Origin of the sequence: Dichotomicrobium thermohalophilum (genome assembly GCF_003550175.1) — a bacterium.
In the GTDB taxonomy this organism is placed as follows: domain Bacteria; phylum Pseudomonadota; class Alphaproteobacteria; order Rhizobiales; family Rhodomicrobiaceae; genus Dichotomicrobium; species Dichotomicrobium thermohalophilum.
This window is the reverse complement of sequence record NZ_QXDF01000001.1, coordinates 115344-226367: the sequence shown is the minus strand read 5'-3', so window position 1 is coordinate 226367 and position 111024 is coordinate 115344. Positions and strand designations below refer to the sequence as shown.

Here is a 111024-nt window from a genome sequence, read left to right as displayed (position 1 = left end):
TGATCCGCAGTATCCTCGACGCGCTGCCCGAGTAACGGCATCCCACGAACGCGGTTCGCGCTGGCGCCGCTCATCCCCTATATTAACGGGTAACGCTTAAAGCGAGGCTTGCCCGGAGGGCCGGATGTTTGCGCTGACGAAATCGAAAACGGCCTGGGCCGCCGCCCTGGCGGTGTGCCTGGCAAGTGCGCCGCCCGCGCTGGCGCAGGAGACATCGACCGCCGAAAACGAGGCGACGCAGCGTGACCCGCGCGCGGACGACGAAGCCTATCAACGCTCGCAAAAGCTGCTGAAGGCCATCGACGACATTCTCGCGGATGCCGCCGAAGAGCGGGCCAAGGCGCGCGATCTGCCGAGTCAGGACACCTTCATCCTGCCGCCGCTCTGGAGTGACACGCGCGAGGACAACGAGGAGCGCGTGCGGGCCTTGCTCGACTCCGCGCTGGAGATTGTGACCGACGCGCCAATCGTGCAGATGCAGGAGACGATCGCCGACCGCCGCGCCGCCATCGATCAGATGCGCGACGAGATCACCGAGCTAAAGAAAGAGCGGATATCGGCGCCGGAGGATGGCTGGATGCCCGGTTTCCTGTCCGACACCCGTAGCTCGATCGACGAGGCGATCAAGGAGCTTGAGCGCCGGATCGCCGAGAACCGCGCGGTGATCGAGGAAAAGAAAGCCGAAATTCATAACGCGCTCGAAGATGCCGGCATCAAGATCGCCCGTGAACAGCTCGACCTGCTGCTCGACAGCGTGCTCGGCGGTGACCTGCTGAAGCTTGTCGCGGCGTTTGAAGCGGCCAGCGGCATCGACCGGCGGCTCGGCGAATTGCTCGAAGCCTCATCCGACAATCCGAAGGCCGCGCGGCGCTATTTCGCCATGCACGCCTCGCTGTTCGCCATGCTGCTGCACGCGCAGGACACGCTGATCGAGAAGATCGATGGCGAATACATGGTCAAGCTTCAGGCGATCCTGACCGACATCCGTCAGGCCCGTAAGGAGACCTATCGGCTGCTCGCTGGCGAGAACCGACCGGACCAGCAGCGCGCGCTCGATGCGAACTTGAAGGCACAGAACTTCGCGGAGAAGGTGGCAGGCGTCTACAAGGACTATCTGGAGACTCAGCGCCGGCAACTGGTAGAGGCGCGCAAACGCACGATCCGGGACCTGCGCATCGCCGACAACACGTACCGCACTGTGGAGGCCAGCTTCCAGCTTCGCGCCCTGATGCAGAATTCACGCGCCACGTTCGAGGCGATCCGCCGGCTGGAAGCACCCGGCTTCGAGCAAATTTTTCGCAACGAGAGCCTGCGCAAGGAGTTCGAGCAGCTCACGCGGGAACTGGCGCCCAGCTCATGAGAACCACAGTGCCGCCAGGCCGAGGAAGGCGAAAAAGCCGACCACATCCGTCACGGTCGTGACGAACACGCTGGAGGCCACAGCCGGGTCGATCCCCAGCTTGTCCAGCACGATGGGCACAAGGATGCCCGACAAGGCGGCGACGAACATGTTCACGATCATCGCGACCGCGATGATCACGCCGATCTCGCCTGACCCAAACCAGATCAGAACTGCGCCAGCCAGCAGAACGGCAAACAGAAGCCCGTTAATCAGGCCGACCAGAAGCTCGCGCCCGACCACGCGCATGGTGTTGACCGCCGTGATGTCCTTCATCGCCAGCGCGCGCACGGCCACGGTCATGGTCTGTGTGCCGGCATTGCCGCCCATCGACGCCACGATAGGCATAAGGATCGCCAGGGCCACTCGCTGCTCGATCGTCGCGTCGAACAAGCCGATGACGATCGACGCAAGGATGGCCGTCAGCAAGTTGACGAACAGCCAGGTGAAGCGGCTGCCCGCGATCTGAACGAAGTTCTCCGTGATCGCCTCGTCGGCGACGCCGGCCAGCCGGAAGATGTCCTCGCCAGCCTCTTCCTGGATGACTTCGACGACGTCGTCCGCGGTGATGACGCCGACCAACCGCCGATCCTCGTCGACAACGGGGGCGGAGAGCAGATTGTATCGCTCGAAATCCCGCGCGACCTCCTCCTGATCCTGAAGGGCAGAAAAGGTGTGGACATCGGTGTTGGTGATCTCGCTGATGAGCTTCGGCCGCCGGCTGCGCAGCAGGAAGCTGAGCGGGACCGTGCCCATCAGGTGAAACGCCGGGTCGATCACATAGAGCTCGGAAAAGCTGTCGGGAAGTTCGTGCGCCTCGCGCATGTAGTCGATGGTCTGGCCCACGGACCAGAACGGCGGGACCGCGACGAAATCCGCCTGCATGAGGCGGCCGGCGGTGTCCTCCGGGTAATCCAGCGAACGGCGAACCCGCGCACGGTCGATCCGGTTGACCTTGGACAGGATCTCGATCTGCTCGCTTTCTTCGAGGTCTTCGAGCAGATAGACGGCATCATCACTGTCCAGCTCCCCGACGACCTCGGCGAGCTGATCGACCGGCATTTCCTTGACCAGCTCGTCGCGGATCGGCTCCTGCAGCTCGGAGAACATTTCCGCCGGGAGGTCGGAGCCGAGTGCCTTGATGAGTGCGATGCGCAGTTCGGGCCGCAGGAATTCGATAAGGTCGGCGAGGTCCGCCGCGCGCAGCTCCAGCGTCAGCGTGCGTGCCGCGTCGATCTCCTCGCGCTCCAGTGCATCCGCGACGGCGTCGACGAAGGCCGGCGTGAGCAGGTCGTCCTGTCCCGGCGCGTCGGCGAAATCTTCGGCTGTGCCTTGGCTTTCCATGGCCGGCATCCTGTCAAACGCGTTGCGGTGAAGGCGTAAAGCACTTTCAGCAAAAAGCGGGAACCGGTTTGCGTCCGAAGTCGCAGGCCGGCGCGAAGCGGTGAAACTGCGATGAGCCGAACTTTAGTCGGGACTCACAACACCGGCTCTCGGACCGGCTAATGCGAGCCGTATCCCAAAAACGGATATCGCGCCAGCGCCGCCCTTTGTCAGGGGGCCTGCCGCCGATTTTTCACCCACCCCGGTGGGGGTCCGGGCAGCGGCCCCCGGGGGCTATCCGGATTGGCCTGCGTCGGCGCTGCGCTTGTCGTCGCGAACTTTGCGCGCATAGTCCTGCAACTGCCGGCGGACTGCGGCGAAGGCATCGCGCATTGCCAGGTAGACGTCGTCGTGCTGATGGTTTTCGTCCGTGCTGCTGTGACCGACGAAATGCGCCTTGCCAGGAACGTTCGCCTCAACGGTGACCAGAAACTTCTTGCCCTTGCGGTGGCCAGACACCAGTTCGACCGTCACGCGACAGCTTACCAGCCGGTCAAAGACCTGCTTGAGCTTTTCGATGTGCTCGTGAATGCGGTTTTCGACCGCTTCGGAGCTTTCCACGTGGCGGAAGGCGATTTCGACAGGCACGTCCATTATCGTTCTTCTCCCGTGTTGCAATAGGGAACGGAATGGGGTCCGGCAGGCGCAGCGAGTTATTCCGCGGCCGTGCGCAGTGACTGCGCGCCGGGGGAAAAGCGGGTTATGAGCCTTTCAGCCAGTTCCGCGATATCCTCTTTCAGCTTGGCAAAACCGGGTTTGATTTCAAAGGTCTTTTCGCAGACATACAGGCCGCGGTTGATCTCGATCTGCAGCGCGTGGATACAGTCTGCCGGCCGACCGTAAAATTCCGTTATGTGTCCGCCGGCATAGGGTTTGTTCAGGCCTACGTGATAGCCCATCATGCTGAACGTGGTAGCGGCAAAATCGACCAGATCGCGCGAGCAGGAGCCGCCGAAGCGATCGCCCAGCACGATGTCATAGGGGGGCGCGCCGGGGGCTTCGCCGAGATGCGACGGCATGGAGTGGCAGTCGATCAGGAAAGCACGGCCGAAGCTGTTTCGGGTGTCCTCGATCAGACGGCTCAGCGTATCGTGATAGGGCTGATACAGCCGCTCGACGCGCGCCAAACCCACGCTCAGCGGCAGCGGTGCGGCGTAAATCTCCTCGTTCTCGTTGACGAGTCGCGGGATGGTGCCCAGCCCGCCAATGACTCGCAGTGAACTTGAGTTGGCGTAGTCGGGCAGCTTTTCGGCGAATAGCGCAGGATCCAGCTCATAAGGCTGGCGGTTCAGGTCAAGATACGCGCGGGGAAAGCACGCGCTCATCAGGGTCGCGCCCTTGTCAATGACGGGGGCGAACAGCTTGTCGATGAACAGGTCTTCCGACATCCGCAGCGCCTGCGGGCTGAGCTGCGCTGTCTTTATGAAAATGGAGGGATAGATGCGCCCGCTATGAGGCGAATTGAAGATGAAGGGCGTGACCAGCGCCGCCGGCTGCTCGACCGCGAAAGGCGGGTCCAGTTCCGTGTGGATGCAGTGAATCTCGCGTTCGAGCCAGCGCGCGGGTGTCATGAAACGGGACATCAGCATGGTATCAGGACACACCGAAAGTTTGATGGAAGGCGCGCTGGAGACGCCGGGGCATTGCCGTAATGGATCGGCTGGGCGGGTTGTTTGATTGGCATCATGATCCTCCTCCCCGCCAAGGGCGTAGCCGAACCAACGGGTCTTCACGTCAGTATAGGATGCGCGAAAGCGCGCGCAAGATGGCCTTTGGAGCGGCTGCCGGTCGCCTGAGGCGTCAGCAGCCGATGGATGTCAGCACACAATGGCTAATGGACCTATAATCCTCTGGTTTACCCGCGATCTTCGGCTGCGCGACCATCCGGCGCTCCAGGCGGCGGCGCGCAACGGGCCGGTGATCCCCTTGTTCATTCTTCAGGACCAGGACACGGTGCGCTGGCCGCTGGGCGGGGCGAGCAAGTGGTGGCTCGCTCGGAGCCTGCGGTCGCTGGCACGCGATCTGAAGGAGAAGGGGTCGAGGCTGATCCTGCGGCGCGGCGATCCGGCTGCGATCCTGGCCGCGCTGGCTCAGGAGACGGGCGCGGCGGCGGTTTATTGGTCGCGCGCTTATGAGCCGGACCTGATTCGTGCACAGGAGGACGCCCGCGGCGCGCTGGAGAAGGCGGGCATCGCGGTCAAACGCTTCGGCGGGCGCATCCTGTTTGAGCCGGAGACCATCTCGACGCAGGAGGGTTCGCCCTACAAGGTCTTCACGCCGTTCTACAAGGCGCTCCTCGCGCGCGGCGACCCGTCCGAGCCGTTGTCCGCGCTGGACACGCTGCCCGCGCCGGTGGCATGGCCGGAAAGTGATACGCTGGAAAGCTGGGCGCTGGAGCCGACCAAGCCGGATTGGGCCGGCGGCCTGCGCGCGACTTGGACGCCGGGCGAGGCGGGCGCGCGAGACCGACTGGCGTGGTTTCTCGACGAAGCAGCGGCAGACTATGACGAGATGCGGGACCGGCCCGACATCGACGGCACCTCACGCATGTCGCCGCATCTGACCTGGGGAGAGATCAGCCCCCGCCAGATCTGGCACGGCGCAAAGCCGCACGCCGAAGGCAGCGCCCAAAAGGGTATCGAATCCTTCCTCAGCGAGGTCGTCTGGCGCGAGTTTTCCTATCACCTTCTGTTTCATTGGCCGGCGTTGCCTGACACCTCCTGGCGCGAGGAGTTCCGGGAGTTCCCCTGGGACGAAAACGAGCAAGCGCTCCGCGCGTGGCAGTGCGGCCGTACCGGCTATCCGATCGTGGATGCGGCCATGCGCCAGCTCTACGAAATCGGCTGGATGCACAACCGTTGTCGGATGATCACCGCTTCATTTCTGATCAAGGACCTGCTGATCCCTTGGCAGCGCGGCGAGGAATGGTTCTGGGACACGCTGGTGGACGCCGACCTCGCCAGCAATTCGGCCGGATGGCAGTGGGCCGCCGGCTCAGGCGCCGATGCCGCCCCATATTTCCGCATCTTCAATCCGGTGAAGCAGGCCGAACGGTTCGATCCTGAAGGCGCCTATGTCCGCGAGTACGTGCCGGAACTGGCTGGAATGCCGGCCAAGCATATCCACGCACCGTGGGAGGCGCCGTCCAAAATCCTTCGCGATGCCGGCGTGCACCTCGGCGAAACCTATCCGGAGCCGATCGTCGATCACGGCAAGGCCCGCAAGCGCGCGCTTGCAGCTTTCCAGCAGATAAAACGCGGTAACTAGTGCTTGCGCCGCTCCCGGCTAGGCGCGCAAATGCTTGTCTTGCTGTCGAGGAGAATGACATGGCCGACAGCGACCAACGTCTGCGTCACCTCGATATCCGAGAAGGCACGCCGGATGATTTCCAGACGCTGGCCAGAATCTACCGTGAGGCCTTTCCGGAGGAGGATTTGCTCCCACTGGTAAGGGCGCTGCTCCAGGATGGTTCCGGGGTGCTCTCGCTGGTGGCCACCGTCCTCTCTACCGTCGTCGGCCATGTGATCTTCACATCTTGCCGAGTCACGGGACAAGCGGACAAGGTCGCGCTGCTCGGACCGCTGGCGGTCGCACCCGACTGGCAACGCAGGGGCATAGGCACAGCGCTGACCCATCAGGGTCTGGATCGGCTGGAGCGGGCCAGTGTGAGCCGCGTCTTTGTTCTCGGTGATCCGGGCTACTACAGCCGCGCCGGCTTCGCGCCCGAAACGCATGTCACCCCGCCCTATCCCCTGCCTGAAGAATGGCGCACAGGGTGGCAGTCCCTCCGCCTGAGTGAAACCGAATTGGAAGGCGCTCTTGAGGTCCCCGCGCCTTGGCGCCGCGCCGCCCTCTGGCTGCCCTAGACCCCTCTGCCGAGCCAGTAGATTCGCGTCAAATTCTTCCTATTCCTGCCGCAGTGTGCCAAAACTTGACGAGGCATGCTGCGGCCACGGGCCGCGTGCCGCCGGCGATGGGGGAGCAGAACGATGACCGACGGACGGGCGACCGTTTATACCGCCTGGGGGCGGGTGGTCGATTATCTTTTCGGACGCAACGCGCTGATCGGCATTGCCTCCCTCTTGCTCCTTATCATCTCCGGCTATGCGACCTGGGTCGGCATGACCGACTTCATCGTCGGCGTGCAGGCCGAGGGGGCCCCCGAGCAGGCCCGCGATATTGGCGTGCTGTCCGTCACGAACGAGGTGCTGATCACGCTCGTCGTCATCACACTCACCTTCCTGATGTGGCTGGCGCTGCGCGAGACCTTCGGCGCGCAACGTCGCTAACGTCGCTGGAGCGAGCGGCTCATCACCTTCCCGCTGTATATCTTCCTGCTGCTGTGGTCGGTCGGCTTCGGCTACGGCTTCTGGTGGAGCCTGATCGCCGGGACGGAGGCCACGCGGACCAGTCTCGCCGCGCTGCAGGAGGATGCGCGTGCCGCTGCCACGTCGGTCTCCGCGCGGATTGAAGCCGTGCAGGCGCAACTCGACAGCGTCGTGTCATGGTCCGAGACGCAGATGGAGCGCGAGGCGACGGCTGGGGGAAGCTGCGGGCGGCCGTCTGGCGCGGGGCGCGGCCCGCTTTATGCGGCGCGTGAAGGGGTGCGCGATTCGGTCGCCTCCCTTCGGGAAAGCATCGCGCAATCATGGATCTCGCCGGTCCAGCAAGACATCACGGAGTTGCGCCAGAGCGCGACCGACCTGTCCGGTGAGACCTACGCCGAACGCCAGCGTGCCTTTGAGCAACGCGCGCAGGAAATCCGCAGCCGCGCCCGGAGTATCGCCGCACGCAGCAACGAATTGGGCGCGTCCTACGCTGCGGAGATGCGCGCGCTCGCCAATGTCGTTTCGATTCCGCCGGGCAAGGCGGGCTTTTCCTGTTATGACCCGACGCTCGCCGATCGGTTGCGACAAGCGGCTGATCAGGCGGACGAGCCTGTGGTCCTCGACCTCCGCACCGCCGAGTTCACGGAAGGACCGGCTGGCGTTGCCAATGCGATACGGCTGCTGTGGACCAACATCGGCGCGTATTTATCCGGGCTGATCGATTTCGTCGGTTCGGGCTTTCAGTTGCCGGAAGACGGTGCGCCGCTCGCACCGGGCGGCGGCATCACCGGGCGCGACCTCATCGCGCTGCTGGCCGCAATCGGCGTAGACCTCGGCCTGTTCGCACTCATGGTCCTGAACCCCCCGGCCACGCCCCCAACGCGGCGCGACGCGCTGGCGCGGACGCAGGCGCGGCTCCACATGCCGACCTCTTCGGTGGTCCGCCAAATCAGCGCGGCGCTGGAAACCGCCATTGCCCGGGCGCCGGACGCCGATCTGGAATGGGTGCGTCAGCACTTCGTCCATCACCGCGATACATCCTATTTCGTCATCCCGAATCTCTACAGCTGTCAGGACGACCAAAAGGAGGAGCGTCGCGCTCTGGCGATGAACCAGCTCGCCGGTGTACTGGATGACCTCAACCTGATCATCGCTCTGACGCCGGAGCAGTTGAAGCAATTCGGAGAGGAGGAGGAGCGCGACAGCTTCAGCGATCTCAGCCTCTATCGGGATCGCCGGCGGGAGACGCGAGAGGATTTGCAGGCCGAAGCGCCGAAGGACATGCCTCGGCCGATGCGCAATCACGGCTTGCTATCCAAGGCCGAACGCGCGCTCGACATTGCCGGCTGGAGCGAGGAAGCAAAGCGTGACGTGGAAATATACCGGCTCGTGGACACCGAAGGCCTCACGCCGCTGCTTGTCCTGCTCAACGAGGCCACCCTTGAAAAGGACCCCAGCGAAGAGCAGTCTGGAGAGCAGGGTGAGGCCGGTTACACGCGGCGAGAAGAGAACCGTGGCAGGCTGAGCGGCGAGGTGTCCGGTCTGATCGATCGTAAACCGGAGAGTTGACGGGCCACGCGGGGCGCGGCGGGCACGAGCCTCATGACCAAGCGCATCGACCTGAACGCGGACATCGGTGAGAGTTTCGGTCCTTGGCGGCTGACCGATGACAACGCGATCATGGACTGCGTAAGCTCGGTCAACATCGCCTGCGGGGGTCACGCCGGCGATCCGGATACGATTGTGGCGACCGTTACCGAAGCGCAGGCGCGCGGTTTGGGCGTCGGCGCGCACCCCGGCTATGACGACAAGCAGGGCTTCGGCCGGCGCGTGATCGCCATGAGCACGCGGGAGATCGAGCGCATGATCGCTTATCAGATCGGCGGGCTGGCCGCTTGCGCTGCGCTGGTGGGCGCGCACATCGATCACATCAAGGCGCACGGAGCGCTTGCCAACCTCGCCGCCCGCGATGCGGACATCGCAGGCGCCGTGGTGCGGGCTGCGCAGGCCGTCGCGCCGGAGGCCTGGTTGCTGGCGATTGCGGGCACCGAGATCGAGCGGGTTGGCGAGAAGGCCGGGCTGCGCGTCGCGCGCGAGGTCTTCGCGGACCGGGCCTATGATGAGGAGGGCCACCTGATGCCGCGTGGCACAGTTGGCGCGATGTTGACCGACCCCGATTTCATTGCCGAGCGGGTCATCGCCATGCTCGAAGAGGGCGCGCTGATCACCGAATCCGGCAGGAGTCTGCCGACGGATATCGACAGCGTCTGCATTCACAGCGATACGCCCGACGCGCTGGCGATTGCGCAGAGGGTGCGCGGGGCGCTGGAGCAGGCGAGCTATGCTGTGCAGCCGTTCTCACGGGCGGCTGCGGCCTGACGGGCCCCCGAGCCGAAACATCAACGCTCACGACGCGTCAGGCGGGATGTCGAAAAGCACCTCGTTCCGGCGCAGGAAGCCCGGCGTGAACGGATCATTGTAATAGGCATAGGTGGGCGGGCCGGTCGGCTCGACGCCGCGCTCTGCCAGCCATTTGCGCAACTCTTCGGTCTTGCGGCTGAACAGCTCGGTATCCCAGCTTCCACTGAAGCGGATTGCCGCGCGGCGCTCGGGCGGGATCCTCTCAAGCGTCACGTCGCTGCCCGGTGCCGGCAACTCGTCCATTGAATATTTTGCCGGCATGATGAAGCGCACAACCCATTCGCCCTCCCGTTGCGTCTGGGTGACCGGCGCGGTCATGGCGATTTTATCCGTTGGCTCCTGCGTGACCGGTGCGGTCATCGAGATGCTGTCCCCGCCGCGCTCGCGTGCGAATATGTAGTCGGCCAGCGGCTCGAACGCCTCGCGGACTGCCTTGTCGCGCGTGCCGGTGCGGCGAACCTCGGCGACGATCATTTCAGGGTAGTCGCGGATCTCGAAGCTGCCGTCTTGGACGACGCTTTCGTAGTCGGGCGTCTCGATGTTTTGTGTCACGATGATCCAGGCGCCGATGGCGACAACGATGACCGCCACGATCGCGCCGCCGATGATCCAGAGCACTCTCTTCCCGCTCATCACACAGCCGGTCTGTTACAATCCGCCTTTGCACACTACGCTTTGAGGCCGGCTGCGGTTCCTTTATGCGCCGCCGGGAGTCCAGTCCTCCGGGGCCAACTCGAAGCCTGCAAATTCAAAACCCGGCGCGACGGTGCAGCCGACCAAGGTCCAGTCGCCCAGGCTCCGCGCCGACTGCCAGACGCCGGCTGGCACGACAATCTGTGGCCGTTCGTCGGCCGTTACCCGGTTGCCCAGAATTTGCGCGCTAGGCGCTCCACCGACCGGGGCCTGCGAGAGTTCGAGCGGCGCGCCGGCATACCAGTGCCAGATCTCGGTCGCATCTACCCGATGCCAGCGCGAGATCTCGCCCGACCGCAGCAGATAATAGATCGCCGTTGACAGGGCGCGCCCGCCATTACCGGTTTCGTCGCGGAATGTTTCGCGGAAATGGCCGCCTTCGGGGTGAGGCTGCAGGTTAAGCGCCGCGATGATCTTCTCGGCTGTGACGGTGGAGCCGCCCGCCATCAGTCGAACAGGCTCGAAACCGACTCTTCGTTCGCCGTGCGGGCGATCGCCTCGCCGATGAGCGGCGCGATGGAGAGCACTTCGATGTTTTCCGCTACCCGCACGGCTTCAGTCGGCAGTATCGAGTCGGTGATGACAAGCTTCTTGAGGCATGAAGCGGTGATGCGCGCCACTGCTCCTCCCGCGAGGACGCCGTGGGTGATGTACGCGTAGACCTCGCGGCCGCCTTGCTCCAGCAGTGCCGCAGCGCCGTTGCAGAGGGTTCCGCCACTGTCCACGATGTCGTCGACGATGATGCAGGTGCGGTCCTTCACATCCCCGATCACATTCATCACTTCGCTGTCGCCAGGACGATCACGACGCTTGTCAATGATCGCCAGCGGCGCATCGATCCGCTTTGCGAGACCCCGCGCGCGCACCACGCCGCCCACGTCCGGCGAGACGACCGTGATGTCCGTGCCGTTGAAGCGCTCCATGATGTCCCGCACCATCACCGGCGCGGCGAACAGGTTGTCGGTCGGGATGTCGAAGAAGCCCTGGATCTGGCCGGCGTGGAGATCGAGAGTGAGCACGCGGTCGGCACCGGCGTTGACGACCATGTTCGCCACAAGCTTGGCCGAGATCGGCGTACGCGGTGTCACCTTCCGGTCCTGACGGGCATAACCGTAATATGGGATGACCGCCGTGATCCGGCTGGCCGAGGCGCGGCGCAGCGCGTCGATCAGGATCAGCAATTCCATAAGGTTGTCATTCGCAGGGAATGACGTGGACTGGATGACGAAGGTGTCCTCGCCGCGGACGTTCTCCTCGATCTCGACATAGATTTCCATGTCGGCGAAGCGCTTGACCGAGGCCTGGGTCAGCGGGGTGTTCAGATAGGCGGCGATCGCTTCGGCAAGGGGCCGATTGCTGTTGCCCGAAACGAGCTTCATCGGGGCGGAACTCCGAAAAAGGGCCGCGCCGAAAAATTCTGGCGCATATGCGTTAGGCCACGGCTTCTATCAGCCGGATGGGGAGATGTAAAGCTGGCGCGGCGGGCCTTGCTTATGTGCCTCGAATATTGGGGAGGGCTCCGCGCGCCGCAAGGTCTGCCCGCGCGCGCACTGCTCAGCTTGTCGGGTCAGGCAGAATTTTGGCGACCGCCTTGGCAGCTTCGCCCGCGGCAATGTCCGCCACCCGGCCCCAGGAGCCGTCAAGCGAACCTTCCTGGATCTTGTTGCGCTGGACCACCGCATTCTTCAGCGGCTTGCCATCTGGTCCAAGCACGAGCCAGCGGATCGTGATGGGCTGCTTACCGCTCTCGGCTTCGCCAAGCTCAACCGTGCCGCGCACCGTGTACGCGTTGGGCTTTTTCGACTGGACCAGCTTCAAGCCCCGGGATTGCAGCTCACGCCGCATCGCCGCTGGCAGTGCCGAATTGCCGTCCCCTGGGGCGCCCGTGACTTTCGGCACAACGACGAGGATTTCCGAGGAGGGGCTCTGCGCGCTGGCAAGCTGGCTGCGCTCCTGGTTCGGCTGGCCGGTCGTCGAGGTCGCGTTGACGCTTCCCGTCGTTGCGACCTGCGTGGCCGGCACTTCTTTCTTCGGGAGCCACTGCCGCAGGCGATCCGCCGTGGTCGCGGCGATCTTCCGCATGGCCTTGTCATCGACCGCGGCCCACGGATCGCCGCTCACACGCTTCTCCACCATCTCCTCGCCGGAGAAGCGATGCGCGCGCTTCCCGCTCTTATCCGTGACGTCCCAAATATAGGAAACCTTGGTGCCTTCGGATTCCGGCGAGGCAACAAGGTACCCGCGCACCGTGTAATCCGCGCCGTCGCCCTTGACGGGAATTTTCTTCTCTTTCGCTGCCGTCTCCAGCATCTTGCCCATCTTGTTGGACACGCTGCCAGGTGCGGCTACCGGCGCGAGCGAGACAGAAGCAACTTTCTTCGTGGTTTGGGCTGGCGCGATTTCAGCGGGCGCTTGCGCTGTCTGATTGGAAGTCGAGCAGCCTGCCAGGACCATTGCCAGCAGAGCCGTCAGGAAAACTGGCGCAGCGCGTTTCGCTGCCGAGGATGCCGTGGTTGCGTTCACGCGCGTCACGTGATGCTCCCTTTGCCTTGATAGCTTTCGTCCCGGCCTCTGCGACCAGGTTAAGACGCGCACTGCATATGGTCCGAGACGATTCAAGCGTTAACGGCTATCAAGGTCCGCGTCTATATGCCCCTCACGTGTTGGATGTGCGGATCAACAAATCTGGCCGCGAAAACGCACACCAACCCGAGGTTTTCCACATCATAAAACAAGGATGGCGGAAATTTGGCGCCCATAGTCGGGTTGCTGACGGGCTTGAGCGCGCCGATAGCTGAAGAAAAGTGATTCGTTTTGAAACGTGCAGAGGGCGAGATCGGTAACATGGCGAAGGCCGACGGCTTTGAGACGGGCGCGCGCATAAGCCGGCAAGTCGAAATGCGGTCGCGCGCCGCCGGACGGGATATGGAACAGCGCCTCGTTGTCAGGCGCCTGCGTCAGGAAGGACGCCTTGAAGTCCTCGCCGACCTCGTAGACCTCCGCCGATATCGTCGGGCCAATGGCGGCGTGGATGTGCTCCCGCCGCGCGCCGAGAGCTTCCATTTCCCGGATCGTCGCTTCGAGCACGCCGCCAAGCGCACCACGCCACCCGGCATGGGCCGCGCCGACAACGCTTGCCTCGGCATCAGCGAATAGCACCGGCGCGCAGTCTGCCGCGAGGACACCCACGGCGAGGCCAGGTTCGCGCGTCACGATCGCGTCGGCTTCCGGCGGCTTATCGGCCGGCCAAGGCTCGCGCGTGACGGCAACGGTCGGCGTGTGAGCCTGTCGGGGCGTTATGAGCCGCTCGGGCTCGACGCCCAGGTCGGCAGCCGTGCGCGCGCGGTTTTCCAGCACGGCGGTGCGGGCGTCACCCGAGCCCAAACCGCAGTTGCGGGAAGCATAGATGCCGCTGGAGACGCCGCCTTCGCGCGTGAAGAAGCCGTGGCGAATGCCAGGCAGGGCTTTCAACAGGTCCGCTTCGATCATTGCTGCTCTCCGAAGGGTGGCGGCGCCTCACTCAGGCCGGCCGTGACCGCCATCACCTTGAACAACTCGCCCATTTGCGTCGGGTCCACGAGCCGGCGCGCGCCGGACATGATGCTTTGCTGTTGTGCCGGAGTTCCCGCGCGCAGAAGGGTCTGGCAGCGTGCTTCAAGGCCGAGTTGCAGGAGAAAACGGCCCTGAGCCATCGGGCCGAAGGCGCCCAGCCCTGCCATGTCCGCCTGCTTTGCGAGCGCGCGGAAATCGACATGTGCGGTAAGGTCGTGCTGGCCGGGGGCGTCGAACACACCCGCGTAGCGATGGCCGGAGACGGCCTGAAGGGTGTCCCCGGCAGCCGCCTCGCCATGACCGTAGTCGATGAACAGCGCCGCCTGCGGCTGGGCGTCACCGCGCGCCCTGATTGCGGCAAGCAAGCCCGTCGCGTCCGAGCGAAGCTCGGCGATGTCGCCGTCCGCCGGATCGCATGGAAGCAGGTTCTGCTCAGCTGTGGACAGTTCGGCAAGGCTGCCTTCGCAGAAAAGAAAGCCCTGATCGGGGTCATGAGCAACGCACCGCTCGCGCCATTCGCCGTCGCGCCAGACAAGCTGCCGCACGGGCAACGCATCGAGGAACTCGTTCGCAAAAATGATCGCCGGTCCGTCGGGTACGTCGTTGATCGTGTCGTGCCAGGTTGTAATGCCGGTTCCCAACAGGCGCGCCTGCTCCGATTGCAGAACGGGCGATGTTTCGACCAGGTGCAGCGACAGTGCCTCCTGGAATGCCGGCAGCGCCTTCGCCGCACGCAGGGCATCCGCGGCGAGCGTGCCCCGGCCTGGCCCAAGCTCAATCAGCGCGACCGGCTTCGGCGCACCCATCGCCTGCCACACCGACGCGGCCCAAAGCCCGAGCAACTCGCCGAACACCTGGCTGATTTCCGGCGCGGTGATGAAATCGCCGCTCCGCCCGAGCGGCTGCGCCGTACGGTAATAGCCGTGCTCGGGGTCATTCAGGCAGGCGTCCATGTATGCGCTGACCGGAATGGGTCCGTCGGCCGCGATCCGCGCCATCAGCTTGCGGGCCAGCGGTGTCGGCTCGGTTGCGGCAGTCGCGGATTGCGGGGTCACGGCTTCAGCGGCCAGTTCAAATATCGGTTTCCAGGAAGTCGCGGGACATGGCGTAGGCCACCGCCTTAGCGACCGATCCGCCACCGGGCATCAGGGTGGCATGGTTTACGCCCAGCAGGTGAAGCTCCTTGCGCAGGTGCTTCTTGCTCTCGCCCGCGATGATGATCTTCTTCAGATAGGTTTCCGGCCGGCGCAGGAACAGGCGGAACTCGTCCAGCGGCACGTTGGAGTGGCCATGCACGACGAAATAGGAGTCCATCTGACTCTGCGGCCGGATATTGCGATAAGGCTTGAAGCACATCGGCGCTTCCGCAGCGGGGACCGGCGACGCGTTCGGGTCGTCGAGCTTGAGGCAATATTCGTCCCGGAACAGCGGGCTGTTGGTCATGGGGATCATCGCCAGCCGCGCAGCGGACTCGTTGAAATACCAGGGATTGAATACCCAGACCTGCCCATTGCTCGCCGACATGCTCTCAACAGCAAGGAACAGCGCCACCAACGGGTTCCCGTACCACTCCTGAATGCGAGTGGGCAGGCCCTGCTGGTGCCCGAGGATCGGCCACATCTCGTCCGGAATGCCGCCGGGCGGGATGAACTCCGCCGCGCGCAACCGGAACTCCCGCAGCAACTCACGCTCCAGCGCCGGATCGATATTGCTGCGGTAAAGCGGCGGCAGGATGCTGTCATCTTCCGACGCCTGGCCAAGGTACCACGGCCGCACGGGTGCATCCTCCAGTCCCACACTGAACTCGGTGGAGAAAGTCAGCTCGATGAATTCGCTGACGGTGTGGATGATCGGAGGTGCCATTGAGCGGCCTTTTCCGCGTCGCTTCCCATGCTACTGCGTGGCCAGCCATGTCTTGCGCTGTGCACGCGCATAAAGATAAAGCCCCAGCGCGATCATCGGAAGTGAATAGACCATGCCGGTGGACCAGTAGGCCGTCGTGAAGAACTGGCCGTAGTCCCATTCCTTAAAGAATTCCACGAAGATGCGTGCCGCGCCGTAAATCATCAGGAAGGCGCCCACCACGACGCCCGGGCGCTTGAGGGCGCCGCGCCCGTGCGTCAGATACCGTAGCGCGACGAACAGGACGATGCCTTCGAGGATCGCTTCGTAGATCTGCGTTGGATGGCGTGGCCCGACTGCGTGACCCTCGGCCAGGACGCGCGCGGGAAATTCCACAGCCCAGGGCACATCCGTCAGGCGCCCATAAATCTCGCCATTGATGAAGTTGGCGATGCGCCCAAAGAACAGGCCGAACGGCGTCGCGGCCGCGGCAAGGTCCATCACCGAGAGGACCGGAATGTTATTCCGCCGCGCGAAAATATAGGTCGCCACCCCGACGCCCAGCAGCCCGCCGTGAAACGCCATGCCGCCGCCCCAGACGGCGAAGATCTCCAGCGGATGCTGAAGGAAATAGCCCGGCTCGTAGAACAACACGAAGCCAAGCCGACCACCGACGATCACGCCGATCGTGCCCCAGATAAGGAAGTCGTCCACCTTGTCAGGACGGATCGGCGACTGCCCGCCCCAGATCGCGGTGTTGCGGGCGAGCGCCCGCATGTAGAGCCAACCGATGATAAGCCCGGCGAGGTAAGCCAGCCCGTACCAGCGAATTTCCACGGGGCCGATCCCGATCGCTACCGGGTCGATCGTCGGGAAAGGCAGGGCCATGAGCTGCATCGGCGTCTCGGTCATCACAATAACGGCTTGTAAGCGGATGTCGCGGTGCTTTGTAGAGCCTTTCGGCCCGAATTTGAACACCTTATCCGGAAGCGCGGCTCTCGGCGCCGGGGTTGATCCGGTACGGTCCCGGTTCCATAGTCAAAGCAATACGTCGCGCTGATGACAGCGCGGTGACAGCGCCGCCCAAAAGGATGGAACCATGACGCAGACGACCAACAAGTTGTTCGACGACTTCGCCAAGCTGATGACGGATGCGGCCGGCGCGGCGCAAAGTGCGCGGCAGGAGTTCGAGACACTTGCCCGGGCGCAGATGGAGCGCGCGATTCGCGAGCTTGATCTGGTGCAGCGGGAAGAATTCGAGGCCGTGCGCGAGATGGCGCAGAAAGCACGCGAGGAAAACGAGGTGCTCAAGGCGCGCATTGCCCGGCTGGAAGCTGCGCTCAATCTGCCGCCGGAGATGCCGGGCGAGGAGCCGGGCGGCACGGGACCGACCGTTTAGCGTTTCGGGGAGGCCGGATACGGCCGCCGTTGGGCGGACCGCATCCTGTTGCTCCGGGCCGCCTAGTTTGCGGCTTCCTTGATGTAACCGTTGATCTTCTGGGCCAGTGCCTGATCGGTCCGGCTCGCTGCGGCGATCTCGTTGTATTCCTGGATCGAGATGCCGTCCGTGTCCTTCACCGCCTTCGCCATGCGCTGGTTGGTCTGCTGCTGAAGCTGCTGACGCTGCTGGTCATTCGTCGTCTCGCCCATCTTGGACTGATACTCCGAACGGATGCCAATGAGCTTCACGGCGGCTTCTGCGAAGGACTGGAGCTTGGCGTCCGTATATGATTCCTGCGCTTGCGCCACGGTCACACTCGCGCCCATCGCGCCGCCCAGGCTCAGAGTTGCGGCGACAAAGAGTGCCGCCGGTAAACGGCTGTAAGTCATTTATCGACCTTTCCTGAATTCGCTGATAGTGCCGGGCCTGTCCGCCACGCGCTCAAGGCGCGGATTTATCGGACGCCCATCTATTAGGACAGTCCGGAGGAGTAATGAGTTCCCGCCAAAGACAAATTTTTTCCGCACCGGCTTGGCACGCCATGCGATTGAGCGGGTGAGGAGTACGTCGTGGACGAAACTAACGGCCTTATTGCAAGCGAAATTCCGCGCCTCCAGCGCTACGCGCAAAGTCTGGCGCGCGATGGCGAAGCAGCCGAAGACCTCGTGCAGGACACGCTGGAGCGGGCGATTCGCAAACAGCATCTCTGGGCCCGGCGCGGACCGATTCGCACGTGGCTCTACCGGGTTCTGCTTTCGGTTTTTCTGAACAAGTGCGCGACGAACGCCCGCCGCCAGCCCGATCTGGGCCTTGAGGACGGTCCGCAGCTTTGGCAGCGCCCGTCGCAGGAGGATCGGGCGCACTGCCGTGAGGTTGCGCAGGCGATGCAGCGCCTGCCTCATGATCAGCGCGCGGCAATCGCGCTCATAGCCGTCGAAGGGCTGGACTACAAGGACGCGGCGGCGATCCTCGACATCCCGCTCGGCACGCTGCGCTCGCGGCTCTCACGCGGGCGTCACGCCCTCCGCGCCATGTGCCCCGACCACGACGACCGGCCTCAAGCCGCAACGGAGAAACCTGTGTCCCACTGATTTCCCCGTGGACTGCTGCCGCGCCAGCTTGCGCGACTCAGGGGCGGCTGGTACCGGAAAATCAGTTTTGATCAAGTTACTTCGACAATAGATGGGGGCGGTTGAGCGTCACCCCTGTGTTTCACGGGGGGGCTGCAGCAGATGTGCGCGTAGCCTCGAGGGCAACAACGCGAAAATGGCGGGCAGAAAGACAGGGCATGGCATTTTCCCAACCGATTTACGAGCGCATTGCGCACCCGGTCGATCTCGTTGAGCAGATTGCCACAGCGCAGGACTGGCCGTTCGAGCGCAGCGCGGAAGATGAGCTGACGCTGGCCGTCGCGGGGTCATGGAGCGACTATCATATCTCGCTCAACTGGCGTGACGATCTCGAGTCGCTGCACCTGGCCTGCACCTTCGACCTGAAGGTGCCGCGCGCACGTCTCGACGAGGTCTATCGCCTGCTGGCACAGATCAACGAACAGCTCTGGGTCGGCCATTTCGATTTCTGGGCGTATGAAGGGCTGCTGCTCTATCGTCATGCGCTGCTGCTGACCTCGGCCGATCCGACGCCACACCAATGTGAGAGCCTGCTGCTAGCCGCGCTCGAGAACTGCGAGCGGTATTATCAGGCGTTTCAGTTCGTCGTCTGGGCCGGGCGACGCGCGGAGGAAGCGCTCGCCGGCACGATGTTCGAGACCGAGGGGCAAGCGTGATACACTGCCGGCAAAACGGAGCCAGCCTCTGATGCCGGAATATCCTGACTCGTTTTCCGTGACCGAACCGATTGTGCTCGTCGGCGCAGGGCGCATGGGCGGTGCCATGCTGAGGGCATGGCTGCGCGGCGGTCTGGACCCGGAGCAGATCTTTGTCGTCGATCCCGGCGCGCCGGCCGAGACGGTAGCGCTGCGCGACGAGCATGGGTTCAGCATCGCTGTCGACCCCGAGGGCGTTACAACCGTGCCGGGTGTGATCGTCATTGCTGTGAAGCCGCAGCAGATGGACAATGTGCTACCGGGCATTGCCCATCTGATGGGCGGACAGACGGTGGCGATGTCGATCGCGGCCGGACGCACGGTCGAGAGCATCGCCCGGCACCTCGGACCGAACAGGCCAATCGTCCGGGCAATGCCGAACACGCCTGCGGCCATTGGACGCGGCATGACGGTGGCCTATGCCAACGCCGATGTGACGCCGGAGCAGGCGCGGATGTGCTCCGAACTGCTCGGCGCGGTTGGCGAAGTCGGCTGGATCGAGGACGAGAGCCTGATGGACGCGGTCACGGGCGTGTCCGGGTCTGGCCCAGCCTATGTCTTCCTGTTGACGGAATGCCTTGCAGATGCAGGCGTTGAGGCCGGTCTGCCACGCGATTTGGCTGAGCAGCTGGCGCGGGTGACGGTCCAGGGCGCCGGCGCGCTTATGGAAGCCAGTGATACGCCGGCCGCGAAGCTGCGCGAGAACGTTACGTCGCCCGGCGGCACCACCGAGGCGGCACTGGCGGAACTGATGAGCGAACCGGGCCTTCGTGACCTGATGAAACGGGCCGTAGCGGCTGCCGTGCGCCGGTCGAAGGAGTTGTCCGGTTAGGAAATTCCCGATATGGCAAAGCCGATGGCGCTGTCGATGCGCTTATCGGGCGAGGTGTGATGAAGGTTCTGCTGACAGGCGTTGCCGGCTTCATCGGGTTTCATGTTGCCAGGGCGCTGCTGGATCGCGGTGATGAGGTCGCCGGCGTCGATAACCTCAACGACTATTATGATGTCCGGCTGAAGGAAGCGCGCCTGGGACAGCTCGAAGGGCGCAACGGCTTCCGCTTCGTACGTGCCGACCTCGCTGACCGCAAGGCAACTGCGGAAATCTTCCTGGAGGAGCGGCCCAACCGCGTGGTCCATATGGCCGCGCAGGCGGGGGTTCGGTATTCGCTCGAAAACCCGCATGCCTACGCCGATTCCAACATCGTGGGCTTGCTGAACGTGCTTGAAGGCTGCCGCTACGGCGAAGTCGAGCACCTCGTGTTTGCCTCCTCAAGCTCGGTCTATGGCGCGAACACGCGGATGCCGTTCAGCGTGCATCAGAATGTGGACCACCCGCTCAGTCTCTACGCCGCAACGAAGAAGGCGGGCGAGCTGATGGCGCACACCTACGCGCATCTCTATCAGTTCCCGGTCACGGGCCTGCGCTTCTTCACGGTGTACGGGCCGTGGGGCCGGCCGGACATGTCACCCTTTATCTTCACCAAGAAAATCATCGCCGGCGAGCCGATCGACGTGTTCAACCACGGCAAGCACAAGCGCGATTTCACCTATATCGACGACATTACCGAAGGCGTCGTGCGGACACTGGATCGGGTCGCCGCGCCGGATCCGGCCTGGGACGCTGCGGCACCGGACCCGGCCACATCGAGCGCGCCCTACCGGCTCTACAACATCGGCAACAATCAACCGGTACCTCTGATGACCTACATCGAGACAATCGAGCGCGCGGTCGGCAAGGAGGCAGTCAAGAACTTCCTGCCGATGCAGCCCGGCGACGTGCCGGAGACCTACGCCGATGTTGACGACCTGGCGCGCGATGTCGGCTTCCGGCCCTCGACCCCGTTGGAGGAGGGTATCACGCGCTTCGTCGCGTGGTACCGGGATTTCTACGGCGTGTAGGCTATTTATTGCTCAGTCAGGGGCGCGTCATTGCGAGGGCCAAAGGGCCGAAGCAATCCAGCGGTCAATGGCGAATGTTCTGGATTGCTCCGCTGCGCTCGCAATGACAAGGGTTTAGCAGACTCGATGGATCGCGACGCGCTGCCGAGGCAAGGAGGCGCTGATGCTCGGCTATCTCACGCTCATTCTTGTCTGCCAGTTGATCGGCGAACTCTTCGTCACCGCCCTGGCGCTGCCCGTGCCGGGGCCGGTGGCAGGTATGGCCATCCTGTTTGCCGGGCTGGTCGCGCGCGGCGGCATCCCGGAGGATCTGGGTAACGTCGCGGACGTGCTGCTGAAAAACCTCTCGCTGCTATTCATCCCGGCGGGGGTTGGCGTGATGCTCCATGTCCAGCTTCTCCAGCGCGAATGGCTCTCGCTCACGGCTGCGCTCATCGTCAGCACGCTGCTAACCATAGGGGTCACGGCGGCGATCATGGCCTGGCTGCGACCGGGCGGGCCGGAAAAGGGTGAATGATGGACGGGCTTCAGGAACTGCGCGACATCTGGGTCTATCTGAGCGCCAGCCCGCTCTTGCACCTGACGCTCACGCTGGCGGCGTATCAGGCGGGGCTGTGGATCTATGAGCGCGCGAACCTCAACCCGCTGCTTAATCCGGTTCTGATCGCGGTCGTGCTGATCGTCGGGGCGCTGGTGGCGACGGGGACGGACTACAACACCTATTTCGACGGCGCGCAGTTCGTGCATTTCCTGCTCGGCCCGGCGACCGTGGCGCTGGCGATCCCGCTTTACCGGCAATTCGCGGAGGTCAAACGCTCGGCGGGCGCCCTGCTGGTCAGCGTCATCACCGGCTCGCTGACGGCGGCGCTGTCCGCGCTGGCGATCGGCTGGGCGCTGGGCGTCTCGCGGGATTCGCTGCTCTCGCTCGCGCCGAAGTCGGTCACCGCGCCGGTGGCGATGGGTATCACCGAGCAGCTTGGCGGCCTGCCCTCGCTGACGGCTGTTCTCGTCATCGTCACGGGCATCTCGGGCGCAATGCTCGGCCCGCCGCTCCTGAACCTTCTGCGGATCAAAAACTGGGCGGCGCGCGGCCTTGCGCTCGGCACGGCCAGCCACGGCATCGCCACGGCTCGCGCGCTCCAGGTCAACGAGATCGCCGGCGCGTTCTCCGGGCTGGCCATGGGGCTCAACGCGCTGGCCACGGCCATCCTGCTGCCGATTCTGCTCGGGTTCATTTTTTGACATAATTCACAATTACTTAACCTCCCCGGCCCCGGTCACCGCGAGTTCACCCAAGCGATCCAGCGGCGAAAGAGCGCTGGTTCCGCATCACCGCGGCCCGCCGCGCTCGCTGTGACGAGGCGTCACGCCCGCCGCGCAATCACCGGCATGACGTGACTCGGGGCAGCCCGATTGGCTTCAACAGGAGAGATGTTTGAAGAGGAATGTGTGCGTCCGCACAGGCGGACGGCTTGTGCTTGTTGCCGGCGTTTTGGTAACGGCAATGTTAAGTAGCGAGGCGATGGCGCGGCAATGCGGCGCCGCCTCATGGTACGGCGAGAAGTTCGCCGGCAAGCGCACCGCGAGCGGCGTGCGTTTCAATCCCAATGACATGGTGGCAGCGCATCGCAGCCTGCCCTTCGGCAGCCGGGTGCGCGTGACCGACCGGCGAACCGGGCGCAGCGTGTCGGTGAAAATCGTGGATCGCGGGCCGTATGCGCGCGGACGCGTGATCGACATGTCGAAGGCGGCGGCGCGCAAGCTCGGCTTTCTCCGGCGCGGCGTCACGCGGGTGTGCATTACGCGTTGAACGATCTTGCATAAGAGGGGGCGGCTGGCTTTATCCACTATTCTCGACAAAACCGATCTTGGCATACGACCAGAAGTCAGCCGCTTCCTTCTCGCGGTCTCCTAGAGCGTAAGTATAACGAACATGGAACAGCCACGCTGAAATACACAGAAGCTTTTCATTCAACCTCACGAATTCGTCCAAACGATCAATGTGATATTGGCGCTCATGTTTGTTTCTGTGGGCAATGCGATGGTTGCGAAGCGGAGTGAACTCAGCCCTTAGTTCTGCCAATTCCCAATCATTAGGAACCCAACTTTTCCTCGGCCAGAAAGTGCCAGATTTATGTGGCTCTGGCCATTTTTCAGGGAAATAGCACAGGAATCTACCAATATTATCTTTTGCTTGTTCTTTATTAGAGGCGGGTATCTTATCAAAGTCATCAATAAGACGGTTTTGCACAGGCTCTTTGGATAGGATTTTATGAATTGTCACCAAAGATAGCGCTTTTCCGTCATCATCCACTAAACGAAGGCAGGCCATCACGGTGTCTCGGAACAAAGCATCCAGAATGGCGAATAGCCGGCCTGACTGAGATAGCTTATGTAAGGCAGTTCGCCATTCGCCATCTTGCGCTGTGTAGAACTTGTGGAGCGTCAGGAAGTGAGACCAGGAGTTGCTGGCCATTTCCTGGTCCTCAACGAGGAGCCGAGTAATTTTGGCTCCTTCGTTGATTGTTTGTTCAATGTCGTTTGGCGTCATGCCTCTTGGGTAGCGCGATTCGGGATATGAGCTAAGGCTTCACATACAACTTCTCGCCCATCTCCCGAAACTTTTCGCTCATCTCTTCCATGCCCTTTTCGCGCGCATCCCCCACCGGCGCGTTCAGCTTCGCCGCGTAGTCGCGCACCTGCTGGGTGATCTCCATCGAGCAGAACTTCGGCCCGCACATCGAGCAGAAATGCGCCACCTTGTGCGCCTCCTTCGGCAGCGTCTCGTCGTGATATTCCCGCGCGGTGTCCGGGTCGAGGCCGAGATTGAACTGGTCCTCCCAGCGGAACTCGAAGCGCGACTTCGATAGCGCATCGTCGCGCAGCTGCGCCGCCGGGTGGCCCTTCGCGAGGTCCGCCGCGTGCGCCGCGATCTTGTAGGCGATCACGCCCTCCTTCACGTCGTCGCGGTTGGGCAGGCCCAAGTGCTCCTTCGGCGTGACGTAGCAGAGCATCGCCGTGCCGAACCAGCCGATCATCGCCGCGCCGATCGCGGACGTGATATGGTCATAGCCCGGCGCGATGTCGGTCGTGAGCGGCCCGAGCGTGTAGAACGGCGCCTCGCCGCAGGCCTCAAGCTGCTTCTCGACATTCACCTTGATCTTGTGCATCGGGACATGGCCCGGCCCCTCGATCATCACCTGGCAGCCCTTGTCCCACGCCACGCGGGTCAGCTCGCCCAGCGTCTCCAGCTCCGCGAACTGCGCCTCGTCGTTGGCGTCGTAGATCGAGCCGGGGCGCAGCCCGTCGCCGAGCGAGAAGGTGACGTCATACTGGCGCATGATGTCGCAAATCTCGTCGAACCGCTCATACAGGAAACTCTCCTTGTGCCCGGCCAGGCACCACTTCGCCATGATCGAGCCGCCGCGCGAGACGATGCCGGTCATGCGCTTGGCGGTCATCGGCACATAAGCCAGCCGCACGCCGGCATGGATGGTGAAGTAGTCCACGCCCTGCTCGCACTGCTCGATCAGCGTGTCCTTGTAGACTTCCCAGTCCAGCTTGACCGGATCGCCGCCCACCTTCTCCAGCGCCTGGTAGATCGGGACCGTGCCGATCGGCACCGGCGAATTGCGCAGGATCCATTCGCGCGTGTTGTGGATGTTGCGGCCCGTCGACAGGTCCATGACCGTGTCCGCCCCCCAGCGCGTGGCCCAGACCATCTTCTCGACCTCCTCCTCGACCGAGGAGGTGACGGCGGAATTGCCGATATTCGCGTTCACCTTGGTCAGGAAGTTGCGGCCGATGATCATCGGCTCAAGCTCGGGGTGGTTGATGTTCGCCGGGATGACCGCGCGCCCGCGCGCCACCTCGTCGCGCACGAATTCCGGTGTGATGAAGGGCGGGATCGCCGCGCCGAAACTCTCGCCGTCGGCCAGCGCGGCTTCCGCGCGCTCCAGCATCTGCTGGCGGCCAAGGTTCTCGCGATGGGCGATGTAGACCATCTCGTCGGTGATGATGCCGGCGCGGGCGCATTCCATCTGCGTCAGCGGCTTATCGCCCGTGCCGCGCAGCGGCTTCTCCTTGTTCGGGAAGTCGCGGGCGAGCCGGTCGCCGGTCACGTTGCCGTTGTCCTCGGGCTTGACGTCGCGGCCTTCGTAGCGCTCGACGCCGCCGCGGGCCTCGATCCAGGCCTGCCGTGCGCGGGGCAGACCTTTCTCGACGTCGATCTCCGCCGTCTCATCCGTGTAGGGGCCGGAGGTGTCGTAAGCGTGGAAGAACGGCTGGTCCGGGTCGGACAGCGCGATCTCGCGCAGCGGCACGGCAATGTGCGGGCGGCCTTCGGGCGCGCTGTGCACCTTCTTGCTCGCGGGCAGCGCACCGGTGGTGACCTTCGGGGCGGTCAAGGACTTGTCGTGGACGTTCATGGCGATCTCCCTTACCGACGTCGTTGCGCTTCACGGGAGATCCGGGATTTCTGGGCAGAGGATGCGGTGGCTGACGAGGCTGGTCTCACCTTTCCGTCCCTGCGCCGGTATGACCCGGATCAGGTTCAAAGGGTCGCCGGATGGCACCAATCCGGTCTCAGCCTGCTGCCGCAGGCCCCCCTCGGTACCAAAGACGGTAGCACAAAGAGCGCCGTCCGCGCGACACCGAAAATCCGGGTGCGCAGACGGCGCCTGCTCGGCGACCGGTCTCACGGGAAAGACGCCACGCAGGGGAGAGGGGAGAACGCGACGCCTTATACGCGGCCGCCGCGCAATCAGCCGGCGGTCGGCGCATCGGAGGTGAAGAACGGAATTGTGCGGTCGGAGGCCGGGTTGCCTTCAATGCCCGGCCAGTTCGACTGAGCTTTGTCGATATTGCCCGGGATGTCCTCTTCCCAGAAGCCGACGACGTTCTCCGTGATGTTCAAATAGAGCTGGCCGTCCACGATGCGCCAGAGGTCGGGGTTGCCCGGGACCTTGCCGCCCTTGGCGACGCCGTATGCGCAGTGGCCGTCATAGGCCGGCACGTATTTCTCGGGGTTCGCCAGAAACTTCTCACGGTTCTCTTCCGAGGCGAAGGCCCAGGTCGCGCCGTTGTATTCCGCCGTGATGTCCTTGCGGCCCGGTACCGCTTCAGGCTGCTTTTCGCCCACCGGCGCCTGCTCCATCTCGAAATACGCGACAACGTCGTGGCCGCTGATCGCAAAGCCGGTTTCATCAACGTACTGTTCGCCGGCTTGCGCGGCGCCGGCCCAGGAGAGCGCGGCGACGACCGCGAGGATTTGCACGAAACGCATGATGTTTCTCCATGACAATGGGTATAAAGGGATACCCAAAAACATATGCGCGTGTGCTCGCAGCTGGCCAGTCAAACGGGATCACAACAGCGTGCGCAGCCGGCGCCGAGGGTCGGGGGCGCAGTATACCGCGCTTCTAGGAGCCCGTGCGCGGCGCGAAGAAACAACGCCGCGTGCCGTCCGGCCGGTGACAGCGCCAGTATTTGCCGTCTTCACTCGGCAGCACCCGCTCATAGGGCACCGTCTCGCCGATATGGCGGATTTCATAGCCCGTTTCACCGACGGCTACCTTGTCGGCTGGTATGGCGAAACAGTCATAGTCACCACAACACCACTCCCCCGTTACGGGATTGCGGTACTCACCGCGTGAAATCCAGCTATCATGCGCAAAACCGGCGGCCGACGCACCGATCAGGCACGCGCCAGCCATCAGCCCAGCGAGGCCGTGTCTCAACATACTCTTAACCCTGCAACCCAATTTTCCGGACGCCGCTTGAGGCTGGCCTGGAGGGTAGCGGCGCAGGCGGCGGGCGCCGCGGGGTCGTTCGGCCTTCGAGACGTCGTTGGCCCGGACGGGCTGCAAGGCTCGGCCAGCCTGACATTAAAGTGTAGCAAGGAAATGCTGCGCCGCAAAGCGGCGGCGCATCGGATGGCGCCCGCAACCTGTGGGTGACAGGTGCGAATGGTTCATGGGCCGTTGACGGGCGGCGCGCCAGTACGGCTTAATTCTCCATGATGGGCTGCGATTCGCGTTTGGCGTGGCAGCGCAGGGGTGCCGGCCGGCCAGGAACGCGGCAACCTGACAAACGCAGCCGGCCGACAGTGCGGCCCGGAGGTTGTGGCTCCGGGCGCACCGCTACTTTTAAGCGCATGAATGTGGCGGAATGTGATCGCTATCCCCTAGCGTGCAGTCCAGCGGTCGAACGCGAGATCAGTCGACTGCCTCGATGCGATCACGGTATAGGCGCACCAAGCGGTATTCATCGCTCATGCGACACACGTCTCCCCAGACACGCTCTAAATAAGCTTCCAGTTCGGCAAACTTCATATTGCCCAAACGGATGTGGATAATGCGGGGAGTTGGCATGCCTACGAACATAAAGTCGGAAAAATCAGCGTCTTTGGTAACAATGGTCAGGTCGCGTTCGTGAGCAAACTTGCGGATTTCATGGTCGAGCCATGAAGGGTTGATGTCATGCACAAACAGATATTGGTCGGTCGACCAGATTTTCAGCTTCCGTGGGAGATTGGCATCAATCAGGTACTTAGCCATCAGGCCGTATCTTTGAAGCTGTAGCGATGCTCCATCAGGCTTGTCGCAAAGGCCAAGCTCGCAGAAATGTCTTCGGGCTCCAGCATTGGGAATTGTCGCAGAATCTCTTCCCGGCTTTCGCCCGCACTGAGATACTCAAGAACGGTCTGAACAGTGATCCGCATTCCGCGGATCGTTGGCTTGCCGTTGCACAGTGCCGGATCTACCGTGATCCGATCCGCGTAGCTAGGCGCTTCAGTCGTACTCATGAGATTGCTCACCGAAATCTGTCTCGGAAGCCAACATACCAAAAATCACTCCGCCGCGCGCGGGGGGCGCGCCGGGCGCCGGTCCAGCAACTGCTTCAGATACTGCCCGGTATAGCTCTCGCCGACCTTCGCCACCTGCTCCGGGGTGCCCTGCGCGACGACGCGCCCGCCGCCGTCGCCACCCTCCGGCCCGAGGTCGAGGATCCAGTCCGCGGTCTTGATGACCTCCAGGTTATGCTCGATCACCACGACCGTATTGCCCTGCTCGACCAGCTCGTGCAGCACCTCCAGCAGCTTCGCCACATCGTGGAAATGCAGGCCCGTCGTCGGTTCGTCGAGGATGTAGAGCGTGCGCCCGGTCGCGCGCTTGGATAGCTCCTTCGCCAGCTTGATGCGCTGCGCCTCGCCGCCCGATAGTGTCGTCGCCTGTTGACCCACCTTGATGTAATCCAGCCCGACGCGCTTGAGCGTGTCCATCTTCTCGCGGATCGACGGCACAGCCTTGAAGAACTCCGCCGCCTCCTCGACCGTCATCTCCAGCACGTCGGCGATCGACTTGTCGCGGTATTTGATCTCCAGCGTCTCGCGGTTATAGCGGTGGCCGTCGCAGGCGTCGCAGGTGACGTAGACATCCGGAAGGAAGTGCATCTCGATCTTGATGACGCCGTCGCCCTGGCACGCCTCGCAGCGCCCGCCCTTCACGTTGAAGGAGAAGCGGCCCGGCTTGTAGCCGCGCGCCTTGGCCTCCGGCAGTTCGGCGAACCAGTCGCGGATCGGGGTGAACGCGCCGGTATAGGTCGCCGGGTTGGAGCGCGGCGTGCGGCCGATGGGCGACTGGTCGATGTCGATGATCTTGTCGAGATGCTCGACGCCTTCCAGCTTGTCGTGCGCGCCGGGGGTCTCGCGCTTGCCGTTCAGCTTGCGGGCCAGCGCCTTGTAGATCGTCTCGATCAGCAGCGTGGACTTGCCGCCGCCCGAGACGCCGGTGACGCAGGTCAGCGTGCCCAGCGGGATTTCGGCGGCCACGTTTTGCAGATTGTGCGCCCGCGCGCCGGTGATGCGCAGCCGCTTGCCCTTCTTCCCCTTGCGCCGCTTGGGCGGCACCGGGATTTCCCGTGCGCCGGTCAAATATTGGCCGGTCAAGCTGTCCTGATTGCGCATGATCGCCTCCGGCGGCCCTTCCGCGACGACATGACCACCGTGCACGCCCGCGCCCGGCCCCATATCGACGACGTAGTCCGCCGCAAGGATCGCTTCCTCGTCATGCTCGACCACCAGCACGGTGTTGCCCAGGTCGCGAAGCCGCTTGAGCGTGTCGAGCAGGCGGGAGTTGTCCCGCTGATGCAGGCCGATGGACGGCTCGTCCAGCACATAAAGCACGCCGGTCAGCCCCGAGCCGATCTGGCTGGCGAGGCGGATGCGCTGGCTCTCGCCGCCGGATAGCGTGCCCGCGCCGCGGCTCAGCGTCAGGTACTCCAGCCCGACATCGTTGAGGAATTTCAGCCGGTCGCGGATTTCCTTGAGGATGCGCGCGGCAATTTCCTGGCGCTGCGCACTGAGCGCGTCTGGGACATTCGCGAACCATGCCGCCGCATCGCGGATCGACATGTCCGCGACCTCGCCGATGTGTTTGCCGCCAATCTTCACGGCCAGCGCCTGCGGTTTGAGCCGGTAGCCGTTACAGGTGCTGCACGGATGGTCGGACTGATAGCGGCTCAGTTCTTCGCGCACCCACGCGCTGTCGGTCTCGCGCCAGCGCCGCTGGATGTTCGGGATGACGCCCTCGAACGGCTTGGTCGTCTCGTAGGAGCGCAGTCCGTCGTCGTAGACGAACGTGATCTCCTCCTTGCCGGAGCCGAACAGGATGATATCGCGCACCTTCTCCGGCAGGTCGCTCCAAGGTGTGTTCATGCTGACCTTGCAGTGCCGCGCAATGGCCTGAAGCGTCTGGGTGTAATAGGGAGTGGTGTTGCCCGTGCGCGCCCAGGGGGCGATCGCGCCCCTCTGCAAGCTCAGGTTTGGATCTGGCACGATCAGCGCCGGCTCGAACTTCAACTCGGTGCCGAGGCCGTCGCAGTCCGGGCAGGCGCCATAAGGGTTGTTGAATGAGAAAAGCCGCGGCTCGATTTCGTCGATGGTAAAGCCCGAAACCGGACAGGCGAACCGCTCGGAAAACATGATGCGCTCCGGCTCGCCCTTGTCGTCCGTCTTGTCCGCGAATTCCGCGATTGCCAGCCCGTCGGCCAGCCCCAGCGCCGTCTCGATGCTGTCGGCCAGTCGGTTGCCGAGGTCGTCGCGCACGACGATGCGGTCCACGACGACGTCGATGTCGTGCTTGAACTTCTTGTCGAGCGCTGGCGCGTCGGTGATCTCGTAAAACTGCCCGTCGATCTTGACGCGCTGGAAGCCCTTTTTCTGCAGCTCGGCCAGCTCCCGCCGGTATTCGCCCTTGCGTCCGCGCACGATGGGCGCAAGCAGATAAAGCCGCGTGCCGTCGGGCAGAGCCATGACCCGGTCGACCATCTGCGTGACGGTCTGGCTTTCAATCGGCAGGCCGGTCGCGGGCGAATATGGCGTGCCGACCCGCGCGAACAGCAGGCGCATGTAGTCGTAAATCTCGGTGACCGTACCGACCGTGGAGCGCGGGTTGCGGCTCGTCGTCTTCTGCTCGATGGAGATGGCCGGTGACAGCCCCTCGATGCTGTCGACATCCGGCTTTTGCATCATCTGCAGGAACTGCCGCGCATAGGCCGAGAGGCTTTCGACATAGCGGCGCTGGCCTTCGGCGTAGATCGTGTCGAACGCCAGGCTCGACTTTCCGGAGCCGGACAGCCCCGTCATCACGATGAGCTGCTCGCGCGGCAAATCCAACGAGACGTTTTGCAGGTTGTGCTCGCGCGCACCGCGCACTGACAGCGTTTTTTGCAGTGTCATCCGCGTACTCTTAACCTTTGACGCTCATTCTGGCGCGGTTGTCGTGCAGGCCGGCACCGACGCCGTGGTTTGGTTGTTTCCCTCTGCGGACCATGGTTGCGGCCTCCGCGATCAGCGGGTATCCCCACTCACGACCGAACCGGCCGAGCCCCGAGTCCCTTCCATGAGCCACGTTACCGCCCGCGAGGCCATGAGCGATAATGACGCCAGAAACGCCGCGCTGCTGGCAGATGTCAACGCGGCAAGCGGCTCCGCGCGCCTTGGCTGGGTGGTGTTCATCGCGTTGCTGGCCTACTTCTTCGTCACGCTGGCTGGCATCTCGCACGCCGACCTGCTTTTGAATAACCGCGTTACGCTGCCCATCCTGCGGGTCGAAATCGGTTTGCGCGGCTTCTTCATCTTTGCGCCGGCCATCCTGCTCCTTTTGCATATCAACCTGCTGCTGCAGCACGTCTCGCTATCACGCAAGGTGCGGGAGTTTCACGAGCGTGTCGCGCGACAGGAAGGCCATGCCTTTATTCGTACGCACCGGCTACGCCTTCAGCTTCATTCCTATTTCTATGTTCAGGCCATCGCCGGGCCAAGCCGGAGTCGGCTGTTTTCCGCATTCCTCCACGCGATGTCCGCAATCACGCTTTGGCTTCTGCCGCTGGCGTTACTGATTTATTTCCAGATCGTGTTCCTGCCGTACCATGATCTCGAGGTCACGACGGCGCAGCGGGCCTATATCCTGGTCGATTTCCTGATTTTCGCGATCTTCTGGATCTTCCTTCACTTCCCGGCCGCGCGCTACATCAACGGTCTCGGGCAAAGCATTATCTCGTATCCGCTGAGCTTTCTCGCAATGATTGTGATCTGGGTTGCGGCGATGTTCTTTTCCTTCGCGGTGGCTACGATCCCCGAAGAGGGCGTCGACAGGGTGATGGCGTCGATCGAGCGGTTCCGCACGCCCGTCCCTTATGGCGCGTCAGCGCGGGATGCGCAGCGGTTCGCCTTCCTCCCGACAGCCTATCTGTTCGAGGGAGCGGTGAACCCGGTTTCCGGCGAGCGGCAGAGTTGGTTCTCCCGCAATCTCGTCGTGTCCGACACGGACCTGGTAGGTCTCGCCGATGCGCCGCGGACCGGGGTGAGCCTGCAGCTACGGGGGCGGGATCTGCGTTATGCGACTCTCGACCGCTCGAACCTGGACCGCGCTGATCTCACCGGTGCCAACCTGGCGGGGGCGAGCCTGCGCGAGGCCAAGCTGGAGAATGCGCGGCTGGTCGCGGTCAATCTGGCCGGCGCCGACCTCACCCAGGCGCAGCTTCAGGCCGCGAACCTTAACGGTGCGGACCTGCGGGGCGCGACGCTACGCGGCGCGAATATGCGCTTCACCGAAGGCGACTATCAGCGCTGATTACTAACGCATCAGCACCTCGACCTGCTGGGCGCCACCGCCGGCAAGCTCGAATTCGCGGACATACAGCCGTCCGCCGTGCTGCGCTTCAACGCGGTATCTGCCGGAGGTGAGAATATGCGTCGGGAACGCGCCTGCGCTCCGCTCCACGACCTGCCCATCCGCGGTCTTGATTGTCCAGCGCGTATCTGCGATCGCCTCTCCGCCGCGTCGCTCCGCCAGTCGGAACGTGACCTTGCTCGCATCGTGGATCAGAATCACCTCGCTCAGCTTACCGGGCTTCACCTCGACCTGAGACTCGACGATGGCGTTGCTGTCGCCGTAGTGGCTGACGACGTAGTAGGTGCCCGTGTTGAGGCGGATGGCCGGGCCGGACCGGGCATTGGCGATGATGCGCTCCCGGTTGCCGAACTGATCCGTGCGATCGGAATAAATGTCGAAGCGGGCATCATCCATGTCGATTGGCGCGCCGCTGGCCTGCCGCGCGTTCAGGCGGACCGCACCGGCCTTCAGAATGAGCTGTTCATGCGCCGGTTGACCGGGGGTCACCTGAAGCCGCTTGGTCGCGTGCGCCAGCCCCCAGGAGACGTTGATGAAATAGTTGCCCGGTTTCAGCTCCAGCGTTGGCTGGGCGTCCTGCATTTCATGCAGCATCTCGTAGCGGCCGTCATCGCCGGCGCGGCCGGAGAACACCCGCCAGACGATCCCACGCGTGATACGCTCCTCGCTGCCGGACAGGAACGCCGTGAGCTTGATCGGGACCGGCGCCTCGGGGTCAACATTTTCCGGCACCACGGACTGGGTCGTCTGGGGCGGCGCGGTGATGCGTGCGGCGACGTCGGCCAACGCTGCGTCCAGCGTTTCGCGATTGCTGGCGAACTTGAAAATTCCGCCCGACGGCTCGGCGACGCAGGCCAGTTGCCGCAGCTGCTCTTCCTTGCCGGTCTTGTCGAAGGCAATGGCGTGCAGCGTCATCTGCGGCACCGACTGGGCAAGCTGCCGCGCGCGTGCGCAGGGGTCGCCCTCGCAGTTGTCCAGCCCGTCGCTCAGCAAAACAATGTGCTTACGGCCGGTCTCTTTCGCCATTTCGTCTGCGGCGGCGTCGAGTGCGGCAGCGATGGGCGTGGAGCCTTTCGGCGAGATATTCTTGACCGCGCTGGCATAGCCGGCGGCCTCGACCTCGCCGACTTCCTGGAGGACCGCGAAGTCATCGCAGCTCGCCTTTTCCTGGTGGCCGTAAGCCATCAGGCCGAGTTGGAAGGCGCCTTCCTGCTGCTTGAAGAAGCGCGCCAGGGCTTCGCGGGCATGCACGACCTTGTTCACGCCGTCGATCTGGCCCCACATGCTACGTGAGGAGTCGAGGATCAGCATGACCTTGTCGCTCTGCGCCGCGGCGGGCGCGGCGAACAGGGCAGTCGCACCGAGCGCCAGCACGCCCGCGAGAATGGGCTGAACTTTCATTTGCCTTCTCATCTGGCTATTCCGCCACGATCTCTACCACGGTCGTCTGGTTCGCCGAGACCGTAAAGGCTTGCCGCACGGTCTGTCCTTGCCGCTCCGCGATGGCGACATATTGACCGGCGCGCAAATACGGCTCGGGCACTGTTTCCGTCGAGGTGTAGATCTCTTCGCCGTTGCTGTCGCGGATCGACCAGTTGACGCGTCCGAGCGTCAGTCCGCCCTTGACCTTGACGAGGCCAAGCTGCGCGCGCCCAGCATTGTGGGTGAAGCTGAGGCTCCGGGTCTTGCCCGGCTCGATCGAGACCTCCTGCGTCTGCACGGCGTTGGCGAGGCCATAGGCGCTGACGACCCGATAGCGCCCGGCGGGGAGGAAGCCTTCGTACTGCGCCTGCGCGGATGTCTGGACCAGTTCGGCCTCGCCGCCATCCAGCCGGAACATGCGATAGACCACGCCGGCATCGAGCGGGCCGGATTGCCCTTCAAGCCGCGTCTCGATCTGCAGGCGGCCCGCGGGCAGGCTGAGCGAGGCGATCCGCTGTTCGCCCGCGCTGATCTCCGCGGTGGTGCTTGCGCTCGCCGCATCCAGACGGGCTTCGACGCGATATTCGCCTTCGGGCAGCGTGAACACGGGTTCGCGCTGCGCCGAGCGGGTCACCTCGCGCCAGCCATCGCTGTTGCGCGCATGGACAGAGAACAGGGTGCCTCGCGGTGTCGCCTCGCCGTCCGCCACGCGTGCTTCGACTCGCAGCGTGCCGGCGTTCAGCGCCAAATTCCGTCCGAGGATCGCGCCGGCTTCCAGCTCGACGGTGTCCGCGGCCTCGGCCAACCCGTGGCGTGCCACGACGCGATATGCGCCCGCGGGGAGATAGAAGCTCGGCTGCGGTTGGCTGGAGCGCGCAACGAGTTTTCCGGGTCCGCTGCCCTGTTCCAGTTGGTGCACATAATAAAACACATCGCCAACAGGCTCACCGCCCGCACGCGCTGCGCCCGAAAGGTTGAGCACGCCGGCATTGAGGTCGATCGTGATGTCCTGCGCGCGCCGCGGCTTCACCGCAATCTCCCGACTCGCGCTCACCGTGCCATAGTCCACCTCGACACGGTATGTGCCGGGCGGCAGATTCACCTCCGGCTGCGCGTCAGCCCCGCGCCAGACCTCGGAAGCGTCCCCGCCTGTCGGCTCCAGCACCCGCCACGCGAGACCACGCGTTATAGGCTCCTTGCCCTCGGCCAGGACGGCGCGCAGCGTCACCACCGGCGACTGGCCGGGGCGGAACGGATTGATGGCGGGCAGCGGCGGCGCATTCTTCTGCTGCGCTGCCCGTGGACGCGGCCTGGGTGCGTCCGGCGTCTCGCTGCCGGTGAGCGCGGTGCGGACGAACGTGATGACCTCGTCGCGGTTTTCGGTGTCCTTGTAGGCGCCGCCCGTGCCGTCGGTAATACACTGCAGCCCGCGGCGTGTCTCGGCATCGGCGTTCAGCGAAACCGCGTCGATGCGCACTCCGCCGGTGCGCTCACTGAGGTCGCGCGCGGCGGCGCAGGTGTCAGGGATGCAGGTGCCGGCTCCGTCACCTACCACGAGGATGCGGCCCCGGCCGCCCGCCGACTGGATCGCCTTCACCGCGCGCTCAAGCGCCGGAAACAGGGGCATCCGTCCGCGATCCGGTATGGCCTCATCCAGCGCTGCGTCCAGCGCGCCACGGTCCAGCGGCGCGAATGGCACCGCCTCGGTCACGGCCTCGCAGCCAGCATCCGGCTGGTTCCCGATCACGTAAAGCCCGAACCGCGACTGTGCTGCCAGGTTCTGGGCCGCGCCGGCCACTGCCTCGCGCGCGACTTGATACTTGCGCCCGCCTTCGATTGGTGCCCACATGCTGTTGGTCATATCGAGGATCACCACGCGACTTTGTGCGAGCGCGGAACCGCCTAACGGCCCCATCGCAGCAAGCGCGAAGAGCGCGGTCACAACGGCAAAAAACTTGATGAAAAGCCCTCTCATAGCGCAAACATTCCCCCGATTTCGCATAATGTCCAGCACTCTCCTCGCGTGGGCGCGAGTTGAGCGGACAAATGGGAGAATTGCATGACAAACCCCGTTATTGACCATCTGGGAAGCCGCCGTTCCGTGAAGGCTGACAACCTCACGGATCCCGGCCCCGACCAGCAACAGCTGGAAACCATTCTGCGGATCGCGTCGCGCGTGCCCGACCATAAGAAGCTGACGCCCTGGCGCTTCATCGTCATTGCCGGCAGTGAGCGTGCGGCGCTCGGCGAAAGGCTGGCGCATATCACGGCGGAGAACGAGCCGGAAGCCTCGGATGTGCGGCTCGAGATCGAGCGCAACCGATTCCTGCGCTCGCCTGTGACGATCGCCGTGGTCTCGCACACGATCTATCATCCCGCGGTGCCCGAGTGGGAGCAGATCCTCTCAGCCGGTGCGGCGTGCATGAATCTCGTGCACGCCGCTCATGCGCTCGGTTTCGCCGCGCACTGGCTCACCGAGTGGTACACCTATGACGAGAGCGCGCGCCACGCCGTCGGGCTGAACCCGAAGGAGCGCATCGCCGGCTTCATCCATATCGGCACGGCGAAAGAGCCGCCGCAGGAGCGCGACCGGCCGGACCTCGACACGATCGTCAGCTATTACGACAGCACGGCTCAGTGATCTCCCTTGCATGCATTTTGCCCGAAAAACCGGTTCCCATCCCGGATCAAGCCCGGGACAGGCTTTTTCGGAAATGCGCTAGTAGCGGAACTGCTCGGCGAGGATCCGCTCGTCCAGCGCGTGGCCGGGGTCGAACATCAGCTTCAGGCCGATGGAGCGCGCTTCGTGCACATCAACGCGCACGGCATGGCGGAACTCGGTGTGGTCCGCGACGGCCGCGACCGGGCGCTTTTCCGGCTCCAGCACCTCGATGCGCACATGCGCCTCGTTTGACAGCAGCGCGCCGCGCCAGCGCCGCGGGCGGAACGGGCTGATCGGCGTCAGGGCCAGCAGCGGCGCGTTGATTGGCAGGATCGGTCCGTAGACCGACAGGTTATAGGCGGTGCTCCCCGCAGGGGTTGCCACGAGCACGCCATCGCACATCATCTCGTCCATGCGCAGCTGGCCATCGACAAGGATCCGAAGCTTCGCCGCCTGATAGGTCAGCCGGAAGATCGACACCTCGTTGATCGCCAGCGCCTCGTGGGTGACGCTTTCGCGATCGCGCACCTTCATGCGCAGCGGATGGATGACACTCATCTCGGCCTGTTCGAGACGCTCCAGCAAGTCATCCTCGTGATACTCATTCATGAGGAAGCCGATCGAGCCGCGGTTCATGCCGTAAATCGGCACGCTGTGACACATGTGCTGGTGGAGCGTCTGAAGCATTAGGCCATCGCCGCCCAGTGCCACGATCACCTCGGCCTCCTCGGGCCGTACCTGGCCATAGCGGGCTGTCAGCCGCTCGAATGCCGCCTGCGCTTCCGGCGCTTCGCTCGCCACGAAGTGAATCTTGGTAATGTCGGAGGGGCGGTCGTGCATGGCGGCTCGTGATGGGCTATCTTCAGGGAAAGACTATAGACCTTCGAACAGGCGGCGTCAGCACCGCCGAACAGCCATGAAAAGGCGAAGCAAATGAGCGAAGCGCAAAGGAAGCAGCCGGATGCCGACCGTATGGTGATGATCTACACCACCTGCGAGACGCCCGATGAGGCCAAGACAATTGCGCGCGAACTCGTTAACCGCAAGCTGGCCGCCTGCGCAAACATCTTTCCTGGCATGACGGCGGTCTTCGAGTGGGATGGCGCCGCGCAGGAGGGGGAAGAAACGGCGATGTTCGTGAAAACGCGCGCGGGTCTTGCGGCAGAAGTGACTCAGGAGATCAAACGGCTGCACAGCTACGACGTGCCCGCCGTAGCTGTGCTTGAGGTGTCCGGGGGGAACACGGACTTTCTCGACTGGGTGGCGGAACAGACTGTTCCGCAGAAGTGACGCAGCGCCGCCATCAGGCGATCACCAGCGCGCCGACCAGAACGACCCAGATGGTAAGGCCGAGCGCCAGTCCGCGCCAGAAATTGACCGGCGTATTGCTTTCGGGCGTATTGCCCTGACATCCGAAGCAAGTGGCCATTTCCAGCCCTCCTGTTCACGTCTGTTACCCCGCCGCGGGCGGTCATGTTGCTCATGTGTTCAAGTCTACATGCGCCTGACACATGAACAAGTTAACTTGCTTCAATGTTCGTCAACTGCGCGTGAACCTGAGATGAACGCCCGACACCGAAAGGACAGCCGATGACCGACACCGCGCCCCAGATCGGATATGCCCTGCGCGCCGGCGATCCCAGCCCCAAGGCGCTGGAAGCGCAGCTGGACACGGCCGAGACCAAGCCGGTCGATCTGGTCGAGCTGCCGGTGTTCGAGTTGGCGTTGATGGTCGATGGGCGCATCCAACAGGGCGCGCTGGACGAACTGAAGAGCGTCTGCGGCGGCCGGGCGCTAAGCTACAGCGTTCACGGGCCGATCGCCATCAACCTGATGGATCATCCGGGGCGGAGCGCGCTTCATCTCGACATCCTGAAGGCATCCATCGAGATCACCGCCGAACTCGGCGCGCGGCACCTGGTGGTTCACACCGGCATTTCCAGTAACGGCTCGCGGGCGGAGATCGACGCGGCCTACGAGCGCCAGCGCGTGGCGCTGGAGGAGGTCGCGGGGATCGCGGCAGGGTCAGGCGTCGTCGTCTGCGTCGAGACGCTGCCGATGGAGCGCGCGGACCGGCATACGGCGCTGCCGTCGCGGCTGGCGTACGAACTCAAGCTGATCGACCACCCGAACATCCGCTGCTGCCTCGATGTGTCGCACGCCTACATCAACTGCGGCTTCCACGGGCGCGACCTGCTGGAGGAGCTGGCGCCGCTCGCGCCGTTCGCCGAGCATCTGCACCTGCATGACTCGTTCGGCCGGCCGAATGATATCCGCACCGTCTCACGCGCCGAGCGCATCGCCTACGGGCTGGGCGATCTGCATCTGCCGCTGGGCTGGGGGTCGATCCCGTGGAACGCGATCTTCAGCGAGCTGGATTTCCCGAAAAGCCCGGTGATGATGCTGGAGCTGCCGCCGCCGCACGCGGACGAGCTGGATAACTGCATCGCCACGATGCAGGAGTGGCGCGCGAAGCTGGCGGGGCGCTAGACATGATTTAAAGTCTAGTTAGCAGACTGAGATAACACCCCGATTAAGAGGATAATTTTATTAAAAAAGCCGACCAGAGGTTGTCGTTTCTGACTAAGATTGTACGCTCTCGGTCGCAGTGTCTTGTTCCGTGTAAATTTTAGGCCATCCAACGATGCATTGTGTAAAAAATAAAATGACGCATATTGTTATGCCTGCAGACAATACCCAAGAGACCAGTTCGTAACCCGGCCTCTCTGACGAAAGAATTGATAGAACTTGTGCAAACGTGAACGCTGCGAGTGGAAACACAGCATAATGCGCTAATCGCTCAGGTAGTTTGGTTAGCTCAGACATTTTAATAAATTTTTGTTACGTTTTGGTCTTAAAAGCGCTCCAGTGAGACAGGGTGTTGACGACGCAGAAAAATGCCTATCGAAACCCAAACAAGCATACATATAAAACTCGCTATACCCCAGCGAATATCTCCACTTGCTAATTGCAGCAGACCAAAAAAGGTAAACAATATTAAAAATATGGTTGCAATTAACCTGAGAAGTCTCATGATGTACTTTGGAGTCTCGTCTAATTCATGCCATTTCGTCGACTTCTGCCAGCATTCAGCGTGAGTCATGACTATCCTCCGCATCGTTACGTGAGGGTATCATAAATTGCAAAATAAAACCACAATTGGCACAAAACTTAAATCGAATGGGAAGATATGCTAGCCGTTTTTTTCCAGAAACACCAACAATAACGTGCCGAAACCCTCGGCGCTCCTCGTCCTTCGTGGGGCCAGTATCTAGAAATTTGTCAAAGCCACATATCGGACATTTGACGTCCACCTTGCCCGATATGGCCTGAAAAGAGAATGCTTTGGGCTCTGGTTCTTGGCTCATACAGAAACCGACGATTGATTCGCGCTCTAGTGAATCATCTTTGCAGATGCCTTACAACGTTCTAAAGGGCCACGGCTAGGCCAATTTTATCGGTGAGTGTTTAAATGACCAACACCGCGTCGTGAAGGGGTGTACCCTTGGAAGCCATCGGGGGTCAGCCACAAGGGCCATATATGCGAAGTGCGTTCAGACTAACTGGGCAGCCTTTGTGTTAGTATGTTTTTCTGTCAAGCAGCATCCGTTCGCTAGTAGCTACAATAATTAGGTTTTCTCCACTAACGTTGTTTTGTCAGAGAGGTATGGCATCCTACGCTGGACGCCCGCCGCGCGCGGGACCATATTCGCAGCATGGCTGAGACATCACCAACCGGCTTTTCCGACATATCGCAGGCGCTGATTGGCGGCCATCCGCTGATCACCGGCGAGCAGCGCGACTTCATCCCGCACCGGCCCGAGCGCCCGGAGAAATCCGAAGGCGGCGTCCGCTTCAAGCTCGCTTCCGACTACACGCCGCAGGGCGACCAGCCCGAGGCGATCAACGAGCTTGTCGAGGGCATCGAGAATGGCGAGCAGGACCAGGTGCTGCTCGGCGTCACCGGCTCGGGCAAGACCTTCACCGTCGCCAACATCATCGAGCGCACACAGCGCCCGGCGCTGATCCTCGCGCCGAACAAGACGCTGGCCGCGCAGCTTTATGGCGAGTTCAAGAGCTTCTTCCCGGATAACGCGGTTGAGTATTTCGTTTCGTACTACGACTATTATCAGCCGGAAGCCTACGTCCCGCGCACCGACACCTACATCGAGAAAGAATCCAGCATCAACGAGCAGATCGACCGGATGCGCCACGCCGCGACGCGCGCGCTGCTGGAGCGGGACGACGTTATCATCGTCGCCTCGGTGTCGTGCATCTACGGTATCGGCGCGGTCGAGACCTACACGGCGATGACCTTCACGCTGCATCCGGGCGACCGGGTGGAGCAGCGCAAGCTGCTGAGCGATTTCGTGGCGCTGCAATACACCCGCAACGACGTGGCATTCCAGCGCGGGACCTTTCGCGTGCGCGGCGACACGATCGAGTTGTGGCCGGCGCATATGGAGGACCGGGCCTGGCGGTTTTCGCTGTTCGGCGACGAGATTGAGGCGATCAACGAGTTTGACCCGCTGACGGGCGAAAAGACGGCGACGCTCGACAAGGTCAAGGTGTTCGCCAATTCGCACTATGTGACGCCGAAACCGACGCTCAACCAGGCGGTCAAGCAAATCCGCGAGGAAATGGCGGTGCGTCTGGAGGAGTTGAACGCGAACGGCCGGCTGCTGGAGGCGCAGCGGCTGGAGCAGCGGACCAACCACGACATCGAGATGCTGATCGCGACCGGCTCCTGCCCGGGCATCGAGAACTATTCGCGCTATCTCACCGGCCGCGCACCCGGCGAGCCGCCGCCGACCCTGTTCGAGTATCTGCCGGACAACGCGCTGGTGTTTGTGGACGAGAGCCACGTCACCATCGGCCAGCTCAACGGGATGTTCAACGGCGACTTCCGCCGCAAGATGACGCTGGCCGAGCACGGCTTCCGTCTGCCGTCCTGCATGGACAACCGCCCGCTGCGCTTCTCCGAATGGAACGAGATGCGTCCGCAGACGATCTACGTCTCCGCGACGCCGGGAAGCTGGGAGTTGGAACAGACCGGTGGCGTGTTCTCCGAGCAGGTCATCCGCCCCACCGGCCTGATCGACCCGGAGGTCGAGGTCCGCCCGGCGCGAACCCAAGTGGATGACCTGATCGACGAGTGCCGCAAGACCATCGACAAGGGCGGGCGCGTTCTGGTCACGACGCTGACCAAGCGCATGGCCGAGGACCTGACTGAATACGCCTTCGAGCAGGGGCTCAAGGTCCGCTACATGCACTCGGACATCGACACGATCGAGCGGATCGAGATCATCCGCGATCTGCGGCTCGGCGCATTCGATGTGCTGGTGGGCATCAACCTGCTGCGCGAGGGGCTGGACATCCCGGAATGCGCGCTGGTCGCGATCCTTGACGCGGACAAGGAAGGCTTCCTGCGCTCGGAGACATCGCTGATCCAGACGATCGGCCGCGCGGCGCGCAACGTGGACGGCCGCGTGATCCTATACGCCGACACCATCACCGGCTCGATGGACCGTGCGATCAAGGAGACGAACCGCCGCCGCGAGAAGCAGATGGCATTCAACGAGGCGCACGGCATAACACCTCAAACGATCCGCAAGAACATCGACGACATCATGGAGAGCGTCTACGAGCAGGATCACGTGACCGTCTCTAAGACGCCGGGCTTCGCCGAAGAAAAGCAGACCGACTACAGCGGCCACAACATGGAGGCGGTTATCGCCGACATGGAACAGCGCATGATGACGGCTGCGTCGAACCTGGAGTTCGAGGAGGCCGCGCGCCTGCGCGATCAGGTGAAGGAGCTGCGCGAGCAGTGGCTGCTCTACTCCGGCGACCCATCTGCCCCAGCCGCAGAGCAACAGCAGTCGTCGGCGGCGAAGGGGCGCTCCACCTCCGGCCGCCCCGGTACGCGGACCTACAAGTCGAAGAGCAAGAAGAAACGCTCTACTTGACGACCGTCAAACGCTTGTCCAGCACGCGCATGACCTTGTTGAGGTCGTTCCCGCGTTTCAGGATCAGCCCGGTCATGGCGATGACCAGATAGGCGCCCTGTTTGCGCGCGAGCTTCGGCCGTTTTTCGATGGTGTAGAGCGGTCGCTCGGAAGATCGGCGGAAGATGTAGAAAACCGCGCGGTCCTTCTGCATATCGATACCGTAGTCGCGCCATTCACCTTGCGCGACCATGCGGCCGTAAACCGAGAGAATGGCGCTGAGTTCGGCGCGGTTGAAGGCAACGACACTCGCCCGGCCATCAGAACCATTTGCGATGAGGTAGGTCTGGTTCTCGTGCGCCGGGCTGAAACCTATGGGCTCACTTTCGCTCATGGCGCCCCCTGTTTTTTGATTGAGCTTTCCATGATCGCTGGCCGTCCGGGAAATTTCAACCCTTGCCACAACGGCAAGAGCTTGGCCGCCTCCGTTAATATCCCGCATAAGAGAATTTTGCCGAATTTGATCCAGATCAAATCGTGATGCAGCGGTGTGTGTCACCTTGTCTTTACACTCAATATGTCAGGCAAAATGGACAGGCTGGTTATGCGCATTGTGCTCATTCATCCCAACTACCACTCGGGCGGGGCGGAAATCGCGGGAAACTGGCCGCCGGCCTGGGTCGCTTATATCACCGGTGCGCTGAAGGCGGCGGGCTACACGGATGTGCGCTTCATCGACGCGATGACGAACGACATTTCGGAGGATGAGCTGCGCTACATCCTTTCGCAGGAAAACCCGGACGTCGTTGGCACGACCGCGATCACGCCCTCGATCTACAAAGCCGAGCGCGCGCTGGAAATCGCCAAGGAGGAGCACCCGGACGCGGTGACGGTGCTTGGCGGCGTGCACGCGACCTTCATGTTCAAACAGGTGCTATCCGAAGCGCCGTGGGTGGATGTCATCGTGCGCGGTGAGGGCGAGGAGATCATCGTCGAGCTGATCCGCGCTATTGACGAGGGCCGCTGGCCGCAAGAGGCCGATACCATCAAGGGGCTGGCCTTCACGAAAGACGACCAGATCGTTGCCACGCAGGCCGCGCCGACCGTGAAGGATCTCGAAGCGATCGACCCCGACTGGAGCATCCTGGAGTGGGACAAATACATCTATGTCCCGCTTGGCACGCGCGTTGCGATCCCGAACATGGCGCGCGGCTGCCCGTTCACCTGCTCCTTCTGCTCGCAGTGGAAGTTCTGGCGCGACTATCGCGTGCGCGACCCGAAGGCGGTGGTCGATGAAATCGAGAAGCTGGTCGAGGAGCACAATGTCGGCTTCTTCATCCTTGCCGACGAGGAACCGACCATCAACCGCAAGAAGTTCACCGAATTCTGCGAGGAGCTTATCCGGCGCGGCCTGCCCGACAAGGTGAAATGGGGCATCAACACGCGCGTCACCGACATCTGGCGGGACCGGCACAAGCTGCATCTGTGGCGGAAAGCGGGGCTGGTGCATGTCAGTCTCGGCACGGAAGCGGCCGCGCAAATGAAGCTCGATCGCTTCAACAAGGAAACCACGATCGCGCAGAACAAGACGGCGATCCGGCTGCTGCGCGAGGCCGACATCTTCGTGGAGGCGCAGTTCATCGTCGGGCTTGAGAACGAGACAGCTGAGACGCTCGAAGAGACCTATCAGATGGCGTGGGACTGGCAGCCGGACCTCGCCAACTGGGCGATGTATACGCCATGGCCGTTTTCCTCGCTCTTCCAGGAGCTCGGCGAAAAGGTCGAGGTGTTCGACTTCTCGAAATACAACTTCGTCACGCCGATCATGAAGCCGGAGGCAATGGACCGCGGCGAGCTGCTGGATGGCGTGATGAAGAATTACCGCCGCTTCTACATGAAAAAGGCGCTGTTCCATTACCCGTGGCGGGGCACCGGCTTCCGGCGGCGGTATCTGCTTGGCTGCCTCAAGGCGTTCCTGAAGGCCGGCTTCCAGCGGACCTTCTATGATCTCGGTAAGGTCGGCTACTGGGGGCCGCACACCAAGAAGAAGGTGGACTTCCACTTCGACAACACCCGGCAGATCGCGCCCGCGCAGATGGATGACTGGGAGGCGGTCGCGGAGAAGCGCCGGCAAATCAAGGAGCGCACCGGAAAAACCGGCAAGAGTAGCGGACAAGGTCAGCCGGTTCCGGTTTCCGCTTGCGGCGGCGGCAAGGAGCAAATGGCCGAGAGCGTCGCGGCGGAGTGAGCCGATGAGCACGCACGGGAAAGCCCCGCCCTCGCATGTCGGGCCGAATGCTATCACTCAGGTAATCGCGGCCCTGCGCCATCGCCACGGGGAGCCCGTATGCGCCAAGGTCCTGGCCCAGGCCAGCCTCGTGCGCTACGCCGCCGAGGCCCCGTCCGCGATGGTGCACGAGGACGAGGTCGGCGCGTTGCAGCGCGCGGTCCGCGCAGAGCTTCCTCCCGGAGATGCGGCGGCTGTGCTGCGCGAAGCCGGATTGCGAACGGGCGATTACCTCCTCGCCCACCGCATTCCCCGCTTCGCGCAAGCCGGCCTCCGCCTGCTTCCAGCGCCACTGGCCGCACGGGCGCTGATCGGCGCGATCGGTGGCCACGCCTGGACCTTTGCGGGAAGCGGGACGTTCCGCGCCATGCCCGGGCACCCTCTCGCTGTGGAGATCGCCGGTTGTCCGCTTGTCGCGGGACAGTCCAGCCATGTTCCCCTCTGCGATATGTATGTCGGCGTGTTCCAGCGGCTGTTTGAGGTGCTGGTCTCGCCGCGTGCGCAGGCCGTGGAGACAGCCTGCGCTGCGATGGGCGCGCCCGCCTGCCGGTTTGAGATGTCGTGGGGGACGCAGCCGGTTCCGGTGGCGGACTCTGCGGCGCGCGATGCGCTAGCGGGTTAGGCCGCCTCGCTATAGCTCGCGATCTCGATGAGGTTGCCATCCGGATCGCGGATATAGATTGACTTGATTGGTCCGCGCGCGCCGGTGCGCTCGATCGGCCCTTCCTCGATCTCGACGCCCCGGGCCAGCAGGTTCTGCTCGACCTGTGCCAGAGAGGCCGTCGTGATCAGGCAGATGTCGCCGCTTCCGGGTGTCGGCGCGTTCGCCTTCGGCTCGAACTCCTTTCCGACCTCGTGCAGATTGATCTTCTGATCGCCCAGGCCCAAAGCCGTCCGGCCCCCGTTGTATTTAATCACCTCCGCGCCAAGCATCTGCTCGTAGAAGTCGCAGGTGCGCTCAATGGATTTTACCGTCAAAACAATGTGGTCGAGGCCGGTGATGTTCATGATCCGCTTCCCTGACTAGACGCCCGCAACGGGCGCTTTCGCCAGCCCCAGCAACGCCACATCCTGACGCGTTACCACCCCGGAAAAAACGCCGCCCATCCGCGCACGCATCTTGCCCTTGTCTTCGAAAGCGGCGCGAAAAGCTGAGTCATTGCACAGATTGTACCATCCGCTCACCACGCCGCCCAGAAGGAACGCACCACCCCACGCCGCGGTTGCAAGCACCAGATCGCCGGAGGCGCGGCCGAGCCAGCGCGAGAGCATCTCCACCGTGCGGCGAGCGGTCGGATCGGCGTCCACGCGCGCGAAAACGGCATCCGCTGCGATCGGTTCGCCGCCGGATAGCCAGGCGTAGAGCGCGCCAACGCCTGAGCCGCTCAGCACGTCTTCCAGCGTCGCAGCCCGCCCCGGCGACAGCGCCGCGAGCAGCTCGGCTTCCTCAGCGTTTGCAGCGGGCAACGACATGTGTCCAGCCTCGCTCGGGCAGGCGGTCCAGCCGTCGCCTGCGGGGATGGCCGTCGCGGCGCCAAAGCCGGTACCGACGTTCACGGCGACCATCCGATCCGGCGGCTCGGCCTCGTATCGCGGAACCGGGCCGATCTCCGCGACATCCGAATGCCCAAGGAATGGAAGCGCGAGCGCGACTGCCTGCAGATCGTTGAAGATCGCTGTGGGCACGCCACCGAGCTGGTCCGCGATGTGCGGGGCGGCGAGTTGCCAGGGCGCGTTGGTGAGCCTGACAACGTCGTGCTCGACAGGTCCGGCGGCGGCAAACGCGGCGCTTGCAATCCGTTCCCGGGTCTGCCGATCAAGGCGCTGCACGTAGGTAGCGAGCGCATCGTCGAACTCGGGGAAATCTGCGACCCGCAGATTGGCCGCAGTCTCGCAACGGCCATCTGGTCTGGCCAGGGCAAAGCGGGCGTTGGTTCCGCCCACATCCGCGACCAGACGCAGCGCGCCGCTCGTCGCCGTCACGCAGAGGCCTCCCGCCTGACGGTTTCGAGCGTGTCGAGATAACACTCCCGCCAATACGAGACGTCGTTCTCGCGGACTCTTTCCAGCAGCGCCTGGTGCCGCTCCTTGCGCTCGGCCAGCGGCATCGAGAGCGCGCGGTGCATGGCCTCGACCATCTCGTCAATGTCGTAGGGATTGATGATGAGCGCCTCTTTCAACTGTTCCGCCGCACCGGCGAAGCGCGAGAGGATCAGCACGCCCGGGTTCTCGTCATCCTGTGCGGCCACATATTCCTTGGCCACCAGGTTCATCCCGTCGCGCAGCGGCGTCACGAGCCCGACCTGCGAGCCGCGCAGCAGCGCCGCAAGAGTGTCACGCGGGATATGGCGGTGAATGTAGCGGACAGGCGTCCAGTCGTAGTTACCGAGTTCGCCGTTGATGTGCCCGGAAAGCTGCTCAAGCTCCTGGCGCATCTCCGCATAGGCCAGCACCTCCTCCCGGGTCGGCGGGGCGATCTGCATCAGCGTTACGGAGGTCCGGTATTCCGGGTGACTCTCAACCAGCCGCTGAAAGGCGCGAAACCGCTCGGAGATGCCCTTCGTGTAGTCGAGTCGATCGACGCCGATGATGAAGGCGCTGGCGATTGTCCGACGCTGCAGCGTCTGGATGTGGCGGTCGGCTTCCTCGGTGCGCGCCATGTCGCGGAAGCTCTCCACGTCGATACCGATCGGGAAGGATTTGATCAGCACGCTCTTGCCGTCGAGTTGCAGGCGGCCGTCCTGAAGCACCTTTCCGTCGGCGGCTTCATAGACGAACCGGCCGAAATTGCCGACATCCGCGTGGGTTTGCAGGCCGACGAGGTCATAGTCGAACAGCGCGCGAACCAGTGCCCGGTGCTTTGGCGCGGCGGCCAGCACATCGGGCGACGGAAACGGGATATGAAGGAAAAACCCGATCTTTTGGTCGACGCCGAGCTTCCGCAATTCGGAGGCCAGCGGAATCAGGTGATAGTCGTGCACCCAGATGATGTCGTCCGGCTCAAGCAGGCCGACGAGCTTCTCCGCGAAGCGGCGCACGGTCGTGATGTACCCTTCCCAGTGTTCCGGCTCGAAACGCGCGAGGTCCAGCCGGTAGTGAAACACCGGCCATAAAACGCTGTTGGAAAAGCCCAGATAGTAGTGCTGATACTCGCTCTCGGTGAGCGGCATCGTTGCCAGCGTGACGTTGCCGTGATGTTCCTGCGACAACTCGCAGGGTTCGTCATCCTCTACAATCTTCCCGGACCAGCCCAGCCAAAGCCCGCCGCGTTTTCTCAGTGCGTCCTGCAAGGCGACGGCGAGCCCGCCGGACTTTCCCCCTTTGGTCCAGTCGGCGACGCGGTTCGACACCACCACAAGACGTTTCATAAGACGCTCTCCCATGAGCGCGACAGCCGGGTCGCGCCGTTGATGATTCCGACCATCGAATATGTCTGGGGGAAGTTCCCCCAGAGTTCACCGGTCTGGGGATCGACGTCTTCCGAGAGTAGCCCAAGGTGATTGCGGCTGGCCAGAAGCGTTTCGAAAATCTCTCGGGCCTGTTCAGTCCGCCCGATCCGGGCAAGAGCATCCAGTCGCCAGAACGCGCAAATATTGAATGCGGTTTCCGGACGGCCAAAATCATCCGGCGCCTCGTATCGGCGCATGTGCGGACCGTCTCCAAGGACATTTTCCAACTGCTCGACCGTGGAAATGAAGCGCGGATCGCGAGGATCAATGAAACCCACTTCACCCATGAGAAGCACGCTGGCGTCGAGGTCCCGGCCCCCGAAACTTTCAACGAATGCACCGCGCTCTTCGTTCCAGGCATTTTCAAGGATTGCATTCTTGATGATCGTCGCGCGCTCCTCCCAGTAGCGGCCGCGTTCGCCTTCGCCCAGCGCCCGCGCGATCTTGCCCAGCCGGTCGCAGGCGGCCCAGCACATCAGGCTGGAGGAGGTGTGGACGCGGGCGCGCGAGCGCAGCTCCCACATGCCGGCGTCGGGTTCGTTGTAGAGGCGGAAGGCCTGTTCGCCCGCGTGCTCGAGCCGGTGGAAGTCCTCGATGCCGGCCTGGCGGTAAAGCCGCGCGTCGAGAAACGCCTGCGACGCGCCCAGTACGACATTGCCGTAAACGTCATATTGGAAATGCTCGTAGGCCTGATTACCGACGCGCACGGGCGGCATGTCGCGGTAGCCGGGCAGCGTATCGACGATGCGCTCCGACAGCTTGCTCTCCAGCCCGACGCCGAAAACCGGCTGCAAGTGATTGCTGTTCGTCGTGCTGACGACGTTCTGCAGCCAGCGAAAATAGTCTTCCAGCGTGTTCATCGCCGACAGTGTGTTCAGCGCGCGGACGACGAAGAACGCATCGCGCAGCCAGCAGAACCGATAATCCCAGTTGCGGCCCGAATGCGGGCTTTCCGGAATGCTGGTGGTCATGGCCGCGATGATTGCGCCGGTCGGTTCATAGGTGCAAAGCTTCAGCGTGATCGCCGCACGGATCACGGCGTCCTGCCATTCATACGGGATGCCGAGCGTGCGCACCCAGCCGCGCCAATACTGTGCCGTGCGCTCCTCGAACTCGCGTGCGGTCGAGCCGATACCGCCTTCCAGCGTCTCGTCCGGCCCGAGCATGAAGTTGAGCGTTTCTTCGATGATGAAGGTTGTCTCGTCGCGCACGTAGTCGACCGGCGCGTCGGTGGTCAGGCGCAGCGTGAAGTCCGGGCCCACGTAGCGGATGTGGTTCGAGCCGAAAGTGATGTCCGGCGCGATCGCGCCATAGTTGAACCGCGGGCGCAGGCATACGCGGATGCGCGGACTGCCGCTGACCGGCACCACACGGCGCACCAGCATGTTCGGCCGGAACAGGCGCCCCCGGGTCTCGAAGCGTGGGGCAAAATCGACAATCTCGATCGCGCCGGTGGGCGATTCGAGCCGCGTGCGCAGAATGGCGGTATTCTGGTCGTAGCTCTGGCTCCACGCGCGCTGATCCACCAGCTCGATGTCGAACATCCCGCCCTCGGGCGCATCTTTCGGCCCGCCGAGCAGCGAATGGAAAACAGGGTCGCCGTCAAAGCGGGGCAGGCAGCACCAGACGATCCGCGCGTCCTGGTCGATGAGGGCGCCAAAGCTGCAATTGCCGATGGCGCCAAGGTTCAGGCTGCTCAAGACGGACTCCTTGGGTGGGGACTTTCTCAGCGCAGCCAGATGGCCGCAGGTTTTACCTGGATAGACGCATGAGCGGGGCGCGCGGATTAATCGCCGCGCGGCAATCGCTTATCAAGTCTGCCTGAGAGACGCAACGCGGAGGCCGCGAGAGGTTAATTGCAGCTGTTCAAAGATGAGATTTTCGACGGAAGGGTTTTAGCCCCCGCCGTCGCCGCCGCCATCGCCTTCGCCCTCCTCGCCGAGTTCGGCGCCCTGGGTGAACTCGCGTTCGAGGTCGCGGACGAAGCGCTGGAGGTCTTCGGGGATCGGCATGCCGTAGGCCTGCATCTCATGGATGCGCTCCTGAAGCTGGAGATACAGCTCGTACCGGTCTTCCGGCTGGTGTTCCATCTGGTTGAGCAGATAGGAGATTTCGGCCTCGAACTCGTCGGCGTTCATGCGTGCCTCTCGCTACGGTGTTGGCGCTTGTCGGGCAGTGTTGCGCGTTTGGCGTGCATCTGGCAACCCTTTGACTTTCCCTGGGTGAGCCCAATGGAGGCCGGATGACGCCGGGCGCGCGCAATCTGATTACCGATGTGCCAGGGCTGCGGGTGGGCAGCGCGGAGGACGCGCGCCTGCGCTCCGGCGTGACAGTCGTGCTCGGCGAGGGCAGCTTGCGTGGCGCGGTGGATATTCGCGGTGGCGGACCGGGCACCCGCGACACCCACGCGCTGATGCCGGAGGGCGTCGCGGGCGAGCTTCATGCGGTCGTGCTGTCGGGCGGCTCGGCCTTCGGGCTGGACGCGGCGACCGGCGCGCAGGCCTGGCTGCGCGAGCGCGGCGCGGGCTTCGCCGTCGGTCCGGCGCGGGTGCCGATCGTGCCGCAGGCGATCCTGTTCGATCTGCTCAATGGCGGCGACAAGGACTGGGGCCGCTTCCCGCCGTATCGCGACATGGCCTACGCGGCGTGCGAGAGCGCGGGGGCGGAAGTGACGCTCGGCAGCGCGGGCGCGGGCTACGGTGCGACGACCGAGCGGCTGAAGGGCGGGCTGGGCAGTGCCTCGGCGGTGACGGCGGACGGGGTGACGCTGGGCGCGCTGGCGGTGGTGAACGCGGCCGGAAACGTGACGGTGGGCGCAACGCCGCATTTCTGGGCCGCGCCGTTCGAGATCGGGGCGGAGTTTGGCGGTCGCGGCTGGCCACAGGCGATGCCGCCGGACGCGCTTGAGCCGCGCACGAAGGCGGGCGCGCGCGCCGACGCGAACACGACGCTGGCGGTGGTGGCGACCGACGCCGATCTCGACAAGCTGGCGCTCAAGCGCCTCGCGATCATGGCGCAGACGGGGCTGGCGCGGTCGATCTATCCGGTGCACACGCCGCTGGACGGGGATATCGTCTTCGCGCTGTCCACGGCGCGCGGGCCGGCGGTGGAGCCGGTGTTCGCGCTGGCCGAGCTTGGCGCGCTCGCGGCGAATGTGCTGGCGCGGGCGGTCGCGCGCGCGGTCTATGAGGCGGCGGCGTTCCCCGGCGGCGACGGCCCGCCCGCCTACCGCGATGTTTATGCACCGGCCTGACATTTGCGCCCCGCCGCGCGCTGCGCTATCAGCGTCGGCAAATCCATATTTCCGAGGTAATTGAATGATCCCGCGCTATTCCCGCCCCGAGATGGCGGCCCTGTGGTCGCCCGAGACGCGCTATCAGATCTGGCTGGAGATCGAGACCGCCGCCACCGAAGCGATGGCCGAGCTTGGCATCGTGCCGGAAGAGGCGGCGAAGGCCGTGCGCGAGCGCGGCGGCTTCGATGTCGCGCGGATCGACGAGGTGGAGCGCGAGGTGCGCCACGACGTGATCGCGTTCCTCACCAGCCTCGCCGAGCATGTCGGGCCGGAGGCGCGCTTCGTGCATCAGGGGCTGACCTCCTCGGATGTGCTCGACACCTGCCTGGCGGTCCAACTCACCCGCGCGGCGGACCTGCTGCTCGCCGATCTCGACGGGCTGCTCGATGCGCTGCGCCGGCGCGCCTTCGAGCACAAGATGACGCCGTGCATCGGCCGAAGCCACGGCATCCATGCCGAGCCGACCACCTTCGGCCTGAAGATGGCACAGGCCTATGCCGAGTTCTCCCGCGCCCGGACCCGGCTGGAGGCCGCGCGCGCCGATGTGGCGACCTGCGCGATCTCGGGCGCGGTCGGCACCTTCGCCAATATCGACCCGCAGGTGGAGGAGCGCGTCGCGCAGAAGCTGGGCCTGACGCCCGAGCCGATCTCAACGCAAGTGATCCCGCGCGACCGCCACGCGATGTTCTTCGCCACGCTCGGTGTGATCGCCAGCTCGGTCGAGCGGCTGGCCACCGAAATCCGCCACTTGCAGCGCACCGAGGTCGGCGAGGCGGAGGAATATTTCGCCAGCGGCCAGAAAGGCTCATCGGCCATGCCGCACAAGCGCAACCCCGTGCTGACCGAGAACCTGACGGGGCTAGCGCGGGTTGTGCGCGGCTACGTGACGCCGGCGATGGAGGATGTGGCACTGTGGCACGAGCGGGACATCTCCCATTCCTCTGTCGAGCGCATGATCGGCCCGGACGCGACGGTGACGCTCGACTTCGCGCTGACGCGGCTGACCGGCGTGATCGACGGGCTGGTGGTCTATCCCGAGCGGATGCGCCAAAACCTGGAGGCAACGGGCGGGCTGGTCTATTCGCAGCAGGTGCTGCTGGCGCTGACAAAAGCAGGTGCGGCCCGCGATGACGCCTACCGGATGGTGCAGCGCAACGCGATGCGCGCCTGGCACGGCGAGGGCGGTTTCAAGGACAATCTGCTAGCGGATGCGGAGGTGACGGCGGTTCTGCCGCCCGAGATGATCGACGACCTGTTCAGCCTCGATCACCACCTCGCGCATGTGGATACGATTTTCGCCCGCGTTTTCGGCGAGGCGTGAGGCGAACTTCACTCTAGGTCATTGCGAGGCCCAGAGGGCCGAAGCAACCCAGCGTGAAGCGTATCGGGCTGGATTGCTTCGTCGCTTCGCGCCGGCCTTCGGCTCCGCTACGCTCGCAATGACCAATACCCTCGGTGGCCGCGCTACTCGCGCTCGGATTCGATCTGCTGCACGGCCTCATCCAGCAGTTCGACCATCGTGCGCCGGATCTGGTGGTCGGACTGGTCCACGCCCTTCTCGTCGAAGTCCCGGCGGATCTTGCGGAACACGTCTTCGTCGCCCTTCTCCTCGAAATCCGCCTTCACGACTTCCTTGGCGTAGACCTCGGCGTCGTCGCCGGTGATGCCCATCTTCTCCGCGGCCCACAGCCCGAGCAGCTTGTTGCGCCGGGCCATCGCGCGGAACCGCAGCTCCTCGTCATGGGCGAATTTGCGCTCGAATGCCTGCTCGCGATCGTCAAATGAACTCATCCATATCTCCCGATTCAGCCGGTCCGCCGCGGGTGCGGGACGCTTTCCTGATGGTGAGATAACGCGCGGCCGCGCGCAAATCAATTCCGCCAGCGCCGCCCTTCCACGCTTGACAACGGCGTTGTCTTCCCGATCTAGCTAGAGTACGATCCCGCGCAGATTGCTCGCGCGCGTGACGCGCGCCGCGCATGTCACGGGCTTCGATAGGACGGCGCGCCGCCCTCGCAGCGCCGCCATTTGTTTTTCCCGAACGGCACCCAACAAGGATCACGACCATGAACCGCCGCCGCCGCATCTATGAGGGCAAGGCGAAAATCCTCTATGAAGGCCCGGAACCCGGCACGCTGATCCAGCACTTCAAGGACGACGCGACCGCCTTCAACAACCAGAAACACGCGCTGATCGAGGGCAAGGGGGTGCTGAACAACCGCATCTCCGAGTACATGTTCACGAATCTCGAAGCGATCGGCATCCCGACGCATTTCATCCGCCGGCTGAACATGCGCGAGCAGCTTGTGCGCTCGGTCGAGATCGTGCCCGTCGAGGTGGTGGTGCGCAACGTCGCCGCCGGTTCGATCTGCAAGCGCCTTGGGCTGGAGGAAGGCACGCCACTGCCGCGGTCGATCATAGAGTTCTACTACAAGGCGGACGAGCTGAACGACCCGATGGTCACGGAGGAGCACATCACCGCCTTTGGCTGGGCCACGCCGCAGGAGATCGACGACATGATCTCCATGACCCAGCGGGTGAATGACTTCCTGAGCGGCCTGTTCCTCGGCGTCGGCATCCGGTTGGTGGACTTCAAGCTGGAGTTCGGCCGCCAGTACGACAACGACATGGTGCGCCTGATCGTGGCCGATGAGATCAGCCCGGACGGTTGCCGCCTGTGGGACATTCAGAGCCAGGAGAAGCTGGACAAGGACCGCTTCCGCCGCGACCTCGGCGACTTGATCGAGGCCTATCAGGAAGTCGCGCGGCGTCTGGGCATTCTTGTGGAGAACGAGCAGGGCAAGCACCAGGGGCCGATACTCGTCCGGTCGAGTTGAGTACCACGAGCGCAGGTTCACCGCAGGAGGGGCGCATGGCCATGACAGCGCGGATCTGGGTTACGCTGAAGTCCGGCGTGCTCGATCCTCAGGGCAAGGCGATCGCGGGCGCGCTGGACTCACTTGGCTTTTCCGGCGTCGAGGATGTGCGCCAGGGCAAATACCTCGAAGTCAAGCTCGACGCGCCCGACGAAGCGCAGGCCCGCCAGGATGTCGAGCGCATGTGCGAAGAGCTGCTCGCAAACACCGTCATCGAGACCTACCGTTTTGAGCTGGAGCAGGCATGAACGCCAGCGTGATCGTCTTCCCCGGCTCGAACTGTGACCGCGACGTGGCCCGCGCGCTGGAAGCCGCCTCCGGCCGCCCGCCGCGGATGGTCTGGCATGGCGAGACGGAGCTTCCCCCAAGCGATCTGATCGTGCTGCCCGGCGGCTTCTCCTACGGCGATTATCTGCGCGCCGGCGCGATGGCCGCGCATTCGCCGATCATGCGGGCGGTCGTGGAGCGGGCGCGAGACGGCGTGCCGGTGCTCGGCATCTGCAACGGCTTCCAGATCCTGACCGAGACGGGGCTGCTGCCCGGCGCGCTGATGCGCAACGCCTCGCTGAAATTCATCTGCAAGGACGTATATCTGCGCGTCGAGTCCACGGAGACCCTGTACACGCGGCCATATCGTGCCGGGCAGGTCGTCCGTTTCCCTGTGGCGCATCACGACGGCAACTATTTCGCCGACCCCGCCACGCTGCGGATGCTGGAGGGCGAAGGACGCGTCATCTTCCGTTATTGCGATGCGGACGGCAACGTCACGGCCGCCGCGAACCCGAACGGCTCGCAGGACAACATCGCCGGTATTTGCAGCGCAGATGGCCGCGTTCTCGGGCTGATGCCCCACCCTGAGCGGCTGGCTGACCCGGTGCTCGGCGGCACCGATGGCTTCCCCATGTTCCGCGCGCTGGCCGAAACGCTAACAGGCCGGGCTGGCGCGGACCATGCGATTCACGTATAGAGACAACCCTTGAGAGGCGGGCCATGAGCTTTGACGAACAAGTTGACAAGCTGAAAGAAGAACTGCGCACCAACCAGCTCGAGCCCGCTCAGCGTGCCGAGGCTGTCGCCACCCTCGTCAGCAAGTTGCAGAACAAAATAAGCAGCCGCCGGCTGGAATTCGCGCTCAACGAGACGCCGGGCAGCTACAGCCTGACCGTGAAGCACACGGGCACGAAGGAAGACCTGGCGGCGATCACGGTCAACGAGGACGGCAGCATCACCTTCCGTGCAATCGCGACCGATGAGGATGTCATGGACGACGATGATGACGAGGACCTCGGATATTTCCCGGCTTACGTCGAGTATTTCGACGAGGCGGAATTCCTCGAAGACATCCCCGAAGTCCTGAAGTTGGGCGTTGCCGAGTACGAACTGGATCAGGAAGAAGGCGGCGCCGGGGCCTGAGCCCGCGCCGCGGTTTCGTTTTCTCGGCCCGTCTCACAATGAGGCGGGCCGACGTGTTGTGCGCCATTTCAAAGTTGGAACGGTCTGCCGATGACCGCAACCACTTCACAAGAGATCACGCCGGACCTGATCGCCGAGCATGGCCTCAAGCCGGACGAGGCCGAGCGCATGGTCGAAATTCTCGGCCGGCAGCCGACGCCGACAGAACTCGGCATCTTTTCGGTGATGTGGTCCGAGCACTGCTCCTATAAATCCTCGCGCGTCTGGCTCAAGACGCTGCCCACCGAGGGACCGCAGGTTATTCAAGGGCCGGGCGAGAATGCTGGGGTGGTCGACATTGGCGACGGCGATGCGGTCGTCTTCAAGATGGAGAGCCACAACCACCCATCCTTCATCGAGCCGTACCAGGGTGCGGCGACGGGCGTGGGCGGCATCATGCGCGATGTGTTCACGATGGGCGCGCGGCCGGTGGCCAACCTGAACGCATTGCGCTTTGGCGCGCCGGAACACCCGAAGACGCGGCACCTGCTCTCCGGCGTCGTGGAGGGCATTGGCGGTTACGGCAACTGCACCGGCGTCCCGACCGTTGGCGGCGAGGTCAATTTTGACGCGCGCTACAACAACAACATCCTCGTCAATGCGATGTGCGTCGGCACCGCCCGCGCCGACAAGATTTTCTATTCCGCCGCGCGCGGTGCCGGACACTCAGTCGTGTATGTCGGCTCGAAGACCGGGCGCGACGGCATTCACGGCGCGACCATGGCCTCGGCGGAGTTCGACGACGACAGCGCGGAGAAGCGCCCGACCGTTCAGGTCGGCGACCCGTTCACCGAAAAGCTGCTGATCGAGGCCTGCCTCGAATTGATGGAAGGCGACGCGATCATCGCCATTCAGGACATGGGCGCGGCCGGGCTGACGTCCTCTTCCGTCGAAATGGCGGACAAGGGTGGGGTCGGCATCCGGCTCGATCTCGACCGCGTGCCGCAGCGCGAGAGCGGCATGAACGCCTACGAGATGATGCTCTCGGAGAGCCAGGAGCGCATGCTGATGGTGCTGCGTCCCGGCGCAGACGACAAGGCCGAGGCGATCTTCCGCAAATGGGGGCTGGACTTCGCCGTCATCGGCGAAACGACCGAGAGCGGGCGCATCGAGATCTGGCACAAGGGCGCGCAGGAAGCGGACATCCCCGTCCGCGCGCTCAGTGCCGGCGCCCCGGAGTATCAGCGTCCGTGGACGGCGCGCGAGGCCCCGGCCGTAGTCCGCGCGGCGGACGTGCCCGCGCCCGATAGCCTGCTTGGCGCGCTCAAGGCGTTGATGGCGGGTCCGCATCTGTGCTCACGCCGATGGGTGTGGGAGCAGTACGACCACATGGTCATGACCAACACCGTCCAGCGGCCGGGCGGCGACGCGGCGGTCATACGGGTTGGCGACTGGTCGAGCCGCAAGGCCGTGGCGCTCGCCTGCGATGTCACGCCGCGCTATTGTGCCGCCGACCCGGAAACCGGCGGCGCGCAGGCCGTTGCCGAGACATGGCGCAACCTCACCGCCGTAGGTGCTCAGCCGCTGGCGATCACCAATTGCCTGAACTTCGGTAATCCAGAACGGCCCGAGATCATGGGCGAGATCGCCCGATGCGTCACGGGCATGGGCCGGGCGGCGAAGGCGCTCAGCTTCCCGGTCGTGTCGGGCAACGTCTCGCTCTACAACGAGACGAACGGCGTGGCGATTCCGCCGACGCCCGCAATCGGCGGCGTAGGCCTGCTGCCCGATCTGGAGCGCATGGCGACGATCGCCTTGAAACCAGACGACGAGGTGCTGATCCTGCTGGGCGAGACCCGTGGTGCCCTCGGTCAGTCGCTGTATCAGGAGCACGCCACGGGCGCTTATGACGGCGCGCCGCCGCCGGTCGATCTCGATGCCGAACAGCGCGCCGGCGATCTGGTGCGGGGGCTGATCAGTGACGGTACCACCCAAACGGTGCACGATGTCGCGGACGGCGGCGTTCTGGTCGCGGTAGCGGAAATGGCGCTGGCTGGCGGACTCGGCGTGACGCTCGACACGCGCGAACTCGACATTCCCGCCCACGCCTTCTGGTTCGGCGAGGATCAGGCGCGCTATCTCGTGGCGGCGTCCGAAGACGCCGCGCAGAGCATCCGCGCCGAAGCCGAAAGGGCGGGCGTGTCGGCGCAAGCCATCGGCCGGATCGGGGGCGATGCGTTGGCGCTTCCCGGGGAAGCACCTCTCTCACTGACTGAACTGCGCCATCTTCACGAGGGCTGGTTCCCGTCCTATGTGACAAAAGACTGAGCGTCGGGGTCGGACATTCTTATTGGCAGTGCCGCCCTCGATGTGTATGCTCGTCGTCGTCTGAGGGAGATCACACATGCCGATGGAAGCCGCTGAAATCGAAGCGTTGATCAAGGCCAAGCTGCCAGATGCGCAGGTCACGATCCGCGATCTGGCTGGCGATGGGGATCATTATGCGGCGGTGATCGTCTCCGAAGCTTTCCGGGGCAAGACCAAGGTTCAGCAGCATCAGCTCGTCTATGACGCTCTGCAGGGTCAGATGGGCGGGGCGCTGCACGCGCTCGCGCTCCAGACCTCGGCACCGGACTAAGCCCGTCAGTTTACCAAATTCACCGCAAGTCGAAGGACGCAACGATGGACCAGCAGAACGTTCACGACTGGATCAAGGATCAGGTTCAGAGCAACGACGTTGTCCTGTTCATGAAGGGCAACCGCCATTTCCCGCAGTGCGGATTCTCCGCGCAGGTCGTCCGGATGCTCGATTATCTCGGCGTCGACTACAAGGATATCAACGTCCTTGATGACAACGACGTGCGCGAGGGCATCAAGACCTACACCAACTGGCCAACCATTCCGCAGCTCTACGTGAAGGGCGAATTTGTCGGCGGATGTGATATTCTGACCGAGATGTTCCAGGAGGGTGAGCTTCAGCAGCACCTGGAGCAAAAGGATATTGCATTCGAAAAGCGCTCGGCGCCGGCGTAATCGCCCGCGCTGACTCGCGCGGCCGAGGCCGTCCGGGCGCGGGTGCGGGAGGCAGATGGACGATCTCACGACGGACGACAATCGCCCGTCACTCATCGCGCGTCTTTCGCAAGCCGGTCGTTTCCCCTCAAGCCTGGCTGAGGACGCGACCGAGCCAGTCGACCTGCGGTCCCCCGCAGTCCCGGGCGTTTTCCGCATCTTCGCGGTGGGCGTGATGATCATCGGGGCCACCGTGTCACTCGTGCTCGGCCTTACCCTGCCGGTTATCGAACTCACCTATTTCTACGTCTGGTCCGACACGCATTCCTTTGTGTCGATCGTGCGCGCGCTTTATGCCGAGCAGGAGCTGTTCCTTGCCGGTATCCTTGTGGTGTTTTCGATTCTGTTTCCGGTACTCAAGCTGCTTTATCTGCTCGTCGCATATGCGACGATGGCAGCCGACGGGCGGGCGCGGCAGCGCATGTTGAACCGGATGTCCTGGTTGGGAAAGTGGTCGATGCTGGATGTCTTGGTTCTGGCGCTGGTTATCTTTTACGTAAAGGCCAGCGCGCTGACCGAGGCGGCGGCCCTGCCCGGCATCTACTTCTTTTGCGCCGCCGTGCTGATGACCATGATTGCCTACGCGCTTGTGGAGCACAGCCCGGGCCAGCGCCACGAATGACGCAGGCCCGGCACGCCGCTTAGCGGGAATAGAACTCGACCACGAGGTTCGGCTCCATCATCACCGGATAGGGAACATCGCCGAGCTGCGGGATACGCACCAGTTTCGCGGTCATCTTGTTGTGGTCAACGTCGATATAGTCCGGCACGTCACGCTCAGGACTTTCCACCGCTTCAAGCACCAGCCCCATGTCACGGGACTTCTCGCGCACCTCGATAACGTCGCCTTCCTTGCACCGAAAGCTCGGGATCGTGACACGCTGGCCGTTGACCTTGATGTGGCCGTGATTGACGAACTGGCGCGCGGCGAACACGGTCGGCACGAACTTTGCACGGTACACGATCGCGTCCAGACGCCGCTCCAGCAGGCCGATCAGCGCCTCGGAGGTATCGCCTTTCTGCCGCGTGGCTTCCTTGTAGATCGCACGGAACTGTTTCTCGGTGATGTTGCCGTAGTAGCCTTTCAGCTTCTGTTTGGCCCGGAGCTGCTCGCCATAGTCCGACAGCTTGCCGCGGCGGCGCTGGCCGTGCTGGCCGGGGCCATATTCGCGCTTGTTCACCGGACTCTTCGGCCGGCCCCAGATGTTCTCGCCCATACGGCGATCGATCTTGTATTTCGCGCTGATGCGCTTGCTCATCTGCTCTGACTCCCAAAGTCTGAAAAAGAAGGTTTCGACGGATTATGAAACGTTGCCTCCTGGCCCGCGCGGGCGGGTGACAGGCGATCCGACCGGATAAAAAGCGGAAGTCCTCAGGAGATCGCCACGGCAACGCAAAAGGCGGGCGCGCATCGCACCCGCCGTGTCGGTAAATAGACAGCTGCCAATGGTGTTGTCAACACGCGCCGCGCACGGGCACCCAGCGGTTATGACTTTTTGGCCTGCTTGAGATAGTTCTCGATCGCCGCGCGCACCTGCTTCCGGTCTTCCTCGGTGCACTCGTTCTTGCTCTCGTCAGGATCCGAGATGATCTCTGGTTCCTTGGAGCCGTCGCCTTTGTCGACGAACCGGACATTGCCGCTGAGCCACATCACCGTGAACAGGTGCAGCCGGTTGATGAAAAGGAGTTGTTCCTCGGTCCATTTATCCTTGGCGCGCTCCTGCCGCATCATGGTCAGGTAATTCTGGGCCTGGAGTTGCGGCAGATCGCACATCTGGGCGTGCGCGGATAGGCGGGCCACCTTGATGACTCGGCGAGCGTCATCAACAGGAACAACGATTTTCGACAGATCGGACTTGTCGATCTTCATCACCGAGCCGTCCGGACGCTTAATCTCGCTCGGGATGGTGGTCAGCGCGAAACCGGTGATGACGTTGACGGTTTTTTCGCTCAACTCGCCGCCATCCTGGGCGGATGCCGGACCGGCATAAACGCACAACACTGCTGCGGCTACAGCCAAGAATTTCGTCACAATCGAACTCTTCATCATTTGCCCCTGTCTCGCTTTCAAGGCGAGATGCCGCCCGTTCCGTCGGTCTGGCAATAGCACAATCGCGGCGGCACTATGACATTTTCGGGTTATCCCGAGAACCGCCTTCGTGGCGGCGTGTCAACGAAGCAACAATGCCGCGGAGCGTGCGGACCTCCTGGTCGGTGGCTCCCATTCGTTTGAACATATTCCGGATGCTACGCACCATCCGGGGGCGCTTTTCCGGCGGACGCAGAAATCCTGAGGCATCCAGCTCCCGTTCCAACTGCTCGAAAAAGCCGATCAGCTCTTCCTGTGTGGCGGGTTGGGCATCGCCCTGGCGCCACGGTTCGGCGGTCTTCTCGCCGCTTTCCTCGGCGTCCAGCCATGCCTTACGCCACTCATAGGCGATGAGCAAGACGGCTTGAGCCAAATTGATTGAAGCGAAAGCGGCCACGACGGGTGCACTAATGATCGCATCGGCGATGGCGATATCGTCGTTTTCCAGACCCGATCGCTCCTTTCCGAACAGGACACCGCAATTTTGGCGAGCTTTTGTCCGCGTCAGCATTTCGCCCGCCGCGCTCTCGGGACTAAACACGAGCTTGGTCATGTCACGGCGGCGCGCCGTCGTCGCGATGACGTAGTGCAGATCGGCGACGGCGGCTTTCAGGTCGGGAAACACCCTGGCGTTGTCGACGATGCTGAGCGCGTTCGCCGCATAGGACTGCGCCGCTGCATTGGGCCAGCCGTCGCGTGGGGCCACCACGCGCAACTCACCTAGCCCGAAATTGGCCATCGCACGCGCTGCGGCGCCGATATTGTCGCCGAGTTGCGGCTCGACCAGGATGATGGCCGGCGCTGTTGGTGGTCCGTCTAGCCCCTCTGCTGCGGGAGGGTGGCTCACATTGTTGTCGGGCATGTGGGGTGTCTACATAGGCTGTTCCGCCCCCGCAAGGCTTGGCCACAGGGGACGCGCGCATTATGCTGCGGCGCATCGAGTCGCAACACGCTAACCCGAACAGACCTCGCGCAAGGACGGATCATGGAAAAAATCAAGGTCGAAAACCCGGTCGTCGAGCTCGACGGCGATGAAATGACGCGCATCATCTGGCATCTCATCAAGGAGAAGCTGATCCTTCCGTATCTGGATATCGATCTGCGTTATTACGACCTGTCGATCCAGCATCGCGACGAGACTGACGATCAGGTCACCGTCGATGCCGCCAACGCGATCAAGGAGCACGGCGTCGGCGTGAAGTGCGCGACGATTACGCCGGACGAGGCGCGCGTCGAGGAATTCGGCCTGAAAAAGATGTGGCGCTCACCCAACGGGACCATCCGCAACATTATTGGCGGTGTGGTGTTCCGCGAGCCGATCATCTGCCGCAACGTGCCGCGTCTCGTGCCGGGCTGGACCAAACCGATTATTATCGGGCGCCATGCCTTCGGCGACCAGTACCGCGCGACCGACTTTGTCGTGCCCGGCCCCGGCAAGCTCACCATCAAGTTCCAGCCCTCGGACGGCGGCGCCCCGATCGAGCACGAGGTTTTCGACTTCCCCGGCGGCGGCGTGGCGATGTCGATGTACAACCTCGACTCGTCCATCACCGACTTCGCCCGCGCTTGCATGAACTATGCCTATGAGCGCGGTTATCCGCTCTACATGTCCACGAAGAACACGATCCTCAAAGCCTATGACGGGCGCTTCAAGGACATCTTCCAGAAGGTCTACGACGACGAGTTCAAGGACAAGTTCGAGGCCGCGGGCCTGACCTACGAGCACCGGCTGATCGACGACATGGTCGCCGCGGCCCTGAAATGGTCGGGCGGTTACGTCTGGGCTTGCAAGAACTATGACGGTGACGTGCAGTCCGACACCGTGGCCCAAGGCTTCGGCTCGCTCGGCCTGATGACCAGCGTCCTGACGACGCCCGACGGAAAGACGGTGGAGGCCGAGGCCGCGCATGGCACCGTCACACGCCACTACCGGATGCACCAGCAGGGCAAGGAAACCTCGACCAACTCCACCGCCTCGATCTTCGCATGGTCGCGTGGGCTGAAGCATCGCGGCAAGCTCGACGGTAACCAGGCGCTGACCGACTTCGCCGAGAAGCTGGAGGCGACGGTCGTCGAGACGATCGAAAGCGGCTACATGACCAAAGACCTGGCGCTGTTGATCGGCGATGAGCAGGGCTGGCTGTCCACAGAGGGCTTCCTCGACAAGATCGACGAGAACCTGCGGGCGAAGATGGCGGCGTAAGCCGCCTCAGTGCCCCGCGGGCAGTATGAGGAGCTGGAAGGCCAGCATCAGCGTGAAGGCCAGCGTCACCGCCGTGCCGACCGCCCCGCCCGACACCTCCTCCATCGCGTCAGGGATCAGCTCGGCGAACACCATCCAGATCATCGCGCCGGCGGCGATGCCCAGCCCAACGGGCAGGAACGGCTCGAACGCCTGAACGAACAGGAAGGCGGGCACGGCCATCAGCGGCTGCGGCAGGCTGGTAAAGATGCTCCAGCCGGCGGCCTTCCACACCGGCGTGCCGCGCGGCACCAGCACCAGCGAGATCGCCAGCCCTTCCGGCACGTTGTGAAACGCGATCGCCGTGGTGATGAAGATGCCCAGCGCCTCGGTCCCGCCGAAGGAGACGCCGACGCCGATACCCTCCGCGAAGGAATGCGCTGTCATGATGCCCAGGATCAGCAGCGCCTTGCGCGCATCGACGCCGCCGAGATTGGCGACCTCAAGGCCGTCGCCGGACGGGATCAGCCGATTGCTGGCGATGATCGCGCCCAGCCCGATAAGCACGCCGATCAGCGCGCGCTCCGCGTTTAGCGCCACGCCCTCGGCGATCAGACTGTGGCTCGCCGCCAGCATCAGGCCGCCCGCGACCGCGTTGGAATAGCCGAGCAGCGCCCCGCTCACCCGCCGGTAGACCAGGAAGGGCAGCGCGCCCACCCCCGTCATGACGGCGGTGATGAATGCGGCGATCAGAACGGTCCAGACGTTGATTTCAAACAACGGCGGTCCTTCGCGTGTTCAGCCGGTGGGCGCCGGAACGGTGAAAATAGCAACAGTTGAAGCGCGCTCATCTAGCTACGCGGCTGATGAACGCGCTTCAATGATTTTCGTTATCTGGCGCCGACAGCGCCTCAGTCGGTGATCGTCTGGGGATTGTCGCAGACGTCGGATGTGCCGGAGAACTGGTTCAGCGGGATCTTGAGGTAGGACACGCCGTTCGACTCCGGCTTCGGCGTCCGGCCGCCGCGAATGTTGATCTGCAGCGCCTCCAGCATCAGGTGCGGAAGCGGCAGTTCGGCGTCGCGCGCGTTACGGATGCGCACGTAGTCGTCCTCGCTGGGATTGTCGCGCAGGTGGATGTTGTTGCGCTTCGTCTCGCCGATCGTGGTTTCCCATTGCGGCTTGCGCCCGCCGCGGCCGTAGTCGTGGCCGACGAACACGCGCGTCTCATCCGGCAGTTCCAGGAGGCGCTGGATGCTGCGGTAGAGGTCCCGCGCGCTGCCGCCGGGGAAGTCGGCCCGCGAGGTCCCGGAATCCGGCATCATCAGAGTGTCGTGCACGAAGGCCGCATCGCCGACGACGTAGGTGATCGACGCAAGCGTGTGTCCCGGGCTGAACATAACCCGCACGGGCAACGACCCGATCTCGAAGGTGTCGCCGTCCTTGAACAGATGGTCCCACTGCGAGCCGTCAGTCGGGAAGTCATCCGGCAGGTTGTAGATGTCCTTCCAGAGTTTCTGGACCTTGACGACGTGCTCGCCGATGGCCGTCGGCGCGCCGAGCTTGCTCTTCAGGTACTGCGCCGCCGAGAAGTGGTCGGCGTGCGGGTGCGTGTCGAGGATCCAGACGACCTCAAGCCCGGCGTCCTGCACGTATTTGAGGATTTCGTCCGCGTTCGGCGTGCAGACCTGTCCGGCTTTCTCGTCATAGTCCCAGACCGGGTCGATGATCGCCGCCTTCTTCGTGTCCGGGTCAGACACGACATATTGCGCGCTGCCGGTCTTGGGGTCGTAGAAGCCTTTGACCTCCGGTTTCTGCTCCGTCATCCGTGATGCCTCCAAATTTTTGCGAGAGGGTTCCCAAGCTGGCGTTCATAACGCCTGAGAAGCGCCAGCGTTTCAGTGACCAGATCACGCAGCTTTCTGTTCCCGGGTCGGCGGCGCCATGAACTCGGGGCCGACCGGCTGCTTGATGTACCCGTCGAGGACGCGGTCAATGTCGTGGGCGGTTTGCTCGTCGATGTGGAAGTCGGCGATCTCTTCGACCGGGTTGAGCTGGCCCGGACGCCGCGCGCCCCACAGCGCCACACTCACGCCTGGCCGATCCAGCAGCCAGCGCAGCGCCAGATGCAGCACGCGCTTGCCGAAGCGCTCCTTGGCCAACTGGTCAAGCTTCTCTGCTGCGGTCAGGTACTGGATGAAGCGGGGCTGACGGAATTTCGGGTCGGTCTGTCGCAGGTCGTCGCCCTGGAACTCCTGATGCTGCGTCATCTTGCCGGTGAGCAGACCTCGGCACAGCGCGCCGTAGGTCAGCGTGGCGATGTCGTGCTCGCGCGCATAAGGCAGCACGTCGGCCTCGATCCCGCGCTCGAACAGGTTGTAGGGCGGCTGGACGACGTGGAGCGGACACTCAGCGCGGAAACGTTCCATCTGCTCGACCGAGAAGTTGCTGACGCCGACCGCGCGGATTTTCCCGGCGTCATGGATCTCCTTCATCGCCCCGGCGGTCTCCTCGATCGGGACCAGCGGGTCCGGCCAGTGCACGTGATGGATGTCGATCACATCGACGCCGAGCCGCTTCAGGCTATCGTCGACTTCGGCGGTGAGGCGCTCGCTCGTCGCATTGCGGTAGGGCTGGCGACCTTCCCATTCGAGACCGGCTTTGGTGGAGATTACCAGCTTGTCGCGGTCGCTCTGCGCGATCGCCTTGCCAACGATCTGTTCTGACCGGCCCATGCCGTAGACCGGTGCGGTGTCGATGAGATTGATACCCCGGTCAATGGCCGCGTGAATGGTGCGGATCGACTCCTGTTCGTCGGTGCCACCCCACATCCAGCCGCCGATCGCCCAAGTGCCGAGTCCGATGCGGCTGGGTTGCAGGTCCGTTCCGGGAATGCGCGTGGTTTCCATGAAAATTCCCCTTTCTGTTCGACGGGTTGTCGCTGAAGCGCGTTGCGGGATGTCCCTGGCGGCAGGGTTCGCGCGGGGCGGGGTGTTTCCCCGACCCAGTGGACCCCACCTTCCGCGAAAGGTGCGTGTATTGCTGCCAAGGGAAACCCGAGCAGGCCTTTGGGCGTTCCCTAACCACGCTGCCGCGCATTCATTGAGCGATACGGAAAGGCGATTTGATGAGTGATAACGAGGCCGAGGATCAGGATCGCCAGCGCCGCTGGAATATCATTTTCCTTGTCGTCGCAATCATCGGCGTTCTGACGCTTCAGTATCTTTACACGCAGTATCAGACAGTCGCGCAGATCCCCTATTCGCAGTTCGAGCAGTATCTCGACGAGGGGCGGATCAAGAGCGTTGAGGTCGGCGCTGAGACGATTCGCGGTGAGTTCACAAAGCCGGTCGATGGTCAGGAGTATTTTGTCACGCGGCGCGTTTCGGAAGACTTTGCGAGCCAGCTGCGGGACAAGAACGTCACCTATGACGGGACGGTCGAGAACACCTTTCTGGAGCAGATCCTGTCCTGGCTGATCCCCATCGGCATTTTCCTGGCGCTCTGGTATTTCCTGATCCGGCGCCTGGCACGCGGAGGCGGTATGGGCGGCGGGCTGATGCAGATCGGCCAGTCCAAGGCGCGCGTGTATTACGAGGAACAGACGGATACTGATTTTGATGATGTCGCGGGGATCGATGAAGTCGAGGAAGAACTGAAGGAGATCGTTTCCTTCCTCCGCTCACCGGAAGAATACCAGCGCCTCGGCGCGCATGTGCCCAAGGGCGTGCTGCTGGCCGGCCCGCCGGGAACGGGCAAGACGCTGATCGCGCGCGCCGTCGCTGGCGAGGCGAATGTCCCGTTCTTCTATATCAATGGCTCCGAGTTCGTGGAGATGTTTGTCGGCGTGGGCGCGGCCCGGACACGCGATCTGTTCAAGCAGGCCCGCGAGAAAGCGCCCGCGATCATCTTCATCGACGAATTGGACGCGCTCGGCCGCGTGCGCGGCGGTCCCGGCGCCATGCAGGGCGGCGGTCACGACGAGAAGGAGCAGACGCTCAACCAGCTTCTCTCGGAGATGGACGGCTTCGACCCCTCGGAAGGCCTGGTCATCATCGGCGCGACCAACCGGCCGGAAATCCTGGACCCGGCACTGATGCGCGCGGGCCGCTTTGATCGGCGCGTGATCGTCGACCGGCCGGACAAGATCGGACGCGCTGAAATTCTCAAGGTGCACGCCAAGAAGGTGAAGCTCGGCGAGGATGTCGACCTTGAGCAGGTCGCGGAGCTGACGGCGGGCTTTACCGGCGCCGACCTTGAGAACCTGGTGAACGAGGCCGCGCTGCTCGCCACGCGGCGCGACGCGGACGCCGTGGAGATGCGCGACTTCACCAATGCCATCGAGCGCGTGGTCGCCGGTCTGCAGAAAAAGAACCAGGTGCTGTCCGAGGAGGAGCGGCGGCGCGTGGCCTATCACGAACTCGGTCATGCGCTCGTGGGACTATCGCTGCCCGGCACAGACGAGGTGCACAAGGTCTCGATCATCCCGCGCTCGGTCGGCGCGCTCGGCTACACGATCCAGAGGCCCACGGGCGACCGCTACCTGATGACCCGGCAAGAGCTTCTGGACAAGATGTGCGTGCTGCTCGGTGGGCGCGCGGCGGAGCGCATCTTCTTCGAGGACATCTCGACCGGTGCGGCCGACGACCTACAGAAGGTCACGGACATTGCCCGCTCGGTCGTGACGCAGTACGGCATGACCGAGGGGCTTGGCCAGATTACATACGAGAAGCGTCAGGAGTCGGTCGGCGGCCTGCCGATGGCCCAGGAGCAGAAGAACTATTCCGAGGAAACGGCGCGCGAGATCGACACGACAGTGCGCGGACTGGTCGATGAGGCATTCGACCGGACAATGGATATCATCCAGAAGCAGCGCGACAATCTGGACGAGGCGGCGAAGGCGCTTCTGAAACAGGAGACAATGAACGCCGACGAGCTACGCAAGTATTTCGAGCTGCCAAAGGAAGAGACGGAGCGCGAGGAGGCGGAAGCGCAGACGGCCTGAGGGCTGGCGGGCTTTCGATCGATTAGAGCCACGTCAGGCCCGAGCACAGGCAAGTCCGGCAATGACGAGCGCCGGGTTGTTTCAGACCGATCGAAGAGCGCGCTAGAGCCTGTTCAATAAAAACCGGATCGCTGAACAGGCTCTTAATTATTGTTTTATCGCACTTTCTGACGCAAAACCGGTGCCCACTTTTGCAGAAAGTGCTCTAGCCTTGCGCGGCCGCGACCGCGGTGATGTCGTCGTAGGCATCGGCCAGATGCATCCGTACCAGCCCGGCGACGAGGCGCGGGAAGTCCTCGCGGTCGACCATCTCGGCCAGCTTCTCTGGTGTCTCGCCGAGTCCCAGGCGCTTTGCGGCGTTGAGCGAAGCCTTGTCGGCGAACGGATAAAGCTCCGGCCAGGCAAGTTGCGCCTCTCGGAAAAAGATGTTCACGCCGACATCACCAATGCCTTTGAACTCCTTGAGCAGCCGCCGCTCCTTGGACGGGTCGCGTTCCGCTGCCTCGCGCAACCTGCGAAGATCGCCGCCATACTCGGACAGTAGCAGGTCTACGGTGTCGCCCAGCATCCGCGAAGTGCTTTCGTCATAGCGCGCGTAGCCATTGGCGTTGAGCACCTTCACCCGCTCTTCCCAGGTCGTGTCGGCCATTTTCTGCGGCGTGGTCCAGCCCTCGGCGAACAGCGCCTTCAGCGCCTGGGTGGCCGCATCGGCACGGATGCGGGCGCTGTATAGCAGCGAAGCGCATAGCAGCATGAACAGCGGCGATGGCGTGTTCTTTTCGATCTCGATGCCAAGCTCGGCGGCGTAGGTCTGGCCGTATCGGTCGAGCAGTGCTCCCAGCATCTGCTTTTGCGCGTCTCTTGCCATGAACGCACCCCTTAAGCAGCGACTTGACCATGAACTCAAGCACGCCAGATGCGCCCGCGCCTTAACCTCAGGCAAACGCCACGTCGAGAAACATCATCATAACCAGGCCTATGGTCAGACCAAGCGTCGCCTCGTTCTCGAAGCCGTGGCTGTGCGTCTCGGGAATTATCTCGTGGCTGATGACATAAAGCATAGCGCCCGCGGCGAAGGTAAGCGCCCAGGGCAGCAGGAGCTGCGAAACGGTGACGGCATAGGCGCCAGCCAGCCCCGCGACGGGCTCGACCAGCCCCGTCAGCGCGGCGACCGTCACCGCATAGAGCCGGGAGTAGTTGTAGGACAGTAGCGCGACAGCCACGGCCAGCCCTTCGGGCGCGTTCTGCAGACCGATCCCTGTGGCGAGGGTCACACCCTTGGCGATGTCGCCGCTGCCGAAGCCCACCCCGACGGCCAGCCCCTCCGGGAGGTTGTGGATCGTGATCGCGAAGATGAACAGCCAGATTTTTCCAAGCCCTTTCGCCTCCGGCCCCTGATGGCCGAGCTGGAAATGTTCGTGCGGAATCCAGCGGTTCAGGCCGGCCACGAAGGCCACGCCGAGCACCACCCCCACAACCGCAATCCCGGCAGCGACGGCTGCGTAACCGTATTGCTCTTTCGCGATATCAACACCCGGGATAATGAGCGAAAAAAACGATGCGGCCAGCATCACGCCCGCTGCGAAACCGAGGAGCGTGTCATTCAGCCAGCGCGGGACGGTCTTGCCGAACAATACGGGTAGCGCCCCGACCCCGGTGAACAGACCGGCAGCCAGACTGGCGAGAAATCCCATCGTGACGATGTCCATGGTGCCGGCTCCTTGGCTTGGCTAGCGCATGGGCGCACTGATCGTTGTTAATGCCGCTGAACACCCGGCTAATGTCTGATCCTCGTGATGATTTCACGAAACGGCCAGTCAGTTCTGAACGCTGCGCTTGTGCCCCATCGGCTGCACGCCCTCTACCTGCCGATCGGAGAAGCCAAGGGTGTTGCACCGGTTCGTCGGCAGCCGGTCCTGTAATCGTCGTCCAACCGGTAAGGCGGGGGTGATGAAGAACATATTCGTTATCGGGCTGGAGCCATTCAATCTGGCACTCCTTGAGCAGATGGAGGGGGCCAAGGATTATGCGTTTCACACGCTGCTAACCTACGAAGAGGCCGTGCGCCCGGCCTCCAGCCATATCGAGTTCGACGAGCTGCTGCGCACTGCGGAAACGTGCCTGTACAATTTCGACGGGTCGGTCGACGCGATTATCGGGTACTGGGATTTCCCCAGTTCGGCGCTCGCGCCAATGTTGCAGAAGGAATTCGGGCTGTCCGGGCCGAGTCTGGAAGCGGTGGCGAAGTGTGAGCACAAATACTGGTCGCGCTGCGTCCAGAAAGAAGTGTTGCCCGACCTCCTGCCGCGCTTTTTTGCTGTGGATCCGTTCCTGGATGACCCGCTCGGGCACCTGAACCTTTCCTATCCGTTCTGGATCAAGCCGATCAAGGCGCACTCCTCCTATCTCGGTTTCGAGATCGCGGACGAGGCGGACTTCCGCGCCGCCCTTCCCATCATCCGCGACAACATCGCCGATTTCGCCGACGCCTTTAACGAATTCCTCCAGCGCGTGAACACGCCCCCGGAGATCGCGCCGATCGGCGGCTACTACTGCATCGCCGAGGAAATCATCTCGGCGGGCCATCAGTGCACGCTGGAAGGCTACGCTTATGAGGATGAGGTCGAGGTCTATGGCATCATCGACTCCGTCCGCGAGGGCGAGCGCCAGTCAAGCTTCGCGCGGTATCAGTATCCGTCGCGGCTGCCGGGCCAAGCGCAGATGCGGATGAAGGAGGCCGCCTGCCAACTGGTCAAGCACATCGGCTATCGCAACGCGCCGTTCAACATTGAATTCTATTGGGATTCGGGCACGGACTGCATCTGGTTGCTGGAGATTAATGCGCGGATTTCCAAGTCGCATAGCCCGTTGTTCATGCTCGTGGACGGGGAGACGCACCAGAAAGTCGCGATCGACCTGGCGATGGGCCGCAGGCCGTCGATGCCGCACCGGCAGGGGCACCATCGCCTCGCGGGCAAGTTCATGATGCGCGTCTTCGACGACTGCGTGGTCACAAGGGTGCCCGGGCCGCAAGACATCGCGCGCGTGATCGCGGAGTTCCCCGAGGGGATGGTCCGCCTGATGGTCGAGGAGGGGCAGCGTCTTTCGCACCTGCTCTACCAGGATAGTTACAGCTTCGAGATCGCCGAGATTTTTCTCGGCGCCGGCAGCGAAGACGAGCTCATGCACAAGTACGACAAGGTTTGTAGCTTGCTGCCGTTCGCATTCAGTTCGATCGAAGAGGCGAACACATGAAGGTGGCAGAGGACCTCCCCCATGAGGTGGAGGAGGAGAAAAACGTTTTTATCGAGATGCCGGATGGCGTGCGCCTGGCCGCGCGCATCTGGCGTCCCAAGGGGTCGGAGAATGCGCCGGTGCCGGCGATTCTCGAGTACATTCCGTATCGCAAGCGGTTCGGAACCGCCCTCCGCGACGCGATCACGCACCCGTACATGGCGGGCCATGGCTATGCCTGCGTGCGTGTGGACCTACGCGGCAGCGGCGAGTCCGAGGGCGTGCTCAAGGACGAATATCTTCAGCAGGAGCTGGACGATGGCGTTGACGTCATTCACTGGCTGACCGAACAGCCATGGTGTGATGGCAATGTTGGCATGATGGGCATTTCATGGGGCGGCTTCAATTCGCTCCAGATCGCCGCGCTGCGACCAGAGGCTCTCAAGGCGATCATCACCCTCAGCTCCACGGATGACCGCTATTCCGACGACATTCACCACATGGGCGGGTGTCTGCTGGGCGATAATCTGTCCTGGGCATCCGTCATGTTCGCCTATAATAGTCTGCCGCCCGATCCCGCGATCGTGGGCGAGCGATGGCGCGAAATCTGGCTGGAGCGCCTGGAGGGTAGCGGTCTGTGGCTGGAGAAATGGCTGCAGCACCAGCGCCGCGATGCATATTGGAAGCATGGCTCCATTTGCGAGGATTACGAGGCCGTGCAGTGCCCGGTCTTCGCCGTTGGCGGCTGGGCGGACGGGTATTCCAACGCCGTCTTTCGTCTTCTGACCAACCTGAAGGTGCCGCGGAAGGGGCTGATCGGCCCGTGGGGACACCGCTATCCGCATTTCGGCGTTCCCGGCCCGGCGATTGGCTTCCTCCAGGAGGCGGTGCGCTGGTGGGACCACTGGCTCAAGGGGGCCGATACCGGCGTCATGGACGAGCCGATGCTGCGCGTTTGGATGCAGGACAGTGTCCCGCCCACGACCAGCTATCAAGAGCGTCCGGGCCGTTGGGTCGCCGAACGCGACTGGCCGTCGCCGAACACCATTGACACGCACTGGGCTCTGATCCCGGCCGGCCTGGTACCCGAGACGCAACCGGTTATGCCGCCGCGCCTGGAGGAAACCGTCCAGTCGATCCAGTCACCGCTTACCGTCGGCATGTTCGCGGGCAAGTGGTGTTCCTACGCTTCCGGGCCGGACCTTGCCCATGACCAGCGGCAGGAGGACGGCGGGGCCCTGGTCTTCGAGAGCGAGCCGCTCGAAGAGACCATGGAAATTCTCGGCGCGCCGGTTATCGAGCTGGAAGTTTCGGTAGACCAGCCCGTGGCGATGATCGCCGCGCGAATTTCCGACACCCGCCCGAACGGCGAAGCGACCCGCGTCACCTACGGCCTGCTCAACCTGACTCACCGCAACAGCAGCGAGAACCCGGAGCCGCTGGAGCCGGACCGGAAGTATCGCGTGCAACTCCAGCTCAACGACATTGCGCATTCGTTCCCGCGCGGGCATCGCATCCGGCTGTCGCTGTCGACATCCTACTGGCCGCTCGCCTGGCCGCCACCCCGTCCGGTGCGGCTCACCGTCCATCTGAACAACTGCAGGCTGACGCTTCCGAAGCGCCCCGCGCGGCCACACGAGGATGAGGCCTTGCGGCCGTTCGAAGAGGCTGAAGGCGCACCGCCGCTCAAGCGCACGATGATCCGACCGGAGGAGCACCGCTGGACCCTCCACCGCGACTACGCGACGGATACGTCGGTGCTGGAGGTGGTCAACGACAGCGGCACGTACCGGATCGACGATATCGACCTTGTCGTGCAGACGAAAAGCGAGGAGTGGTATCGATCGCGCGGCAACGATTTCGATTCCGTGCGTGGCGAGACGCTCTGGCAGCGCGGTCTCCGGCGCGGCGACTGGGGCGCGCGCACCGTCACGCGGACGGTGCTCACCTCAAACCCCGAGTGGTTTCACATCCGGGCCGACCTTGACGCATACGAAACCGACGCGGAGGGCGAACACCGCCTGGTTTGCAAAAGCTGGAACAGCTGGATCCCGAGAGACAATGTCTGAATTTGATCAAGTGGTTGGGGTGCATTCAGAATTATTTTTGCAAAGCGCAGGTTTTAACATGGATCAATGTATCAGTGTAACGCGCCGTTTATGCTCGACACAGCAACACTGGGAAAGTCTGCCTGCTTGATGTCGCAGCCAGAAGGCGAATTTGGTATTTGACCGGCGAAATCAAGCAGTTGCGGCGTTCTCTGAGCGCGCTGAAATCAATTCACAGGAGCAGCAAGAATGTCGAGCGAGTACAAGAGTCAATCGGGCAACGGCAACCCCTTCGATCAATTTTCCAATCTTATGCAGCCCGCCCCGGAGATGTTCACACGCATGATGCAGCCGATGCTGTCGGCCAATGCATCGATGATCGAAATGCAGTCGAAGATGTGGCACACCGCCGCAGAGGCGTCGCGGGAGTGGTGCGAGTTCGTCAGCAAGCGGCTGGAGAAGGACGCTCAGTTCATGGAGCAACTGCGCAAGACGCAGACGCCGCAGGCTTTCATGGACACCTGCACGCAGTTCTCGAGGCGCATGGCGCAGGACTATCAGGAGGAGTTTAGCGAGCTGTCGCGACTCTCCAGCAAGGCCGCGGGCGGTACCAGCGAGGTCATGCGCCAGGCGACCGAAAGCATGTCGGCCTTGTCAGGTGAAGCCGCACGGACCTAAATTGGCGACCCAGAAAAACGATTCGATAGCAACGCTCTCGTCGCCAGTTCGGGAAGGTGCATAACATGACGTCAACGCTGCAGACCCTCGCGGGGTCGGAAGGCTTTCCGCGAGTCAGCCTCTTTTTTCCAACACATCCGACCTACCCGGAATGTCAGCAGGATCCGATCCGGCTGTCGAATGGACTGAAGGAGGTGGAGCGGCAACTGACACAGGCGGGCTGGCGCGAGAGTGATGTCGCGGAACTGGTGGCCGAGGCCGCCGCTCGCGACAAGGACGATGTGTTCTGGCAGTACCAGGACGAAGGGCTGGCCGTCTTCATCGAGCCGGGCAGCACACGCTGGGTGAAGTTGCCCCAGCCAGTCCCCGAGCTGACGGTGGTTGCCAACCGCTACCATATTCGCCCCCTCATTCCGATACTGCGCGACAAGGGCCGCTTCCATGTCCTCGCTGTGACGGAGGAGGGCGCGCGCTTCTTCAACGGTACGCAGGAGGGGCTGCGGCAAATCCGCGTGCCCGACATGCCGGAAAGTGCCGAGAAGGTGTGGCAGCGCACCGAATTCGACCGGGATGTCGGCTTCCACGCGCGCGACCGTGGCCAGCAGGTTGGCGGCACCGACACGCCGCAATTCGCCGCGCTTGGCGAAAGCCCGGACGACTACGCGAGCATCGTGCTTGACCATTACACCCGGGATATCGCCAAGGCGGTAGACGCGCATCTGGCGAACAGCGAGGCGCCGCTGGTCCTGATCGCTTTGCCGCGCACGCTCGGCTACCTGGCGCAGCACCTCGAATATCGCCGCGTCGTGCCTGACCATGTCGCCGCCGACCCCGGCCCGCTCAGCGAAGCCGAACTCCACGGGAAGACCTGGCCGGTCGTCGAGCCGGTGCTGACCAAAGAGCGCACGGAACTGCGCGAGCGGCTGCGCAACCACGTCGAAGGCGAGGTGCCTGACGTCACCCGTAACCTCGAAGGCATTATCAAGGCCACCGAGGAAGGCCGGGTCGATACCGTCTTCGTGTCCGCCGGCGAGACGGTCTGGGGTATCTACGATCCGACCTACCGCGTCATCCGCATCGACCACGCGGCATCCGCAGAGAATGAGGATCTGCTCAACTTCGCGGCGCTGCGCACGCTGGCGCAGGGCGGTGATGTTCGTACGCTGCCCGAAGATGTCCGCGAGCAGTTGGGCCCGGTGGCGGCGCTCTACCGCTACTGACTGCGAAGCTTTGACGGTTGTTAAAGCCTCGCGGTTGCAGCGCGTTATGCTTTCATCAGAAGGACCGGCAAAGGCGTTTCGGCCGACAGATCGAAACGCGCCGGACCGCCCCCTAGACCATACGGAGGGTATGATGAAAGTACGCGAAGCCATGCACGAAGGCGTCGAATGGGTCAGCCCCGACACGCCCCTGAGCGAACTGGCCCGCAAGATGCGCGAAGAAGACATCGGCGCCATTCCGATCGGCGAAAACGACCGGCTGATTGGCATGGTGACCGACCGCGACATCGTGATCCGCGCTCTGGCTGACGGGCGTGACATCTCCAGCATGACCGCCCGCGACGTGATGAGCGCGGGGATCGTCTACTGCCGCGCAAACGAGGAGCTCGGCGACGCGTTGCGCATCATGGAGGAGAAGAAGATCCGCCGGCTGCCCGTCATTGATGAGAACAAGCGCATGGTCGGCATCCTGAGCATGGGTGACGTCTCCAGCGCGGCTTCGCACGAATTGGCGGGGGAACTGGCCGAGGCGGTGTCTGCACACCACGCCTGAGCCATCACAGTAGCAATGGCCGGACTGGCAGGCATTCATGGCTCCCGATAACGACCGCGGCGACCAGCCGGATTTCCAGCGGTTGCGCGCGGAGATGGTGGAACGCCATATCGCGGCGCGCGGTGTCCGGGACATGCTGGTTCTGGGTGCCATGAACAGCGTCCCGCGCGAAAAGTTCGTGCCGGAGGAGCTGGCGCCCCACGCGTATGAGGACCAGCCGTTGCCCATTCCGGGCCGGCAAACGATCTCCCAGCCCTACATCGTCGCCTATATGGTCGAGGCGCTCGCCCTCCAGGGCGGCGAGAAGGTGCTGGAGGTCGGTGCCGGGTCGGGCTACGCCGCGGCCGTTCTCGGGGAAATCGCGAAGGACGTTTTCGCGATCGAGCGCGTCGCGCAACTCGCCACGACCGCGGCCGGCAACCTTTCGGACGCCGGCTATACCAATGTCCATGTTCGACATGCCGACGGAACCGAGGGTTGGGCCGAGGAGGCGCCGTTCGATGCGATCCTTGTATCGGCGGGCGCGCCACGCGTGCCCCGCGCGCTGCTCCATCAACTCAGGACCGGCGGGCGCATGGTCGTGCCGATCGGCACGGACCCGCGCGCCCAGGAACTTATCCGCATCACCCGCACGGGCGAGGACGATTACGAGCGGGAGGACATCGCCGATGTGCGGTTCGTTCCGCTGATAGGCCGCGAAGGCTGGGAACTGGAGGAAGAAGAGGCGCAGCGCTCGCGCCCCCGCGTGATCCAGAAGGCGCCGGCTGTCAGCATGTCGCTGCCCGGCGCGATCGCCAGCAGCGGCACCTCCTTCACCGATGTCGCTGACGCCGACCTGACGCCGCTGCTTGAGCGGATCGGCGATGCGCGCGTCGTGCTGATCGGCGAGGCAAGCCACGGCACTTCCGAGTTCTATCGGCTGCGGGCCGAGATCACCAAGCGGCTAATCGCGGAGAAAGGCTTCGGCTTCGTCGCCATCGAGGGCGACTGGCCGGACGCGGCCCGGATCGATCACTATGTCCGCCAGCGCGATATTCCGCCGTCAGAATGGACAGCGTTCTCCCGCTTCCCGACCTGGATGTGGCGCAACGAAGAGACTCGCGCCTTCGTGGACTGGCTGCACGCTCACAATACGGAGCGGCCCTGGGATCAGCGCGCCGCGTTCTACGGTCTGGACCTCTACAGCCTGTATTCCTCGGTCCGGCAGGTGGTCTCTTATCTGGAGGATGTTGACCCTGACCTCGCCGCGGTCGCGCGTCACCGCTATGGGTGTCTGACGCCGTGGGAGGCGGACCCGGCAGCCTACGGTCATGCGGCGCTGCTCGGCTACTACAGGAGTTGCGAACGCGACGTCACCCACATGCTTGTCGAGCTTCTGGAGAAGCGCCAGCAATTCGAACTTCACGACGGCGAACGCTTTCTCGACGCCGAGCAGAACGCGGCGCTCGTCAGGGCGGCGGAGCAGTATTATCGCACGATGTATTACGGCTCTCGGGCGTCCTGGAACCTCCGCGACTCTCACATGTTCGACACGCTCAAACGTTTGCTGGATTTCCACGGGCCCAAATCGAAGGCAGTGATCTGGGCGCACAACTCGCACACTGGCGATGCCTCGGCCACGGAGATGTCCTCGCGCGGTGAGCACAATATCGGCCAGCTCTGCCGACAGGCTTTCGGCGATTCCGCCTACAGCATCGGCTTCGGCACCTATGACGGCACCGTTGCGGCGGCATCGGAATGGGACGGGCCGATGGAAGTAAAGGCGGTGCGGCCGGCCCATCCCCAGAGCTATGAGCGGCTGTTCCACATGACGAACACCCCGGGCCTGATGCTCCCCCTGCGCAGCGATGCCAACGCAACCTCGCGGGAAGGACTGCTCAAGCCGCGCCTGGAGCGCGCGATTGGCGTGATCTACCGGCCCGAGACAGAGTTGGCGAGCCACTATTTCGAGGCTACGCTGCCGGAACAGTTTGATGAATACGTATGGGTGGATCACACGAGCAGTGTGACACCCCTCGACACGGCGATGCTCGAAGGGTTGCCGGAGACCTATCCCTTCGGCGTTTGAGGGAGCAGCGCATGACCGAGGAAGAGCTGCACGCCACCATCCGGGAACTGCTGGCCGGTCAGAAGGACATGACGATCGCCACCATCCGGCCCGACGGCTTCCCGCAGGCCACGGTGGTCAGCTACGTCAACGAAGATAGCGACATCTACTTCGGGTGCGGGGACCATTCTCAGAAGGCGGAAAACATCGCCCGAGACGATCGCGTTTCCTGCACGATCACGGCCCCCTACACCGACTGGAACGAAATTCGCGGGCTTTCACTCGGCGGACATGCCGCCCGGATCACGCAGCCCGATGAATTGCAGCGGATCGAGCAACTCTTTATCACGAAGTTTCCGCAGGTGATGGATTACGCCATTGGGCCGCCAGAGGGCGTGGCCTTTATTCGCGTCCGGCCAAAGGTTGTTTCCGTTCTGGATTACACCAAGGGCTTCGGTCACTCGGAACTGGTATATCTGTGAGTTTCAAGAGGCGGTGCAGCACACCGCAGAACGCAAGGAGAGATACGAGCGATGGAAGTTCCTCTGGAGCTGGCTTTTCGCAATATGGAGCACTCGGACGCCGTTGAAGAGCTTGTGCGCGAAAAGGTGGCGCATCTCGACAGGTTGTTCGAGCGGCTGACGAGTTGTCGCGTGACGATCGAGGCACCACACAAGCATCACCGCAAAGGTAACGAGTACCACGTGCGCATCTTCCTTGGCGTCCCGCAGGGGCAACTGGTGGTCAGCAGGGATCCGGGTGATGTTCATGCGCATGAAGACCTGCGCGTTGCCATCCGTGACGCCTTCCAGGCGGCCGAGCGTCAGCTCAAGGAGCATGCCGAAAAGATGCGTGGGGACGTGAAGACCCATGTGCCCCCGCTTCAGGGAACCATCGCGCGGCTGTTTCCGGATCAGGACTACGGTTTCATCGCGACGACTGATGGCCGCGAGATTTTCTTTCACCGGAATGCAGTGGTAGACTACGATTTCGACGATCTGGAGCAAGGTCAGCCCGTCGAGCTGGCCATCTGGAGCGGTGACAGCGAAATCGGGCCTCATGCCAGCACGGTGCGGCCGATCGGCTCGATGGAATACAACCCGGAGCGCGATATCACGCCCCGCTGAAGGTTGAAATCGCCTCAAGGGTTTAACACCGGGTTTCCCAAGTATCCAGTTGGCGGGATGCTGGTCCGGGACATCTTGCTACCATGTTTGTTGTGCCAAGATGGGTACGTGCCGGGGAAGTTCAGGGACTTTGGCTCTTTTAAGTCGGGTCCGGAGTGTTTTTCAGCCTGAAGAGGGAGGAGGAGTTATGAAGTTTATCGCTTGTTTCTGTGCCGCGCTGCTGATGGCGGCCGGCTTTGCCGGGTCGGCGTCCGCCGCGACGGATCAGTCCCAGGTTGGCCTGCTGCCGGTGCCGTATGCGGCGGCGTCGGCGAATCAGAGCGAAAACATCAAGGTGGCCGACAGCTTCGGCGCCGGTCTGGCGACCGGGATTATCGGCTCGATCATTGTCGGTGGAATCATCAAGCACAAGCGGTACCACGGCTATCGGCATCGCCGCTATTACCGCTCCCGCCATCGCGGCCGCTGCGACTACTGGAGCCGTCGCTGCGCGAACAACTGGGGTTATGGCGGCGCCAACTATCGCGGCTGCCTGAGGTACCACGGCTGCTACTAAATCCCGACTCTACGCTACGGCCCGAGGCGTATCACGCGCTCCGGGCCGTAGCTTTTCCCCTTCGCCCGATTTCCCGCGACCTGCTGATTAACAACGATTATTGGCGGCCTGGCCGGTCCCCACGATGATAACGTTCAAATAGCCGAGATGCAGGTCAGGAGGTGGACGATGAAGGACGACTATCAGATCAAGCAGGATGTGCTCGATGAGCTGGACTGGGATCCGGAAATCGAGGCATCGCGGGTCGGTGTGGAGGTCACGGACGGCGCAGTGACGCTTGTCGGCGCGGTCGAGACCTACCGCCAGAAGCAGGCCGCCCGCGAGGCGACAAAGCGCGTGGCCGGCGTGCGGTCTCTTGTGGACAAGCTGGAGATCGAGCTGCCGATCCAGCACCGGCTGAGCGATGAGGGTCTCGCGGAGCGCGTCGCACACGTGCTGAACTGGAACGTTTCGGCGGACGCGAAGAACATCCAGGCCGAGGTGCAGAACGGTGTCGTTACCCTGACCGGCGAACTGGACTACCACTTCCAGCGCAAGAACATTCTCGACCAGATCGAGCATGTGGCCGGCGTGGTGAACGTCATCGACCAGATGACGGTCAAGCCGAAGGTTTCCGCCTCGGACGTCGAGGACCGGATCAAGGGGGCGCTCAATCGGCACGCCGAGATCGAGTCCGAGAACGTGACGGTCCGTGTACTGGACGGCACCGTCACGCTGGAAGGCACCGCCGAGTCGCTCGACGAGATGGACCGCATCGAGCAGGCCGCCTGGGCCGGACCCGGCGTCACGAACGTCATCAACAATCTGCGGCTGGGTTAGTCCCCGCAGGTGGCCCTCGGTCTCCCCGCTAGGCAATCGGCTGGCCGTTGGCGTCCAGATCGCGGATCGTCACCCGGTCGGCAATCGCCGTGATATCCTCCAGGCCGCCGGTACCCAGCCCGTGGCGCGTGACATTGACGGCGCCAGCCGCGGCGCCGAGGCGCAAGGTATCCTCCGGGTTCAGCCCGCGTGCCTGTGCCACCGCCAGTCCAGCCGTCATGGAATCCCCGGCGCCGCGATAATCGAGCGGGCGGAAGCGTGGCGGCTCGACCTGGACCAGCCGCTCGCCGATCAGCCCGATGGCTGGCTGGTCTGCCCGCGAAATCAGCAGATTGCGCGCACCCGTTGATCGCAGCGCCCGGATGCCTGCGATCACATCACTGCGCTCGGCGCTTTCGCAATAACCGCCCTCGATCAATTCCTCGTGGCTGATCTTCAGGAAAGACACACCGCCCTGCAACGCCTTGAGCGGCTCGCCCGAAATATCGGCGACGACTGAGACGCCGTTTTCGCCAAGGTCAAGCGCCAGGCGCTGGAAGAACGATGGCGGCAGGATACCCGGTTGGTGCACGCCGGTCAGCACGGCCACGCCGGTGCGCAGCGCGGTGGTCAGAGCGGCGTCGTAGAGATCGTCGGCCTCGTGTCGGTCCAGCGTCGGACTGTGCGTTTCCGCGACGACCTCGCGCGCGCCGCCGCGGCGGTCATGCACGTAGCCGCCGTTCCAGCCGCGCACCTGGATCGGGCGCAGTTCAATCCCCTCGGCCTGCGCCATCGCCTGAACGACGACGCCGGCCTCGCCGCCGAATGGCCCGCACAGGATCGGATGCCCGTCGAGATTGACGATCATCCGCGCGACCCAGAAGCCTTGCCCGCCCGCATGGAGATAAATGCTGTCCTGGCCGGCGGCGTCGCGCTCAATGGTGACCGTGAAAATCGGCCAGGGCGCAAGCACGCAGATTTCGCGCGGCACGCGATGGACGCCGCAATCGGGCGGATTCTTCGGTTCCTCCATGCCCCTGATGCCTCAGTCGCGGTGACGGCGCCTTCTGGCCACCTGCACGTCGCAGACTAACCGATCTCCCTCCTGTAACCCAACGTGCGGACCCGCGCGCACGTGCTGATCCGGCGCAAGGACTCAATCGTTCCCGCCATGACGGTGCCGATATGAAACGCGCACAAAAAAATAACTTGGAACGAAGATTGCCGTGCGTGCATTGGTTGAGGTGCGGCGGTTTCTTGGCTTTCTTTGCGCGGCGTCCAGTTGCGGGCAGTCGAAAAAGGGGGTTTTACGAGGCGTTCATGATGCCGCGGATTCGGACTGTTTGGATGCGATTCAGCAAGTTCGTCAGAAAACTAAGGGGCTTTGACACACGTCAATGCGACGAAAGTGGTGACAATTATTATGAAATCCGCGACCAGGGAACTCGGGATGACGCGTCGGACGCTCCGCCTGAAGATTTCGAGCACGACGTTGTCGTAGAGTACCACCGCGCGAAACAGGCCAAGATCGGCCAGCAGCTCCGAAGCCGTTACGACAATTTCGCGCAAGAAGAACTGCCCCGAGACATCCTGGACACGCTTGCTGATTTGAACCAACGTCTGAAAAGACGGGATGGCGACTGACTCCGCCATTCAACGTGTTTGGAGTCGAAAATGCCGTTTCGTAAGTCACAACAATCGCAATCGATATCGCATGAGCTGCTTGAGCATACCTCGCATCTGAGAGCGTTTGCCATTTCGCTTTGCGGTGACCGGGACCATGGCGACGATCTCGTGCAAGAAACCCTGATGAAGGCCCTCGCAAATATCGACAGTTTCAAGCCAGGCACCAACATGCGGTCCTGGCTTTTTACAATTCTGAGGAATACATACTTCACCCAGCGGCGCCGCGCGCGCCACGAGGTGCGGGACGCAGACGGAGCCATGGCGGCGTCGTTGAGTTCCGAGCCCCAGCAGGAGCCGCATCTCGACTTCCAGGATTTCGAGCGCGCGCTCGCCCTGCTCAATGACGAACAGCGCGAAGCGCTGATTCTCATCGGTGCGGCCGGCTTCTCTTATGACGAGGCGGCCGAGATCGCCGGGTGTTCAAGCGGAACGGTGAAAAGCCGCGTCAACCGTGCCCGAACCAAGCTGAGCCAGATGCTTTCGGCCGAGCCTGAGCAATCTCCGCTGAAGGCGCCGCATCCCGCGGCTCCGACGACGGCGATGGGCAGCCTGACGCCCGGTCTGCGCTGACCGGTCACATAACCTGACCTGACAGATTGTCGGCGCGACGGCAGGCGCATCGCACTCAGCGTGGCCGCTCGTGCCGGCAACACTTTGTAAAATCTTCCAAAGCTTGGCGCCCACGCTTAACAGCGGGCAATGCAGCGGCTTTCCTGGTCCGCGATACTTGCTGCATTCTTGCAAGTGGACCGGAAACGAAAGGAGTTCGACATGTCGCTGCAATCCTGGCTGCCGTCCTGGCCGTCGCATCGCCGGGAGGAGGAAGGTCCCTTCGCCGAGCTTCACAAGCAGATGGACGAGCTTTTCGACGACTGGGCGCGGACCATGCGCGCGCCCGTGGCCGCCCGCCGCGAGACCGGCGTCCTGCGTCCGATGATCGACGTCTCCGAGACTGATGATGCCTTCAAGATCATCGCTGAGCTGCCTGGCGTCGAAGAGAAGGATATCGACGTGACCGTCAGCGACGACCGTCTCACTATCAAGGCCGAGAAGCACAAGGAGACCGAAGAGAAGGGCGAGCACTTCCATCGCATGGAGCGCAGCTACGGCACCTTTGAGCGCACCATGACGCTCCCGCGCGGGGTCGATACCGAGAATGTAGATGCCGAGATGAAAAACGGCACGCTCACCGTCACGATCCCGAAGACGCAGAGCATGAAGGAGCACACGCGCAAGATCCAGGTGAAGAAGTCCGACTAGCTGGTGGCGAGCTCACCAGTCTTGGAGGGAGAGCGTCAGCGTGGAGCGCCCTCCCTCCGGCGCATATCCGTATTTCCACGCCCACCCGATCGTTCCCGCCCGGCCCGCGCCCCCGGCTCAAACGGATTCTTAAGGGCGTCCTTGCGCAGCGATGGAACGGAACCGGACTTTCTGCGTTTTATCACAAAAGCATCGCTCGGAAGGCAGGACCTCCGCCGATAACACAGGTGGAAGGGCCGTCGAGACGGAGAATTTCTGTCTGCGCCCGCCTCGGCGATCGCAAGAATACCAACGGGTCCGTAATGCCGGGGAGGTCGCCATGACGTATCACGTTGATCTCAAAGTCTTTTCAGACCCGAGCGCGCATTCGTTAAGTCGTTAGATGAGTTGCGTCGGCGTGGCTCGCTTACGCGACAAGCGATCCATCCACGTGAATGGACGATATGTCCGGCCGCCGAGCCATCAAACGTGCGACAGCCAGGTGGGTGGCCAGCGAAGAAGTCGTTTGTAGCAGATCGAAGCGGAGAGCATCATGTCATCTGTTATGGATCGGGCGAATGCAGCTTGCCGCGCTCCGCGCGAGGAGTATGGCGTCGAACAAAGCCCCAGCGAAAGCAACGCGGCGGTCCGCATGCCCGGGGCTACAGCCTTCGCCGACGGCGCGCTCGATGCCCACGCGCTTCGCTTCGTGCCGCGTCGGGTTATGGCCGGATCGGATATCGTCAGCGAGGGCGGCGATAGCCCGGCCTGCCTGGTCATCAAGCAGGGCTGGGCCGCGCCCTACAAGCTACTCCGTGACGGGCGCCGCCAACTCCTTGATCTCCTGATGGAGCAGGACGGCATCCGGGTCTGCCGCGATGATCAGGGGCGCGCTTTCCACTCCATCGTCGCGCTGACCGACTCCTATGTCCTGGAAGGCACGGCGGAGGATCTGGCTCGTTTTGGCGCAATCCAGCACAATGGGCAACCCTGCGCTGAGCCGGTTTTCGCTGAGCAGCAGCGCCGGATGATGGACCGCATGGCGATCCTCGGCCATGGCCGCGCCGCCGAACGGCTGGCCTCGTGCTTGCTCGATCTCTGGCGTCGTCAGGAGGCCCGCGGCAATGTGGACGAGTCAGGAAGCTGCCCGATCCCCATTCGCCAGAGCGATCTCGGTGATGCGGTCGGCCTCACGGCGGTGCATGTCTGCCGAACGTTGACGGTGTTCCGCCGTCTGGGCCTGCTGGAATTCGCCAACGGTCGTCTCAAGATGCTGAGGCCAGAGAAGGTCGCCTTTATAGCCGGCTGCGAGAGCGAGCGTCCGCCTTACGACGTCTAGCGGGAAGGCCGCGGGCGCGGTTGAGGCCACGGGCTGAAAATGCCGGGTTCCGAGTATCGCGAAAAGCGCGACTTTGAGAAGACGCTGGAGCCGGAAGGCGGCGGCACGCCGGTGCCGGAGCCCATCTTCGTCATTCAGGAGCATGAGGCATCGACCCATCACTTCGATTTCCGGCTCGAAGCGGACGGCGTGCTCAAATCATGGTCGGTGCCGAAGGGGCCTTCACTCGACCCGGAGGACAAGCGCCTCGCCGTGCCTACAGAGGATCACCCCCTCGCTTATGCCGATTTCGAAGGTGCCATCCCGGAAGGCGAATATGGCGCGGGAACCGTTCTGCTCTGGGACACCGGCCCTTACGAGAACATCACGGAAAAGAATGGCGAGACTGTTCCCGTTGCCGACGCGCTTGCTGACGGGCATCTGCTGGTGCGCCTGCACGGCGAGAAGATCAAAGGCGGCTACGCGCTCCAGCGGATCGCGACAGGTGAAGACGAGCGCTGGCTGCTGATCAAGATGAATGACAGCGCAGCCGATGCCCGGCGCAATCCGGTCTCGACCGAGCAGCGCTCGGTCAAGAGTGGACGCACCATGAAGGAAATCGCTCGCGAAGAAAGGGAGCCTGACTGAGCGCGCGCCACGGCCATGGGCGTTCAGCAGAGGGGTGAACGATTCGGCTCGCTCACGCGGCCGTCGATCGCCTAGTATCTGCAAGACGGGGGCTTCGCAAAGATGGCTGAAACCGATAGCGCCGGATGGATCAGCGGGATCGAGGGCAGCGTTGTCGATGTCCGGATGACTGACGACGTGCCGACCGTCGGCTCCGTGCTGGAGACGCTCGACGACCCGCCGGCGATCATCGAAGTGTCGAATATCCTTGGCCCTGGGCGGGTCCGGGGCCTCGTGCTCAACCCGCAGGTTCGTCTAGCCACCGGCATGGGCGTGCGTGTGCGCGGCCCCCTCCAGTTCCCGGTCGGTCCGGGCGTGTTCGGCCGGGTGCTCAACATCTTCGGCGAACCGATCGACCGCGCCGGCCCGCTGGAAAACGTCGAGACACGGCCCATTCGCCAGCCGCCCGTCCCGCTTGCCAAGCGCAAGCCGGGCGAGGAGGTGTTTCTGACCGGCATCAAGGCCATCGACTTGCTCGTCCCGGTCGAGCGCGGGGGCAAGGCCGGGCTGTTCGGCGGCGCCGGCGTCGGCAAGACCGTTCTCATCATGGAAATGATCCACAACATGGTCGCCGCCTATGAGGGCGCGAGCCTGTTCTGCGGCATCGGCGAACGGGTGCGCGAGGCCGAAGAGCTTTACCGCTCGATGAAGCAGGCAGGCGTTCTGGAGGGCGCAGTGCTGGTCTTCGGCCAGATGAACGAAGCCCCGGGTGTGCGTTTCCGCGTCGGTCATGCCGCGCTGACAGTCGCGGAGTATATCCGGGACGTGATGGAGCGCGACGTGCTCGTGCTGATCGACAATATCTTCCGTTTCGTGCAGGCGGGCGCCGAGGTCTCTGCCTTGCTCGGGCGCATCCCCTCGCGGGTCGGCTATCAGCCGACGCTGGGCAGCGAGTTGGCGGCGCTGGAAGAGCGCATCTGCAACACGGCGACCGGCTCGATCACTTCGATCCAGGCAGTCTATGTGCCTGCTGACGACTTTACGGACCCGGCCGCCACGCACACCTTCGCGCACCTGTCGGCAACGATTGTGCTGTCGCGCAAGCGCGCCGCGCAGGGGCTTTATCCGGCCATCGATCCTCTGGAATCCGGCTCGAAGATGCTCTCGCCAGGCATCGTTGGCGAGCGGCATTATCAGGTCGCCCGGGAAGTGCGCAGTGTCCTGTCGGAATATGAGGACCTGAAGGACATAATTGCGATGCTCGGCATGGAGGAACTATCTGAGCAGGACCGGGCCACCGTTGCCAAGGCGCGCAAGCTGGAACGCTTCCTGACCCAACCGTTCTTCACGACCGAGCAGTTCACCGGCCACGAAGGCCGCTTTGTGGCGCTGGAGGACGCCATCGACGGGGCCGAGCGCATCCTCGACGGCGAGTTCCGCGACCGCAGCGAGCGCGCGTTCTACATGATCGGCGGGCTGGATGACCTGGAGGAACCCGCCGAAGCAGAGGCCGCCAATGCCTGATGCCATGCACCTGTACGTGTTCTCGCCCGCCGACAGCGTGTTCGACGGCGAGGTGCTCGAATTGACGGCCCATGGACACGACGGGCTGTTCGGTATCCTGCCCCGCCATGTCGACTATACGGCGCCGCTCGTGCCGGGTATCCTCGCCTTCGTTGATGCGGAGGAGAACGAGGGCTTCATCGCCGTCGATGGTGGCGTGCTGCTGAAGATTGAGCGCAAGGTGCGCGTTGCGACCCGCCGGGCCGTGCGGGGTGACGACCTGGCCGTGCTGCGTCAAACGGTTCGTCGGGAGTTTCTGGCCCTGAGCGAGCATGAACGTGAGGCCCGAAACGCCGTCGCCCGGCTCGAAGCCGGCATCATCCGGCGCTTTATCGAGATCGAGGAAATGGGATAAGCACGCCTTGAGTGACGACCACCGGCATTCGCAGGGCGACGAGTCGACCGAGGAAATCACACGCAAGGTCGACCGGCGGATCAAGAAGCGGCGCGAGGGCGTCCCCGGCGCCTGGTTCGGGCTGGGCATGTTCGGACTGATCGGCTGGGCGGTGGCCGTTCCGACGCTGATCGGCATCGCGCTCGGTCTGTGGCTGGACCGGGTGGCGCCACAGCCTTTCTCCTGGACGCTGGCGCTGCTGCTGGCCGGCGTGGTGCTCGGCGTGATCAACGCGTGGCTCTGGATCGAGCGCGAACGGCGGCGCCAGTAGCGGCAGCGGAGGGTACCACGTTGAATGTCGCCGCCATCGTTATCGGGCTTTGCGCGGGCGTTGCCGCTGCGCTGGTCTATCTTCTGATGCTCTGGCTCTCCGTCGCCGCGGCGATCCGGCGGCGCTCGGCCACGCCTCTCATTTTGGGAACCGTGGCGCGGCTTGGCTTGTTTGTGTTGCTGGGGGCGGTGCTGTGGTGGCTGCGGCCCGAACCGACGAGCCTCATCGCCGGTGCGCTCGGGTTCCTTGTCACGCGCACGGTTGTTATCCGGCGCGTGCCGAGCCTGCCGGACGGCGCTTTCAGCAAGGATGCCTGATGGAAATCACGCCGGACAACATCATCGTCACGGAAGTCGGCGGGATACCGCTGAACGCCACCGTCGTGTGGACATGGGTGGTGATGGCGATCCTGGCGCTGATCTCGTGGCTCGCGACGCGAAACATCCGCGAAGATCTCGTGCCCTCGCGCTGGCAGAGCCTCCTGGAGGCGATCGTCGAGGAGCTGCGCCGACAGATTCGCGATATCAGCCAGCATGATCCGGGCCGCTACCTGCCCTTCATCGGCACGCTGTTCCTGTTCATCGCGGTGTCGAACATGCTGACGGTCGTGCCGGGCTACTTCCCGCCTACCGCCTCTCTGTCAACGACGGCGGCGCTGGCGCTGTGCGTGTTCATCGCCGTACCGATCTACGGCATCGTGGAGCGCGGCGTTGGCGGCTATTTCCGCAATTACGTTCAGCCGACGCCATTGATGCTGCCGTTCAACATCATCGGCGAGCTGTCGCGCACGCTGGCGCTGGCGATCCGCCTCTACGGCAACGTGATGAGCGGCGCGGTGATCGTCGGCATCCTCATCTCCGTCGCACCGTTCGTGTTCCCGATCCTGCTGCGTCTGCTCGGTCTGCTGACCGGGCTGATCCAGGCGTATATCTTCGCGGTTCTGGCGATGGTCTATATCGCCTCGGCGACGGCGGGGCGCGTCGGTGAAACCGAGACGGCTGATAACACCTGAACAGAAAGGCACCGTCCATGGAAGGCGCAGACCTGATTGCGATGGTTTCGATCATCACCGCCGGCCTGACGATCGCCATCGGCTCGATCGGACCGGCGCTGGGTGAGGCGCGGGCGGCGGCGCAGGCGCTGGAAGCTCTGGCGCGCCAGCCGGACGAGGCGAACACGATCACGCGTACGCTTTTCGTCTCGCTCGCGATGATCGAGTCGACCGCGATCTACTGCTTCGTCGTCTCCATGATCCTGATCTTTGCCAACCCGTTCTGGAGCCCCGCTCAAGGCGTGACCGGAGGCTGAGATGCAGGTCGACTGGATCACGGTCGCGGCGCAGATCATCAACTTTCTGATCCTGGTCTGGCTGCTGCATCGCTTCCTGTATGGTCCGATAACGCGGGCGATGGAGCGGCGGGAGAACCGGATCAGGGAGCGGCTGGACGACGCCGCGGAGGAGCGCGAGAAGGCCGAGGCCAGGCAGCAGGAGCTTGACGCGAAGCTGCAGGAACTGGAGGACCAGCGCGAGGCAAAGCTGGAGCAGGCGCGCGAAGAAGCGGAAGAGTTGAAGCACAAACTTGAGCAGGAGGCGCGCGAGGAAGTCGACCGCAAGCGCGAGGCCTGGCTGGCGGAAATGCGCGAGGACCGCGAGGACTTCCTGAGCCAGCTCCGCGAGACGATGTCCGAAGGCTTCCGCGACCTCGCCGAAGATGCCCTGCGCTCCTTGGCGGACACCGGTCTGTCCGAGCCGATGGCGACCGTCTTCCTCGACCGGCTCCACAGCCTGCCCGAAGAGGACGTGCAGAGATTGGCCGAAGCGGCGCGAGATACTGGCCGCATGACGATCGAAAGCGGACAGCCGCTTGAGGCCGACACCCGACGAAAGCTGACCCGCGCGGTTCACGACCTGATCGCCGATAAGGTGGACATCGACTACGAGGGTGAAGTCCCCGATCTCGTCGGCATCCGCTTGCGTGCGGGCAGCGCCACGACGGAGTGGTCGGTTGATGAATATCTCGACAGGTTCCTTGGCCGGCTGAACAGGCAATTCCCAAGCGGTCCGGTGGAGGCCCCGGACGAGCAGGGGGAGGCCGAAGGCGCGGCGAAGCGCGACCGGCAGCGCGCATCATCCGAGGCGGTGCATGATTGAGCGCCTGACAGACCTGGTCGAGGATTTCGCGGAGTCCGCCGAGCGCGCCCGCGACGAGCTTGAGCCGGTACCGCGCGTTCAGCAGATCGGCAAGATCGTGAGCGTCGGCGATGCCGTTGCGCATGTCGAAGGGCTGCGAAACGTTGCCGCCGACGAGATCATTGAACTGCCCGGCCGGCTGATGGGCATCGCCTCCAGCGTCAGAGAGGAGGAACTCGGCCTGATCCTTTTGGGTGACGCAGGCGACCTCAGCGTCGGGGCGCCGGCACGGCGGACGGGCCGGGTGGTTGATGTTCCGGTCGGCGAAGCGTTTCTTGGGCGGGTCGTCGATGCGCTTGGCCGGCCGCTCGATGGCGAGCCGCCGCCCCGCGTCCGGGGGCGTCATCCGATCGAACGCTCAGCCCCGGCGATCATGGACCGCGCGCCGGTGGCGACGCCGCTTCAGACCGGGATCAAATCGGTCGATTCCGCGATTCCCATCGGTCGCGGGCAGCGCGAGCTGATCCTGGGCGACCGGCAGACCGGCAAGACGACCATCGCTCTTGAAGCGATTCTCAACCAGCACGACACCGGCGTCGTGTCCATCTATTGCGCGATCGGTCAGCGAGCTTCGGCAGTCGCCCGCGTCGTTGATACGCTCAGACGGCATGGTGCCCTGGAGAGAACCGTGGTGGTCGTTGCTTCCGGCGAGGATGCGCCAGGGCTGCAATTCATCGCGCCTTATGCTGCGACCACGATTGCCGAGCACTTCATGCATCGCGGGCAGGACGCGTTGATCGTCTATGATGACCTAACGCGCCACGCGCGCGCCTATCGCGAGCTTTCGCTGCTACTGCGCCGCCCGCCGGGCCGCGAGGCGTTTCCGGGCGATATCTTCTTCATTCACGCGCGGCTGCTGGAGCGCGCGACGCATCTCGCTGACGAGCGGGGCGGGGGGTCGCTGACCGCGCTGCCGATCATCGAGACGCAGGCGCAGAACGTTTCGGCCTATATCCCGACGAACCTGATCTCGATAACCGATGGCCAGATCTACGTGTCGCCCGAGCTCTTCCGCGCCGGCATGATCCCGGCTATAGACATCGGCAACTCGGTCTCGCGCGTGGGCGGCGATGCGCAGCTTCCGGCCTATCGCGCCGTCGTCGGCGACCTGAAGCTCGCCTATGCGCAGTTCGAGGAGCTGGAGGCGTTCTCGCGCTTTGGCAGCCGGCTGGACGAGGACACGCGCCAGCAGCTTGAGCGTGGGCGCCGCGTGCGCGAGGTGCTGAAGCAGGACGAGCATGACCTGGTGCCGGTCATAGAGCAGATCGCCGTCTTGTTCGCGGCGACGACCGGGCTTCTGGATCAAGTGGACGTGAGTGACATCGGGAAGGCCGAGGCCGTCATCCGCCGGCGCGCGCGCGACGAGCTCGACGGACTGGCCAAACGGGTCGCGGAAGGTGCGCGGATCGACGATGACGCGCGCGAAGCGCTCACCAACACCGCGAAGGCGGCGCTGGAAAGCCATGACCTGATCTGAGCGGACAATGGCGACGACACTCGAAAGCCTGCGCAAGCAGATCGACAGCGCCCAGGACATGCAGTCCATCGTCCGGGTCATGAAGTCGCTCTCGGCCGTGTCGATCACCGCCTATCAGCGCGCGGCGGAGCGGCTGCGGCTTTATCAGGAGGTCATCGACCGCGGTCTGCACGCCGTGTTGCTCAGCGGCGCTATTCGCCTTGAGGGCAATGCGCGGGAGGAAGGGCGGTCGGGGCTGATCGTGTTCGGCTCGGATCGTGGCCTGTGCGGCGGCTTCAACGAGATGATCGTCAACCAGGCCCGTGACTGGCTGCACACGCGCGGCGATATACCCATCCTCGTGATCGGTCAGCGCGGGGCTGCGCGGCTGGAAGCCGAAGGGCACATGCCTGACGAGGTGTTCATGCAGGCCGGCTCGGTTTCCGGCCTGTCGCAGCTTGTCGAGGCGATCCTCGTTGCGGTTGACGACTGGCGGCAGCGGCGCGACGTGGAAAGGGTGGTAACAATGTTCAACTTTGAGGCTCGGCGCGGCACCATTCGGCCCAACGTCGAAACGATCCTGCCGGTGGACCGCGAGGAACTGCAGCATATCGCCGGCCGCGACTGGCCCTCCAATCAGCTCCCGACTTTCGATGGCTCCGCCGACGGGGTCTTCTCCGCGCTCATCCGCGAGCGGCTCTACACGGCGCTGATGCGCGCCGGTGCGGAGTCACTCGCCGCCGAGCATGCCAAGCGCCTGTCCGCAATGCAGGCCGCCGAGCGCAACATCACGGAGAAGGTGGAGGAGCTGCAGGGCGCCTTCCGGCGCCAGCGGCAGGATGCCATCACGGAAGAACTGATGGACATCGTGGCCGCCTACGAAAGCGTCTCCTCTCCCGGCCGGTGAAGCCGCTGCACGGAACGATGCCCCGCGCGAGTCGTTGATAGGGCGAACACCAACAGGCAACCGGGATCGAATGAATGAGCGATCAAGGGCGAATTGCCGTCGTCACCGGGGGCATTCAGGGCCTCGGCGCGGCGAGCTGCCAAAAACTGGCCGAGCGCGGCTTCAAGCCCATCGCCACACATCTGGGCGGTGGTGAACGTGCGGAGGCTTTTGCCGAGGAAACCGGCTTTCCGGTATATGAATGGGACGTGTCGGACGTCAGCGCCTGCGAAGATGGTATTGCGCGCATCCGCGAGGAGCATGGACCGATCGAGGTTCTGGTGAACAACGCGGGCGTGAACCGAGACAAGATGTTCCACAAGATGTCGCGCGAGGACTGGGACGCAGTGCTTCAGGTCGATCTCGGTTCGATGTTCAATGTGACGCGCCAGGTGATCGGCGAAATGCGCGAGCGCGGCTATGGGCGGATCATCAACGTCTCGTCGGTTAACGCCCAGAAAGGCCAGCTCGGGCAAACCAACTACTGCGCCGCCAAGGCCGGCGTCATCGGCTTTACCAAGGCGCTCGCCCGCGAAAGTGCGAACAAGGGCATCACCGTGAACGCGCTCGCGCCCGGTTATACGGAAACGCCGATGGTTGAGAAGGTCCCGGACAAGATCATGGACAGCATCATCGAACAAGTGCCCGTCGGGCGCCTGGCCCAGCCGGAGGAGATCGCGCGCTGCGTGGCCTTCCTCGCGGCTGAGGACGCGGGCTTCATCACCGGCGCGACGCTGTCGGTCAATGGCGGGTTCTATATGGATTAGACCGCGTGCCGAACAAAACCTGTCCGGGCGTGGTTCCGGAGCGGGAACCGGTTTTTCGGATAGAATGCGTGTCTTCAGGGTCGCGCCGCGAATGGCCGCGCGATCGGATACCAACGGAGAGAAAGCGTATGGAGACAAGGACGGACACGAGCACGGCTCTGGCTCCGCACCTTCAGAAAAAACAGGATCTGGAAACCGTTCCGGGTGGCGACGAGCGCCTCTCGACCGCCGCACCGGAGTTCCTCGCCGAGGAGCGGTTTCCGTTCCCGCGGCGAACCACTCATGCGCTGGACCGCGCCTTCAAGGCACACCTGGCGCGGATGAGCTTCAGCATCTCGCCGGCGGCGCTGGCTTCGGACACGTTCACCTGGCTGGCGCATCTGGCGATTTCGCCGGGCAAAGCGCTCGAACTGTATGAAAACGCCATGGCGCGTTACATGCGTTTCCTCGTTTATATTCCGCAGACCGTACAGCCTGGCGGGGCGGATCCCTGCTTTGCCCCGCTCTCGGACGCGGACGATCGCTTCGACGGCGAGGACTGGCAGAAATGGCCATTCAACATCATTCATCAGTGGTTCCTGCTGAACCAGGAGTTCTGGCACGACGCGACGAATGACGTCGACGGTGTCCCGCCGCATAAGGAAAAAGCGCTTTCGTTCGTGGCGCGGCAGGTGCTCGACCATTTCGCGCCGACAAATTTCGTCCTGACCAATCCGGAAGTGCTGCGCACCACGATGGAGGAGGGCGGCACGAACTTCATGCGTGGCGCGATGAATGCGATGGAGGACTGGTCGCGCTTCCTCGAAGGCCGGCTGCCTGTTGGCGCCGAGAAATTCAAGATTGGCGAGGACCTGGCCGCGACGGAAGGCAAGGTGGTTTACCGCAACCACCTGATCGAGCTGATCCAGTACACGCCGAAAACCGACAAGGTGCGGCCGGAGCCCATCCTGATCACCCCGGCGTGGATCATGAAATATTACATCCTCGATCTCTCGCCGGACAATTCGCTGGTCAAGTATCTGGTCGAGCAAGGCTACACGGTGTTCATGATCTCATGGCGGAACCCGACCGCCGAGGACCGTGACCTCGACCTGAACGACTACATCGACATGGGCTTTTTCGCCGCCTTGCGCGCGGTCAACACGATCGTGCCGGACCGGAAGGTCCATGCGATGGGCTACTGCCTCGGCGGCACTCTGCTGACGATGGCGGCCTCGGCGATGGCACGCGACGACGACGAGCGGCTCCAGACCATCACCCTGCTCGCGGCTCAGACCGATTTTACCGAAGCCGGCGAGATCATGCTGTTCGTCAGCGAGAGCCAGGTCTCGTATCTCGAAGGCTTGATGTGGGACCAGGGCTATCTCGACAGCCACCAGATGACCGGCGCGTTCCAGATGCTCCAGTCGAATGACCTGATCTGGTCGCGCTACATCCGCGAGTATCTGCTGGGCCGGCGTGGTAAAATGATCGACCTCATGGCCTGGAACGCTGACGCCACCCGGATGCCCTACAAGATGCACTCGGAGTATCTGCGCAAGCTGTTCCTGTACAACGAGCTGGCGCAGGGGCGTTTCGAGGTCGACGGCGAGCCGGTCAGCCTGACGGATATCCGGCAGCCGATCTTCTGCGTCTCGACGACCAGAGACCATGTCGCGCCGTGGCGCTCGGTCTACAAGATCCATCTGCTCGTGGACACCAACGTCACCTTCGTGCTGGCGAACCGCGGGCACAACGGCGGCATCGTCAGCGAACCGGGCCATAAGGGCCGCGAATATCAGATCCGTCGCAAGGTGGAAGGCACCAAGTATATTCCGCCGGATGAATGGCGTGAGACCACGCCCGTCGAGGAAGGCTCGTGGTGGCCTGCTTTGGTCAAGTGGCTGGACGAGCGCTCCGGCGATTTGACCGAGCCGCCGACCATGGGCGCATCGTCCAAGGGCTACGCGCCGATAACCGACGCGCCGGGAACGTATGTGCATCAGCGTTAGGCCTGGCGCGCCACACGCAACCTAGGCAGATCGAATGATCAAACGCGTTCAGGACAATGGCCAACATGAACATGTGGAAGCGTCGCCCGATGAGGCGAAGCAGGCGCGCCAAGGCTGGCCGGCACTTTACGTGCTGCTAGCGGGCATCATCGGCGCGGTCGCCGCGCTTGCCCTGATCTTCGACTATTTCGCGTGATCGCGCTAACACGTGGTCTCCAAATTGGGGAGAAACGATATGAAAAGGGTTCAGGACGACGAGCATCACGAACACGTGGAGCTGTCGCCGGAGGAGGCGCGGCAGGGCCGGCCCGACTTGCCCGTGGTTTACGTGCTCGTCGGGCTTGTCCTTGGCACGATCCTCGCTGTCGGCGTCATCTACGCCTACTTTTTCTGACCACCACTCTTGCAGACCGCCGATCGGGGGCAACCCCGTGCGGCGGTCGGCGCCTGCTTTCACCCGTTCCCGCCCAGGTTAACGACGTCTCGCAATGATGCAGCCACGAACCCTGTATATGATCGTCTTTCAGGGGTGGCACGAACAAATGTGAGGGAGGCGCGGCTTGGGCGGTGCATTTGCGAAATCCCGAGAGGATGTTGTCGCCGAACTCGGGGTTGATCCCGAGGCTGGCCTCGACTCCGCCGAAGTGCGCCGGCGGCTGCGCAAGCATGGCCGCAACAAGCTCGCGGAGCACCGCCGGCGCGGCATGTGGGAAATTCTGGTGGATCAGGTGAAGAGCCTGGTCGCCGCGCTGCTGTTGCTCGCAGCGCTCATCTCCTTCGGCTTCGGCGAGATCGTCCAGGGCATCGCCATCCTTATCGCGCTTCTCCTGAATGTCGGCATCGGCTTCTTCACTGAACTGCGCGCCACCCGCTCGATGGAGGCGCTCAAGCGCATGGAGCGCACCGAGGCGACCGTCCGCCGCGACGGCCAGCAACGGCGCATCGAGGCGGCAGGAATCGTGCCCGGGGACATTGTTGTTCTGAACGCAGGCGACATCGTTCCGGCCGACCTGCGCGTTCTGGAGGCCGGCAATCTCACCAGCGACGAGTCCAGCCTGACGGGCGAGTCCGTCCCCGTCACCAAGTCGCCCGAGGCGGTCGCTGAGGACACGCCGCTCGCCGAACGCGCCAGCATGGTGTTCAAGGGCACGGCTGTGGCCAGCGGCAGCGGGATCGGCGTGGTGGTGGCGACAGGCAAAGGGACCGAGCTGGGGCGTATCTCGGAACTCGCAGAGGAGACGGCCGAAGCGCGTACCCCGCTTGAGCAGCGGCTGGATGACCTCGCGCTGCGTCTCATCATCGTGATTCTCGTTGTTTCGGCAGCAGTCAGCGTCATTGGCATCACGGTCGGACGCGACCTTTACCTGATGGTGGAAACAGGCATTGCGCTAGTGGTTGCTGCGATCCCGGAGGGTCTCCCGGTGGTGGCGAGTATCGCGCTGGCACGCGGGATGTGGCGGCTGGCCAAGCGCAACGCGCTCATCGAGCAGCTTGAAGCAGTGGAGACGCTCGGCTCCGTCAACGTCATCTGCAGCGACAAGACAGGTACGCTGACCGAGAACAGGATGGCGCTGTCGGAGCTTGTCGTTGCGGACGGGCCGGTGAGGGTGGCGCAGGCTGACACACGCGGTGATAAGGCTGAGCTGACGCGTGATGGCAAGCCCGTTGACATCGGTGACAGTGGGCCGCTGCGCGCGGCGCTCGAGGTCGCGGCCTTGTGCAATACGGCAGGCATTGAGGAGGACGACACGACTGGCGACCCGATGGAGCGGGCACTGGTCGTTGGCACCGCAACGCTGGATGTGGACCGGCGGGAGCTGCTGGAGGCGATGCCGGAGGCGCGGCGCGTCGAGTTCGACTCCGAAACACTGATGATGGCGACGGTCCACGAGACGGAGGAAGGCTACCGCTTCGCCGTAAAAGGAGCCCCGGAGGCGGTTCTGTCTGCTGCGGAGAAGGTCCTGACCCGCGAGGGTGCGCGCGACCTCGGGGATGACGATAAGAAAGCGTGGGTGGACCGGAATGAGAAGATGGCCGCAGAGGGGCTGCGCGCGCTGGCCCTGGCTCAGAAGGTGGAGAATGACAAGGATGCCGAGCCCTACACCAACTTGACGCTGCTGGGCCTCGTCGGGCTGATCGACCCACCGCGCGAGGGTATCCGCGAGGCGATCGAAGCCTGCCGCAACGCCGGCATCAACGTCGTCATGATTACCGGCGACCACCCGGCGACCGCCGTTGCCATCGCGCGGGAGGTCGGCCTCGTGCGTGCGGATGAAGAGGCGCGCGTGATGAAGGGCGGTGAGCTACGGCCGCTCGACGAGATGGACGAGGAAGAACGGAAGCGGGTGCTGGATACGCACATCTTCGCTCGCGTCGAACCGGCGCAGAAACTCGACCTTATTGACATTCATCAGGATACCGGATCGATCGTCGCGATGACTGGCGATGGCGTGAATGACGCGCCAGCGCTGAAAAAGGCGGACATCGGCATCGCCATGGGCCGGCGCGGCACGCAGGTCGCACGCGAAGCCGCAGCGATGGTTCTGAACGATGACAGCTTCGCGACGATCGTCGACGCTGTTGCGCAAGGCCGTGCGATCTTCCGCAATATCCGTCGGTTCATCATCTACATGCTGTCCGGCAACGCGGGCGAGATTTTCGCGGTGTCGGCGGTCGCGCTCATCAACGCGCCGCTGCCGCTCCTGCCCCTGCAAATCCTCTACATAAATATCATCTCGGACGTCTTCCCCGCGCTGGCGCTGGGCGTCACGCCGGGCGGGCAGACCATGAACGAGGCGCCGCGTCGCACGGACGAGGCGGTTCTGACGCGTCGCCACTGGGCGACGATCGGCGGGTACGGGCTTCTGATCGGCGGGTCCGTGCTGGCGGTGTTCGCCTATGCGCTGCTGGCCCTGGATATGAGCGAGACGCGCGCGGTCGCTATTTCGTTCGCGACTTTCTCGTTGGCGCGTCTGCTGCATACGCTGAACATGCGCGAGCCGGAGACGCCCCTCGCCGCAGATCCTGTGCTGACCAACCGCTATGTCTGGGGGGCGATCGCGATCGGCGTCGCTCTGCTGCTTGCCGCGCTTTATGTGCCGTATGTTTCCGATGCGCTGCAGACCGTCGATCCGGGGCTGAACGGCTGGATCCTCATCGGCATTGGCAGTGTGGTTCCGCTTATTATCGGCCAGCTCACCAAACTGCGCCTGGTTCGGACGTTCTGGCGGAAGCTCTTTGGCTGACCCCACGGTCAATTTCTGCGCCAGCTCTGCCGAAGTCTGTTATGCTTCGCCGAAATTGATTGATCTCCAAGTGAAAGCCTGTCTCCGCCATGACTCCGCTGGATCGCCCGCTGACCGTCGCGCTTCTGGCCACGACCGGAGTCACCGGGTCAACGCTCTACGGGCTTTATGACGTCCTGAACTCGCCGGGCCGCGACTGGGAGTTGGTGATGTCCGGCAACCCCGGCCCGCCGACTTTCGCGCCGGTCGTAGTTGCCACTTCCGCCGATCCGCTGAAGGGCGGAAATGGCGTCCAGCTCGTCCCGCAGCAGCGGCTGGCGGATTATCCGTCTCCCGACATTGCCATAGTCCCTGAAATTCATCTGCCACCCGATGCGTTTGAGCCCTCGGCGTTCGCTCAGGAGTGCGACTGGCTGTGCGGGGTTCACGACGCTGGCGGCATCGTCGCGTCCGTTTGCTCAGGCGCGCTGCTGCTGGCCGCGACCGGACTGCTCGACGGGCAGGAGGCGACGACGCACTGGGCCTACTGCGACGCGCTGGCGCGCATGAACCCGACCGTCCGCGTATGCGCGGAGCGCACCCTGATCGGCGTGCGCGAAGGCGAGCGTGTCATAACCAGCGGCGGCGGCGCATCCTGGCATGATCTTGCGCTCTACCTGATCGCGCGGTATGCGGGCGCCGAGGAAGCGGTCAAGATCGCCCGGCTCTACCTCATCGATTGGCACCGCGAAGGGCAGTCGCCGTTTGCGGCGCTCGTGCGCTCGCAGCTTGTCGAGGATGCGGCCATCGCCCGCGCGCAGGACTGGATCGCGCATCACTACACCGACCCCGCACCGGTCGCCGGTATGACGGCGGCCAGCGGCTTGGCGGAACGCAGCTTCAATCGTCGCTTCGTCAAGGCGACCGGGCTGACGCCGATGAGCTACGTGCACACGCTTCGGCTGGAAGAAGCCAAGCAGATGCTCGAAACGGAGGATTGCCCGGTCGAGGAGATCGCGGTCGAGGTCGGCTACGAAGATCCGAGCTTCTTTCGTCGCTTGTTTCGCCGCTGCGTGGGCATCACACCGAGCGCCTATCGCCGGCGGTTCGGACGGCAGTTTTTCGCCGTTCCTACCCGGCGCGAAAACAGTCCCACCCGCAAAAGTGCGCTGACCAGTTAGCCCTGGCAGAAATCGCCCGCTCCTGGCGCGAACCGCTCTGTCGCCCGACGCGCGCAGGGCGTATCGAGGCTGCCGTTCTCTTCAACGGAAAGGATACTGTCATGTCTGTTCAGACCTTCACCCCGCCAGCATTCGACCAGGCGCGCGCCGAAGCCTTCGCCGGGAAGATCGCCGAGGCGCTCGATACCGCGGCCGTCATGGGCATGATGGCGATCGGCCATCGCCTCGGCCTGTTCGACACGCTCGCCGAGATGCCGCCGGCGACCAGCGAGCAAATCGCGCAAAAGACAGGGCTTGCCGAGCGCTACATCCGCGAGTGGCTCGCTGTGATGACCTGCGGCCGCGTGGTCGAATACGATCCGGCGAGGCGGACCTATCACCTGCCGCCGGAGCACGCTGCCTGCCTGACGCGGGGCGCGCCGCTTGGCAACCTCGCGGTCTACAGCCGGCTGACCTCGCTCATCGGCGCGGTGCAGGATGACGTCGTGAAGTGCTTCGAGACGGGCGGCGGCACAACCTACGGCGACTATCCCTGCTTTCACGAGATCATGGCGGAGGACAGCCAGCAGACCGTCATCTCCAGCCTGTTCGATGCCGTGCTTCCTGCCTTCGAGGGGGTCGATCAGCGGCTTGCGGCGGGGATCGACGTTCTGGACGCCGGCTGCGGCCGCGGCGAGGCGCTTCTGGCCATGAGCCAGCGTTTCCCGGCGAGCCGGTTCGTCGGTTACGACCTCTGCCCGGATGCAATCGCTCACGCCCAGGAGAAAGCGCGGGACGCAGGCGCAGAGAACGTTCATTACGAAGTCCGCGACCTGACCGGTTATTGTGAGCCGAACCGCTGGGATCTGATTTTCAGCTTCGACGCGGTCCATGACCAGAAGGACCCGCAGGGGCTGATCAACGGGCTGGCAGGATCGCTCCGGCCGGGTGGAGTCTATGTCATGCAGGATATTGGCGGCTCGGCGCATCTGGAGAATAACATGGAGTTCCCCATGGCGGCGATGCTCTACGCGATTTCCTGCGCGCACTGCACGCCGATTTCCGTTGGTCAGGGCGGGCAGGGTCTCGGCACGATGTGGGGCTGGGAGACAGCCGAGGCGATGCTCCGTGCCGCCGGGTTCCAGAGCATCGAGCAGCACCGCTTCGAGCACGACCCGACGAACGTCTGGTTCCTCTCGCGTGTCTGACCGCCAGAGGCGCGCGGAGCAAAAGCTGCGCGCCTCGCACCACGCCGTTAAGTGATCTCGTCGCGCACCTGCGCATAGCTCAGCAAACCGAACAGGATCGTTCCGCCGACGACATTTCCGGCCAGGGCCGGCAGCAGGAACTTCAGGAAGACGTCCAAGGTCGTCGCGGCCTGCGTTACCCACAGATAGAACGCCTCGACGGAGCCCGCGATGACATGCGTGAAACCGCCCAGCGCGATCAGGTAGGTCATCAGCCCGATCAGGAAGATTTCGACGTTTTCCGCCGATGGCAGCATCCACACGAGGGCGGCGATGAGCCAGCCAGCGGCAATGCCCTTGACGAACATCTCCGCGGGCGAGTTCTCCATCATGTGTTCGGAGATCGCCGCGACCTCCGCCGACACGTCTGGCGGCAACATGCCGAGATAGGCGATGGCGAGCGCAAAGATGAACGCGCCGACCAAATTCGCGACCAGCACAATCGCCCACAGGCGCAGCATGATCCACAGCCAGTAGAGCTTCCATGCCGTGATGACGGGGAGAACTGCGGTCAGCGTGTTCTCGGTGAAGAGCTGCTGCCGACCCAGAATCACGATGATGAAGCCGACGGAATAACCCATTTTCTCGATGATGGTGTTCCAGCCTACATCCGGCAGATTGGCCGCCAGAAGCGCTTGCGAGAGCACCGAAAAGCCGATCGACAGACCAGCCGCCAGGCCCGACCACCACAGCGCCCGCCAGGTGCGCGCCAGCTCGCCTTCGCCCTCGACGCGGATCACCTCATACAGAATCGCGGCGCGGAGCCGCCGGGCCTCCGAAATCCGCTTGGCTTCCTGCTTCGGGCTTTCCTCTTGCGGCTGAGGCTTTTCGGCAGCGTCATTAGAACTTTGCGTCATGGAACTTTCTTGATTTTCAAGCGATTTGAATGTGCAAGCGCCGCGCCCGCAGGCCCGCCTAAACTGTCTTACTGTTATCGCCGAGCGTCAATTCGTTTATGGGAGCGTCGGGGGCAGAGTGAGATAGCCGTCAAGACGGCAGCCAGGAGGCGGAGCATGGTCAATCTGACCCCTGAGAGCACACTGATCGGTGGGTACCGCATCGCTTGCGGCGTGCGGGGCGACGGCCCACCGGTCATCCTGCTCCATGGGACGCCCAGTTTCTCTTACATCTGGCGCAATGTCGCGCCGCGTCTGGCTGAGCGATACCGGGTCCATCTTTTTGATCTGCTCGGCTTCGGTCACTCGGAGCGCCCGGCCGACCCGGCGGTCGATACCTCGGTGGCCGCGCAGATGCCGGTCCTGACCGCTCTCATGGACCACTGGGGGCTGAGCGACGCGCATATCGTCGCTCATAATATCGGCGGGGCGGTTGCCCAGCGGTTTGGCATAGTCCTCCGCGATCGCGTGCGCTCCCTAACGCTGATCGACACGGTGAGCTTCGATAGCTGGCCGTCCCCGCGCACGCGCCAGCAGATGCAGGGCGGGCTCGAGAAGTTGATCCGGGCGCCAGAGGCGCAGCACCGCGCGCATTTCCGGAACTGGCTTGAGTCGGCCGTGGCGGATGTCGACAGCTTCCACAAGGGCGCGCTCGATGTCTATCTCGACATGATCTCTGGTCCCGTGGGGCAGGCCAGCTTCTTCCAGCATCAGGTCGCGCACTACGACCCGCGCTACACGCAGGAGATTGCAGACCGCGTGTGGGAACTGGGCAGCAAGCCGGTCCAGCTTATCTGGGGTGAGACCGATACCTGGCAGGCGGTCGATTGGGCCTACAAGCTGCGGGAAACCATACTGGACTCGGAGTTGTACATTTTGCCGGCGTGCGGGCATTTCGCCATGGAGGACCGGCCGGAGGACGTCGCGCAACTCGTGACCGACTTCATCGCACGGCACGAACACGGCGCCGACTGAGCCGGCACGCAAAAGGGGGGAGACGGATATGGCGCGGTCAAGAACGCACGCTTTCGCGCTTCCGGCGGCGCTGTTGCTGGGGCTTTATCTTGTCGTGCTGCTCGCGCCGCTGGCGCTGGCCTGGGCGCAGGGCCTGCCGGCGCGGCATTGGCGCGACGAGCTGTCCTCCGCACTGGCGCTGCTCGCTTTTTCCGGCGTTCTGGTCGAGTTCCTGCTTTCGGGACGGTTCCGAACCATTTCCGGCCAGATCGGTATCGACGCGACGATGCGGGTGCATCAGCTCATGGCGCGGGCCTTCACGGTGTTCATCCTCCTGCATCCATTTTTGTACGTCACGCCGTTCATGAACCGGCCGCTGCCTTGGGACGAGACGGCGCGTTACACGCTGGGCCTGACTCCGACAACTTTCCTGACCGGAGCGATCGCATGGATCGCGCTGATGGTGATGGTTGTGTTCGCCATCTTCCGCGAGCAGCGTAGCGGCAGCTATGAGGGCTGGCGCGCGGCGCACGGCTTCGCGGCGGTGGTCGTCGCAGGTTTCGGCGCGCATCATACGCTGGAGGCCGGGCGCTACAGCGCGCACCCGTGGCTCTGGTGGTTCTGGATTCTGCTTCTGGCCGTAGCGGCGGCGACGCTGATCTGGGTCTATCTGGTCAAACCGCTGCTTCAGCTTCGCCAGCCATTTGCGGTGCGCTCGGTGGAGCCGCTTGGGCAGCGTATCTGGGAGCTTAGCATCGCACCAGAGCAACGGCCTCTGGACTTCGCCGCCGGGCAGTTCGTCTGGCTCAACGTGGGCCACAGCCCGTTCTCGCTGGCTGAAAATCCGTTCTCCATCGCATCTGCGCCGGCCGACGGAGACCACCTTGCCTTCGTCATCAAGGAGGCGGGTGACTTCACCAGCCGGATCGGCGGGGTCCAGCCCGGCACCCGTTGCTACCTGGACGGGCCGCATGGGCATCTCACGATCCCCGGCTCGGAGGTGCCGGGGATCGCGCTCATCGCTGGCGGAGTCGGTATCGCGCCGGTGCTGAGCATCCTTCGGCAGTTGCATCACGAGCGCGACGAGCGGCCCATCGTGCTTCTGTACGGTAACCGCGTTCGAGAGCAGATCGTTTACGCGGATGAACTGCACGACATGCAGAACGACCTGAACCTGCAGGTCGAAAACGCGCTGGCTGAGCCGCCCCCCGACTGGCACGGCCATCGCGGCGTCATCGACGCGGACCTGCTGCGCACGATCCTCGACCGTCCAGATGCGAAAGCGTGGCGCTACATCATCTGCGGGCCGCAGCCGATGATCGAAGGTGTCGAGAAGACGCTGCTGTCGTTCGGTGTATCCAGCGGCAACGTGATTTCCGAACAGTTTTATTATGATTGAGGATAGGACATGACCCGCCGCCAGAATCTCGTGGCTATTTGCTGGTCGCTGACCGCGCTCATGCTGATCGCTTCGGTTATGTTCGCGCTTCGGTGAAGGCATCAAGTCCGTTGTTGCGACGTTGGTGGCGCTGCATCATGACAAGGCGTGACGATGGATTTGCGCGGGCGATTTCACCGGGCGTGATGTTGCGCCAGATTGGCTTCCTCTTGCTGCTGTTGTTCATGGGGCTGCCCGCTTCGGTCAGTGCGCAGGCCGAAAGCCCGGATGAACTCGGCCCCGTCTGGTTCGCCGAGGCGCCGGAGGGCGAGCGCCGGCTCAAGCTCTATTTCTTCTACTCACAGACCTGCCCGCATTGTGCCGACGCCGAGCCGGTCGTGCGTGAGATCGCCGAGGCGCGCCCATGGCTGGAGCTCGAAGAGCTGGCCGTTGAACGCGAGGCGAATGAACGCTTTTTCTTCATGCTCTCGCGGGAGTTCGGCCGCGAGCCCGAGGCCGTGCCGACCTTTTTCCTGTGCGGGGAGATGCTGGTCGGCTTCGACAATGCCAGCGGAATGGGCGCGCGCATCGCGCGGATCGCTGATCAGTGCCACGCGCGGCTGACGGGCCAGCAGCCCGAGTCCCAGATGGCCAGCGAGACGCCCGACGATCTGACGGTTGAGCTGCCGCTGTTTGGCAAGCTGGATGCGGAGCAGCTTTCGCTCCCGGCGTTGACGCTGGTGCTGGGCGGGCTGGACGCCTTCAACCCGTGCGCGTTCTTCGTGCTGCTGTCGCTGCTGAGCCTGATGGTTCACGCGAAGAGCCGCCTGCGCATCGCCATTGTCGGCGGCGTGTTCGTGTTCTTCTCCGCGGCGATGTATTTCGTGTTCATGGCGGCGTGGCTGAACCTGTTTCTTGTGCTGCAGAACCTGCAGTGGATCACGGTGGCCGCGGGGCTGGTCGCGCTCGGGATCGGGGCGCTGTCGATCAAGGATTACGTGTATTTCGGCCAGGGGCCGAGCCTGTCGATCCCCGAATCCGCCAAGCCGGGCCTGTTCGAGCGGATGCGCCGGCTGATCGGGATGCGCAGCCTCGCCGGGCTGCTGGCCGGGACAGTCGTTCTGGCGATCGCGGCAAACAGCTATGAGCTGCTGTGCACGAGCGGCTTCCCACTGGTCTACACCAAGGTGCTGACGATGAATGACCTGCCGAGTGCGGCGCGCTACGCCTGGCTGGCGCTCTACAACATCGTCTATGTCATCCCGCTGCTGCTCGTGGTCGTGGTGTTCACCGCCACGCTCGGCGCGCGACGGCTGAGCGAGACGGAGGGGCGGACGCTCAAGCTCGTCTCGGGTCTGATGATGGCTGGGATGGGAGTGGTCCTCATCCTTGCGCCGGAGTTGCTCCACAACGTGCTGACGGCGCTGGCGCTGCTGGCCGCGGCGGTCATCCTGACGGCTATTGTCCGGGCACTGGATCGGCGCCGCGCGCAGGCGAGCGGGCGCTAGCGCATCACGCCGGCGCTTTTTCGCCCGGCGCTTTGCCACTGCCGTGCTTGTGCAGCGGCATCGAGGCGTGCGTCGTGCCCGTCGGCATGACAACGAAGCTTTCCTTTTCCTCCGGTGCGGTCGGCGCGCGCTTGCGAATGCGCCACAGGCCATAACCCGAAAATAGCGCTAGCACCGCTGCGCAGAAAACGAACAGCCCGGCGGGGCCGATTTGCGCCATGACGAGGCTCGCGGCGAACGGGCCGATTGCCGCGCCCGCGCCGAACACCAGGGTCAGTCCGCTTGCCACGGCCACGACCTCATCGCGCTCGACCTGATCGTTCGCGTGGGCAACGCAGAGCGAATAGACGGGGAAGGTCAGCGCGCCAAAGATGAAGGACAGCGCCAACAGGACGGTCAGCGTCTGGTTCACGCTCAGCGCAAGGCCCACGCAGGCCAGCGCGCCCACGGCTGAGGCGGCAAGGATGACCTTGCGCCGATCGGTGATGTCGGACACCCAGCCGAGCGGCCATTGCAGCAGCAGCGCGCCAGTCATCGCGATGGCCATGAACAGCGAAATACCTGCATCGGTGAGGCCGATATCTTGCGCGAAGGTCGGTCCCATGCCCCAGAACGCGCCCATGCTCAGCGCGACAAAGAAGGTGCCGACAAGCCCGACGGGCGAGATTTCCAGAAGGCGCGTGAAGCGGCTCCGGGATGCCGAGACGACGCCAGGGACGCCCGCGCGCGACAGGCTTACCGGCACCAGCGCCAGAGAGAGACAGATCGACACAACTGCGAAAGGCACGAAGCTCGACGGCGGCGAGAAGTTGAGCATTAGCTGCCCGACGATCCAGGCGACATTCGCAACGACGCCGTAAATGCCAAGCACCCGGCCGCGGTTCGTGCGCTCGGTTCCCGCGTTCAGCCAGCTTTCCGCGATGACGATCAGCCCTGCATGGCAGGCCCCGTGAATGAAGCGCAGCGCCACCCAGACGCTGGCTTCCACGATGATGGCGTGCGCCAGCGCGACCGCCGAGGCCACCGACGCGAGCGCGGCAAATACGCGGATATGCCCCACGCGCTCCACAAGCCCCGGCGCGAACACCGAGCCGACAGCATAGCCAATGAAGTAGGTGGACATGAAGGCGCCGATGGTCTCGGCGGTCATGCCCTCCAGCCCCGCGCGCACGCCGAGTAACGTGCCCTGAAGGCTGTTACCGACGATGACAAGCCCGATACCTGCCAGTAGCGCGGAGATTTTCAGCGCGGATTGCGGGCTCCCCGGCGGGGTCGGGAAAGATGAGCTTTCGACGGCCTTGGTCTGGGCGATTGACATGGCAGTTCCGCGCAGCCGACGGGGTCATGGCCCGTCGCTGATGGAAAAGCAAAAGGATGAATTCCGCAAAAATGTCCGGTTCAGGACGCGGCCGGCCTCATAACATCCAGCTCCGGGTGTCGGTTCCCTTGAACGCAATGGAATTTCAAGAAACGCACGTCATCCTGATCTTCCAGGCTCAGGAGACGATCATGGGAAGATTTGCTTTCGCCATTGTCATGGCTTTCGCGCTCGCTCTGCCGCTCGGCGCGGCCAACGCGCAGAACGACCGCAGGCTGGTTATCAATCTCACCAGCGCCGATGTCTGGACCGGGCAGATGGCGATGAGCTTCGCCCGCCGGGTTCAGGAAGACGGCGGCAATGTCGTGCTGTTCCTGAACGTTCATGCCGTGGCGTTTGCCAATCAGAATGTGCCGCAGCACGTGCAGGCCCTTACCGGCAAGACGCCGCATGAGCGCATTCAGGAGATCATCGACGCCGGCGGCGAAGTCTATCTTTGCCCGAGTTGCACCGAGCAGGCCGGGCTGAAGATCGAGGATCGGATTGACGGCGTGAAGGTTGGCGGGCCGGAGTTCCGCGAAATCCTGATGGCGCCAGATACGAAGATCATCAGCTACTAGCGCGCGCTGCTTGGTGTCGTTGCGAAGCTGTGGCGGTTCGGGAAGCCGCTAGAACACCGGCGTCTCGCGATAGGTGCCCCAGACCGTCTTGAGCGTCTCGACGATGTCCCCCATGCTCGCGCCCTCCCGCACCAGCTCGATCGTGACCGGCACGATGTTCTGACTCTCGTCCCGCGCGACGGCCTTCAGCTTTTCGAGAAGCTCCTGAACCTTCGCTTCGTCGCGGCTGGCGCGCACCTGCTGCAGCCGTGCGATCTGGCGCTCGGCCGTGTCCGGATCGTAGGGGTGGATTTCGATGTCGTCTTCTTCCTCGTCGTCGCGGTAGCAGTTGACGCCAACGACCGGATGTTCGCCGTCCTGCTTCTTGATCGCGATCTCGTAGGCGAAGTCGGAGATGTGGCGCTGGAACCAGCCCTCGTTGATGAGCTTGATGGTGCCGCCCTTCTCGTCGATCTCGTCGAGGATGGCGAAGATCGCCTTTTCGTATTCGCTGGTGAGGCTCTCGACAAGATAGGAGCCGCCGAGCGGGTCGATCACGTCGGGCACGCGGGTCTCGTAGGCAGCGATTTGCTGTGTGCGCAGCGCGACCTTCATGGCTTCCTCGGTGGGGATGGCGAAGGCTTCGTCCATGCCGTTGGTGTGCAGGCTCTGCGCGCCACCCATCACAGCCGCGAGTGCCTGATAGCCCGTGCGGACGATGTTGTTCTTGTATTGCGGCTTGGTCAGCGTCGCCGCTGCGGTCTGGCAGTGGAAGCGCAGGCGCATCGAGGCCGGGTTCTTCGCGCCGAAGCGCTCCTTCATGATCTTGGCGTAGACCCGGCGCGCGGCGCGGAACTTCGCCACCTCCTCGAAGAAATCCGTCTGGCAGACAAAGAAGAAGGCCAGCCGCGGCGCGAAGTCGTCAACATCGACGCCGGTCTTCAGCACCTCCTCGACATAGGTGATCGCGTTCGCCATCGTGAAGGCGACCTCCTGCAAGGGCGATGCGCCGGCCTCGGAGATGTGGTAGCCGGAGATGTTGATCGGGTTGTACCGCTTCATGTTCGCGGTGCAGTAGGTGATGCAGTCGCGCACGATCCGCACCGATGGCTCGATCGGGAAGATCCACTCCTTCTGCGCGATGTATTCCTTGAGGATGTCCGCCTGGATCGTGCCGGAGAGCTTGTTGAGGTCCAGCCCGCGCTTTTGGGCCATCGCGACATACATCGCCAGCAGGATCCACGCTGTCGGGTTGATGGTCATCGACACCGAGATGTTCTCAAGGTCGATGCCGTCGTAGAGTGCTTCCATGTCCGCGAGCGTGTCGACCGCCACCCCTTCACGGCCGACCTCACCTTCGCTCATCGGGTGGTCGGAATCGTAGCCCATCAGCGTGGGCATATCGAAATCGGTGGAAAGGCCGGTCTGTCCCTGCTGAATAAGGTATTTGAAGCGCCGGTTGGTGTCCTCGCCGGTGCCGAAGCCGGCGATCTGGCGCATCGTCCACAGCCGCCCGCGATACATCGTCGGGTATGGCCCGCGCGTGAACGGGTAGCGCCCCGGCAGGCCGATGTCCTCATGCGGGATATCGGCGGTGTCGAGCGGGGTGTAGACACGCTTGAGCGGGAACCCGCCGAAGGTGCGGAACTCCTCCTTGCGCTCCGGCTGGCGCTTCAGGAATTCAGCCAGTTCACCCGATTCCCACTCACGCAGATTGCGCGCCACTTCGGCCAGCTTGTCGCGCAGCGCCGTGTCCTTACTCATCGCTCAGTCTCCCTGTTGATCTCGGCCAGCAGTTGCCGCGCGCCTTCTTCCGGTGCGAGGTTGAGCCGCGCCACCTGCTCCGCGATTGCCGCGATCCGTCCCTCGCGGTCGCGCGTGAACTCGTCGCGCAGGATGTCCTCGGCGGATTTGAGCACGCGCCACTCGGCCATGCGGCGGCGGCGCGCTTCGAGTTCGCCGGTCTCGCGCATCCGCGCCATGTGCCGGTCGATGGTCTCTTCGAGCTCGTCGATGCCCTCGCCGGAGACGGCGCTGGTGCCGATAACGGGAACGGTCCAGTCCATCTTGCCCGACAATTGCAGGCCGATGGTCAGCATCCCCTTGAGTTCGCTAATCGTGCGGTTGGCGTCCGGCTTGTCCGCCTTGCTGACGACATGGATGTCCGCGATTTCCAGCACGCCCGCCTTGATCGCCTGAATGTCGTCGCCCAGCCCCGGCGCGGAGACCACGACGGTCGTATGGGCCGAGCGCACCACGTCCACTTCGTCCTGCCCGACGCCCACCGTTTCGATGATGACCACATCGAACCCGGCGGCATCGAAAATCTCGACGGAGGGCATTGTCGCGCGCGACAGCCCGCCCAGCGCCCCGCGCGTTGCCATGGAGCGGATGAAAACGCCTGGATCGGCGTTGAGATCGCTCATGCGCACGCGGTCGCCGAGGATCGAGCCGCCGGAAAACGGGCTGGTCGGATCGACCGCGCTGACGGCGACCGTCCGGCCGCCCTCGCGTATCTTGCGGCAGAGCTGGGCGATCAACGTGGACTTGCCGCTGCCGGGGACACCAGTGATGCCGACGATATGCGCCTTGCCGGTGTGGCGGTGGATTTCCGCGAGCGCCTCGGCGGCCTCGTCGGCGCCTGATTCCGCGCGCGAGATCAGCCGTGCGATGGCGGACGGCTTGCCCGCCAGCACGTCCGCGACCAGCGTTGTGGATGGGGCCGCCGTCATCACCCGCCTCCCAGTTTCTCGGCGAAGGCGCGGAACATCTCGCGATCGTCGATCACCCGGCGCGCCTTGAAGTCGGTTCGCGGGATGGTCTTCTCCTCAACGACCTCGACATTCGCGCGGATACCGAGCAGCCGATGCAACTCGTTCGACACGCGATCGCGAAACTGCGCGATCGCCTCGTCGCCAGCCGCGTGCACCGACTGCGCCGCCTCGACCTGCACGACAAGCTCGTCCATCGCCGTTTCGCGGGTGATGATGATGCGGTGCTCGCCGCCGTAATCCGGCAAGGCGTTGAGCGCGGCGTCGATCTCGCTGGGGTAGACGTTCTCGCCGCGCACCGTGAAGGAATCGTCGATCCGCCCGAAGATGCCATAGGGAAGGTGCGGATAAGTGCGCCCGCACGGTGTCGGCCCGTCCTTCCACAGCGTGAGGTCACCGGAGACGAGCCGGATCATCGGCTGCGAGGTGCGCTCCAGATGCGTATAGACCGGCGTGCCGCGCTGGCCGTAGGGCACGCGGTGCATCGTGTTCGGGTCACAGACCTCGGTGTAGACGACGTCCTGCCAGGCCAGCATGCCGTCGGTTTCCGCCGTCCCGGCCACGTTCATCCACGGGCTCATCTCGGCCATCGAACCAGAATCGATGACGCGGGCCTCGTATGTCTCAGCGATACGATCGCGCACGCCGGGCACGGACGCCCCTGGCTCGCCCGAAAAGAACAGCAGCTTCAGCTCGAATTCGCGCGGGTCGATGCCCTTGTCGCGCGCCACTTCGGCGAGATGGATCGCATAGGATGGCGTGCCGTAGAACGCCGCCGGCTTGACGCGGCGCATCCAGTCGACCGCACGCGCCGACATGCCTGTCGCGCCCGCGCCGAACGGGAAGGCTCGCGCGCCCAACCGCTCGGAGCCGATCAACGTGCCCCACGAGCCCATGTAGAGGCTGAACAGCGAGCCGATGAACACCGTATCGCCGGGCCGCAGGCCCATCGCCCACATGATCCGCGCGTGGGCGTTGGCGATCGCCCGCCAGTCGTCGCGGCCGATGGCGAAGGCGGTCGGGTTGCCGGTCGTCCCGGAGGTGCCGTGGATGTGGTGAATTTCGCTTTCGGGCACGCAAAGATAATCGCCGAACACCGGCGCGCGGTCCTGCGCCGCGCGCAGATCGGCCTTGGTGATGACCGGCACGCGCTCCTCGAAATCCTCTAGCGAGCTCAGATGATCGGGGTGAAAGCCGCGCGCATCCCAGTGGTGGCGATAGAACGGCGCATTGTCATAGGCGTAGCGCACGACCTGCTTGAGCCGCTCCAGAATGTGATGCTCGCGCTCGGCCGGCGGCATGGTCTCGCGCTGCGGGAACCAGTAACGCGCGCCGGTCTCGGGAAAATAGGTGTCGTCATAGCGCGGCGGGAAGGACCAGAACTCCATGATGGCCCCCTTACCGCGGGCCGCGTTCGGCGACGAGCTCACGGACGCGCGTAACGACCGCATCCGGCGGCGTGTCCTGCAGCAGGATTTCCTGAACGCCCATCTCCTTGAGCTGCACCACGTCGTCTTCCGGTATGACGCCCCCGCCCATCAGGATGATGCCCTTGGAATCCTGCTCTTCCAGCACGCGGATGATTTTCGGGAAGATCGTCAT

114 protein-coding genes and 1 riboswitch (2 of these 115 running past the window's edge) are annotated in these 111024 nt (G+C 63.6%); of the genes, 69 read left to right on the top strand and 45 right to left on the bottom strand.

The annotated features are described in order from the left end of the window. Together BXY53_RS01040 and BXY53_RS01035 are read left to right on the top strand one after the other, a co-directional pair. Positions 1-35, top strand: partial view of a serine hydrolase domain-containing protein gene (locus tag BXY53_RS01040; RefSeq protein ID WP_170144283.1) — the 3' portion only. 1345 nt of this gene lie to the left of the window's left edge; the window shows 35 of its 1380 coding nt (coding positions 1346-1380); its start codon lies beyond the left edge, outside the window; the stop codon is at positions 33-35. Between the two features lie 89 nt (positions 36-124). Continuing rightward, positions 125-1360: a coiled-coil domain-containing protein gene (locus tag BXY53_RS01035; RefSeq protein WP_119060105.1), complete on the top strand. Its 1236-nt coding sequence runs from the start codon at positions 125-127 to the stop codon at positions 1358-1360. Here the strand turns inward: BXY53_RS01035 and mgtE are convergent. The 3 genes from mgtE to BXY53_RS01020 all read right to left on the bottom strand — a co-directional run bounded on the left by mgtE (position 1355) and on the right by BXY53_RS01020 (position 4365). Continuing rightward, a complete protein-coding gene (gene mgtE, locus BXY53_RS01030; protein ID WP_245410314.1) occupies positions 1355-2743 on the bottom strand; it encodes a magnesium transporter in 1389 nt (462 codons plus the stop codon). The two genes, BXY53_RS01035 and mgtE, sit on opposite strands and share 6 nt — an antisense overlap. A 273-nt stretch (positions 2744-3016) precedes the next feature. Then, positions 3017-3376 carry an HPF/RaiA family ribosome-associated protein gene (locus BXY53_RS01025; protein WP_119060103.1) on the bottom strand — a complete coding sequence of 120 codons (360 nt, stop codon included), beginning with the start codon at positions 3374-3376 and terminating at the stop codon, positions 3017-3019. 59 nt (positions 3377-3435) lie between these two features. Further along, a complete protein-coding gene (locus BXY53_RS01020; protein ID WP_245410313.1) occupies positions 3436-4365 on the bottom strand; it encodes an N-formylglutamate amidohydrolase in 930 nt (309 codons plus the stop codon). A gap of 244 nt (positions 4366-4609) precedes the next feature. On the opposite strand from BXY53_RS01020, the gene BXY53_RS01015 reads away from it, so the two are divergent. From BXY53_RS01015 to BXY53_RS01000, 5 genes are all read left to right on the top strand, one after another. Further along, positions 4610-6049: a cryptochrome/photolyase family protein gene (locus BXY53_RS01015; protein WP_119060102.1), complete on the top strand. Its 1440-nt coding sequence runs from the start codon at positions 4610-4612 to the stop codon at positions 6047-6049. 59 nt (positions 6050-6108) lie between these two features. Then, a complete protein-coding gene (locus BXY53_RS01010; protein ID WP_119060101.1) occupies positions 6109-6648 on the top strand; it encodes a GNAT family N-acetyltransferase in 540 nt (179 codons plus the stop codon). A gap of 123 nt (positions 6649-6771) precedes the next feature. Continuing rightward, entirely contained in the window at positions 6772-7071 is a 300-nt protein-coding gene (locus BXY53_RS14195; RefSeq protein WP_210209111.1) for a hypothetical protein, read from the top strand. 186 nt (positions 7072-7257) lie between these two features. Next, positions 7258-8679 (top strand): hypothetical protein, encoded by a 1422-nt coding sequence (locus tag BXY53_RS01005; RefSeq protein ID WP_210209110.1) that lies wholly within the window; start codon positions 7258-7260, stop codon positions 8677-8679. Between the two features lie 33 nt (positions 8680-8712). After that, positions 8713-9489: a LamB/YcsF family protein gene (locus tag BXY53_RS01000; protein ID WP_119060100.1), complete on the top strand. Its 777-nt coding sequence runs from the start codon at positions 8713-8715 to the stop codon at positions 9487-9489. Positions 9490-9516: 27 nt separating this feature from the next. On the opposite strand, the gene BXY53_RS00995 is transcribed toward BXY53_RS01000, so the two are convergent. From BXY53_RS00995 to lgt, 8 genes are all read right to left on the bottom strand, one after another. Then, positions 9517-10164 carry an SOUL family heme-binding protein gene (locus tag BXY53_RS00995; RefSeq protein ID WP_119060099.1) on the bottom strand — a complete coding sequence of 216 codons (648 nt, stop codon included), beginning with the start codon at positions 10162-10164 and terminating at the stop codon, positions 9517-9519. Between the two features lie 63 nt (positions 10165-10227). After that, complete coding sequence (locus BXY53_RS00990) at positions 10228-10671, bottom strand: cupin domain-containing protein (protein WP_119060098.1); 444 nt, start codon at positions 10669-10671, stop codon at positions 10228-10230. Then, positions 10671-11603, bottom strand: a complete 933-nt coding sequence (locus tag BXY53_RS00985; RefSeq protein ID WP_119060097.1) for a ribose-phosphate pyrophosphokinase — start codon at positions 11601-11603, stop codon at positions 10671-10673. The genes BXY53_RS00990 and BXY53_RS00985 overlap by 1 nt, the downstream gene beginning before the upstream one ends. Before the next feature lie 175 nt (positions 11604-11778). Continuing rightward, on the bottom strand, positions 11779-12756 hold the full coding sequence (locus tag BXY53_RS00980) for a hypothetical protein (RefSeq protein ID WP_119060096.1): 978 nt from the start codon (positions 12754-12756) through the stop codon (positions 11779-11781). 192 nt (positions 12757-12948) lie between these two features. Continuing rightward, on the bottom strand, positions 12949-13713 hold the full coding sequence (pgeF, locus tag BXY53_RS00975; protein ID WP_119060095.1) for a peptidoglycan editing factor PgeF: 765 nt from the start codon (positions 13711-13713) through the stop codon (positions 12949-12951). Further along, a complete protein-coding gene (locus tag BXY53_RS00970; RefSeq protein WP_245410312.1) occupies positions 13710-14831 on the bottom strand; it encodes a class I SAM-dependent methyltransferase in 1122 nt (373 codons plus the stop codon). The genes pgeF and BXY53_RS00970 overlap by 4 nt, the downstream gene beginning before the upstream one ends. Positions 14832-14847: 16 nt before the next feature. Next, positions 14848-15639, bottom strand: a complete 792-nt coding sequence (locus BXY53_RS00965) for an FRG domain-containing protein (RefSeq protein ID WP_119060093.1) — start codon at positions 15637-15639, stop codon at positions 14848-14850. Positions 15640-15669: 30 nt separating this feature from the next. Further along, positions 15670-16530: a prolipoprotein diacylglyceryl transferase gene (gene lgt / locus BXY53_RS00960; protein ID WP_245410311.1), complete on the bottom strand. Its 861-nt coding sequence runs from the start codon at positions 16528-16530 to the stop codon at positions 15670-15672. Between the two features lie 187 nt (positions 16531-16717). Between lgt and BXY53_RS00955 the strand changes: the two genes are divergently transcribed. Further along, positions 16718-17017: an accessory factor UbiK family protein gene (locus BXY53_RS00955; protein ID WP_119060092.1), complete on the top strand. Its 300-nt coding sequence runs from the start codon at positions 16718-16720 to the stop codon at positions 17015-17017. Between the two features lie 62 nt (positions 17018-17079). On the opposite strand, the gene BXY53_RS00950 is transcribed toward BXY53_RS00955, so the two are convergent. Then, positions 17080-17448: a DUF4168 domain-containing protein gene (locus BXY53_RS00950; protein ID WP_119060091.1), complete on the bottom strand. Its 369-nt coding sequence runs from the start codon at positions 17446-17448 to the stop codon at positions 17080-17082. A 180-nt stretch (positions 17449-17628) separates the two neighbouring features. On the opposite strand from BXY53_RS00950, the gene BXY53_RS00945 reads away from it, so the two are divergent. From BXY53_RS00945 to BXY53_RS00915, 7 genes are all read left to right on the top strand, one after another. Then, the gene (locus tag BXY53_RS00945) at positions 17629-18150 is read left to right on the top strand and encodes an RNA polymerase sigma factor (RefSeq protein ID WP_119060090.1); all 522 of its coding nucleotides are present in this window, start codon (positions 17629-17631) and stop codon (positions 18148-18150) included. 197 nt (positions 18151-18347) lie between these two features. Then, positions 18348-18845 (top strand): type III secretion system chaperone family protein, encoded by a 498-nt coding sequence (locus BXY53_RS00940; protein ID WP_119060089.1) that lies wholly within the window; start codon positions 18348-18350, stop codon positions 18843-18845. A 31-nt stretch (positions 18846-18876) separates the two neighbouring features. Further along, positions 18877-19716, top strand: a complete 840-nt coding sequence (gene proC, locus BXY53_RS00935; RefSeq protein WP_119060088.1) for a pyrroline-5-carboxylate reductase — start codon at positions 18877-18879, stop codon at positions 19714-19716. Positions 19717-19775: 59 nt separating this feature from the next. Continuing rightward, the gene (locus tag BXY53_RS00930; protein WP_119060087.1) at positions 19776-20783 is read left to right on the top strand and encodes an NAD-dependent epimerase; all 1008 of its coding nucleotides are present in this window, start codon (positions 19776-19778) and stop codon (positions 20781-20783) included. A gap of 163 nt (positions 20784-20946) precedes the next feature. Continuing rightward, positions 20947-21300 (top strand): CidA/LrgA family protein, encoded by a 354-nt coding sequence (locus BXY53_RS00925; RefSeq protein WP_119060086.1) that lies wholly within the window; start codon positions 20947-20949, stop codon positions 21298-21300. Beyond that, positions 21300-22025 carry an LrgB family protein gene (locus BXY53_RS00920; RefSeq protein WP_119060085.1) on the top strand — a complete coding sequence of 242 codons (726 nt, stop codon included), beginning with the start codon at positions 21300-21302 and terminating at the stop codon, positions 22023-22025. The genes BXY53_RS00925 and BXY53_RS00920 overlap by 1 nt, the downstream gene beginning before the upstream one ends. A 262-nt stretch (positions 22026-22287) precedes the next feature. Continuing rightward, the gene (locus BXY53_RS00915) at positions 22288-22593 is read left to right on the top strand and encodes a septal ring lytic transglycosylase RlpA family protein (protein ID WP_119060084.1); all 306 of its coding nucleotides are present in this window, start codon (positions 22288-22290) and stop codon (positions 22591-22593) included. A 30-nt stretch (positions 22594-22623) separates the two neighbouring features. On the opposite strand, the gene BXY53_RS13940 is transcribed toward BXY53_RS00915, so the two are convergent. The 7 genes from BXY53_RS13940 to uvrA all read right to left on the bottom strand — a co-directional run bounded on the left by BXY53_RS13940 (position 22624) and on the right by uvrA (position 30522). Then, on the bottom strand, positions 22624-23334 hold the full coding sequence (locus BXY53_RS13940; RefSeq protein ID WP_147361461.1) for a hypothetical protein: 711 nt from the start codon (positions 23332-23334) through the stop codon (positions 22624-22626). Between the two features lie 31 nt (positions 23335-23365). Beyond that, positions 23366-25210 carry a phosphomethylpyrimidine synthase ThiC gene (thiC, locus tag BXY53_RS00910; RefSeq protein ID WP_119060083.1) on the bottom strand — a complete coding sequence of 615 codons (1845 nt, stop codon included), beginning with the start codon at positions 25208-25210 and terminating at the stop codon, positions 23366-23368. A 79-nt stretch (positions 25211-25289) separates the two neighbouring features. Next, a riboswitch (TPP riboswitch) is annotated at positions 25290-25402 on the bottom strand. Between the two features lie 143 nt (positions 25403-25545). After that, the gene (locus BXY53_RS00905) at positions 25546-26067 is read right to left on the bottom strand and encodes a YHS domain-containing (seleno)protein (RefSeq protein WP_119060082.1); all 522 of its coding nucleotides are present in this window, start codon (positions 26065-26067) and stop codon (positions 25546-25548) included. 136 nt (positions 26068-26203) lie between these two features. Next, positions 26204-26524 (bottom strand): hypothetical protein, encoded by a 321-nt coding sequence (locus BXY53_RS00900; RefSeq protein WP_147361460.1) that lies wholly within the window; start codon positions 26522-26524, stop codon positions 26204-26206. 474 nt (positions 26525-26998) lie between these two features. After that, positions 26999-27340: a DUF5615 family PIN-like protein gene (locus BXY53_RS00895; RefSeq protein ID WP_119060080.1), complete on the bottom strand. Its 342-nt coding sequence runs from the start codon at positions 27338-27340 to the stop codon at positions 26999-27001. Beyond that, positions 27340-27588, bottom strand: coding sequence for a DUF433 domain-containing protein (locus BXY53_RS00890; protein WP_119060079.1), 249 nt, complete (start codon positions 27586-27588; stop codon positions 27340-27342). Before BXY53_RS00890 ends, BXY53_RS00895 begins: the two co-directional genes overlap by 1 nt. A gap of 45 nt (positions 27589-27633) precedes the next feature. Then, entirely contained in the window at positions 27634-30522 is a 2889-nt protein-coding gene (gene uvrA / locus BXY53_RS00885; protein ID WP_119060078.1) for an excinuclease ABC subunit UvrA, read from the bottom strand. A gap of 163 nt (positions 30523-30685) precedes the next feature. On the opposite strand from uvrA, the gene BXY53_RS00880 reads away from it, so the two are divergent. Beyond that, entirely contained in the window at positions 30686-31918 is a 1233-nt protein-coding gene (locus BXY53_RS00880; protein ID WP_170144282.1) for a pentapeptide repeat-containing protein, read from the top strand. A 3-nt stretch (positions 31919-31921) separates the two neighbouring features. On the opposite strand, the gene BXY53_RS00875 is transcribed toward BXY53_RS00880, so the two are convergent. Both BXY53_RS00875 and BXY53_RS00870 read right to left on the bottom strand, forming a co-directional pair. Further along, a complete protein-coding gene (locus BXY53_RS00875; RefSeq protein WP_170144281.1) occupies positions 31922-33379 on the bottom strand; it encodes a vWA domain-containing protein in 1458 nt (485 codons plus the stop codon). Between the two features lie 16 nt (positions 33380-33395). After that, positions 33396-35375: a vWA domain-containing protein gene (locus BXY53_RS00870; RefSeq protein WP_119060075.1), complete on the bottom strand. Its 1980-nt coding sequence runs from the start codon at positions 35373-35375 to the stop codon at positions 33396-33398. Positions 35376-35459: 84 nt separating this feature from the next. Between BXY53_RS00870 and BXY53_RS00865 the strand changes: the two genes are divergently transcribed. Beyond that, positions 35460-36041 (top strand): nitroreductase family protein, encoded by a 582-nt coding sequence (locus BXY53_RS00865; protein WP_119060074.1) that lies wholly within the window; start codon positions 35460-35462, stop codon positions 36039-36041. 78 nt (positions 36042-36119) lie between these two features. On the opposite strand, the gene BXY53_RS00860 is transcribed toward BXY53_RS00865, so the two are convergent. After that, positions 36120-36902, bottom strand: a complete 783-nt coding sequence (locus BXY53_RS00860; protein ID WP_119060073.1) for an NAD kinase — start codon at positions 36900-36902, stop codon at positions 36120-36122. Positions 36903-36995: 93 nt separating this feature from the next. On the opposite strand from BXY53_RS00860, the gene cutA reads away from it, so the two are divergent. Next, positions 36996-37352, top strand: coding sequence for a divalent-cation tolerance protein CutA (gene cutA, locus BXY53_RS00855; protein WP_210209108.1), 357 nt, complete (start codon positions 36996-36998; stop codon positions 37350-37352). A gap of 13 nt (positions 37353-37365) precedes the next feature. Here the strand turns inward: cutA and BXY53_RS14340 are convergent, their stop codons facing one another. After that, entirely contained in the window at positions 37366-37491 is a 126-nt protein-coding gene (locus tag BXY53_RS14340) for a hypothetical protein (RefSeq protein WP_280985238.1), read from the bottom strand. Between the two features lie 161 nt (positions 37492-37652). Here BXY53_RS14340 and BXY53_RS00850 point away from each other — a divergent pair, with 161 nt between their 5' ends. Together BXY53_RS00850 and uvrB are read left to right on the top strand one after the other, a co-directional pair. Beyond that, on the top strand, positions 37653-38552 hold the full coding sequence (locus BXY53_RS00850) for a sugar phosphate isomerase/epimerase family protein (protein WP_119060072.1): 900 nt from the start codon (positions 37653-37655) through the stop codon (positions 38550-38552). Positions 38553-39778: 1226 nt separating this feature from the next. Beyond that, positions 39779-42031, top strand: a complete 2253-nt coding sequence (uvrB, locus tag BXY53_RS00845; RefSeq protein ID WP_119060071.1) for an excinuclease ABC subunit UvrB — start codon at positions 39779-39781, stop codon at positions 42029-42031. On the opposite strand, the gene BXY53_RS00840 is transcribed toward uvrB, so the two are convergent. Next, entirely contained in the window at positions 42024-42404 is a 381-nt protein-coding gene (locus BXY53_RS00840) for a DUF2794 domain-containing protein (protein WP_119060070.1), read from the bottom strand. The genes uvrB and BXY53_RS00840 overlap by 8 nt on opposite strands. Positions 42405-42614: 210 nt before the next feature. Between BXY53_RS00840 and bchE the strand changes: the two genes are divergently transcribed. Together bchE and bchJ are read left to right on the top strand one after the other, a co-directional pair. After that, positions 42615-44258, top strand: a complete 1644-nt coding sequence (bchE, locus tag BXY53_RS00835) for a magnesium-protoporphyrin IX monomethyl ester anaerobic oxidative cyclase (protein ID WP_119061684.1) — start codon at positions 42615-42617, stop codon at positions 44256-44258. Positions 44259-44262: 4 nt separating this feature from the next. Beyond that, positions 44263-44919 carry a bacteriochlorophyll 4-vinyl reductase gene (gene bchJ, locus BXY53_RS00830; RefSeq protein WP_119060069.1) on the top strand — a complete coding sequence of 219 codons (657 nt, stop codon included), beginning with the start codon at positions 44263-44265 and terminating at the stop codon, positions 44917-44919. On the opposite strand, the gene BXY53_RS00825 is transcribed toward bchJ, so the two are convergent. The 5 genes from BXY53_RS00825 to BXY53_RS00805 form a co-directional block, all read right to left on the bottom strand. Further along, a complete protein-coding gene (locus BXY53_RS00825; RefSeq protein WP_210209189.1) occupies positions 44916-45308 on the bottom strand; it encodes a VOC family protein in 393 nt (130 codons plus the stop codon). The genes bchJ and BXY53_RS00825 overlap by 4 nt on opposite strands. 12 nt (positions 45309-45320) lie before the next feature. Continuing rightward, entirely contained in the window at positions 45321-46280 is a 960-nt protein-coding gene (locus tag BXY53_RS00820; protein ID WP_170144280.1) for a glucokinase, read from the bottom strand. Next, a complete protein-coding gene (gene otsA, locus BXY53_RS00815; protein WP_119060066.1) occupies positions 46277-47665 on the bottom strand; it encodes an alpha,alpha-trehalose-phosphate synthase (UDP-forming) in 1389 nt (462 codons plus the stop codon). The genes BXY53_RS00820 and otsA overlap by 4 nt, the downstream gene beginning before the upstream one ends. Further along, a complete protein-coding gene (locus BXY53_RS00810) occupies positions 47662-49446 on the bottom strand; it encodes a glycoside hydrolase family 15 protein (RefSeq protein WP_119060065.1) in 1785 nt (594 codons plus the stop codon). The genes otsA and BXY53_RS00810 overlap by 4 nt, the downstream gene beginning before the upstream one ends. Positions 49447-49641: 195 nt before the next feature. Continuing rightward, on the bottom strand, positions 49642-49884 hold the full coding sequence (locus BXY53_RS00805; RefSeq protein ID WP_119060064.1) for a hypothetical protein: 243 nt from the start codon (positions 49882-49884) through the stop codon (positions 49642-49644). A gap of 104 nt (positions 49885-49988) precedes the next feature. On the opposite strand from BXY53_RS00805, the gene BXY53_RS00800 reads away from it, so the two are divergent. Continuing rightward, a complete protein-coding gene (locus BXY53_RS00800; RefSeq protein ID WP_119060063.1) occupies positions 49989-50999 on the top strand; it encodes a P1 family peptidase in 1011 nt (336 codons plus the stop codon). Positions 51000-51063: 64 nt separating this feature from the next. Next, entirely contained in the window at positions 51064-52362 is a 1299-nt protein-coding gene (gene purB, locus BXY53_RS00795) for an adenylosuccinate lyase (protein ID WP_119060062.1), read from the top strand. A gap of 143 nt (positions 52363-52505) precedes the next feature. Here purB and BXY53_RS00790 read toward each other — a convergent pair whose 3' ends face one another. Further along, positions 52506-52832, bottom strand: coding sequence for a DUF1476 domain-containing protein (locus tag BXY53_RS00790; protein WP_119060061.1), 327 nt, complete (start codon positions 52830-52832; stop codon positions 52506-52508). Positions 52833-53107: 275 nt separating this feature from the next. Here BXY53_RS00790 and purC point away from each other — a divergent pair, with 275 nt between their 5' ends. The 8 genes from purC to BXY53_RS00750 all read left to right on the top strand — a co-directional run bounded on the left by purC (position 53108) and on the right by BXY53_RS00750 (position 59003). Then, positions 53108-53878 carry a phosphoribosylaminoimidazolesuccinocarboxamide synthase gene (purC, locus tag BXY53_RS00785; RefSeq protein ID WP_119060060.1) on the top strand — a complete coding sequence of 257 codons (771 nt, stop codon included), beginning with the start codon at positions 53108-53110 and terminating at the stop codon, positions 53876-53878. Between the two features lie 41 nt (positions 53879-53919). Further along, positions 53920-54165 carry a phosphoribosylformylglycinamidine synthase subunit PurS gene (gene purS, locus BXY53_RS00780; protein ID WP_119061683.1) on the top strand — a complete coding sequence of 82 codons (246 nt, stop codon included), beginning with the start codon at positions 53920-53922 and terminating at the stop codon, positions 54163-54165. Continuing rightward, on the top strand, positions 54162-54884 hold the full coding sequence (gene purQ / locus BXY53_RS00775) for a phosphoribosylformylglycinamidine synthase subunit PurQ (RefSeq protein WP_119060059.1): 723 nt from the start codon (positions 54162-54164) through the stop codon (positions 54882-54884). Before purS ends, purQ begins: the two co-directional genes overlap by 4 nt. Positions 54885-54907: 23 nt before the next feature. Continuing rightward, entirely contained in the window at positions 54908-55330 is a 423-nt protein-coding gene (locus tag BXY53_RS00770; protein ID WP_119060058.1) for a hypothetical protein, read from the top strand. Between the two features lie 90 nt (positions 55331-55420). Then, positions 55421-57637 carry a phosphoribosylformylglycinamidine synthase subunit PurL gene (gene purL / locus BXY53_RS00765; RefSeq protein WP_119060057.1) on the top strand — a complete coding sequence of 739 codons (2217 nt, stop codon included), beginning with the start codon at positions 55421-55423 and terminating at the stop codon, positions 57635-57637. Between the two features lie 76 nt (positions 57638-57713). Next, a complete protein-coding gene (locus BXY53_RS00760; RefSeq protein WP_119060056.1) occupies positions 57714-57947 on the top strand; it encodes a BolA family protein in 234 nt (77 codons plus the stop codon). Between the two features lie 44 nt (positions 57948-57991). Beyond that, positions 57992-58342 (top strand): Grx4 family monothiol glutaredoxin, encoded by a 351-nt coding sequence (grxD, locus tag BXY53_RS00755; protein ID WP_119060055.1) that lies wholly within the window; start codon positions 57992-57994, stop codon positions 58340-58342. A 55-nt stretch (positions 58343-58397) separates the two neighbouring features. Next, on the top strand, positions 58398-59003 hold the full coding sequence (locus BXY53_RS00750; RefSeq protein WP_119060054.1) for a paraquat-inducible protein A: 606 nt from the start codon (positions 58398-58400) through the stop codon (positions 59001-59003). 19 nt (positions 59004-59022) lie between these two features. Here the strand turns inward: BXY53_RS00750 and rpsD are convergent, their stop codons facing one another. The 3 genes from rpsD to BXY53_RS00735 form a co-directional block, all read right to left on the bottom strand. After that, positions 59023-59640 (bottom strand): 30S ribosomal protein S4, encoded by a 618-nt coding sequence (rpsD, locus tag BXY53_RS00745; RefSeq protein ID WP_119060053.1) that lies wholly within the window; start codon positions 59638-59640, stop codon positions 59023-59025. A 227-nt stretch (positions 59641-59867) separates the two neighbouring features. Continuing rightward, a complete protein-coding gene (locus BXY53_RS00740; RefSeq protein WP_147361459.1) occupies positions 59868-60428 on the bottom strand; it encodes a hypothetical protein in 561 nt (186 codons plus the stop codon). A 76-nt stretch (positions 60429-60504) separates the two neighbouring features. Further along, on the bottom strand, positions 60505-61332 hold the full coding sequence (locus tag BXY53_RS00735; protein WP_119060051.1) for an RNA methyltransferase: 828 nt from the start codon (positions 61330-61332) through the stop codon (positions 60505-60507). Between the two features lie 123 nt (positions 61333-61455). Here BXY53_RS00735 and BXY53_RS00730 point away from each other — a divergent pair, with 123 nt between their 5' ends. Beyond that, positions 61456-62673 (top strand): NADP-dependent isocitrate dehydrogenase, encoded by a 1218-nt coding sequence (locus BXY53_RS00730; protein WP_119060050.1) that lies wholly within the window; start codon positions 61456-61458, stop codon positions 62671-62673. Positions 62674-62679: 6 nt separating this feature from the next. On the opposite strand, the gene BXY53_RS00725 is transcribed toward BXY53_RS00730, so the two are convergent. From BXY53_RS00725 to BXY53_RS00715, 3 genes are all read right to left on the bottom strand, one after another. Beyond that, complete coding sequence (locus BXY53_RS00725; RefSeq protein ID WP_245410310.1) at positions 62680-63432, bottom strand: ZIP family metal transporter; 753 nt, start codon at positions 63430-63432, stop codon at positions 62680-62682. A gap of 131 nt (positions 63433-63563) precedes the next feature. Further along, on the bottom strand, positions 63564-64478 hold the full coding sequence (locus BXY53_RS00720; protein ID WP_119060049.1) for an MBL fold metallo-hydrolase: 915 nt from the start codon (positions 64476-64478) through the stop codon (positions 63564-63566). 84 nt (positions 64479-64562) lie between these two features. Beyond that, a complete protein-coding gene (locus tag BXY53_RS00715; protein WP_119060048.1) occupies positions 64563-65561 on the bottom strand; it encodes an aldo/keto reductase in 999 nt (332 codons plus the stop codon). A gap of 218 nt (positions 65562-65779) precedes the next feature. Here BXY53_RS00715 and ftsH point away from each other — a divergent pair, with 218 nt between their 5' ends. After that, positions 65780-67657: an ATP-dependent zinc metalloprotease FtsH gene (ftsH, locus tag BXY53_RS00710; RefSeq protein ID WP_119060047.1), complete on the top strand. Its 1878-nt coding sequence runs from the start codon at positions 65780-65782 to the stop codon at positions 67655-67657. A gap of 205 nt (positions 67658-67862) precedes the next feature. On the opposite strand, the gene BXY53_RS00705 is transcribed toward ftsH, so the two are convergent. Together BXY53_RS00705 and BXY53_RS00700 are read right to left on the bottom strand one after the other, a co-directional pair. Continuing rightward, positions 67863-68525 (bottom strand): HhH-GDP family DNA glycosylase, encoded by a 663-nt coding sequence (locus tag BXY53_RS00705; RefSeq protein WP_119060046.1) that lies wholly within the window; start codon positions 68523-68525, stop codon positions 67863-67865. 67 nt (positions 68526-68592) lie between these two features. Continuing rightward, entirely contained in the window at positions 68593-69366 is a 774-nt protein-coding gene (locus BXY53_RS00700) for a ZIP family metal transporter (protein ID WP_119060045.1), read from the bottom strand. Positions 69367-69607: 241 nt separating this feature from the next. Here BXY53_RS00700 and BXY53_RS00695 point away from each other — a divergent pair, with 241 nt between their 5' ends. The 10 genes from BXY53_RS00695 to BXY53_RS00650 all read left to right on the top strand — a co-directional run bounded on the left by BXY53_RS00695 (position 69608) and on the right by BXY53_RS00650 (position 79939). After that, positions 69608-70912 (top strand): ATP-grasp domain-containing protein, encoded by a 1305-nt coding sequence (locus BXY53_RS00695; protein WP_119060044.1) that lies wholly within the window; start codon positions 69608-69610, stop codon positions 70910-70912. Next, entirely contained in the window at positions 70909-72960 is a 2052-nt protein-coding gene (locus tag BXY53_RS00690; protein WP_119060043.1) for a CocE/NonD family hydrolase, read from the top strand. The genes BXY53_RS00695 and BXY53_RS00690 overlap by 4 nt, the downstream gene beginning before the upstream one ends. A gap of 228 nt (positions 72961-73188) precedes the next feature. Then, positions 73189-73617 (top strand): phasin family protein, encoded by a 429-nt coding sequence (locus BXY53_RS00685; RefSeq protein WP_119060042.1) that lies wholly within the window; start codon positions 73189-73191, stop codon positions 73615-73617. A gap of 65 nt (positions 73618-73682) precedes the next feature. After that, positions 73683-74837 (top strand): baeRF3 domain-containing protein, encoded by a 1155-nt coding sequence (locus BXY53_RS00680; protein ID WP_119060041.1) that lies wholly within the window; start codon positions 73683-73685, stop codon positions 74835-74837. Between the two features lie 133 nt (positions 74838-74970). Next, positions 74971-75390, top strand: a complete 420-nt coding sequence (locus BXY53_RS00675; RefSeq protein WP_119061681.1) for a CBS domain-containing protein — start codon at positions 74971-74973, stop codon at positions 75388-75390. 37 nt (positions 75391-75427) lie between these two features. Further along, positions 75428-77458 carry a protein-L-isoaspartate(D-aspartate) O-methyltransferase gene (locus tag BXY53_RS00670; RefSeq protein ID WP_119060040.1) on the top strand — a complete coding sequence of 677 codons (2031 nt, stop codon included), beginning with the start codon at positions 75428-75430 and terminating at the stop codon, positions 77456-77458. A gap of 11 nt (positions 77459-77469) precedes the next feature. Then, the gene (locus BXY53_RS00665; RefSeq protein ID WP_119060039.1) at positions 77470-77919 is read left to right on the top strand and encodes a pyridoxamine 5'-phosphate oxidase family protein; all 450 of its coding nucleotides are present in this window, start codon (positions 77470-77472) and stop codon (positions 77917-77919) included. Between the two features lie 51 nt (positions 77920-77970). Further along, positions 77971-78564 (top strand): HPF/RaiA family ribosome-associated protein, encoded by a 594-nt coding sequence (locus BXY53_RS00660; RefSeq protein ID WP_119060038.1) that lies wholly within the window; start codon positions 77971-77973, stop codon positions 78562-78564. Between the two features lie 187 nt (positions 78565-78751). After that, positions 78752-79120, top strand: a complete 369-nt coding sequence (locus tag BXY53_RS00655; protein WP_119060037.1) for a hypothetical protein — start codon at positions 78752-78754, stop codon at positions 79118-79120. Between the two features lie 168 nt (positions 79121-79288). Then, entirely contained in the window at positions 79289-79939 is a 651-nt protein-coding gene (locus BXY53_RS00650; RefSeq protein ID WP_170144279.1) for a BON domain-containing protein, read from the top strand. A gap of 28 nt (positions 79940-79967) precedes the next feature. Here BXY53_RS00650 and BXY53_RS00645 read toward each other — a convergent pair whose 3' ends face one another. Then, positions 79968-80951, bottom strand: coding sequence for a 1-phosphofructokinase family hexose kinase (locus tag BXY53_RS00645; RefSeq protein ID WP_119060035.1), 984 nt, complete (start codon positions 80949-80951; stop codon positions 79968-79970). A gap of 287 nt (positions 80952-81238) precedes the next feature. Between BXY53_RS00645 and BXY53_RS13935 the strand changes: the two genes are divergently transcribed. The 21 genes from BXY53_RS13935 to BXY53_RS00550 all read left to right on the top strand — a co-directional run bounded on the left by BXY53_RS13935 (position 81239) and on the right by BXY53_RS00550 (position 99959). Next, positions 81239-81562, top strand: a complete 324-nt coding sequence (locus BXY53_RS13935; RefSeq protein ID WP_147361458.1) for a hypothetical protein — start codon at positions 81239-81241, stop codon at positions 81560-81562. A gap of 18 nt (positions 81563-81580) precedes the next feature. Beyond that, positions 81581-82174 carry a sigma-70 family RNA polymerase sigma factor gene (locus BXY53_RS00635; protein ID WP_245410309.1) on the top strand — a complete coding sequence of 198 codons (594 nt, stop codon included), beginning with the start codon at positions 81581-81583 and terminating at the stop codon, positions 82172-82174. 201 nt (positions 82175-82375) lie between these two features. Then, positions 82376-82864 (top strand): Hsp20/alpha crystallin family protein, encoded by a 489-nt coding sequence (locus tag BXY53_RS00630; protein ID WP_170144278.1) that lies wholly within the window; start codon positions 82376-82378, stop codon positions 82862-82864. 631 nt (positions 82865-83495) lie between these two features. Further along, a complete protein-coding gene (locus tag BXY53_RS00625; protein ID WP_170144277.1) occupies positions 83496-84182 on the top strand; it encodes a Crp/Fnr family transcriptional regulator in 687 nt (228 codons plus the stop codon). Positions 84183-84221: 39 nt separating this feature from the next. Beyond that, positions 84222-84809 (top strand): DNA polymerase ligase N-terminal domain-containing protein, encoded by a 588-nt coding sequence (locus BXY53_RS00620; protein ID WP_119060030.1) that lies wholly within the window; start codon positions 84222-84224, stop codon positions 84807-84809. Between the two features lie 102 nt (positions 84810-84911). After that, complete coding sequence (gene atpD, locus BXY53_RS00615; protein WP_119060029.1) at positions 84912-86312, top strand: F0F1 ATP synthase subunit beta; 1401 nt, start codon at positions 84912-84914, stop codon at positions 86310-86312. Then, the gene (locus tag BXY53_RS00610) at positions 86305-86706 is read left to right on the top strand and encodes a F0F1 ATP synthase subunit epsilon (RefSeq protein ID WP_245410308.1); all 402 of its coding nucleotides are present in this window, start codon (positions 86305-86307) and stop codon (positions 86704-86706) included. The genes atpD and BXY53_RS00610 overlap by 8 nt, the downstream gene beginning before the upstream one ends. A 7-nt stretch (positions 86707-86713) precedes the next feature. Then, a complete protein-coding gene (locus BXY53_RS00605) occupies positions 86714-87016 on the top strand; it encodes an AtpZ/AtpI family protein (RefSeq protein ID WP_280985237.1) in 303 nt (100 codons plus the stop codon). Between the two features lie 20 nt (positions 87017-87036). Then, a complete protein-coding gene (locus BXY53_RS00600; RefSeq protein ID WP_170144275.1) occupies positions 87037-87333 on the top strand; it encodes an N-ATPase subunit AtpR in 297 nt (98 codons plus the stop codon). Next, positions 87333-88028, top strand: coding sequence for a F0F1 ATP synthase subunit A (locus BXY53_RS00595; RefSeq protein WP_119060025.1), 696 nt, complete (start codon positions 87333-87335; stop codon positions 88026-88028). Before BXY53_RS00600 ends, BXY53_RS00595 begins: the two co-directional genes overlap by 1 nt. A 17-nt stretch (positions 88029-88045) precedes the next feature. Then, positions 88046-88324, top strand: coding sequence for a F0F1 ATP synthase subunit C (locus BXY53_RS00590; RefSeq protein WP_119060024.1), 279 nt, complete (start codon positions 88046-88048; stop codon positions 88322-88324). Position 88325: 1 nt separating this feature from the next. Then, positions 88326-89168: a F0F1 ATP synthase subunit B family protein gene (locus tag BXY53_RS00585; protein ID WP_119060023.1), complete on the top strand. Its 843-nt coding sequence runs from the start codon at positions 88326-88328 to the stop codon at positions 89166-89168. Next, a complete protein-coding gene (locus BXY53_RS00580; protein ID WP_119060022.1) occupies positions 89161-90684 on the top strand; it encodes an alternate F1F0 ATPase, F1 subunit alpha in 1524 nt (507 codons plus the stop codon). The genes BXY53_RS00585 and BXY53_RS00580 overlap by 8 nt, the downstream gene beginning before the upstream one ends. A 7-nt stretch (positions 90685-90691) precedes the next feature. Further along, on the top strand, positions 90692-91570 hold the full coding sequence (locus BXY53_RS00575; RefSeq protein WP_119060021.1) for a F0F1 ATP synthase subunit gamma: 879 nt from the start codon (positions 90692-90694) through the stop codon (positions 91568-91570). 74 nt (positions 91571-91644) lie between these two features. Beyond that, positions 91645-92376, top strand: a complete 732-nt coding sequence (gene phbB / locus BXY53_RS00570) for an acetoacetyl-CoA reductase (RefSeq protein ID WP_119060020.1) — start codon at positions 91645-91647, stop codon at positions 92374-92376. 128 nt (positions 92377-92504) lie between these two features. Continuing rightward, entirely contained in the window at positions 92505-94367 is a 1863-nt protein-coding gene (locus BXY53_RS00565) for a PHA/PHB synthase family protein (RefSeq protein WP_119060019.1), read from the top strand. 34 nt (positions 94368-94401) lie between these two features. Continuing rightward, positions 94402-94563 (top strand): hypothetical protein, encoded by a 162-nt coding sequence (locus tag BXY53_RS14045; protein ID WP_170144274.1) that lies wholly within the window; start codon positions 94402-94404, stop codon positions 94561-94563. Between the two features lie 39 nt (positions 94564-94602). Continuing rightward, positions 94603-94761 carry a hypothetical protein gene (locus BXY53_RS14040; protein ID WP_170144273.1) on the top strand — a complete coding sequence of 53 codons (159 nt, stop codon included), beginning with the start codon at positions 94603-94605 and terminating at the stop codon, positions 94759-94761. A 166-nt stretch (positions 94762-94927) separates the two neighbouring features. Then, positions 94928-97612 carry a cation-translocating P-type ATPase gene (locus BXY53_RS00560; RefSeq protein ID WP_119060018.1) on the top strand — a complete coding sequence of 895 codons (2685 nt, stop codon included), beginning with the start codon at positions 94928-94930 and terminating at the stop codon, positions 97610-97612. A gap of 89 nt (positions 97613-97701) precedes the next feature. Further along, positions 97702-98772, top strand: a complete 1071-nt coding sequence (locus BXY53_RS00555) for a GlxA family transcriptional regulator (RefSeq protein ID WP_119060017.1) — start codon at positions 97702-97704, stop codon at positions 98770-98772. A gap of 101 nt (positions 98773-98873) precedes the next feature. Next, positions 98874-99959 carry a class I SAM-dependent methyltransferase gene (locus tag BXY53_RS00550; RefSeq protein ID WP_119060016.1) on the top strand — a complete coding sequence of 362 codons (1086 nt, stop codon included), beginning with the start codon at positions 98874-98876 and terminating at the stop codon, positions 99957-99959. Positions 99960-100006: 47 nt separating this feature from the next. On the opposite strand, the gene BXY53_RS00545 is transcribed toward BXY53_RS00550, so the two are convergent. Then, positions 100007-100855 carry a formate/nitrite transporter family protein gene (locus tag BXY53_RS00545; RefSeq protein WP_119060015.1) on the bottom strand — a complete coding sequence of 283 codons (849 nt, stop codon included), beginning with the start codon at positions 100853-100855 and terminating at the stop codon, positions 100007-100009. Between the two features lie 156 nt (positions 100856-101011). Between BXY53_RS00545 and BXY53_RS00540 the strand changes: the two genes are divergently transcribed. The 3 genes from BXY53_RS00540 to BXY53_RS00530 all read left to right on the top strand — a co-directional run bounded on the left by BXY53_RS00540 (position 101012) and on the right by BXY53_RS00530 (position 104734). Continuing rightward, positions 101012-101869 (top strand): alpha/beta fold hydrolase, encoded by an 858-nt coding sequence (locus tag BXY53_RS00540; RefSeq protein ID WP_119060014.1) that lies wholly within the window; start codon positions 101012-101014, stop codon positions 101867-101869. A 28-nt stretch (positions 101870-101897) separates the two neighbouring features. After that, entirely contained in the window at positions 101898-103247 is a 1350-nt protein-coding gene (locus tag BXY53_RS00535) for a ferredoxin reductase family protein (protein ID WP_119060013.1), read from the top strand. A gap of 137 nt (positions 103248-103384) precedes the next feature. Continuing rightward, entirely contained in the window at positions 103385-104734 is a 1350-nt protein-coding gene (locus tag BXY53_RS00530; protein WP_210209107.1) for a thioredoxin family protein, read from the top strand. Between the two features lie 4 nt (positions 104735-104738). Here BXY53_RS00530 and BXY53_RS00525 read toward each other — a convergent pair whose 3' ends face one another. Continuing rightward, on the bottom strand, positions 104739-106052 hold the full coding sequence (locus BXY53_RS00525) for an MFS transporter (RefSeq protein ID WP_119060011.1): 1314 nt from the start codon (positions 106050-106052) through the stop codon (positions 104739-104741). Between the two features lie 191 nt (positions 106053-106243). On the opposite strand from BXY53_RS00525, the gene BXY53_RS00520 reads away from it, so the two are divergent. Then, on the top strand, positions 106244-106672 hold the full coding sequence (locus BXY53_RS00520; RefSeq protein WP_170144272.1) for a DsrE family protein: 429 nt from the start codon (positions 106244-106246) through the stop codon (positions 106670-106672). 48 nt (positions 106673-106720) lie between these two features. Here the strand turns inward: BXY53_RS00520 and BXY53_RS00515 are convergent, their stop codons facing one another. The 4 genes in view from BXY53_RS00515 to BXY53_RS00500 are tightly spaced (at most 10 nt apart) and all read right to left on the bottom strand, a layout consistent with a single transcriptional unit that may run on beyond the window. Continuing rightward, a complete protein-coding gene (locus BXY53_RS00515) occupies positions 106721-108415 on the bottom strand; it encodes a methylmalonyl-CoA mutase family protein (RefSeq protein ID WP_119060009.1) in 1695 nt (564 codons plus the stop codon). Beyond that, entirely contained in the window at positions 108412-109383 is a 972-nt protein-coding gene (gene meaB / locus BXY53_RS00510; RefSeq protein WP_119060008.1) for a methylmalonyl Co-A mutase-associated GTPase MeaB, read from the bottom strand. Before meaB ends, BXY53_RS00515 begins: the two co-directional genes overlap by 4 nt. After that, on the bottom strand, positions 109383-110810 hold the full coding sequence (locus tag BXY53_RS00505; RefSeq protein WP_119060007.1) for a phenylacetate--CoA ligase family protein: 1428 nt from the start codon (positions 110808-110810) through the stop codon (positions 109383-109385). The genes meaB and BXY53_RS00505 overlap by 1 nt, the downstream gene beginning before the upstream one ends. Positions 110811-110820: 10 nt before the next feature. Continuing rightward, a protein-coding gene (locus BXY53_RS00500; RefSeq protein WP_119060006.1) for a cobalamin B12-binding domain-containing protein crosses the window boundary here: on the bottom strand, positions 110821-111024 show its 3' portion. The gene runs 210 nt beyond the window's last position; 204 of the gene's 414 nt are visible here — the last part of the coding sequence; its start codon lies off the right edge, out of view — the gene reads right to left on this strand; it ends in the stop codon at positions 110821-110823.

Excerpts from the sequence above, each read along its gene's own strand:
- BXY53_RS00850 (WP_119060072.1), top strand. The coding sequence starts at position 37,653 with ATGACCGACACCGCGCCCCAGATCGGATATGCCCTGCGCGCCGGCGAT.
- BXY53_RS14040 (WP_170144273.1), top strand. The coding sequence starts at position 94,603 with ATGAAAAGGGTTCAGGACGACGAGCATCACGAACACGTGGAGCTGTCG.
- BXY53_RS00515 (WP_119060009.1), bottom strand. The coding sequence starts at position 108,415 with ATGAGTAAGGACACGGCGCTGCGCGACAAGCTGGCCGAAGTGGCGCGC.
- BXY53_RS00520 (WP_170144272.1), top strand. The coding sequence starts at position 106,244 with ATGGGAAGATTTGCTTTCGCCATTGTCATGGCTTTCGCGCTCGCTCTG.
- purL (WP_119060057.1), top strand. The coding sequence starts at position 55,421 with ATGACCGCAACCACTTCACAAGAGATCACGCCGGACCTGATCGCCGAG.
- BXY53_RS00770 (WP_119060058.1), top strand. The coding sequence starts at position 54,908 with ATGAGCTTTGACGAACAAGTTGACAAGCTGAAAGAAGAACTGCGCACC.
- BXY53_RS00895 (WP_119060080.1), bottom strand. The coding sequence starts at position 27,340 with ATGGCTAAGTACCTGATTGATGCCAATCTCCCACGGAAGCTGAAAATC.
- BXY53_RS13940 (WP_147361461.1), bottom strand. The coding sequence starts at position 23,334 with ATGACGCCAAACGACATTGAACAAACAATCAACGAAGGAGCCAAAATT.
- BXY53_RS00925 (WP_119060086.1), top strand. The coding sequence starts at position 20,947 with ATGCTCGGCTATCTCACGCTCATTCTTGTCTGCCAGTTGATCGGCGAA.
- BXY53_RS00690 (WP_119060043.1), top strand. The coding sequence starts at position 70,909 with ATGAAGGTGGCAGAGGACCTCCCCCATGAGGTGGAGGAGGAGAAAAAC.
- BXY53_RS00670 (WP_119060040.1), top strand. The coding sequence starts at position 75,428 with ATGGCTCCCGATAACGACCGCGGCGACCAGCCGGATTTCCAGCGGTTG.
- BXY53_RS00695 (WP_119060044.1), top strand. The coding sequence starts at position 69,608 with ATGAAGAACATATTCGTTATCGGGCTGGAGCCATTCAATCTGGCACTC.
- BXY53_RS00905 (WP_119060082.1), bottom strand. The coding sequence starts at position 26,067 with ATGCGTTTCGTGCAAATCCTCGCGGTCGTCGCCGCGCTCTCCTGGGCC.
- BXY53_RS00930 (WP_119060087.1), top strand. The coding sequence starts at position 19,776 with ATGAAGGTTCTGCTGACAGGCGTTGCCGGCTTCATCGGGTTTCATGTT.
- BXY53_RS00790 (WP_119060061.1), bottom strand. The coding sequence starts at position 52,832 with ATGAGTTCATTTGACGATCGCGAGCAGGCATTCGAGCGCAAATTCGCC.
- purS (WP_119061683.1), top strand. The coding sequence starts at position 53,920 with ATGACAGCGCGGATCTGGGTTACGCTGAAGTCCGGCGTGCTCGATCCT.
- BXY53_RS00505 (WP_119060007.1), bottom strand. The coding sequence starts at position 110,810 with ATGGAGTTCTGGTCCTTCCCGCCGCGCTATGACGACACCTATTTTCCC.
- BXY53_RS00880 (WP_170144282.1), top strand. The coding sequence starts at position 30,686 with ATGAGCCACGTTACCGCCCGCGAGGCCATGAGCGATAATGACGCCAGA.
- cutA (WP_210209108.1), top strand. The coding sequence starts at position 36,996 with ATGAGCGAAGCGCAAAGGAAGCAGCCGGATGCCGACCGTATGGTGATG.
- BXY53_RS00630 (WP_170144278.1), top strand. The coding sequence starts at position 82,376 with ATGTCGCTGCAATCCTGGCTGCCGTCCTGGCCGTCGCATCGCCGGGAG.
- lgt (WP_245410311.1), bottom strand. The coding sequence starts at position 16,530 with ATGACCGAGACGCCGATGCAGCTCATGGCCCTGCCTTTCCCGACGATC.
- BXY53_RS00875 (WP_170144281.1), bottom strand. The coding sequence starts at position 33,379 with ATGAAAGTTCAGCCCATTCTCGCGGGCGTGCTGGCGCTCGGTGCGACT.
- BXY53_RS00530 (WP_210209107.1), top strand. The coding sequence starts at position 103,385 with ATGACAAGGCGTGACGATGGATTTGCGCGGGCGATTTCACCGGGCGTG.
- BXY53_RS00680 (WP_119060041.1), top strand. The coding sequence starts at position 73,683 with ATGACGTCAACGCTGCAGACCCTCGCGGGGTCGGAAGGCTTTCCGCGA.
- BXY53_RS00740 (WP_147361459.1), bottom strand. The coding sequence starts at position 60,428 with ATGAAGAGTTCGATTGTGACGAAATTCTTGGCTGTAGCCGCAGCAGTG.
- BXY53_RS00985 (WP_119060097.1), bottom strand. The coding sequence starts at position 11,603 with ATGAAGCTCGTTTCGGGCAACAGCAATCGGCCCCTTGCCGAAGCGATC.
- BXY53_RS00545 (WP_119060015.1), bottom strand. The coding sequence starts at position 100,855 with ATGACGCAAAGTTCTAATGACGCTGCCGAAAAGCCTCAGCCGCAAGAG.
- BXY53_RS00685 (WP_119060042.1), top strand. The coding sequence starts at position 73,189 with ATGTCGAGCGAGTACAAGAGTCAATCGGGCAACGGCAACCCCTTCGAT.
- otsA (WP_119060066.1), bottom strand. The coding sequence starts at position 47,665 with ATGAAACGTCTTGTGGTGGTGTCGAACCGCGTCGCCGACTGGACCAAA.
- BXY53_RS00865 (WP_119060074.1), top strand. The coding sequence starts at position 35,460 with ATGACAAACCCCGTTATTGACCATCTGGGAAGCCGCCGTTCCGTGAAG.
- BXY53_RS00585 (WP_119060023.1), top strand. The coding sequence starts at position 88,326 with ATGCAGGTCGACTGGATCACGGTCGCGGCGCAGATCATCAACTTTCTG.
- BXY53_RS00550 (WP_119060016.1), top strand. The coding sequence starts at position 98,874 with ATGTCTGTTCAGACCTTCACCCCGCCAGCATTCGACCAGGCGCGCGCC.
- BXY53_RS01025 (WP_119060103.1), bottom strand. The coding sequence starts at position 3,376 with ATGGACGTGCCTGTCGAAATCGCCTTCCGCCACGTGGAAAGCTCCGAA.
- bchE (WP_119061684.1), top strand. The coding sequence starts at position 42,615 with ATGCGCATTGTGCTCATTCATCCCAACTACCACTCGGGCGGGGCGGAA.
- BXY53_RS00595 (WP_119060025.1), top strand. The coding sequence starts at position 87,333 with ATGGAAATCACGCCGGACAACATCATCGTCACGGAAGTCGGCGGGATA.
- BXY53_RS00675 (WP_119061681.1), top strand. The coding sequence starts at position 74,971 with ATGAAAGTACGCGAAGCCATGCACGAAGGCGTCGAATGGGTCAGCCCC.
- BXY53_RS01020 (WP_245410313.1), bottom strand. The coding sequence starts at position 4,365 with ATGTCCCGTTTCATGACACCCGCGCGCTGGCTCGAACGCGAGATTCAC.
- BXY53_RS00915 (WP_119060084.1), top strand. The coding sequence starts at position 22,288 with ATGTTAAGTAGCGAGGCGATGGCGCGGCAATGCGGCGCCGCCTCATGG.
- meaB (WP_119060008.1), bottom strand. The coding sequence starts at position 109,383 with ATGACGGCGGCCCCATCCACAACGCTGGTCGCGGACGTGCTGGCGGGC.
- phbB (WP_119060020.1), top strand. The coding sequence starts at position 91,645 with ATGAGCGATCAAGGGCGAATTGCCGTCGTCACCGGGGGCATTCAGGGC.
- BXY53_RS00950 (WP_119060091.1), bottom strand. The coding sequence starts at position 17,448 with ATGACTTACAGCCGTTTACCGGCGGCACTCTTTGTCGCCGCAACTCTG.
- purB (WP_119060062.1), top strand. The coding sequence starts at position 51,064 with ATGATCCCGCGCTATTCCCGCCCCGAGATGGCGGCCCTGTGGTCGCCC.
- uvrB (WP_119060071.1), top strand. The coding sequence starts at position 39,779 with ATGGCTGAGACATCACCAACCGGCTTTTCCGACATATCGCAGGCGCTG.
- BXY53_RS00620 (WP_119060030.1), top strand. The coding sequence starts at position 84,222 with ATGCCGGGTTCCGAGTATCGCGAAAAGCGCGACTTTGAGAAGACGCTG.
- BXY53_RS00565 (WP_119060019.1), top strand. The coding sequence starts at position 92,505 with ATGGAGACAAGGACGGACACGAGCACGGCTCTGGCTCCGCACCTTCAG.
- BXY53_RS00700 (WP_119060045.1), bottom strand. The coding sequence starts at position 69,366 with ATGGACATCGTCACGATGGGATTTCTCGCCAGTCTGGCTGCCGGTCTG.
- rpsD (WP_119060053.1), bottom strand. The coding sequence starts at position 59,640 with ATGAGCAAGCGCATCAGCGCGAAATACAAGATCGATCGCCGTATGGGC.
- BXY53_RS00800 (WP_119060063.1), top strand. The coding sequence starts at position 49,989 with ATGACGCCGGGCGCGCGCAATCTGATTACCGATGTGCCAGGGCTGCGG.
- BXY53_RS00625 (WP_170144277.1), top strand. The coding sequence starts at position 83,496 with ATGCCCGGGGCTACAGCCTTCGCCGACGGCGCGCTCGATGCCCACGCG.
- BXY53_RS00730 (WP_119060050.1), top strand. The coding sequence starts at position 61,456 with ATGGAAAAAATCAAGGTCGAAAACCCGGTCGTCGAGCTCGACGGCGAT.
- BXY53_RS00990 (WP_119060098.1), bottom strand. The coding sequence starts at position 10,671 with ATGGCGGGCGGCTCCACCGTCACAGCCGAGAAGATCATCGCGGCGCTT.
- BXY53_RS00580 (WP_119060022.1), top strand. The coding sequence starts at position 89,161 with ATGATTGAGCGCCTGACAGACCTGGTCGAGGATTTCGCGGAGTCCGCC.
- purQ (WP_119060059.1), top strand. The coding sequence starts at position 54,162 with ATGAACGCCAGCGTGATCGTCTTCCCCGGCTCGAACTGTGACCGCGAC.
- BXY53_RS00900 (WP_147361460.1), bottom strand. The coding sequence starts at position 26,524 with ATGTTGAGACACGGCCTCGCTGGGCTGATGGCTGGCGCGTGCCTGATC.
- BXY53_RS00650 (WP_170144279.1), top strand. The coding sequence starts at position 79,289 with ATGAAGGACGACTATCAGATCAAGCAGGATGTGCTCGATGAGCTGGAC.
- BXY53_RS00860 (WP_119060073.1), bottom strand. The coding sequence starts at position 36,902 with ATGCACGACCGCCCCTCCGACATTACCAAGATTCACTTCGTGGCGAGC.
- BXY53_RS00660 (WP_119060038.1), top strand. The coding sequence starts at position 77,971 with ATGGAAGTTCCTCTGGAGCTGGCTTTTCGCAATATGGAGCACTCGGAC.
- BXY53_RS13935 (WP_147361458.1), top strand. The coding sequence starts at position 81,239 with ATGATGCCGCGGATTCGGACTGTTTGGATGCGATTCAGCAAGTTCGTC.
- BXY53_RS14195 (WP_210209111.1), top strand. The coding sequence starts at position 6,772 with ATGACCGACGGACGGGCGACCGTTTATACCGCCTGGGGGCGGGTGGTC.
- ftsH (WP_119060047.1), top strand. The coding sequence starts at position 65,780 with ATGAGTGATAACGAGGCCGAGGATCAGGATCGCCAGCGCCGCTGGAAT.
- purC (WP_119060060.1), top strand. The coding sequence starts at position 53,108 with ATGAACCGCCGCCGCCGCATCTATGAGGGCAAGGCGAAAATCCTCTAT.
- BXY53_RS01015 (WP_119060102.1), top strand. The coding sequence starts at position 4,610 with ATGGCTAATGGACCTATAATCCTCTGGTTTACCCGCGATCTTCGGCTG.
- mgtE (WP_245410314.1), bottom strand. The coding sequence starts at position 2,743 with ATGGAAAGCCAAGGCACAGCCGAAGATTTCGCCGACGCGCCGGGACAG.
- grxD (WP_119060055.1), top strand. The coding sequence starts at position 57,992 with ATGGACCAGCAGAACGTTCACGACTGGATCAAGGATCAGGTTCAGAGC.
- BXY53_RS14045 (WP_170144274.1), top strand. The coding sequence starts at position 94,402 with ATGATCAAACGCGTTCAGGACAATGGCCAACATGAACATGTGGAAGCG.
- BXY53_RS00645 (WP_119060035.1), bottom strand. The coding sequence starts at position 80,951 with ATGGAGGAACCGAAGAATCCGCCCGATTGCGGCGTCCATCGCGTGCCG.
- atpD (WP_119060029.1), top strand. The coding sequence starts at position 84,912 with ATGGCTGAAACCGATAGCGCCGGATGGATCAGCGGGATCGAGGGCAGC.
- BXY53_RS00540 (WP_119060014.1), top strand. The coding sequence starts at position 101,012 with ATGGTCAATCTGACCCCTGAGAGCACACTGATCGGTGGGTACCGCATC.
- BXY53_RS00715 (WP_119060048.1), bottom strand. The coding sequence starts at position 65,561 with ATGGAAACCACGCGCATTCCCGGAACGGACCTGCAACCCAGCCGCATC.
- BXY53_RS00590 (WP_119060024.1), top strand. The coding sequence starts at position 88,046 with ATGGAAGGCGCAGACCTGATTGCGATGGTTTCGATCATCACCGCCGGC.
- BXY53_RS00655 (WP_119060037.1), top strand. The coding sequence starts at position 78,752 with ATGAAGTTTATCGCTTGTTTCTGTGCCGCGCTGCTGATGGCGGCCGGC.
- bchJ (WP_119060069.1), top strand. The coding sequence starts at position 44,263 with ATGAGCACGCACGGGAAAGCCCCGCCCTCGCATGTCGGGCCGAATGCT.
- proC (WP_119060088.1), top strand. The coding sequence starts at position 18,877 with ATGCCGGAATATCCTGACTCGTTTTCCGTGACCGAACCGATTGTGCTC.
- pgeF (WP_119060095.1), bottom strand. The coding sequence starts at position 13,713 with ATGATCGAAGCGGACCTGTTGAAAGCCCTGCCTGGCATTCGCCACGGC.
- BXY53_RS00525 (WP_119060011.1), bottom strand. The coding sequence starts at position 106,052 with ATGTCAATCGCCCAGACCAAGGCCGTCGAAAGCTCATCTTTCCCGACC.
- BXY53_RS00870 (WP_119060075.1), bottom strand. The coding sequence starts at position 35,375 with ATGAGAGGGCTTTTCATCAAGTTTTTTGCCGTTGTGACCGCGCTCTTC.
- BXY53_RS00995 (WP_119060099.1), bottom strand. The coding sequence starts at position 10,164 with ATGAGCGGGAAGAGAGTGCTCTGGATCATCGGCGGCGCGATCGTGGCG.
- thiC (WP_119060083.1), bottom strand. The coding sequence starts at position 25,210 with ATGAACGTCCACGACAAGTCCTTGACCGCCCCGAAGGTCACCACCGGT.
- BXY53_RS00610 (WP_245410308.1), top strand. The coding sequence starts at position 86,305 with ATGCCTGATGCCATGCACCTGTACGTGTTCTCGCCCGCCGACAGCGTG.
- BXY53_RS00575 (WP_119060021.1), top strand. The coding sequence starts at position 90,692 with ATGGCGACGACACTCGAAAGCCTGCGCAAGCAGATCGACAGCGCCCAG.
- BXY53_RS00840 (WP_119060070.1), bottom strand. The coding sequence starts at position 42,404 with ATGAGCGAAAGTGAGCCCATAGGTTTCAGCCCGGCGCACGAGAACCAG.
- BXY53_RS00555 (WP_119060017.1), top strand. The coding sequence starts at position 97,702 with ATGACTCCGCTGGATCGCCCGCTGACCGTCGCGCTTCTGGCCACGACC.
- BXY53_RS00890 (WP_119060079.1), bottom strand. The coding sequence starts at position 27,588 with ATGAGTACGACTGAAGCGCCTAGCTACGCGGATCGGATCACGGTAGAT.
- BXY53_RS00940 (WP_119060089.1), top strand. The coding sequence starts at position 18,348 with ATGGCATTTTCCCAACCGATTTACGAGCGCATTGCGCACCCGGTCGAT.
- BXY53_RS00920 (WP_119060085.1), top strand. The coding sequence starts at position 21,300 with ATGGACGGGCTTCAGGAACTGCGCGACATCTGGGTCTATCTGAGCGCC.
- BXY53_RS00750 (WP_119060054.1), top strand. The coding sequence starts at position 58,398 with ATGGACGATCTCACGACGGACGACAATCGCCCGTCACTCATCGCGCGT.
- BXY53_RS01035 (WP_119060105.1), top strand. The coding sequence starts at position 125 with ATGTTTGCGCTGACGAAATCGAAAACGGCCTGGGCCGCCGCCCTGGCG.
- BXY53_RS00805 (WP_119060064.1), bottom strand. The coding sequence starts at position 49,884 with ATGAACGCCGACGAGTTCGAGGCCGAAATCTCCTATCTGCTCAACCAG.
- BXY53_RS00720 (WP_119060049.1), bottom strand. The coding sequence starts at position 64,478 with ATGACGGAGCAGAAACCGGAGGTCAAAGGCTTCTACGACCCCAAGACC.
- BXY53_RS00955 (WP_119060092.1), top strand. The coding sequence starts at position 16,718 with ATGACGCAGACGACCAACAAGTTGTTCGACGACTTCGCCAAGCTGATG.
- BXY53_RS00665 (WP_119060039.1), top strand. The coding sequence starts at position 77,470 with ATGACCGAGGAAGAGCTGCACGCCACCATCCGGGAACTGCTGGCCGGT.
- BXY53_RS00965 (WP_119060093.1), bottom strand. The coding sequence starts at position 15,639 with ATGGCACCTCCGATCATCCACACCGTCAGCGAATTCATCGAGCTGACT.
- BXY53_RS00735 (WP_119060051.1), bottom strand. The coding sequence starts at position 61,332 with ATGCCCGACAACAATGTGAGCCACCCTCCCGCAGCAGAGGGGCTAGAC.
- BXY53_RS01000 (WP_119060100.1), top strand. The coding sequence starts at position 8,713 with ATGACCAAGCGCATCGACCTGAACGCGGACATCGGTGAGAGTTTCGGT.
- BXY53_RS14340 (WP_280985238.1), bottom strand. The coding sequence starts at position 37,491 with ATGGCCACTTGCTTCGGATGTCAGGGCAATACGCCCGAAAGCAATACG.
- uvrA (WP_119060078.1), bottom strand. The coding sequence starts at position 30,522 with ATGACACTGCAAAAAACGCTGTCAGTGCGCGGTGCGCGCGAGCACAAC.
- BXY53_RS00760 (WP_119060056.1), top strand. The coding sequence starts at position 57,714 with ATGCCGATGGAAGCCGCTGAAATCGAAGCGTTGATCAAGGCCAAGCTG.
- BXY53_RS00535 (WP_119060013.1), top strand. The coding sequence starts at position 101,898 with ATGGCGCGGTCAAGAACGCACGCTTTCGCGCTTCCGGCGGCGCTGTTG.
- BXY53_RS00705 (WP_119060046.1), bottom strand. The coding sequence starts at position 68,525 with ATGGCAAGAGACGCGCAAAAGCAGATGCTGGGAGCACTGCTCGACCGA.
- BXY53_RS01010 (WP_119060101.1), top strand. The coding sequence starts at position 6,109 with ATGGCCGACAGCGACCAACGTCTGCGTCACCTCGATATCCGAGAAGGC.